Origin of the sequence: Paracoccus versutus (assembly GCF_029909795.1) — a bacterium.
Classification (GTDB): domain Bacteria; phylum Pseudomonadota; class Alphaproteobacteria; order Rhodobacterales; family Rhodobacteraceae; genus Paracoccus; species Paracoccus versutus.
Genome location: NZ_CP038196.1, coordinates 1,793,872 through 1,906,179, shown reverse-complemented (window position 1 = coordinate 1,906,179; position 112,308 = coordinate 1,793,872). Strand labels below are relative to the sequence as shown.

Genomic DNA, 112,308 nt, shown 5'->3' with positions numbered 1-112,308 from the left:
GCCACCTGCGTTTCCAGGCCGCGACGGCCGCATTGCGGGCAGCGGTTGCGCCGCCAGGCCTGCCGCGCGGCGGCGCCCAGGATCGCCAGCCCGGCGGCGCCGAACAGGAAGGGCAGGATGCGGTCCATCAGGCTGCGCCGGGGCATGGCGAGCGGCTGGCCCGCCGCGACGGGGCGGGCGATCAGGTCGATCACCGCCAGCGTGCCCTCGCGGATGCCCTGCGACATCCGGCCGTCGCGGAAGGCGGGCAGCATGGTGTTGCGCATGATGTCCTGGGCCAGGATGTCGGCGTCGTTTTCGTAGCCGCGGCCCAGTTCAATGCGCGCCTCGCGGTCCTGGGCCAGCACCAGCACCATGAAGCCGTCGTTGCGCGCGGCGTCGCCCACGCCCCAATGGTTGAAAAGCCGGGTGGCAAAGGGCTCCAGCCCGTCGGTCCCGCCATGGCGCGTCCGGTCGGGCAGGGTGACGACCGTGCCCTCGATGCCGGTCTGTTTCCTGAGCGCAGCCAGCGCCCTGTCGAGGGCCTGGGCATCCTCGGGCGCGAGCAACCCGGCGAAATCGTTGACATGCAGGCTCTGCCAGTCGGGCAGGCCCTGTGCATGGGCCGGGGCCAGGGCCGCCAGCCAGAGCAGCGCGACCAGCCATGCCGCCATCCGGGCGATTGCGCTGGCCGGGGCGGTCCCGGACGGCCTATCCATCGTCGCTCCTTGCCTCGCCCGCCGCTTTGTCTGCCGCCTTGTCCATCGTCTTGCCCGTCACCCCGGCAGGATCTCGGGGCCGCCGGTGATCCGCGGGTCGGGCTGGCCGATCACCGCGTCGTCGCGCCCGGCGAAATCCACCGCGCGCAGGATCGCCTGGATCGCCGCGATCCGGGCGCGGCGCTTGTCGTCGGCGCGGATCACCGTCCAGGGCGCGATGCCGGAATGGCTGCGCAGCAGCGTATCCCGGATCGCCGCGCTGTAATCGTCCCATTTCGCCAGCCCCTCGACGTCGATGGAGCTGAGCTTCCATTGCTTCAGCGGGTCGCGCTCGCGGTCGAGAAACCGCTTGAGCTGCTCGGCCCGGCCCACCTCCAGCCACAGCTTGACCAGGATCACCCCGTCATCGACCAGCATGGTCTCGAACAGCGGCAATTGGCGAAAGAAGGTCTCGCGCTGCGCATCCGTGCAGAAGCCGAAAACCTTTTCGACCACGCCGCGATTGTACCAGCTGCGGTCGAAGAGCGCGATCTCGCCCCTGGCGGGCAGCCAGTCCACGTAGCGCTGGAAATACCATTCCTCGGCCTCGCGTTCGCTGGGCTTGGGCAGGGCGGCGATATAGGCCGAGCGCGGGTTCAGGTTCTCGCGCACCCGCTCGATGGTGCCGCCCTTGCCGGCGGCGTCGCGGCCCTCGAACAGCACCACCAGGCGCTTGCGCTGGTGGATCACGTCGCGCATCAGCCGCACCAGCTGCAATTGCAGCCCGGCCATGCGGTCGTCGTAATCCTTGCCCTTCATCTCCTCGGGATAGGGATAGGTGGGATCGGGGATGCGCTTGCCCTCGGCCGCCGCCACCGCCTTGCGCAGCCCATCGGGCGCGTCCTTTTCCAGATAGCGGGTGATCGCGCCGACAAAGGGCAGGTCGGGCAGCGATCCCTGCTTGCCGGACCCGGCCTTGTCGCCGTTGCTGGCCATGCTCACGCCTCGCCGATGCGGTTCAGGTCGAAGGGGGTGGTCTGGTAGATCTCGTTGATCCAGTTACCATAGAGCAGATGCGCATGGCTGCGCCAGCGGTTCGTGGGCGTGCGCGAGGGGTCGTCGTCCGGGTAGTAGTTCACCGGCACGTCGATCGGCTTGCCCGAGGCGGCGTCGCGGTCGTATTCGTCCTTCAGCGTCGTGCTGTCATATTCGAAATGGTTGAAGACGTAGAGCGCGCGATGGCCGGGGTCTTGCAGCAGGCAGGGCCCGACCTGGTCCGAGGCGATCAGCGTCTTCAGCGCCGGGATGGCGTCCACCTCGTCCTGGCGCACCTCGGTCCAGCGGCTGACCGGGACCAGCACGTCGTCGGAAAAGCCGCGCAGATAGGGGCTGGAGGGCGCCAGGTTGCGGTGGCGGAAGCAGCCGAAGGCCTTGCGGTCCAGCATGTGCTTTTCCAGGCGGTGGAAATACCAGGCCATCGCCATGCCGCCCCAGCAGACGCCGAAGGTCGAATGCACGTGGCTTTGCGTCCAGTCGAAGACGCGGGTCAACTCGTCCCAATAGGTCACGGCCTCGAAGGGCAGGTGTTCGATGGGCGCGCCGGTGATGATGAGCCCGTCGAACTTCTCGCCCGTCTCCTCGACCTCGCAGAAGCGGCGATAGAAGGATTGCAGGTGGTCGGCGGCCGTGTTGCGGCTTTCGTGGTCCGACATGCGGATCAGCTGGAACTCGATCTGCAAGGGGGTCGCGCCGATCAGCCGGGCGAACTGGTTCTCGGTCTGGATCTTCTTGGGCATCAGGTTCAGCAGGCCGATGCGCAAGGGCCGGATGTCCTGCGTCGCCGCCCGGCCCGGCGACATGACCATGACGCCTTCGTTCGACAGGATGTCATAGGCGGGCAGGTCATTGGGCAGGGTGATGGGCATCATGCGTCCTTTCTGTCGAACTTTCCGGCAATGGCGGCGCCGGCGGGCCGTCGGTCTATGGCATGGCCGATCAGCGCGATCAGGTCTTGCGGGGTCGTCACCTGCGCCACCTCCTCGGCCAAAAGCGTCACGCCGCGCCGGGCCATCGCCTCGTAGCGGGGCTGGCGGTGGGCCAGGGCGCGGGCATAGGTCCAGCGGATGAAGTCGTCGGGGTTCACCTGGTCCTCGCGCAGGCCCTTTTCGACGCGATAGTCGGTCCAGGCCCGGTCCAGGAAATCCGGCTGGTAATACATCGGCTTCGGCGCGCGGTCGAAGCGGCGCACCAGTTCCTCGGTATGCGCGTCCGAGCCCTTGATCCAGACCAGCAGCAGCTCGCGCCCCAGCGCGTCCAGCACCGGGTCGCTTTCGGCAAAGGGGTCCACCACCTCGCAGACCGAGCCGCCGGAATCGCAGACGAAATTGCCCAGGTTGTAGATCTCCTGCGCGCGGCGGATGAAATGGCCGGTATCCAGCAGCGCCGCGATCTCGGCCATGCGGTGCTGGTCCTGGCGGCGCATGTATTCGTCGAATTCCAGCCCGCCGCGGGTGACGCTGCCGGGCTTGCCCAGATAGGTGGACAGCGGCGCCAGGTTCTCGAAGGTGATGTTGCTGGCGATATAGACCGAATCCGACAGCAAGAGCTCGCGCAGGAAGGGCACCTTCATCGCCTCGCGCTTGAAGTTGTCGGCGATCAGCTCGCCCATGTAGCGGGTGCCGATGCGGTAATCGACGGAATAGTGGAACCATTCGCCCGAGCCGCGCAGCATCGAGGCCAGGAAGGTCTTGCCCAGGCCCGACATGCCAAAGAACAGCACGCGCTTTTTCGGGGCGGCCAGCCATTCGGCCTTGGTCTGGTAAAGCATGGGCGATCCTTTTGCGGGGCTTGGCGATAGTTAGTCCCGCGCAGGGCCGAGGGGAAGGGGGACGCGGGCCGCCGGTGGGACTGCCTGTCGAAAAGCCGGCGGGACGGCCTTGCATCGCGCCATCGAGCCCCTATCTGGGACGGGCGGACCGGGCCCCTCTGACGACGCATGTCGTGATGTCGGACCGCATCGAGCCCTGCTCGGTGCCAGCCCGGAACCATTCCCGCCCAAGGCTTCGCACCGGCTTTCGTTCAACGTGGAGCCTGACATGGAACCTTTCTACCTGACCCTGTTTCTCGGCACGCCGATCTGGCTGTGGCTGGTCTTCGTCGGCCTGGTCGGCCTGCTCTTGGCCTTCGATCTCGGTGTACTCAATCGCGGCGACAAGGAGATCGGCGTCGCCGAGAGCCTGAAGCTATCGTCCTTCTACATCACGCTGGGCGTGCTGTTCGGCGGCTTCGTCTGGTATCAGCTGGGCAGCAATGCCGCCGCGGAATACATGACCGCCTTCGTGGTCGAAAAGACGCTGGCGATGGACAACGTCTTCGTCATCGCGCTGATCTTCGCCACGCTGTCGATCCCCCGCCGCTACCAGCATCGCGTGCTGTTCTGGGGCATCCTGGGGGTGATCGTGCTGCGCGGCATCATGATCGGCGTCGGCGCCACGCTGGTCGCGCAATACGGCTGGATCCTCTATGTCTTCGCCGGCTTCCTGATCCTGACCGGCATCAAGATGCTGTTCATCGGCGACAAGGAGCATGACATGGGCGCGAACCCGGTCCTGAGGTTCCTGCGCCGCCGCATGCCGCTGACGCAGGAGCTGCACGGCCATGCCTTCGTGGTGCGCCAGTCCGACCCCAAGACCGGCCGCATCCGCCGCTTTGCCACGCCGCTGCTGCTGGCGCTGGTGATGATCGAGATCGCCGACGTGATCTTCGCCGTCGATTCGGTGCCGGCGGTCTTTGCCATCACCACCGATCCCTATATCGTCTATACCTCGAACATCTTCGCCATCCTGGGCCTGCGCGCGCTGTTTTTCGCGCTGGCGGCGATCATCCACCGCTTCGAATACCTCAAGCAGGCGCTGGCGGTGCTGCTGATCTTCATCGGCTCCAAGGTGTTCATCGCCGACCTGATGGGGCTGGCGAAATTCCCGCCCGCCGTGTCACTGGGCATCACCTTCGCCATCCTCGGCGCCGGCGTCGGCTGGTCGCTGTGGCGCACCCGCAAGGACGTGACGCGCGCCTGAGCGCCAGATTTCCGCCGCCGCGCCCGGCCGCGCGGTTGCCGTCGGGTATTTGAAGAACGGAGAAGGCGGGGCGGCGGGGCGCGAAACCCGGCCGTCTTCCGCGCGATGTGATCCGGGCTGCCACCACGTCGCTCAATCCGCAGTAGCGCGCCGGGTGCAATCGCGCTATGCTTCCGCCCAGACCCGGCAAACGGGCGATGCAAACGAGGCAGTGACGGCGGTAACCCATGACCGAAATGGTCTTTGGCACCACCCCCTTGCGGGCAGGTGACCCGATTCTTCCACGCTGGTGGCGCACGCTGGACCGATGGTCCCTGGCCTGCGTGCTGGGATTGTTCGCGGTGGGGCTGCTTCTGGGCCTGGCGGCCTCGGTGCCGCTGGCCGAAAAGAACGGCCTGCCGCAGTTCTATTACGTCACCCGCCAGGCGGTGTTCGGTGCCATGGCGCTGGCGGCGATGCTGGTGATCTCGACCTTCTCGCCGCGGATGGTGCGGCGGATCGGCGTGCTGGGCTTTCTGGTCGCGCTGGTGGTGCTGATGGCGCTGCCCTTCATCGGCACCGATTTCGGCAAGGGCGCGGTGCGCTGGCTGCGCCTGCCCGGCGGCATGTCGGTGCAGCCGTCCGAGTTCCTCAAGCCCTGCTTCGTCGCCATCTGCGCCTGGTTCATGGCCGCCAGCCAGGAGGTCGGCGGCCCGCCCGGCAAGTCCTTTTCCTTCGGCCTCGCCGTGGTCGTGGTGCTGCTTCTGGCCATGCAGCCCGATTTCGGCCAGGCCTCGCTGGTGCTGTTTTCCTGGTGCGTGATGTATTTCATCGCCGGGGCGCCGCTTTACCTTCTGGGCGGCGTGATGGGGCTGGCCTGCGTCGGCGGCGTCTTCGCCTATGGCGCATCCGAGCATTTCGCCCGCCGCATCAACGGCTTCCTTGCGGCCGAGGTCGATCCGCGCACCCAGCTGGGCTATGCCACCAACGCCATCCAGGAGGGCGGCTTCTTCGGCGTCGGCGTGGGCGAAGGCTCGGTCAAGTGGTCGCTGCCGGACGCGCATACCGATTTCATCATCGCGGTCGCGGCCGAGGAATACGGGCTGATCCTGGTCCTGATCATCATCGCGCTTTATGCCGCCATCGTCATCCGCTCGCTGCTGCGGCTCCAGGGCGAGCGCGATCCCTTCGTCCGCATCGCCGGCACCGGCCTTGCCTGCGCCTTCGGCGTGCAGGCGCTGATCAACATGGGCGTGGCGGTGCGGCTTCTGCCGGCCAAGGGCATGACGCTGCCCTTCGTCAGCTACGGCGGCTCGTCGGTGATCGCCTCGGGCATCGCCATGGGGATGCTGCTGGCGCTGACCCGCTCGCGCCCGCAGGGCCGCATCGGCGACGTGCTGGGCCGGGGCCGGGGATGAGCGACCCGCAGTCCCAAGGCCGGCCGCTGTGCCTGATCGCTGCCGGCGGCACCGGCGGCCACATGTTCCCGGCGCAATCGCTGGCCGAGGTGCTGCTGGCCCAGGGCTGGCGGGTGAAGCTTTCCACCGACGAGCGCGGCGCGCGCTATGCCGGCGCCTTCCCGGCCGAGGTGGTGCGCGAGGTGGTCAGTTCGGCCACCACCGCGCGCGGGGGCGCGCTGGCCAGGCTGGCCGTGCCCTTCCGCATCGGCGCCGGCATCCTGGGGGCGATCCGGGCGATGCGCGGCGACCGTCCCGCCGTGGTGGTTGGCTTTGGCGGCTACCCGACCATCCCCGCCATGTCGGCGGCGCTGGCCCTGCGCATCCCGCGCATGATCCACGAACAGAACGGCATCATGGGCCGGGTGAACGCCGCCTTTGCCCGCCGGGTGGACCGCGTGGCCTGCGGCACCTGGCCGACCCGGCTGCCGCCCGGCGTCCAGGGCATCCATACCGGCAACCCGGTGCGCCAGGCGGTGCTGGACCGCGCCGCCGCCACCTATGCCCCGCCGGGCGAAGGCGAGCTGCACCTGCTGGTCATCGGCGGCAGCCAGGGCGCGCGGGTGCTGTCGAACATCGTGCCCGAGGCCATCGCCGGCCTGCCGGACGACCTGCGCGCCCGCCTGTCGGTCAGCCACCAGGCCCGCGCCGAGGATGCCGAGCGCGTCACCGCCGCCTATGCCGCGGCCGGCGTCAATGCCGAGGTCCGGCCCTTTTTCGACGACGTGCCCCGCCGCCTTGCCGAATCCCAGTTGGTCGTCAGCCGGGCCGGGGCCTCGTCCATTGCCGACATCACCGTGGTCGGCCGTCCGGCGATCCTGATCCCCTATGCCGCGGCGACCGGCGACCACCAGACCGCCAACGCCCGTGCCCTTGCGGAATCCGGCGCGGCGATCCTTTTGCCCGAATCCGTGCTTGACGCCGAGAGCCTCAGGCGCGACATCCGGGACATCCTTTCCGACAGCGCCCGCGCCACCGCCATGGCAGCTGCCGCGCTAACGCTTGCCCGCCCCGACGCGGCGCAGCGCCTTGCAGATCTAGTGACGGAACCGACCCGATGAACGCAGCGACCAAACTTCCGGGCGAGCTTGGCCCCATCCATTTCGTCGGCATCGGCGGCATCGGCATGTCCGGCATCGCCGAGGTGCTGATGACGCTGGGCTACCAGGTGCAGGGCTCGGACGCGAAACGCTCGAAGATCACCGACCGGCTGGAGGCGCTGGGCGCCACCGTATTCGAGGGTCAGCGCGCTGAAAACATTGGCGAAGCGGGCGTGGTCGTCATCTCGACCGCGATCAAGAAGGGCAACCCCGAACTGGAAGAGGCGCGCCGCCGCGGCCTGCCCGTCGTGCGCCGGGCCGAGATGCTGGCCGAGCTGATGCGGCTGAAATCCAACGTCGCCATCGCCGGCACCCATGGCAAGACCACGACCACCACCATGGTCGCGACGCTGCTGGACGCGGGCGGCTTCGATCCGACCGTCATCAACGGCGGCGTGATCCATGCCTATGGCAGCAATGCCCGCGCCGGCGCCGGCGAATGGATGGTGGTCGAGGCCGACGAATCGGACGGCAGCTTCAACCGCCTGCCCGCGACCATCGCCATCGTGACCAATATCGACCCCGAGCACATGGAGCATTGGGGCAGCTTCGACGCGCTGCGCAAGGGTTTCCAGGACTTCGTCTCGAACATCCCCTTCTACGGGCTGGCCGTCTGCTGCACCGACCACCCCGAGGTGCAGTCGCTGGTGGGCCGGCTGACCGACCGCCGCGTCGCGACCTTCGGCTTCAACGCCCAGGCCGACGTGCGCGCCGTGAACCTGCGCTACGAGAACGGCGTGGCGCATTTCGACATTGCCCTGCAGGGTGAGGTCGAGCTGAACGACGGCGAGCCCCCGGTGATCGAGGGCTGCACCCTGCCGATGCCGGGCGACCACAATGTCAGCAATGCGCTGGCCGCGGTGGCCGTCGCCCGCCACCTGGGCATGAAGCGCGCCCAGATCCGCGAGGCGCTGGCGCGCTTCGGCGGGGTCAGCCGCCGCTTTACCCGCGTGGGCGAGGTGGGGGGGGTCACCATCATCGACGACTATGGCCACCACCCGGTCGAGATCGCGGCGGTGCTGAAGGCCGCGCGCCAGGCGACGAAGGGCCGGGTCATCGCCGTGCATCAGCCGCATCGCTATTCGCGGCTTTCCAACCTCTTCGACGATTTCTGCACCTGCTTCAACGAAGCCGATGTCGTCGCCATCGCCGAGGTCTATTCGGCGGGCGAGGAACCGATCCCCGGCGCCTCGCGCGACGACCTGGTCGCCGGGCTGATCGCCCACGGCCACCGCCACGCCCGCGCGGTGATGGACGAGGGCGACCTGGAACGGCTGGTGCGCGAACAGGCGCGGCCGGGCGACATGGTGGTCTGCCTGGGCGCCGGCACCATCTCGACCTGGGCCAACAACCTGCCCGAGCGGCTGACGGAGAAGGCCGCGTGATCGCGCTGGCCAGCCATCCCGCCACCGCGGCGCTTTGCGCCCTGCTTTGGGGCGTGATGGCCTGCCTTCTGCCCTTCGTGCGGCTGCGCTGGCGCCATTCGGCGCTTTGGGCGCTGGTGCTGTGCGGCGTGCCGGTGCTGGGCTGGCTGACCTATCTGTGCGGCCCCGGCTTCGGCGTGCTCTTCCTGGCGCTCGGCCTGTCGCTGCTGGTCTGGCCGCCCTTCGATGCGCGCCGCCGCCGGCGCGCGCTTGCGCAGCGCGGCCTGCGCTAGGGACCGCCGGCGATGATGGTGGCATGGCTGATCGTCGCCGTCACGGTGGCGCTGGCCGCCGCCATCGGCATCCTGCGTGCCGGCGCCCGCTCGTTCCGGGTGCTGGGGGGCGAACTGGCCCTGCTGCTCGGCGCGGCCTGGCTTTGCTATCTGATCGGCGACGGCAAGACCGGCGGCTATCTGGCCGGGATCATCGGCGCGCTGCTGTCGCTCTTGCTGCTGATCGCGGCGGGGGGCCTGGCCGCAGGCGCGCTGCTGCGCTGGGTTCACGACCGCCTGCGGCCGCCGCCGGTCCTTCGCGCGCCGTTCTCGCAGCCCTGGGACATCGTCGGCCTGGGCTGCTTCGCCGCGCTGGCGGTGGTCCTCAGCGCACTGGAATGACAGGAAACGGGATGAAAAAGGGGGACGAGATGACGGAAAGCAGGATGCGGGTCCGGGCAGGGCTGGGCGCGCTGCTGGCGCTTGCCCTGGCCGGGCTTGCCGGCTGCGGCCGCGGCGGCATGAGCGAGCTGGAATGCATGGAGCGGGCGATCTATTTCGAAGCGAACCGTTCCAGCCGCGACGGCATGATCGCCGTCGGCAACGTGGTCATGAACCGCGTCAGGGCGCAGGGCTATCCCAACACGGTTTGCGGCGTGGTCGGGCAAAAGGGCCAGTTCGCGCCGGGCGTCCTGACCCGGCGAATGGATTCGAAATCCCTGCCGGCGGTGCGCGAGGCCGCGATCGCGGTCCTGCGCGGCGAAAGGCAGCCGGGGATTGGCAACGCCATGTTCTTCCACCAGAAGGATCACCGCTTTTCCTATGACAACATGCACTATGTCCTGGTGGCCGGTGGCAATGCCTTCTACGAAAAGCGCAAGAGCCATCTTGTGACCCAGCCCGTGCCTCCGGCCCCGGTGGACGGGCTGCGCTAGATGCGCGGCGCGTCTCGGCAGGCCGCAGCCGGAACCCTGGCGAGATGCGCCGGAAAGCGGCTGCGGCATGCGGGCCGGATTGACGGCGCCCGCAACGCTGATTAACCACCGCGCCATGACCCAGACGCCTCCCGCGCCCCGCGGCGCCCTGACCCCGAACCGGGCCCTTGCCGACCTGACCTGGCTGCGCGTCGGCGGGCCGGCCGACTGGCTGTTCCAGCCCGCGGACGAAGCGGATCTGGCCGAATTCCTGCGCGGCCTCGACCCTTCGCTGCCGGTCTTTGCCATGGGCGTCGGCTCGAACCTGATCGTGCGCGACGGCGGCATCCGCGGCGTGGTGATCCGGCTGGGGCGCGGCTTCAACGGCATTTCCTGCGAGGGCGGCATCGTCACCGCGGGTGCGGCGGCGCTGGACGCCCATGTCGCGCGCCGCGCGGCCGAGGCGGGGCTGGACCTGACCTTCCTGCGCACCATCCCCGGCAGCATCGGCGGCGCGGTGCGGATGAACGCGGGCTGCTATGGCAGCTATGTCGCCGACCACCTGGTCTCGGTCCGCGCCGTGGCCCGCGACGGCAGCCTGCACGAGATCGCGGCCGCCGACCTGCGCCTCGGCTATCGCCATTCCGAGATCCCCGAGGGCTGGGTCGTGACCGAGGCCCGCTTTCGCGCCGAGCCGGGCGATCCCGCGGGACTGGCCGCGCGGATGGAGGAACAGCTGGCGCGCCGCGATGCGAGCCAGCCCACGCGCGAACGCAGCGCCGGTTCGACCTTTCGCAACCCGGCCGGGTTTTCCTCGACCGGGCGGGCGGATGACAGCCACGAGCTGAAGGCCTGGTCGCTGATCGATGCCGCCGGCCTGCGCGGCCACCGCCTGGGCGGGGCGCAGATGTCGGAAAAGCACCCGAACTTCCTGCTGAACGCCGACGGCGCCACCGCCGCCGAGCTGGAGGCCCTGGGCGAACTGGTCCGGCAGAAGGTGCGGGAGACCAGCGGGCACGAGCTGCAATGGGAAGTCATCCGCGTAGGCCAGCCCTAGGAACCGGCCGTAACCCGCCGTCATTGCCGGAAATATCGCGCGAGACGCGAAAAGGGACTTTTGCGATTCCGCCCAAGCGGCTATCCTGACCCGACAAATACCCGGATCAACCGGGGAGCATGAGGCAGAACATTGGCGGGCAGGTCGAGCAGGTCGGCCCCGAAAGTCGTAGTCCTGATGGGCGGACCCTCGGCCGAGCGCGAGGTTTCGCTCTCGTCGGGGCGTGAATGCGCGGTTGCGCTGCGGCAGGCGGGCTATGAAGTCGTCGAATTGGACGCGGGCAGGGATCTGCCCGCGCGTCTGGCCGAACACGCGCCGGACGTGGTCTTCAACGCGCTGCATGGCCGCTGGGGCGAGGACGGCTGCGTGCAGGGCCTGCTGGAATGGCTGGGCTGGCGCTATACCCATTCCGGCGTGCTGGCCTCGGCCCTGGCCATGGACAAGACCCGCGCCAAGGACGTGCTGCGCCTTGCCGGCCTGCCGGTGCTGGACAGCCTGATCGCCGATGCCGCCGAGGTGCGCGCCCGCCACGTCATGGCGCCGCCCTATGTGGTCAAGCCGAACGACGAGGGCTCTTCGGTCGGGGTCTATATCGTGCATGAGGCCGCGAACGGCCCGCCGCAGCTTTCCGACCGGATGCCCGCGCGGGTCATGGTGGAAACCTATGCGCCGGGGCGCGAGCTGACCGTGGCCGTGCTGGGCGACCGCGCGCTTGGCGTGACCGAGATCGTGACCGAGGGCTGGTATGACTACGATGCCAAATACAAGCCCGGCGGCTCGCGCCATGTCATCCCCGCCGAGATCCCGCCGGAAATCGCCGCCGCCTGCCGCGACCAGGCCGTGCGCGCGCACCAGGCCCTGGGCTGCCGCGGGCTGACCCGCACCGATTTCCGCTGGGACGAAAGCCGCGGGCTGGGCGGGCTCATCATCCTCGAGGTGAACACCCAGCCCGGCATGACCCCCACTTCGCTTGCCCCCGAGCAGGCGGCCCATGCCGGCATGGACTTTCCCGCGCTCTGCCGCTGGATCGTCGAGGAGGCGCTATGCAGGGCCTGAACCCCTTCCACCGCGGCCAGGGGCCGGGCGGGCGGCCGGCGCCGGTGCGCCCTGCGCCCGCGCGCCCCGCCCCGGCGGCGCCGCGCACGCCGCGCAAGGATCCGGCGCCCTCGCGCCTGGCCTACCGGCTGAACCGGATGATGCTGCGGCCGCTGGTGCGGCGGCTGGTGCATGTCGGCCTGCCCGCCTTTCTGGCGGCGCTGGTGGCGGGGATCTGGCTGTCGGACGACACCCGCCGGGCCAACCTGACCGGCGGCATCGACGCCATCGTGGACCGCATCCAGCACCGCGACGAATTCATGGTCAGGATGATGACCATCGAGGGCGCCTCGCCCGCGGTGGACAAGGGGCTGCGCGCCATGCTGCCGGTGGACCTGCCGGCCTCGAGCTTCGACATCGACCTGGAAAAGCTGCGCGAGCGGGTGCTGAAGCTCGATGCGGTCGAGGCGGTGGACCTGCGCATCAAGCCGGGCGGGGTGCTGTCGGCCGTGGTCACGGAACGGGTGCCGGCGCTGCTGTGGCGCCATGCCCGCGGCATCGAGCTGCTGGACAAGACCGGGCACCGCGTCGCCTCGGTCACGGGGCGCGAGGTGCGCGGCGACCTGCCGATCATCGCCGGCGAGGGCGCCGACCGCGCCGCGGCCGAGGCGCTGGCGCTGATCGACGCCGCCGGGCCGATCCTGCCGCGGCTGCGCGGGCTGGAGCGCATGGGCGAGCGGCGCTGGGACGTGGTGCTGGACCGCGGCCAGCGCATCAAGCTGCCCGAGGAAAAGGCGCTTCAGGCGCTGGAGCGCGCCATCGCGCTGGACCGCGCGCTGCACATGCTGGACCGCGACCTTTTGGTCGTCGACCTGCGGCAGGAGGCGCGCCCGGTGGTGCGGCTGGGGATGGAGGCGCAGAACGCCATCCGCCGTGCCCGCGGCCAGCCGGAACTGGGCCCCGACGGGTTGCCGCTGCCGCCCGAGGCAACGGCCGGCAAGGCGGCGAAGACCGCGAAGAAAAGCGGCTGACAGCGCAAGGAGGCAGGTGAGATGAAGGATCTGTATCAGGGCCAGCGGGCCATGCGGAACATGCGCCGCCAGGCCATGCAGCGCGGCGTCATCGCGGTTCTGGACATCGGAACCTCGAAGATCGCCTGCCTGGTGCTGCAATTCGACGGCCCGAGCCAGTTCCGCGAGACGGACGGCGTCGGCCCCATGGCCGGCCAGTCGAATTTCCGCGTCATCGGCACCGCCACCACCCGCTCGCGCGGGATGCGCTATGGCGAGATCGAGACCATGGCCGAGACCGAGCGCGCCATCCGCACCGTGATCCAGTCGGCGCAGAAGGTGGCGGGCGTGCGCGTCGACCACGTCATCGCCTGCATCTCGGGCGCGCGCCCGGCCAGCTATGGCCTGGCGGGCGAGATCGTGCTGCCCGCCGGCAAGGTGGGCGAGGGCGACGTGGCCCGCGTGCTGGCCGCCTGCGAGGTGCCCGATTTCGGCCGCGGCCGCGAGGTGCTGCACGCCCAGCCGGTGAACTTTGCCCTCGATGGCCGCTCGGGGCTGTCGGACCCGCGCGACCAGTCGGGCGGCCGGCTGGCCTGCGACATGCATGTGCTGACCATCGACGGCGATGCGGCCAGCAACCTGGTGCATTGCATCCGGCGCTGCGACATGGAACTGGCAGGCGTGGCCTCGGCCTCATACGCCTCGGGGCTTGCGGCGCTGGTCGAGGACGAGCAGGAGCTGGGCGCCGCCTGCATCGACCTGGGCGGCGGCACGACGGGCGTTTCGGTCTTCATCAAGAAGCACATGATCTTTGCCGATGCCGTCCGCTTCGGCGGCGAGCTGATCACCCAGGACATCGCCAAGGGGCTGCGCGTCAGCCATGCCGTGGCCGAGCGGCTCAAGACCCTGCACGGCGGGCTCGAGGCCACCGGCCGCGACGACCGCGAGATGATTGAGCTGGGCGGCGAGACCGGCGACTGGGACACCGACCGCCGCAGCGTCAGCCGCGCCGACCTGATCGGCATCATGCGCCCGCGGGTCGAGGAGATCCTGGAAAAGGTGGGCGAGATCCTGGATGCGGCGGGCTTCGACTATATGCCCTCGCGCCAGATCGTTCTGACCGGCGGCGGCAGCCAGATTCCGGGGCTCGATGCGCTGGCCTCGCGCATGCTGGGGCAGAACGTGCGCATCGGCCGGCCGCTGCGCATCCAGGGCCTGCCGCATAATGCGACCGCGCCGGGCTTTTCCTCGGCCATCGGATTGGCGCTGCTGACGGCGCATCCGCAGGACGAATGGTGGGACTTCGACATGCCCGCCGAACACTATCCGGCGCGCAGTCTGCGCCGGGCCTATCGCTGGTTCCGCAACAACTGGTAGGGGCGCGGAACCCGGATGCGGTGGTGTGGGCCGGCGCCTCCACCACATGCAGCAGAATGGGCAAGATGCCGCCGAAAACCCCAGCATCCACCGCGATATTTGGTGTGCGGGGTGTGTTTTTCGGGTGACGCTCGGCGCGAATCTGGCTAGGCTGGCCGGTATACGGGGATTCGACCGGACTGCGCACATGTCCGGCGCAACAGATGAAGGCAGGCGAGACATGGAACGGCAGATTCACCTGATGCTGAATGATGACCAGGAACTGAAGCCGCGCATTACCGTCTTCGGCGTCGGTGGTGCGGGTGGCAATGCGGTCAACAACATGATCGACAAGCAGCTGGAGGGGGTCGAGTTCGTCGTGGCGAACACCGACGCCCAGGCGCTGCAATCCTCCAAGGCGGAAAGCCGCATCCAGATCGGCCCGAAAGTGACCGAGGGGCTGGGCGCCGGCGCCAAGCCCTCGATCGGCGCCAAGGCCGCCGAAGAGACGATCGAGGACATCGTCGATCATCTGATGGGCGCGCATATGTGCTTCATCACCGCCGGCATGGGCGGCGGCACCGGCACCGGCGCCGCCCCGATCATCGCCCAGGCCGCGCGCGAGATGGGCATCCTGACCGTCGGCGTCGTGACCAAGCCCTTCCAGTTCGAGGGCACCAAGCGCATGCGCCAGGCCGAGGAAGGCGTCGAGGCGCTGCAGAAGGTCGTCGACACGCTGATCATCATCCCCAACCAGAACCTGTTCCGGCTGGCCAACGAAAAGACCACCTTCACCGAAGCCTTCGCCATGGCCGACGACGTGCTTTACCAGGGCGTCAAGGGCGTGACCGACCTGATGGTGCGGCCGGGCCTGATCAACCTGGACTTCGCCGACGTGCGTGCGGTGATGGACGAGATGGGCAAGGCGATGATGGGCACCGGCGAGGCCTCGGGCGAGAACCGCGCCGTGCAGGCGGCCGAAAAGGCCATCGCCAACCCGCTCCTGGACGAAATCAGCCTGAACGGCGCCAAGGGCGTGCTGATCAACATCACCGGGGGCTACGACCTGACGCTCTTCGAGATGGACGAGGCGGCCGAGAAGATCCGCGAGAAGGTCGATGCGGATGCGAACATCATCGTCGGCTCGACGCTGGACCCGTCGATGGAGGGCTCGATCCGCGTCTCGGTCGTCGCGACCGGCATCGACGCTTCGGCGGCCGAGGTTCCGGTGCCGCGCCGCGGCATGAAGGAGCCGCTGACCCAGAACCCCGTCGTGGCGCAGAAGCCGGCCGAGGAAGAGCTGCCGGTTCCGCCGCGCCGCACCGCGCCCCTGGCCGAGCCCGCCCCGGCGGCGCGCGTCCAGCCCTCGGCCCCGGCTGCGCGCTATGACGAGGAAGACATGCCGCGCCCGGCCTACCAGCCCGAGCTGCGCCAGCCCGCCGCGCCCAGCGACGCGCTGAACGGCGATGCGGGCGGCTTCGTCGCGCCGACCCGGCCGCAGGCCCCGGCCGGCACGCCCTCGGACGCGGTGATGCAGCGCTTGGCCGCCGCCGTCCAGAAGGCGCCCGAGCGCCAGGCCGCGGCCCAGAACCGCGCCGCCCAGCAGCAGCCGCAGCCGGCCGAGCAGGGCCGCGCCCAGGGCCGCATGGGCGGGCTGAGCCGGATGCTGGAGCGCATCTCGGGCCATGGCGAGCAGGCCGACAAGCCCGCGCCCTCGACCATCGCCGAGCGCGTGAACGAGCGTGTCGCGGCCCGCAACCGCGGCGGTTTCGACGCCGGTTTCGACGATCTGGCCAGCCCCGACCGGGCCGGCGACAATGTCGAGATCCCCGCTTTCCTGCGCCGCCAGGCGAATTGAGCCGATCACAAAATTCCGGCGACGATTTCGTGAAGGACCGCTTCGGCGGTCCTTTTTCTTTGCTGGATCAAGGTATTGGCGGTTCCGGCCGGGGGCGGTGCGCAAGCCGGGGCCGATTGTTTCACCCCGTTACAAAAGGTTATTTGAGCAATCGGCGGGGGATGCCTAACTGATCCTTGCGCCGCGGATTTCTTGCCGTGGCACGCTCAGTTCACAAGAATCGGCAGGCAAGACCATGCAGACCACCATCGCTCAGAAAGCCCAGTTCCGCGGCGTCGGACTGCATTCGGGTGCGGCCGTGCGGCTGGCGATCCTGCCGGCGCCGGCGGATCATGGCATCGTCTTCGTGCGCACCGACCTGGACCGCGCCCGGATTCCGGCGCGCTGGGACCATGTCACGCCCTCGCAGCTTTGCACCCTGCTGGACAACGGCCGCGGCGCCACCGTCTCGACGGTCGAGCATGTGATGGCTGCGCTGTCGGGCACCGGCATCAACAATGCCGTGGTCGAGGTGAACGGGCCGGAAGTGCCGATTCTCGACGGCTCCGCCGCTCCCTTCGTGCAGGGCATCCTGGAAGCCGGGCTGCGCCAGCAGGCGGCGCCCCTGCGCGCGATCCGCATCCTGCGCGAGGTCGAGGTGCGGCAGGGCGAGGCTTTCGCCCGCCTCTCGCCCGCCGACCACCTGGAGATCCATTTCGACATCGACTTCGTGGACGCGGCGATCGGCCGTCAGGAAAAGCGCCTCGACATGGCCAACGGCAGCTTCGTGCATGAGCTGATGGACAGCCGCACCTTCTGCCGCCAGGCCGACGTGGTGCAGATGCAGAAGAACGGCCTGGCGCTTGGCGGCACCTACCTGAACGCGGTGGTCGTGGACGGCGACCGGGTGCTGTCGCCGGGCGGCCTGCGCCACCGCGACGAGGCCGTGCGCCACAAGATGCTGGACGCGGTGGGCGACCTTGCGCTGGCCGGGGCACCGCTGCTGGCGCGCTATACCGGCCACCGCGCCGGCCACGCCATGACCAACAAGCTGCTGCGCGCGCTTTTCGCCCAGCCCGATGCCTGGGAATGGGTCACGCTGACCCCGGCGATGGAAAGCCGCCAGCCCGGCGCCGGGGTGATCGCCTCGGCTGCGCGCCTCGCTTCCCGCACCCGTCAGCTGGCCGTCGCCTGAAGGTGGCGGCCCTGCGCCGTTTTTGCCGTTTTGGCATTTTGCGCAGCCCGATTTTCTGTGCTAGGACGGCCGGGCCGCGCGGGCCTTCCGCCCATGCGGCGGCGTGAATTTCTGACGGGCGGTATGGAATGACAGGCATCAGATCGGGTTCCTTGGTCGCGGCTGTGCTGTCGTTGGGCCTGCTGGCGGGCTGTTCGGGCGGTGCGGGGAACAAGCCCGAATCATTCGAGAATTTTACCGCCGAACAGATCTATAAGCGCGGCGAATACGAGCTTGAGAACTCGCGCAGGCCCAAGGACGCGGTGCAGTATTTCTCCGAGGTCGAGCGGCTTTACCCCTATTCCGAATGGGCCAAGCGCGCGCTGATCATGCAGGCCTATGCCTATCACCGCGCCCGCGACTACGAAGAGGCGCGGGGCGCCGCGCAGCGCTTCATCGACACCTATCCGGGCGATGCGGACGCGGCCTATGCGAAATACCTGCTGGCGCTCAGCTATTACGACCAGATCGACGAGGTCGGGCGCGACCAGGGCCTGACCTTCCAGGCGCTCCAGGCGCTGCGCGAGGTGATCGAGCAATATCCCGACACCGAATACGCCCGCTCGGCCATCCTGAAATTCGACCTGGCCTTCGACCATCTCGCCGCCAAGGAGATGGAGATCGGCCGCTACTACCTCAAGCGCGGCCATTACACCGCGGCGATCAACCGCTTCCGCGTCGTGGTCGAGGAGTTCCAGACCACCTCCCATACCCCCGAGGCGCTGATGCGCCTGGTCGAGGCCTATCTGGCGCTTGGCCTGAACGACGAGGCGCAGACGGCGGGCGCGATCCTGGGCCACAACTTCCAGTCCTCGCCCTTCTATCAGGATGCCCATGCGCAACTGCGCGGCCGCGGCCTGCAGGCCGAAGCGCGCGGCGACAGCTGGCTGACGCGGGTCTATCGCCAGGTCATCCAGGGCAAGTGGCTGTAAGCGGGCGATGCTGCGGCATCTCGACATCCGCGACATGTTGCTGATCGACCGGCTGGAACTGGAGTTCCGGCCGGGCCTCAACGTGCTGACCGGCGAGACCGGGGCGGGCAAGTCGATCCTGCTCGACTGCCTGGGCTTCGTGCTGGGCTGGCGCGGCCGCGCCGACCTGGTGCGCGCCGGCGCCAGCCAGGGCGAGGTAACGGCGGTCTTCGACCTGCCGCCCGGCCATCCCGCCCGCACCCTGCTGGACGAGGCGGGCTTTCCGGTCTCGGACGAGCTGATCATCCGCCGGGTGAATGCGCTGGACGGGCGCAAGACCGGCTGGATCAACGACCGCCGCGCCTCGGGCGAGGTGCTGCGCACGCTTTCGGAACTGCTGGTCGAGCTGCATGGCCAGCATGACGACCGCGGCCTCTTGAACCCGCGCGGCCACCGGCTGCTGCTGGATGCCTTTGCCGGGGTGGACCTGGGGCCGGTCCGTGCTGCCTGGGCCGCCCGGCGCGAGGCGCGCGCGGCGCTGGAACGGGCCGAGGCGGCGCTGGCCGCGGCGAAGGGCGAAGAGGATTTCCTGCGTCATGCCGTGGCCGAACTCGACAAGCTCGACCCGCAGCCGGGCGAGGAGGCGGAACTGGACACCCGCCGCCGCGCCATGCAGGGTGCCGAACGCATCCGCGAGGACGTGGCGCGGGCCTTGCAGGCGCTGGGGCCGCAAGGGGCCGAGGGCGCGATGCTGGATGCCGCGCGCTGGCTCGACGGTGCCGCCGAGCGGGCCGAGGGCCGGCTGGAGGCGCCCGCCGCCGCGCTGCAGCGGGCGCTGATCGAACTGGGCGAGGCGGCCTCGGGCGTCGAGGCGGCGCTGGAGGCGATGGATTTCGACCCGCGCGACCTCGAGACGACCGAGGAACGGCTGTTCGCGCTGCGCGCGCTTGCGCGCAAGCATGAGGTGCTGGCCGACGACCTGGCGGGGCTGGCCGACACGCTGCGGGAACGGCTGGGCCGGATCGACGCGGGCGAGGGGGATCTGGCGCGCCTGCGCGAGGCCGTGGCGGCGGCCGACGCCGCCTATGGCGCGGCGGCGGCGGGGCTGAGCGACCGGCGCGCCACGGCCGCCAAGCGGCTCGATGCCGCGATGGCGGCCGAACTCGCGCCGCTGAAGATGGAGCGCGCGGTCTTCGAAACCCGGCTTGCCGAGGCCGAGCCGGGCCCCGAGGGCCGCGACGCCGTGGCCTTCACCGTCGCCACCAATCCGGGCGCCCCGGCCGGGCCGCTGGACCGCATCGCCTCGGGCGGCGAGCTGTCGCGCTTCCTGCTGGCGCTCAAGGTCTGCCTGGCGCGCGGCAACGACGCGCTGGTGCTGATCTTCGACGAAATCGACCGCGGCGTCGGCGGCGCCACCGCCGATGCGGTCGGCCGGCGCCTGGCGCGGCTGGCCGAGGGCGCGCAGGTGCTGGTCGTCACCCACAGCCCGCAGGTCGCGGCGCTTGGCGGGCATCACTTCCGGGTTGCGAAATCGGTCGAGGGCGGCATGACCACCTCGAACGTCGCCGCGCTGACCGCCAGCCAGCGCATCGAGGAAATCGCCCGCATGCTCGCCGGCGAAGAGATCACCCCCGCCGCCAAGGCGGCCGCGCGCGCGCTGCTCGAACCCTAGGCCCGGCCCTGGACGCGGCCGAATCGCGCCCCGCCGCCGCGGCGATGCGCGGTGGATCGCGCGGGCCCGCCCGGCGCTGCCATGCCGCGCATGCCGGCCGGTTGTGACATGAAATCGACAACCGGGCCGCGGCGGGCAAATTTTCGGTGCCGCCGGCAAGCCCAGGATGGAAATACCTTTGCAATCTAGTAAGGATTTCGGACCCGGACGCTTTCCGGGCAGATCAGCGGGGCAGGGTGTCGATCGGCGAAAATCCCAGATGCGAGTTCCATGCGCTTTACGCCGCTCATCACGGCTGGCTGCATGGCTGGCTGCGCGGCAAGCTGGGCGACAGCGGCGATGCGGCGGATCTGGCCCATGACACATTCCTGCGGCTGCTGGCCTCGCGGCGCTTGCAGCTCGGCGACCGGCCCCGCGCGCTTCTGACCCATATCGCCAAGGGCCTGCTGGCCGATCACTGGCGGCGCCGGCGCGTCGAAAGGGCCTATCAGCAGGCCATCGCCCATCTGCCCGCCCCTGCGGTTCCGCCCGCCGAAGAGCAGATGCTGGTCATCGAGGCCCTGATGCGGATCGACGCCATGCTGGCGCGGCTGCCGGCCTTTACCCGCGAGGTCTTTTTGCTGGCCCAGCTGGACGGGCTGACCCTGCAGCAGATCGCCCAGCGGGTGCAGGCGCCGGTCATCACCGTCCGGCGGCATGTCCGCAAGGCGCTGCTGGCCTGCATGGAGGCGGCCTGACATGGCGCAGCCTTGCGGGGACGCCTTGCTGGAGGAAGCCGCCGACTGGGCCATGGCCATGCGCTACGGCGCCCCCGGTGAGCTCGACCGCGCCGCCTTCGACCGCTGGCTGGCCCAGGGCCCGCAGCATGCCGCGGCCTGGGCGCGGGCGCAGGCGGTGTTCCAGACCTTCGACCGGCTGCCGCGCGGGCTGGGCCAGGATGTCCTGCGCACCATCGAACCGCAGCCCGACCGGCGCCGGGCGCTTGGCCTGCTGGGCGGCCTGCTGCTCGTCCCGCCGGCCGGGGCCTTGGTCTGGCAGCAGCCCTGGCGGAAATGGCGCGCCGACGTGGCCACGGCGGTGGGCGAGCGCAAGGCGCTGGACCTGCCCGACGCCTCGGAACTGGTGCTGAACACCGACAGCGCGGCGGACATCACCTTTACCGCCGCCGAGCGGCGCATCCACCTGCACAGCGGCGAGATCCTGGTCACGACCCATGCCGATCCCGCGCCGGCCCTGCGTCCGCTGCTGGTCGCCACGGCCTTTGGCGAGATCCGGGCGCTGGGAACCCGTTTCAGCGTGCGGCACCTGGAAAACGACCTGGCGCGGGTCTCGGTCTTTCGCCATGCGGTCGAGATCCGGCCGCTGGATGCCCCGCCCCATGTCCTGCGCCAGGGCGAGCAGGCGGATTTCGGCCGCGGCGGCGTCAGGCGGCCGGAGGCGGTGGATGACAGCGCGGCGATCTGGGAACAGGGCATGCTGCTGGCGCAGGACATGCGGCTGGGCGAGGTGATCGCCGAGATGGCGCGCTATCGCCATGGCGTGCTGCGCTGCGATCCCGCCGTGGCGGGGATACGGGTCTCGGGGGCGATCTCGCTGGCCGATACGGATCGCGGCCTCGACCTGCTGGCGCAGACCCTGCCGGTGCGCATCCAGCGCCGCACGCCCTGGTGGGTGGTGGTCGCGCCGCGCGCCTGAAAGGCCCGGCGCGGGAAATTTTTTGCCGCCAGGGTGATCACTTTTCGGATCTCGTCCGGTGAATGGGGAAAGGGAGCCAGCCAAGCAGGTATCAGCCCGCTGCCCTTCATCCATTCAAGACAGGACGAAGCAGCATGACTTATCTTACCTGCGCGCCGGTGGCGGTTGCCCGCGCCCTCGCGCTTTCGACCGGGCTATCGGCCCCGCGCGGCGCGGTGCGGGCGCTTCTGGTCGGCACCGCCCTGGGTGCCACGATCACCGCCCCGGCCCTTGCGCAGGCGCGCGACTATGCCATCGGCCCCGGCCGGCTCAGCGACGTGCTGGCGCGCTATGCGGCCGCCTCGGGGGTGCAGCTGGTCTATGAACCCTCGGCGCTGGCGGGGCTGCAAAGCGCCGGCATCCGCGGCAGCTACACGGTCGAGCAGGGCTTTTCCGTCCTGCTGTCCGGCAGCGGCTACCAGCTGCAGCAGGCGGGCCCGCGAAGCTATGTCCTGGTCCGGCCCGGCGCCGCGGCGCCAGCGGGGGCGGGCGATGGCGCGGTGGTCCTGGATACCGTCACCCTGCGCGGCGGCAGCGCCACGACCGAGGGCAGCGGCTCCTATGCCACGCCGTCCGCCAGCATCGCCCGCGGTGCCGAGTCGCTGAAGGAGGTGCCGCAATCGGTCACGGTCCTGACCAGCCAGGCGATCGAGGACCAGGGCCTGACCAACCTGAGCGATGCCTTGACCAAGGCGCCGGGCATTGTCGTGACCAGGGAATCCGGCAACCCCATCATCTATTCCCGCGGCTTCAAGGTCGACAACTACCAGATCGACTCGCTGGGCACCTCTTATATCTCGATCTATCGGCCGGATTTCGACCTTGTTACCTATGACCGGGTCGAGATCCTGCGCGGGGCCGAGGGCCTGTTTTCCGGCGCGGGTGAACCGGGCGGCACCGTCAACCTGGCGCGCAAGCGGCCGACCGGTCAGTTCCAATCCTCGGCCAGCGCCTCGGTCGGCAGCTGGAACAACCGCCGCATCGAGGCCGACGTCAGCGGCCCGCTGGGCCTGGGCGGCAAGCTGCGCGGCCGGCTGGTCGGTGCCTGGCAGGATCGCGATTTCTTCTATTCGCCCTCGGACGAGAAGAAGCGGGTGCTTTACGGCATCCTGGAATATGACTTGACGCCTTCGACCGTGGTCAGCGCGGGGATCAGCTATCAACGCAGCGTGGGCGCCAACTGGATGGGCGGCTTGCCGACCTATACCGACGGCACGCAGCTTGGCTTGCCGCGCGACGTCGCATTGACCGTGGACTGGGCCGAACGCGAGCGGACCATCCATGAGGTGTTTGCCACCGTCGAGCATCAATTCAACCCGGACTGGACGCTGAAATTCAGCGCCCAGCGGCAAAAATTCGACCTGAATTACCTGAACCTTTACGTGGGTGGTCCGGTCGACCCGGCGACGGGCGTCTTCGGGCAACCGTCGGCATCGGCCGAGGATGACGGCAACCGCTCCACGGGCGTGGATGTCAGCATCTCGGGCCGGTTCTCGGCATGGGGTCGCGAACACAAGCTGATCGCCGGCGCCGACTGGCGCAAGAGCCACGGCCTTCAGATGCGGCGCAATGTGGTGCCGAACCTGCTGCCCGGCATGCTGACCCTTGATAGTTTCCCCGATCTCGACCTGCCCAGACCCAGCGTCGGCGGGTTGAATCACGGCTGGCCGGCCTGGGGTGCCAAGCAGCAGGGCGTCTATGCCCGGCTCGAGATGGAGGCCACGGACAGGCTGCACGTCATCCTCGGCGGACGCTATGCCTCATACCGCTATTCCTCGACCTATGAGCTTTACGACGCGGACGGCAATATCACCGAGCGCGACGTGATCGGCTATAACGATACGGGCATCTTCACCCCTTATGCGGGGCTGGTCTATGATCTGACGCCGCATTGGACCGCCTATGCCAGCCTGACCGAGGTCTACAAACCGCAGGCGAGCTATTTCTCGGGTCCGACCGATAACGCCAAGCCGCTGGACCCGATCACCGGCCGCAACTACGAGATCGGCGCCAAGGGCGAGTTGCTGGACGGGGCGATGAACCTTTCCGCTGCGCTTTACCGCATCGAGCGCAAGGGCGAGGCGGTGCGGGATCCAAGCTATCCGGGCTTTTCCGAGGACGGCAATTCCTGCTGCTACCTGGCGAAGGGCAAGATCGTCAGCCAGGGCATCGACCTGGAGGTCTCGGGCGAGGTTGCGCCGGGCTGGCAGGTCTTTGCCGGCTACACCTACAACCACAACGAGGACAAGAGCGATGGCGCCGCCTATCACTCGCTGACCCCCCGCCACATGTTTAAGCTGTGGACCGACTACAACCTGCCGGGCGACTGGTCGAAATGGACCTTCGGCGGCGGGGTGACGGTGAAAAGCCGGCACGCGAACAGCGGCACCTATTGGTTGCGCGGCCCCGACGGCAACTGGACCCAGCCCGAGTTCGAGATCAGGCAGGGCGGCTATTCGGTCTGGGATGCGCATGTGCAATACCAGATCGACGAGCAATGGGCGCTGGCGCTGAACGTCAACAACGTCTTCGACAAGACCTATTACGCCACCATCGGCACCCCTGGCGGCGGCAATTGGTATGGCGAGCCCCGGAATGCCACGCTGACCCTGCGCGGCCGGTTCTGAGGCGTGCCGCAAGCCGTCGGCCGGGCTTTCCCCGGCCGATGCGCACCCGGCTTGGCCTGTTGCGCTTGGGCCGGGGCGGTCCTAAACAGCAGGGACGCCATGTGCAGGGCCGCCGGTCCCCCGACCGTCGCCATCGGACCCTCGCAAAGCCAGATCGCCGCGCCGCCTGCGGCGAAGGTTGCAGGCGTTCCTCATCACTTCCGACGCGATCCGGCCAGGTCGGATCTTCCTGTTTTCGGGCACCCAATGGACCCTGTGCATGAACGCGCTTCTACAGTCCGAGACTGACCTGCCGCTGCCCGCGCAAGCACCCGCCCGCCGCGGCCGCCGCGCCCTGCTGGCCGTGCTGGCGCTGGCCGCCCTAGCCGGCGCGGGGCTGTGGCATCTGCGCGGCGGGCCGCCCGCCGTCGCCTATGACACCGCGCCGGTCATGCGCCGCGACCTGGAAAACGCCGTGACCGCCTCGGGCCGGATCGAGCCCCATGCCCATGTCGATGTCGGCGCGCAGGTCTCGGGGCAGTTGCGCCGGCTGCATGTCGCCGCCGGCGACCGGGTCGAGGCCGGGCAGCTCTTGGCCGAGATCGACGCCGAGGTGCAGGCGGCGCAGGTCGAGGGCTTGCAGGCCGAACTGGCCCGCCTGGCCGCCGAGCGCAGCGAATTGCAGGCGCAGCTGGGCTTTGCCGAGCGCCAGGCCGGGCGGCATTCCTCGCTGGCCGGGCGCAGCAGCAGCCGGGTGACGCTGGAAGAGGCCGAGCGTGACCGCGACGTGCTGCGCGCCCGGATCGAGGCGCTGGACGCCACCATCCGCCGCAGCCGCGCCGGGTTGCGGGCCGAGGAGGCGACGCTGGCCCGCTCGCGCATCACCTCGCCCATGGCCGGCACCGTGGTCGCGGCGCTGGCACGCGAGGGGCAGACGCTGAACGCCAATTACGACACGCCGCTGATCCTGCGCATCGCCGACCTGGCCACCATGACGGTGCGCAGCGACGTCTCCGAGGCGGATGTGGTGCATCTGCGCCCCGGCATGCCGGTCTGGTTCACCACGCTCGGCTTTCCCGACCGCAAGCATCGCGCCACCCTGCGCCAGGTGCTGCCCGCGCCGCCGGTCAAGGAGGGCGAGGAGGCCAATTCCGTCGTCACCTATGTGGCGCTGTTCGACATCGCCAATCCGGGCGGCGCGCTGCTTTCGGGCATGACCGCGCAGGTCTTCTTCGTCACCGAAAGCGCGGCGGATGTGCTGGCCATCCCGGTCTCGGCGCTGGACGAGGACGGGGCCGTGCGCGTTCTCAGTGCGGCCGGCACGCCGGAAACCCGCCACCCCCGGACCGGGATGCGCACCCGCTCCCATGTCGAGATCACCTCGGGGCTGGAGGAAGGCGAGCTGGTGATCACCGGAGAACGCCCCACCGAGGGCGAGCCTTTGCTGAGGATCGCACCGTGACCGCCCCGGCGGATGACCCCCCGCTGATCCGCATCCGCGGGTTGCACCGGGTCTTCGGCGAGGGTGCGGCGCGCGCCCATGTGCTGCGCGGCATCGACCTCGACATCCGCGCGGGCGAGTTCGTGGCCATCGTCGGCACCTCGGGGTCCGGCAAGTCGACGCTGATGAACATCCTCGGCCTCCTGGACCGGCCGACGGCGGGCAGCTATCACCTGGCCGGGCAGGACGTGGCGCGGCTGTCGCGCGACGCGCAGGCGGGGCTGCGCAATCGCCTCTTCGGCTTCGTCTTCCAGCAATACAACCTGATCCCGACGCTGACGGCGCTGGAGAATGTCGCGCTGCCCGCCAGCCATGCCGGGGCCGCGCGCGAGGCGCGGCGGGCGCGGGCGGCGGCGCTGCTGGAAAGCCTCGGGCTGGGGCACCGGATGGGCGCGCGTCCCGCGCAGATGTCGGGCGGCCAGCAGCAGCGCGTGTCCATCGCGCGGGCGCTGATGAACGGCGGCGCGGTGATCCTGGCGGACGAGCCGACCGGCGCGCTCGACGCCGAAAGCGGCCGGCAGGTCATGCGGCTGCTCTCGGATCTTGCCGCCAAGGGCCATACGGTGATCCTGATCACCCATGACGCCGACATCGCCGCCCGCGCCGATCGGGTGATCCGCGTGGCCGAGGGGCGGATCGCCGGCGACAGCGGCTTTGCCCCGCCGGCCGAGCCCGCCCCGGCGTTGCCGCCGCCGGTCCACCGCCGCCCGGCGCTTCTCTCTACCCTGCGCGAGGCCGCCCGCGCGGCCTTTGCCGCCATCGCCGCCAGCCCGGTGCGCACCGCGCTGACGCTGTCGGGTATCGTCATCGGCGTGGCCTCGGTCGTCGCCATGCTGGCCATCGGTCGCGGCGCGCAGGAGGAATTCATCCGCCGCGCCTCGGCCATCGGCACCAACTGGGTCGTGGTCAGCTCGGACCAGGACACGCGCATGCCGCGCCGGCCGCTGACGCTTCAGGATGCGATGGCGCTGAAGGGCCTGCCCAATGTCGCGGGCGTGATGCCGGGGCGGTGGGAACAGGCGAGGGTCGCCGCGGGCGGGCTGTCCATCGACAGTGACATCCTGGGCACGGACCGCGATTTCCGCGGCGTGCATGGCTGGGACGTGGTGCGCGGCAGCTTCTTTTCCGAAACGGACGAGCGCGGCGGCAGCCCGGTGCTGCTTCTGGGCGCGACCGTGGCGCGGACGCTGTTTCCCGACACCCGCGATCCGACGGGCGAGTTCGTCATGGTCAACATGTCGCCCTTTCTGGTCGGCGGCGTGCTGGAGGCCAAGGGGCTGAGCCAGAACGGCAGCGACCGCGACAAGGTGGTGGCCATGCCGCTTGCCAGCCTGGAAAGCCGGGTCTACGGGCCGGGCGAGCTGTCGGTGATCGTGGTCGCATTGCAGGACATGGCGCGGCTTGAGGAAACCAACGCGCTGCTGCGCCGGGTGATGACCCAGCGCCACGGGGCCGAGGATTTCTGGCTGGCCGATGCGGCCGGGGCCTTTGCCGCGGCCGAGGCCGAGCGCGCCTCGCAGAACCTGCTGCTGGGCGCCATCGCGGCGATCTCGATCTTCGTCGGCGGCATCGGGGTGATGAACATCATGTTCATCACCGTGCGCGAACGCACGCGCGAGATCGGCATCCGCGCCGCCACCGGCGCCTCGATGCGCGACATCCTGGTGCAGTTCCTGACCGAGGCCACGGTGCTGTCGGCGCTTGGCGGCCTGGCCGGGCTGGCGCTGGCGGGCGGGATCGGCGCGGTCGCCGCCTCGGGCTTCGGCATGCCGGTGGTGTTTTCCGTCACCGTGGCGCTTGGCGCGCTGGCCGGCGCCACCGCCATGGGCGCCGCCTTCGGCCTCGTTCCCGCCATCCGCGCCGCCAGGCTAAGCCCCGTCGAGGCGCTGGCAAGCCAATGAGCTTCCCGCCAGCCGTCCTGCCGGACCGCCAGCCTTTCCCCGAACCGCCGCCCTTGCGGCCCCGAACAGGAGAATGACGATGAAACCGAAGACCCGGACCGCATGGCGCATGGCGCTGCCTGCGCTGATGGCGCTGGCGCTGGCCATGCCCGCCGCCGCGCAGGACGCGCCCGCCGAGCCCGAAGCCATGAGCATGGCCCAGTTCGCCCCCGCCGTGATCCGCACCGATTCCATCCCCGGCGCCTACGAGGCCGTGCATTGGGCCGAGGCCGGGCTGGTCTTCGTCGCCTCGGTGCCCAGCTTCGACAAGGGCACGCCGGGCTTCATCCATGTGCTGGACGCCAATGACCTGCACCCGATCCGGCAGATCCAGCTGCCGCGCCGGCCCTTCGCGCTGGCGCTGGACCGCAGCGCGGGGCGGCTTTACGCCGGCAATACGCTGGACGGCTCGCTGACCGTGATCGACGCGAAGGGCGGGCAGATCCTCGACACCATCCAGCTCGGCCAGCCCGAGGGCGAGGGCTTCGAGCATACCCGCATGATCGCGCTGGACGAGGAAAAGGGCCTCGCCTTCGTCACCAGCCCCGGCCAGAAGGGCGTGACCTGGATCGTGGACACCAAGGCGGGGGAACTCTTGCACCGGATCGAGGGCGGGCTCTGGACCGCCGGCGCCGCCTATGACGCGGCTGCCGGGCGCTTCTACGCCAGCGGCGGCGGCATCGAGGAGATCGCGGTGATCGACGCGGCCGGCGCGCGGGTCGGCGCGATCTCGACCGGCGACACCACCGAGGAAGGGGCCGAGGCCTCGCAGCATTTCCTCGTGAACCTGGCGATCGACGCCGAGGGCCAGCGCCTGTTTGCGGCCGATGCCAACCAGGGCGCGCTTTACGTCTTCGACATCGCCGGGGCCAAGGTGGCCAAGCAGGTTCCGGTCGGCTCCGGCATGCTGGACGTGGCCTATAACCCGGCGCGGTCCGAGATCTACGCCACCTGGCGCGGGGTCGAGCGCGAGAACAAGGCCGGCACCGGCGGCCTGGCAGTGATCGACGCGCAGGACTATGCGGTCAAGCAGCGCATCCCGCTGCCCAGCCATCCCAACAGCCTGGAGGTCAGCGAGGACGGCCGGACCCTGTTCGTGACGGTGAAGGCCCCGCATGACAAGGACCACCCGGACTATCGCGAGGGCGCGCTGGATTCGCTGCTGCGCATCGACCTGGAAAGGCTGGGCGAAGGGGGCGAATAAGCCTCGGCCCGCTGGCCGCTTCGCCAGGGCTTGGGATGGTTCCGACCACCGGTCCTCCCGGCGAAGCGGCCGGCCCGGATTTATCGTGGCGGGGCGGGCCTGATCCCGCCCCGGCTCGGCCGATCCAATGGGCCCGGATGGACCGGCGATCCGATCCGGCGCCGCCCTGGCCGAGGTTTTCGATCCCGGCGGGGGCGATGCTTCATGCGTCCTTGGCGGGGTTCCGACGACTGACTGCATTTCGCAGCCACGCGCAGGGCAAGCCCCGCCTCCGAGGGGATTGATCGCCAGGGGACGGCCGCCGGGGCGAACCTTCCGCCGTCTTCACCTTTTGCGCGTCGGGGCGGTGGTCCTGCGATCACCGGCCCGTTGCGGGCGGCAGGAGAAATCCCGGCCGCAAAGGCCACCGCGCTCCGGCTTCGATGCCTCCACCGCTCCTGTCGCCATGCAGCCGGCCGGCGGCGGCCTTAGACCTCTTCGATCCGCAGCTCGACCGGCTCGCCGGCGATGACGCCGGTGCGGGGCAGGGCCTCGATGGCATGGTCGATGGCCTCGGGCGTGGTCTTGTGGGTGACGATCAGCACCGGCGCCACCCCTTCGGTGCGGGAATGGCCGTATTGCCGCATGCGGTCGATCGAGATGCCCGCATCGCCCAGGACCGTCGCCACCTTGGCCAGCGCCCCCGGCTTGTCGGTCAGTTGCAGGCGGATGTAATAGGCGGCCGGCACCGCCGTGCGCGCCGGCTGCGGGCGGGCCAGCGTCGCCGCCGGCTGGCCGAAGCTTGGCATCCGCACGCCGCGCGCGATCTCGACCACGTCGGACATCACCGCGCTGGCGGTCGGGCCCTCGCCGGCCCCGGCGCCGCGCAGCACGATCTGGCCGACTGCATCGCCCTCGATCACCACCATGTTGGTGCCGCCCTGCAACTGCCCCAGCGGGCTGTCGGCGGGCACCAGGCAGGGCGACATGCGCTGTTCCAGCCCGCGCCCGGTCATCTGCGCCACGCCCAGAAGCTTGATGCGATAGCCCATGTCGGCGGCGCGGCGGATGTCGTCGATGCTGACCCGCTCGATGCCCTCGATCTCGACCGCGTCGAAGCTGGGCCGGGTGCCGAAGGCGATGGCCGACAGGATCGCCAGCTTGTGGCTGGCGTCGATGCCGCCGACGTCCAGCGTCGGATCGGCCTCCAGATAGCCCAGCTGCCGCGCCTCCTCGAAGACCTCCTCATAGGGCAGGCCGGCGCTTTCCATCCGGGTCAGGATATAGTTGCAGGTGCCGTTCATGACGCCCATGACGCGGCGGATCTCGTTGCCGGAAAGCGATTCGGTCATCGCCTTGATCACCGGGATGCCGCCCGCCACCGCGGCCTCGAAACGGATCACCCGGCCATTGGCCTCGGCCAGTTCCGCCAGCTCCTGGCCGTGGATCGCCAGCAGCGCCTTGTTGGCCGTCACCACGTCCTTGCCGGCGCGCAGCGCCGCTGTCACCGCCTCGCGGGCGATGCCCTCGTCGCCGCCGATCAGCTCGACGAAGACATCCACGTCCTCGCGCAGCGCGAGCGCACGGGCGTCCTCTTCCCAGCCATAGCCGGACAGGTCCAGGTCGCGGTTCTTGCGCCGGTCGCGGGCGCAGACGGCGGTGACGGTGATCGGCCGGCCGGCGCGCAGGGCCAGCAGGGCGGCGTGTTTCTGGATGATCTTGACGGTGCCGGTGCCGACCGTCCCGAGGCCAGCGATGCCGAGACGAAGCGGAGAGGCGTTTTGCCCCTGGTTCTGGGCGGACATATGAAACTCTTATCTATGGACGATGCGGTGTTAGCGGATGGCGCGGCACGTTGCAACGCGCATGGCTGCCGGCCGCGGCTCAGGCCTCGTCGTCGCCCGCCCAATAGCCCCGCACGCCGGTCGCCCGCATCACCCGCAGCACGCGGGTGCCGATCTCGACCGTGTCGGCGCGGATGACCTCCAGGTCGGCGATGCCCAGGGGCTGGCGCTGCACCTCGCCCTTGGTGTTGACGAAGGCGGGGTGCCAGCACGCCTTGTCCTCGGTTGGCCGCCACGAGGCATGGCACAGCAGGTTGCGCTGCAGGCGGATCTCGGCCAGCCGGTCGGTGATGCGGTTGCGGTCGCGCAGGCCGGGATAGCGGCGCATGGCGGCGTCGAGCTGCTCGATCAGCGTGCCCATGGAATCGTCGGCGATCGAGACCATGCGGGTCAGCCAGCTTTGCAGCTCTTCCTCGGTCAGGTCGTCGGCCAGCCGCGCGCGGTCCAGCGCATAGATGGTGCGCTTGATGATCTCCTCGAGCCAGCCGAAATTCGCCACGCATTGCCCCAGGGCTGCGGCGAAATCCGGCGGCAGGGTGTAATGCGTCTCGGGCGGCGCGCCTATCCTGGCCATGATGCACCGATAGGGGCGAGGGGAAGCAGGCCATGACCCAGGCCTACAGGCCGCGGCCCGCCGAATGCCGCCCGCCGGGGATCAAGCGGTGTGCGAGCGCGCAGCGGGACCGCATCGGGCGGCAAGCAGGCCGCGGCCCCTCGGGGCGCCTGCCTCCTGCGTCTCAAGAAAACGTCTCTCCGGCCGAATTTTCCGTTGCCTGCGATGCCGGTGATCTGCCTGCCCCTGCCGTCGTCCATCCTGTCCCCGCGCTGCCGGGCACGAGTTTTCCATAGCGCCCGGCCGCAGGCAAGCCGGGTCAGAGGATCTTTTGCAGCAGCACCAGGTCCAGCCAGCGGCCGAACTTGCGCCCCGCCTGCGGCACCAGCCCGACCTGGCGATAGCCGATGGCGCGGTGAAAGGCGAGGCCGGCGCCGTTCTCGGCCGAGACGGCGGCGATCATGCCATGCGCGCCCCCGGCGCGGGCGTGATCCTCCAGCGCCGCCATCAGCGCCCGGCCGACCCCGCGCCCGCGCGCGGCGGGGGACAGGATCACGGTATGCTCCATGCAATGGGCATAGCCGTTGCCGGCGCGAAACTGGTCATAGCTCGCCAGCCCCAGGACCGCGCCCGCCTCTTCGGCGACCAGGAACGCCCGCCCGGCGGCCCGGCGGCCGGCGATCATCCGCGCCAGCCCCTCTGCCGTCCTCTCCTCGCTGGAAAAGGTGATCGTGGTCTCGCGGATCAGCGGGTTCCAGAACGCCAGGATCGCCGGAATGTCCCCCTCGGCAACAGGACGCAGCATCATTGCCGGGCCTCCCTCCCCGCGCCGCCCATCGGGCAAGGGCCGCGCGCTTCTTCGTTCCCCAAATACCCATGCGGCCGCGACGCCGGGCGCCCCGGCCGCAGGCTTGTCATGCCGCCCGCGCCGCGCGGATCAGGCCCAGGATGTCGCGCGCCGCCGCGGGGATGTTGGTCCCCGGCCCGAAGATCGCCTTCACGCCGGCTTTCTTCAGGAAATCGTAGTCCTGCTGCGGGATCACGCCGCCGCAGATCACGATGATGTCGCCCGCGCCCTGCTCCTTCAGCGCCGCGATCAGCTTGGGCGCCAGGGTCTTGTGGCCCGCCGCCTGCGAGGAAATCCCCACCACATGCACGTCGTTGTCGATGGCGTCCTGCGCCGCTTCCTCGGGGGTCTGGAACAGCGGCCCCACGTCGACGTCGAAGCCGATGTCGGCGAAGGCGGTGGCGATCACCTTGGCGCCGCGGTCGTGGCCGTCCTGGCCCATCTTGACCACCAGCATGCGCGGGCGGCGACCTTCCTCCTCGGCGAAGGCCTCGACGTCGCGCTGGATCTGCGCGAAACCGTCGTCGCCCTCATAGGCGGCGCCATAGACGCCGGCCAGGGTCTTGACCTCGGCGCGGTGGCGGCCGAATTCCTTTTCCATCGCCATGCTGATCTCTCCCACAGAAGCGCGCGCTCGCGCGGCTTCGACCGCGGCTTCCAGCAGGTTGCCGCCTTCCTTCGCCCGGCGCGACAGTTCGGCCAGCGCCGCCTGGCATTTCGCCTCGTCCCGCGTCTCGCGCATCTTGTGCAGCCGCGCGATCTGGGCGTCGCGCACCTTCATGTTGTCGATGTCGAGGATGTCGATCGGATCCTCCTTGGCCAGGCGATACTTGTTCACGCCGACGATCACCTCCTCGCCGCGGTCGATCTGGGCCTGGCGGCGGGCCGCCGTCTCCTCGATGCGCAGCTTGGGCATCCCCGAGGCGACGGCCTTGGTCATGCCGCCCATGGCCTCGACCTCCTCGATCAGCGCCCAGGCCTTCTCGGCCAGCTGCGCGGTCAGGCTCTCGACGTAATAGCTGCCCGCCAGCGGATCGACGACATGGGTGATGCCGGTTTCCTCCTGCAGGATCAGCTGGGTGTTGCGGGCGATGCGGGCGCTGAACTCGGTCGGCAGCGCGATGGCCTCGTCCAGCGCGTTGGTGTGCAGCGACTGCGTGCCCCCCAGCGCCGCTGCCATCGCCTCATAGGCGGTGCGGACCACGTTGTTGTAGGGATCCTGCTCTTGCAGGCTGACGCCCGAGGTCTGGCAATGCGTGCGCAGCATCAGGCTGCCCGGCTTCTTGGGGTCGAATTCCTTCATGATCCGCGTCCACAGCAGGCGGGCGGCGCGCAGCTTGGCCGCCTCCATGAAGAAGTTCATGCCGATGGCGAAGAAGAAGGACAGCCGCCCGGCGAACTGGTCCACGTCCATGCCGGCCTTCAGCGCGGCGCGCACGTATTCGCGCCCGTCGGCCAGCGTATAGGCCAGCTCCTGCACCAGGTTCGCCCCCGCCTCCTGCATGTGATAGCCCGAGATCGAGATCGAGTTGAACTTGGGCATCTCGTTCGAGGTGTATTCGATGATGTCCGCGATGATCCGCATCGAGGGCTCGGGCGGATAGATATAGGTGTTGCGGACCATGAACTCCTTGAGGATGTCGTTCTGGATCGTGCCCGACAGCACGGCGCGGGAATGGCCCTGTTCCTCGCCGGTGACGATGAAATTCGCCAGGATTGGGATCACCGCGCCGTTCATGGTCATCGAGACCGACACCTTGTCCAGCGGGATGCCGTCGAACAGGATCTTCATGTCCTCGACGCTGTCGATGGCGACGCCGGCCTTGCCCACGTCGCCCTCGACGCGGGGGTGGTCGCTGTCATAGCCGCGGTGCGTCGCCAGGTCGAAGGCGACCGAGACGCCCTGCTGCCCGGCGGCCAGCGCCTTGCGATAGAAGGCGTTCGATTCCTCGGCCGTCGAGAAGCCGGCATATTGCCGGATGGTCCAGGGCCGGCCGGCATACATGGTGGCGCGCGGGCCGCGGGTGAAGGGCTCGATGCCGGGCAGGCTGCCCAGGTGATCCAGGCTCTTCACGTCCGCCTCGGTGTAAAGCGGCTTGACCTCGATCCCCTCCAGCGTGTGCCAGGTCAGGCTGTCGGGATCGGCGCCTTTCAGCTCCTTGCTGGCGAGCCGGCGCCATTCATCGAGGGCGGCTTTCGTGCTTTCGGTCATCTTGCATCCTTTCCCATGGCCCCTCGGCTCTTATATGAATGAGGAGAAGAGGGGGCGATGAAACTGAAACGGTTGATTTTGCTGGTCGTGGTGCCGCTGGTGGCGGCGATGGGTCCAAGGCCCGAAGGCGAGGCCGACGGCCATCGCCCATATGTCCGCGGCGAAGTGCCCGCCGCGCGCAGCGAGACGGGGACGCCCGCGCGTCCCGAAACGCCTGCGGGCGAATTGACGGTGCTGCCCGCCGCCGAGGCCGATCCGGCCGAGTTCAGGTGGCAGGCCCGGCCGGTGGTGATCTTTGCCGATACCGCCGCCGATCCGGCCTTCATCGAGCAGCTGGCCGCCTTGCAGCGCGACCCGGCGCCGCTGATCGCCCGCGACGTGGTGGTCGTCACCGATACCGAGCCGGCGGCGGCAAGCATCTGGCGCCGGCAATTGCGCCCCGAGGGGTTTTCGCTGGTGCTGATGGACAAGGACGGCCAGGTCAAGCAGCGCAAGCCCGTGCCCTGGTCGGTGCGCGAGATCACGCGGGCCATCGACAAGTTCCCGCTGCGCCTGCAGGAAATCGGCCGCGCCGGCCTGCCGTAACGCGGCATGGCGAAAATCGCAGCGATTCCGTTGCGGGACGGCCGCCCAGGCATTATCTTGGGGGCAGGGCCGCACGGATGCCCGGTGACAAGGAGAAGCTCGATGGCCAAAACGCCCTTGCTGCGCGCGACGGAAGAACCCGCCCCGGCGACGGTGTCCGGCCAGCCCAAGCCGGGCCCGGTCGCGGCCTCGCTGGCCGAGCGGCTGGCCCGTGCCCGCACCGCCAATGAGATGGCCATCATCGTCGGTCTGAAACCCATCAAAGGCCGCTCCGGTCCGAAGATCGCCTACTGAGGCGGTCGCGCAGTTCCGCCAATTCGCCGGGCAGGGCGGCGGCGATGCGCCCGGCGCTCGTCCGTTCCTCCTGTTGCAGCAATTCCTGAACCGCCCGCTCGCCGCCGAAGATGCTGGCCATGAGCAGCCGCATCGCCTCGTGCCCGGTCTCGCGCGCCGCTTCGGTCAGTCCCAGGTAATCCCCGAACATCTCGACCGCGCGGGCCGCGTCCTTCCTGGCTTGGCTGCGGATCGCCTCGGCAAAGGCGGCCATGACGGAAAGCTGCCGGTAATAGGTCACGACCGGGTCGATGACCGAGGCCGGAAGGACATGCACCTCGTCGAGGATGGCGGCAAAGATCCGGTCGTTGGCCTGGGTCGGGATCACCGGCACCCGGCCGCTGTCGCGCAGGCTGTCCAGCAGCCGCTGCGCCTCGTCCTCGTCCAGCCGCTGCGCTTCCAGCGCCACGACATGGGCGCGGATCTCGGCCAGCAGCGCGCGCTGCACGTCGCCGACCCGCTCGGCGCGCAGCTTGGCGTCGCGCCGGCGGTTCTGGAAGGCGACGACCCACCAGCCCGCGGCGATGAACAGCCCGGCGATCAACGCCTGCTGCGCATGGGGGCTGAGATAGTCGTCCAGAAGCGGCATGGTTCCCGATCCTCGTGCCGGGCGCTGGCGGGCGCCCGGCGGTTTTCCGTCACTCGAACTCGATGATCACGTCATCGACCTTGAGGCTTTCGCCCGGCTTGGCGTTCACGGATTTCACCACGGCCTTCTTTTCGGCGCGCAGGATGTTTTCCATCTTCATCGCCTCGACCGTGGCCAGCGCCTGGCCTTCCTGCACCTCGTCCCCGGCCTCGACATTGATCCTGACCACTAGGCCCGGCATCGGGCAAAGCAGGAATTTCGAGGTGTCGGGCGGCAGCTTCTCGGGCATCAGCCGCGCCAGCTCGGCGGCGCGCGGACGGCGGACATAGGTCTTGAGGTCGGCGCCGCGCACCCGCAGCCGGAAGCCCGAGGGCAGGCGATCCACCTTCATCACCAGGGGGGCACCGTCGACCGACAGCCGCGCCAGCGACTGGCCGGGCAGCCAGTCGCTTTCGACCCGCAGCTTGCGCCCGTCGATCTCGACCGTCGAGCCCTGGCGGTCGGCGGTGATGCGCACCGGGATCTCCTTGCCGGCGACGAAGACGACCCAATGCTCGCCCACATGGCGTTCATGGTTGTCGAGCCGCCCCGAGATGCGGGTGCGGCGGATCTCCGCCACGCGATGCATGGCCGCGGCCGAGGCGGCGACGCGGGTGATCTCGGCCTCGGGCAGGGTCGCGCCCAGGAAGCCGTCGGGATATTCCTCGGCGATGAAGGCCGTGGAAATGTCGCCCGAGACGAATTTCGGGTGGTCCATCACCGCCGACAGGAAGGGCAGGTTGTGGCCGATGCCCTCGACCTCGAACTCGTCCAGCGCCAGGCGCATCTGCTCGATGGCCTCGGCCCGGCTGGGCGCCCAGGTGCAGAGCTTGGCGATCATCGGGTCGTAATACATGCTGATCTCGCCGCCCTCGTAGACGCCGGTATCGTTGCGCACCCCGGTCGCGGCCGCCGGCGGGTGGTCGCCGGGATGGGCGGGCACCCAGGTGTCGGCGGCCTGCATCGGGCCGGCCGCGGTCTCGGCCGGCGGGCGATAGCGGGTCAGCCGCCCGATCGAGGGCAGGAAGTTGCGATAGGGATCCTCGGCGTAAAGCCGGCTTTCGATGGCCCAGCCGTTGATCTTCAGGTCCGCCTGCGCAAAGGGCAGCGGCTCGCCCGCGGCGATGCGGATCATCTGCTCGACCAGGTCGATGCCGGTGATCAGTTCCGTCACCGGATGCTCGACCTGCAGGCGGGTGTTCATTTCCAGGAAGTAGAAGTTCTTCTGCGCATCGACGATGAACTCGACCGTGCCGGCCGAGGTGTAGCCCACCGCCTTGGCCAGCGCGCAGGCCTGCTCGCCCATGGCCTTGCGCGTCGCCTCGTCCAGGAAGGGCGAGGGCGCCTCCTCGATCACCTTCTGGTTGCGGCGCTGGATCGAGCATTCGCGCTCGTGCAGATAGACGCAATTGCCGTGCTTGTCGGCCAGCACCTGGATCTCGATATGCCGGGGCTGGGTGACGAATTTCTCGATGAAGATGCGGTCGTCGCCAAAGCTGTTCGCCGCCTCGTTCTTCGAGGATTCGAAGCCCTCGCGCGCCTCCTGGTCGTTCCAGGCGATGCGCATGCCCTTGCCGCCGCCGCCGGCGCTGGCCTTGATCATCACCGGATAGCCGATCTGGCCCGAGATCTTCACCGCCTCGTCGGCATCGGCGATCAGGCCCATGTAGCCCGGAACCGTGCTGACCCCGGCCTCCTGCGCCAGTTTCTTCGAGGTGATCTTGTCGCCCATCGCCTCGATGGCGGGTGAGGGCGGGCCGATGAAGGTGACGCCTTCCTTCTCCAGCGCCTCGGCGAATTTCATGTTCTCGGACAGGAAGCCATAGCCGGGATGCACCGCCTCGGCGCCGGTCCGGCGGATCGCCTCCATGATCTTGTCGATCACGATATAGGACTGGTTCGCGGGCGGCGGGCCGATGTGGATCGCCTCGTCGGCCATCTTGACATGCAGCGCATTGCGGTCGGCGTCGGAATAGACGGCGACGGTCTGGATGCCCATCTTCTTGGCGGTCTTGATGACCCGGCAGGCGATCTCGCCCCGGTTGGCGATCAGGATTTTCTTGAACATGCTTCTTTCCCTTGGGGCAGATCCCGAACGTGAAAAAGCCGCCCCGGCAGGCTGCCGGGACGGCTGGAAAAAGGCTGGGCCGGCGCGCGCGGGCGCGCCGTCAGCGTGGCGAAGGCGTTATTGGCAAAGCCGCACGTCGTCGCAAAGCGCACCGGCGACGGCGCCGATCGCCGCGCCCTTGGCGACATCATGGCCGCCCACATGGGCAGCGGTTGCGCCGACACCGGCACCGATGATGCCGCGGTCCATGTCGGTCGGATTGATGCCTTGGGTGCAGCCGGCCAGGCCGAACAGGCCCAGCCCAAGCACGAGGACGAGTTTCTTGGACATCTCGTTTGCTCCGGGATGCGGGCGGTGGCGCGAGCCGTCGGTGCAGCGCCTGCCGCCCTGTTGAAATCAGTAGCGGCGCTGGCAGACGCCGGCGTCGTCGCAAAGCGCACCGCCCGCGGCGCCGATGAGCGCGCCGGTGGCCACGTCACCGTCGATGATCTTTGCCACGGCCGCACCGGCCAGCGCGCCGCCGGCCGCGCGCTGCGCGTCGGGCGAAAGGGTCGAGCCGCCGCCATAGCCCTGTTCGCAGGCGGCAAGGCCGGCGACCAGCAGGACCGCGCCGGAAAGACGAAGGATGACGGATTTTTGCATAGCGTTTTGCCTGTATTATGGACCCGCTTCCGGGCCGTTGGTGATAGAGGTGCGCACAATATTGCACGCGCCAACCCCGGAAGAAACTGACAACGGTGTGAAAAGACAAGACTACGCGGCAATCCGCCCATCCTTCGGCCGGCCATCAGTCTTCGTCCTCGTCGTCCCAGTCGTCCTCGTCCCAGCCGGCATCGTCCCAGTCGAACTCGGGGGCGTCCTGGGCGAAAAGCTCGGGAAAGCTTGCCTCGGCGCGCTTCATGTCGACGCGCAGCAGCTGGTCGTAATCGGTGGGATCAAGCTTGCCGACCGCGATCACCTCGCGGCCGATCAGCCAGGACAGCCGCCCGGCATCCAGGTTGCCGCGGGCAAAGGGTTCCTCGCCGAAATGCTGGATCAAGGCCGCCAGGAAGGCGGTATCGGCGCGGCGGTCGGCCGGCTTGCGGTCGCGATAGCGCTCGCGCCGGACCAGGGGTGTCGCGCCTTTCTTGTTGGCGCGGCGGATGATGAACTGGAAATCGGTGCCGGGAAGGCGGCCCGGAAAGCCGCGATGCTTCAGCATGTCTTGCCCCCTTGCAGGATTGCGTTGTCGCGCGGGGGCCGGGCGGAACGCAGATGGCGCGGGCCGCCAGGCAGCCCGCGCGCGGCCAATGGCTTAGTTGGCGCCGTATTTGCCCTGGAAAACAGGCTCGGGCTGGACCGGAATCGGGGCGACTTCCGGCTCTTTCTTGGCGCAGGCTGCGGCGAGGCCGACCAGGACGAGGGCGAGTGCAAGCTTTTTCGACATGTCGTCGTGCTCCTGTGATGCGGGACCGACAAGTCCCGACTGCTCGGTTGAGATTCGGCCGCCTCATGCGACCGCGGCGGCATGATAGCCAGCGCCGCGAAGCGCCGACAGGCGCGTTGAGGCCGCAGTCGTGCGGGTGCCTGGCGCTGTGGCAGGCTTGCATCAGGGTGGCAAAGGGCAGGCATCACCGCAGACATCACCACGGCTCCCATTCGCAGGCGTTGCGGTCGGGCGGCAGGCCGAACGCCTCGAAGACCTGCACCGCCTCGGGGTCGAAGGCGCCAAAGGGGATCTCGCGGTCGGCCAGGCTGATGACGATCTGGCTGGGCCGCGGCGCGGGGGCGGCGATGCGGGGCAGGGCCCAGTTCTCGCACAGCCAGACGATGTCCTCATGCACCGGATCCTGGGCCAGCACATCGGGCGCGGCGGGCAGGACCGGGGCGCCGACCAGGGCGTCGGCGGCCTCTTCGTCGGCCGGGTCGGGAAGGTCCGCCTGGGCCAGATCCTCCAGCGTGGCCGGGTCGATCAGCCCGTCATCGGCCTCGTCCTCCCAGGCCTCGTCGCTTTCGGTGTCGATCTCGATCGGCGCGCGCGCCTCGTCCGGCGCAAAGTCCGAGGCGGGACCGACGGTCGCGGGCACGCGCTGCGCCAGGTCGGGCATGACGAAGCGAAAGCGATAGGTCAGGCCCATGCCGCCGGAATTGTCGTGGCGGGTCTCCAGCCAGCGCACCACCGCGCCCGAGGGCAGGGTGATATCCGCCCCCGGCTCTTGCGCGAGGGCGGCGCCGGCCAACCCGGCCAGAACGGCCGAGGGCACCAGCGCAAGGCCGATCACCGCAACTCCCGACATGTTTCCTCCCTCGGTCTCCCGCCGTTACAGCGGGATGTTGTCGTGCTTCTTCCAGGGGTTCGACAGCTTCTTGCCGCGCAGGCTGGCAAAGGCGCGCGCGACGCGGCGGCGGGTCGAATGCGGCTGGATCACCTCGTCGATGAAGCCTTTCTCGGCGGCGACGAAGGGATTGGCAAAGCGGTCTTCGTAATCCTTGGTGCGGTTGGCGATCTTGTCGGTATCGCCCAGCTCGCTGCGATACAGGATCTCGACCGCGCCCTTGGCGCCCATCACCGCGATTTCCGCCGTGGGCCAGGCATAGTTGAAATCGCCGCGCAGGTGCTTGGAGGCCATGACGTCATAGGCCCCGCCATAGGCCTTGCGGGTGATGACGGTCACTTTCGGCACCGTCGCCTCGCCATAGGCAAAGAGCAGCTTGGCGCCATGCTTGATGACGCCGCCATATTCCTGCCCGGTGCCCGGCAGGAAGCCCGGCACGTCCACGAAGGTCAGGATCGGGATCTCGAAGGCGTCGCAGAAGCGCACGAAGCGCGCCGCCTTGCGGCTGGAATCGATGTCGAGGCAGCCGGCCAGCACCATCGGCTGGTTGGCGACGACGCCGACGGTCTGGCCCTCGATGCGGATGAAGCCGGTGATGATATTGGCGGCGAAATCCTTTTGGATCTCGTAGAAATCGCCCTCGTCCGCGACCTTCAGGATCAGCTCCTTCATGTCGTAGGGCTGGTTCGGGTTGTCGGGGATCAGCGTGTCGAGGCTGGATTCGACGCGGGCCGGGTCGTCGAAGAACGGCCGGCTCGGCGCCTTTTCGCGGTTGTTGAGCGGCAGGAAGTCGACCAGACGGCGGATTTCCGACATGGCCTCGACGTCGTTTTCGAAGGCGCCGTCGGCGACCGAGCTTTTCTTGGTATGGGTCGAGGCGCCGCCCAACTGTTCGGCCGTCACCACCTCGTTCGTCACCGTCTTGACCACGTCCGGGCCGGTCACGAACATGTAGCTGGTGTCCTTGACCATGAAGATGAAGTCGGTCATCGCCGGCGAATAGACCGCGCCGCCGGCGCAGGGGCCCATGATGACGCTGATCTGCGGCACCACGCCCGAGGCCATGATGTTGCGCTGGAACACGTCGGCATAGCCGGCAAGGCTGGCCACGCCCTCCTGGATCCGCGCGCCGCCGGAATCGTTCAGCCCAATCACCGGCGCGCCGTTCTGCACCGCCATGTCCATGATCTTGCAGATCTTCTGCGCATGGGTTTCCGACAGCGAGCCGCCGAAGACGGTGAAGTCCTGCGAGAACACATAGACCATGCGGCCGTTGATCGTGCCCCAGCCGGTGACGACGCCGTCGCCATAGGGACGATCCTCCTCCATGCCGAAATCGGTCGAGCGGTGGCGGACGAACATGTCGAATTCCTCGAACGACCCCTCGTCCAGCAACAGCTCGAGCCGCTCGCGCGCGGTCAGCTTGCCGCGGGCGTGCTGGGCGTCGATGCGCCGCTGCCCGCCGCCCAGCCGCGCATCGCGGCGGCGCGATTCCAGTTCGCCCAGGATGTCCTTCATGAGCCGTCTCCCTTTCCGGTTTGGCGCAAACTACCGGCTTGGCGCGGGTGCGGGAAGCGGAAAGGCGAATATTTGCAAAATATGCTAGATAATTTCTCTGCAAACAGCAAAATTGCTAAAACCCTTGACGCGGGCAAGGGCAAGAGCCATGCCGCTGCCATGGGACTCGTCATTGATCTTGCGGCCGTCGTGGCCAATTGGAAAGCGCTCGCGGCCAAGGCCCAGGGCGCGCGGGCGGCGGCGGTGGTCAAGGCCGACGCCTATGGTCTGGGCGCGGATCGCGTGGCCCCGGCGCTTTACGCGGCGGGGGCGCGGGATTTCTTCGTGGCGCTGGCCGGCGAGGGGCGGGCGATCCGGCCGCTTTTGCCCGAGGATGCGCGCATCTTCGTGCTGTCGGGCCATATGGAGGGCGCGGACCTGGCCGGGCTGATCCCGCTGCTGAACAGTCCCGAGCAGTTCTTCCGCGACCGGGCGCTGCGGCCGCGCGGGCCTTTCGGCATCCAGCTGGACAGCGGCATGAACCGGCTGGGGATCGAGCCCGGCGAATGGGCCGCCATCCGCACCGAGGCCCTGGCGGCCGGCCCGGCGCTGATCATGTCGCACCTGGCCTGCGCCGACGAGCCGGACCATGCGGCCAATGCCCAGCAACTCGCCGCCTTCCGCGCCATGACCGAGGGCGTGGCCGTGCCGCGCTCGCTGGCCGCGACGGGGGGCATCCTGCTGGGGCCGGACTATCATTTCGACCTGGTGCGGCCGGGCATCGGGCTTTACGGCGGCGAGCCGTTCGGCGATGCGCAGCCCGTGGTCACGCTGGCCTTGCCGGTGATCCAGACGCGCGAGGTGCGCCCCGGCGAATCCGTGGGCTACGGCTATGCCTGGACGGCCGCGCGGCCGTCGCGGGTGGCGACGGTGGCGGCGGGCTATGCCGACGGGCTGGCGCGGGCCCTGGCGCGGGACGGCAAGCTGACGCTCTGGTCGGGCGAGCGCGCCTGCCCGGTGATCGGCCGCATCTCGATGGACCTGATCACCGTCGACGTGACCGACCTGCCCGACGTGCCCCCGGCGCTGGAGATCCTGAACGCGCGGCAGGGCGTGGACGCCCTGGCGGCGCTGTCGGGCACCATCGGATACGAGATCCTGACCTCGCTGGGCCGGCGCTACGAGCGTCGTTGGCTGTGAACCCGGCCCGGCCGACCGGCAGGGCGGTGATCGGTCTGACCCGGCTGACCGGGCGGGTGACGATCTTTGCCCTGCGCGGCCTGGCCGGCATCGGGCAGCATCCGGCGGAACTGGCGCGGCAGGTCATGCAGATCGGCTGGCTGTCGCTGCCGGTGGTCGGGCTGACGGCGCTGTTCACCGGCGCGGCGCTGGCCTTGCAGATCCATTCCGGGGGCGAGCGCTTCCAGGCCGGCGACGTGGTGCCGGCCATCGTCGCCATCGGCATGGCGCGCGAGCTTGGCCCGGTCCTGGGCGGGCTGATGGTCGCGGCCCGCGTCGCCAGCGCCATCGCCGCCGAACTGGGCACCATGCGCGTGACCGAACAGATCGATGCGCTGGTGACGCTGTCCACCGATCCCATGGGCTGGCTGGTCTCGCCCCGGCTGTGGGCGGCGCTGCTGTGCGTGCCGGTGCTGGTCGGCGTGGGCGACGTGATCGGCATCATGGGCGGCTGGCTGATCGGGGTGAATGCGCTGGGGTTCAACTCGGCGATCTACCTGTCCAATTCCTGGGCCTATCTGGAAAGCTGGGACGTGGTCTCGGGCCTGCTGAAGGGCGCCGTGTTCGGGCTGATCGTGGCGCTGTCGGGCTGCTGGTTCGGCATGACGGCGGCGGGCGGTGCCGCGGGCGTCGGACGGGCTACGACCAATGCCGTGGTCGCCGCCTCGGTCGGCATCCTGGCTGCGAATTTCGCGCTGACGGGGCTGTTCTTCTGATGCTGGCGGTGCGGGGGATTTGCAAAGCCTATGGCGCCAAGCGGGTGCTGGACGGGGTCGAGCTGGATCTGGCCCAGGGCGAAAGCCTGGTGGTGATCGGCGGCTCGGGCACCGGGAAATCGGTGCTTTTGCGCTGCATCCTGGGGCTGGAGACGCCCGATGCCGGCACGGTCTTGTGGCAGGGCCAGCCGCTGGCCGGCCGGCGCGCCGCCTTCATGGAGGGCTTCGGCATGCTGTTCCAGAACGCGGCGCTGTTCGACAGCCTGCCGGTCTGGCGCAATGTCGCCTTTCGCCTGCTGCGGACCATGCCCAAGGCGCGCGCCCGCGCCATTGCCATCGAAAAGCTGGCCCGCGTCGGCCTGGGCCCCGAGGTGGCGGATCTTTACCCGGCGGAACTCTCGGGCGGGATGCGCAAGCGCGCCGGGCTGGCCCGCGCCATCGCCGCCGACCCGAAGGTGATCTTCTTCGACGAGCCGACGACCGGGCTGGACCCGATCCGGGCCGCGGCGATCAATGCGCTGATCCGCGGCATCGTCGACGAGACCGGCGCCACCGCCATCACAATCACCCATGACATGAGCTCGGTGCGCGCCATCGCCGACCGGGTGGCGCTGTTGGATCGCGGACGGGTCCGCTGGCAGGGAGGGGTGGCGGAAATGGACGCGGCCGAGGACGATTACCTGCGTGATTTCGTCGCAGGGCGCGCCCGGCCCATGGCGCGCGGGCCGCAGGCGTGATGTCCGTTTTTTCGCCGAATCGACGGCAAATCCGAAACTGCGGGCCCGCCCCCCTTGTGCGAATCCCGCTCAGTTGCAACCATGAGTTACTGAGAACCCCACCTCGGAGACGAATTTGGGTCTGACCCCTACGCATCCCGCGACCGCGACCCCCGGCGAAACCCTGCTGGAATTTCACGACAACCGGCTGCTGATCGACCTCTGCGGCCCGCATGACCGCTATCTCGCGCGGATCGAGGAGGCGCTGAAGGTGCATATCCTGCGACGCGGCAACCTTCTGTCCGTCGTGGGTCCGGTCGAGGCCCAGGCCGAGGCGGCGCAGGTGCTGCGCGCGCTTTACGCCCGGCTGGAGCAGGGCCGCCCGGTCGAGATGGCCGAGGTCGAGGCGGCGCTGCGCATGGGGGCCGAGACGGTGGTCGACGGCCCCAGCCCGGCCGAGCAGCTGGAGATGTTCCAGACCGGCCCGATCGAGCTGCGCACCCGCAAGAAGACCGTCGAGCCGCGCACCGATGCGCAAAAGGACTATGTCCGCGCGCTGTTCGCCAACGAGCTGGCCTTCGGCATCGGCCCGGCCGGCACCGGCAAGACCTATCTGGCGGTGGCCGTGGGCGTGACCATGCTGATCGGCGGCCATGTGGATCGCATCATCCTGTCGCGCCCCGCCGTCGAGGCGGGCGAGCGGCTGGGCTTCCTGCCCGGCGACATGAAGGAAAAGGTCGATCCCTACATGCAGCCGCTCTATGACGCGCTGAACGACTTCCTGCCGGCCAAGCAGGTGCAGAAGCTGATGGAGGAAAAGCGCATCGAGATCGCGCCCCTGGCCTTCATGCGCGGCCGCACGCTGTCGAACAGCTTCGTGGTGCTGGACGAGGCGCAGAACGCCACCACCATGCAGATGAAGATGTTCCTGACCCGGCTGGGCGAGGGCTCGCGCATGGTCGTCACCGGCGACCGCACCCAGATCGACCTGCCGCGCGGCGTGCATTCCGGCCTGGTCGAGGCCGAAAAGATCCTCAAGGACATCAAGGGCATCAGCTTCAGCTATTTCACCGCCAAGGACGTGGTGCGCCATACGCTGGTCGCCCGCATCATCGAGGCCTATGACGCCGAGGCCGAGGCGGCGCTGGCCCGCGGCGAGATCTTCGACGAGCGCGGCCAGCGCATACCGCGGCGCGAGCCGCGGCTGGCCTCGGGGGGGCAGGGCGATGCCTGACAGCGCCGATGCGCCCGACGAGGCGCTGGAGATCGTCGACATCGTGCTGGAGGACGACCGCTGGGAGGACGCCGGCCTGCCCGCCATGGCCGAGCGCGCGGCGCGCGCGGTCGGCGAATGGCTGGATCTGGGCGCGTTCCAGATCGTCGTCATGGGCTGCGACGATGCCCGCATCGCCGCGCTGAACGCCGAGTTCCGCGGCAAGCCCAAGCCGACCAACGTGCTGAGCTGGCCCGCGGTCGAGTTCGATGCGCGCCTGCCCGGCGCCCATCCCGAACCGCCCGAAGTCGAGGAACTGGGCGACATCGCCATCGCCTACGACACCTGCCTGCGCGAGGCCGAGGCGCAGGGCAAGCCCTTCGCCGATCACGCCATGCATCTGCTGGTCCATGCCATGCTGCATCTTGCAGGCTATGACCATATCGACGACGAGGATGCCGAAACCATGGAGGATGCCGAACGCTCGATCCTGGGCAAGCTGGGCATCCCCGACCCTTACCTGGAACATGAGACATGACCAACGACCGAAGTCCCGACACGCCCGTTTCCGCCGAACCCGCCTCATGGGCGGATGGCACAGGCGGGGACGGGCGTGACCTGCCGCAATCGCGCGGCTTTCTGGGGCGCATCCTGGGCGCATTCGGCGGCGGCGAGGCCGAGCCGGCCGGCGCCGAGGCCCGCGACAGGGGCCCTGCCGCCCCGCCGGCGGGCGTTCCGGGGATGGTCAACCTGCGGCGGATGCGCGTCGACGACGTGGCCGTGCCCAAGGCCGAGATCGTCGCCGCGCCGGTCACGGCCACCCTGCCCGAACTGGTCGAGATGTTCCGCGAACACGGCTTTTCCCGCATCCCGGTGTTTCGCGGCACGCTGGACAGTCCGCTGGGGCTGATCCACCTGAAGGATCTGGCGCTGAAATACGGCTTCGGCGCCAAGGCTCCGGTCAAGTTCGCGCTGCGCCCGATGCTGCGGCCGCTGCTTTACGTGCCGCCCTCGATGCCGATCGGCGTTCTGCTGCAGCAGATGCAGCAGAAGCGGATCCACATGGCGCTGGTGATCGACGAATATGGCGGGGTGGACGGGCTCGTCACCATCGAGGACCTGATCGAACAGGTCATCGGCGAGATCGAGGACGAGCATGACGAGATCGAAGGCGGCCTGGTGATCCAGGAACAGCCCGGCCAATGGCTGATCCAGGCCCGCGCCGCGCTGGAGGATGTCGAGGCCCAGACCGGCCTGCGCCTGGCCACCGACGAGGAAGAGGAAGAGATCGACACGCTGGGCGGGCTGATCTTCATGCTGACCGGCCGCGTGCCGGTGCGCGGCGAGGTGATCCCGCATGAAAGCGGCGCCGAGTTCGAGATCATCGACGCCGATCCGCGCCGGGTCAAGCGGGTGCGGCTGCGGTTGCCGCAACCCGAGCCGCCACCCCCGGCCGAAGGCTGAGCCGGCTCAGAGCCCGGCGAAGGCCGGCGCATGGACGATGCGGCTGCCTGCGGGCAGCCGCGGCCCCAGCGCCATCAGATGCGGCCCGGCATAGGGCGATTCCAGGTCGGCCGGGACAAAGCCGAAGCGGCGGTAATAGGCCGGATCGCCCAGCACCACGATGGTATGGTCGTCGAATGCCGCCAGGGCGGCGCGGACCAGCGCCGTGCCGATGCCGCGCGACTGCACGGCGGGATGCACCGCCAGCGGCGCCAGCGCCAGGGCCGGCCCCTCGGCCGCCAGCGGCGACAGGGCGATATGGCCGATCACCGTGCCCTCGGCCTCGGCCACCAGCGACAGCGCAAGGTCGCCGGCCCCGCGTAGGGCCTCGACCAGCCGCGCCTCGGCCGGGCCGTCGAAGGCGCGCGCCAGCAGGTCGGCCACCGCGGCGCGGTCATGCGCCAGTTCGGCCCGGATGCGCGGCAGGGGATCGCTGCGGGTGAAATCGCGCCCGATGCCATGGCTCTCGCGGCCCCAGCGGCTATGTTCCAGCCGGGCACGATGCGCTTCGAAAGCCTCGTCGTCGGCGTAAAGCTCGTTTAGTTCCCAGACCAGCGGATCCTCGGACTGCCACAGGTCGAAGCGCAGGTTGCCGGGTTCGGCCCGGCTCAGCGCGACATGCTCGGTCAGCAGGTCCATGGCCAGCATCATCTGGGCCGCATCCTTGCAGATCAGCCGGCCGGTCAGCGAGACCAGCGGTTTTTCCAGGGGGATCTCCTCGCCGCCCAGGATGGGCGGGGGGGCGTGGTTGTGGTTCTGTCCGCAGGCGCAACTCATGGCAAGATCCTCGTCGTGAACGGGCCGCAACAATGGACGACGGCGGCTTCCCGCGGCCGGAACCGTTAGCAGCGATAACCTTATCGGGCGGCATTGCGCCGTCCTTGTCAATTTGCAAAGCCGCGCCTTGCCCCGAATGCAGCCCCTGAAACGAAAAGGGCGGCGCAGCGGCCGCCCCTCGGGGTCATTCCCACTCGATCGTGCCCGGCGGCTTCGAGGTGATGTCATAGGTGCAGCGGTTGATGCCCTTGACCTCGTTGATGATCCGCGTCGCGGTCTCGCCCAGGAACTGGTGGCTGAAGGGATAGTAATCCGCCGTCATGCCATCGACCGAGGTCACCGCGCGCAAGGCGCAGGCATAGTCGTAGGTGCGCCCGTCGCCCATGACGCCGACGGTGCGGACGGGAAGGATGGCGACGAAGGCCTGCCAGATCTCGTCGTAAAGCCCGTGCTTGCGGATCTGGTCGATGAAGACAGCATCCGCCTTGCGCAGGATCTCCAGCTTGTCGCGGGTGATCTCGCCCGGACAGCGGATGGCAAGGCCGGGACCGGGAAAGGGATGGCGGCCGATGAATTTCTCGGGCAGGCCGAGTTCGCGGCCAAGCGCGCGGACCTCGTCCTTGAAGAGTTCGCGCAGCGGCTCGACCAGCTTCAGCCCCATCTTCTCGGGCAAGCCGCCGACATTGTGGTGGCTCTTGATCGTGACCGAGGGCCCGCCCGAGAAGCTGACCGATTCGATCACGTCGGGGTAAAGCGTGCCCTGGGCCAGGAATTCCGCGCCTTCGATCCCGCTCGCGTATTTCTGGAACACGTCGATGAACAGCTTGCCGATGGTCTTGCGCTTGACCTCGGGGTCGCTGACGCCTTCCAGCGCCGACAGGAACAGCTCGCTCTCGTCGGCATGGATCAGCGGGATGTTGTAGTTGTCGCGGAACATGGTCACGACTTCCTCGGCCTCGTTCAGCCGCAAAAGCCCGTGATCGACGAAGACGCAGGTCAGCTGGTCGCCAATCGCCTCGTGGATCAGCACCGCGGCGACCGAACTGTCGACGCCGCCCGAAAGCCCGCAGATCACCCGCTTGTCCCCGACCTGCTCGCGGATCTTGCGGATCGCCTCCTGGCGATAGGAGGCCATGGTCCAGTCGCCGGTGAAGCCGGCCATGCGGACGAAGTTCTCCAGCATGATCCGGCCGTTCGGAGTGTGATGCACCTCGGGGTGGAACTGCACGGCGAAGAAGCGGCGCGCCTCGTCCGCGATCATGGCGAAGGGGGCATTGGGCGAGGTGCCGATGACCTCGAAGCCGGGCGCGAGCTGCGTCACCCGGTCGCCATGGCTCATCCAGACCTCCTCGCGGCCGGTCTCGAACAGGCCCGAGAAGATGCCGTCGCCCTTGTGATCCTCGGCCGGCGCGATGAAGGCGCGGCCGTATTCGGCGTGATGGCCCGATTCGACGCGGCCGCCCAGCTGCTCCATCATCACCTGCTGGCCATAGCAGATGCCGAAGACCGGCACCCCCAGATCGAAAAGCCCCTGCGGCGCGCGCGGCGAATCCGCCTGCGTGACCGAGGCTGGCCCGCCCGACAGGATCACGGCCTGCGGGGCAAAGGCTTTCAGGAAGGCGTCGTCCACCGCGTTGAACGGGTGGATTTCGCAATAGACGTTCAGCTCGCGCAGGCGGCGCGCAATCAGCTGCGTGACCTGGGAGCCGAAATCGATGATGAGAAGGCGCTGATGCTGGGTCATGGCAAGGCTTTAGGCCGCGGCATGGCGCTTCGCAAGGGGGCTGACGCATCGCCGGCTGCACCGCCGCATGGGTATTTGAACAACAGAGAAGGCCAGCCGTCGCGCCTCTGCCGGCAGCGCGGCTCGATCGGGGTCCGTCGCCTTCTCTGTTGTTCAAATACCCATGCAACGCCGCGGCAAGGGCCGTCAGCGCCAGAGAATCCCCAGGGCTTCGGCCGGGTCCGGTTCGGACCAGATCTCTGCCCCCAGCGCGATGAAATCGGCGACGGGGGCCAGCTGGCCGATCAGCGCGGGGGTCAGGGCGCCCTCGGCGACCACAGGGATCTCGATCATCTCGGACCACCATTGGAACAGGTCCAGCGGCGCGGTCTCGCCATGGCCGAGCGCGGTGGCGCCGCAGGGGCCGAAGCTGACGTAATCCGCCCCCGCCTCGGCCGCGTTCATGCCGTCGTGGCGCGAGGCGCCGCAGAAGGTGCCGACGATGGCGTCCTGGCCCAGTTCCTTGCGGGCATGGCGCACGCCGCGCGCGCCATTGGTCAGATGCACGCCGTCCAGCCCGTGGCGCTGCGCCAGCTGGACATGGTCCTCGATCACCACCGCCACGTCGCGGGCATGGGCGATCTCGCGCGCCAGATCGGCGATGCGGCCCAGCTCCTCCTCGGTGCCGGCGCCGGGGATGCGCAGGCAGGCGACGGGAAAGCGGTCCATGACCTCGGCCAGCATCGGGCCCAGCGTCGAGGCGGCCGCGCCGACCGGGGCGATCAGGTAGAGTTGCGGCGAATTGGGCTGGTCTGTCATGGCGCTGTCATCCCCTGGAGTTCCGCCAGCAGATAGCGCAGCGCCGCGCGCCTTGCCAGTGGGTCTGCGGAAGGATATGGCCGCGGCCATGGAACCGGCGATCATCCTTGTCCGCCCGCAGATGGGCGAAAACATCGGCGCGGCCGCGCGCGCCATGCTGAATTTCGGCCTGAGCGACATGCGCCTGGTGGCGCCGCGCGATGGCTGGCCGAACCCGCGCGCCGTGGCCATGGCCTCGGGCGCGGCCGGCCGGGTGCTGGACCGGGCGCGGGTTTTCGCGACCCTGGCCGAGGCGATGGCCGATGTCGATTACGCCTATGCCACCACCGCCCGCGGGCGCGAGTTGACCAAGCCGGTGCTGACCCCGGCCACGGCCATGGCGGATGCCCGCGGCCGGGTCGCGCAGGGCGGCCGGGTCGCGGTGATCTTCGGCCCCGAGCGCGCGGGGCTGGAGAACGAGGACGTGGCGCGCGCCAATGCCATCATCACCGTGCCGGTCAATCCCGACTTCCCCTCGCTGAACCTGGCGCAGGCGGTGCTGCTGGCCGGGTATGAATGGGCGCAGGACAGCCTGCCGCCCGAGCCCGCCCCGCATGGCCGCCGCCCCGACGGCGAAGCCCAGGCGACGCGGCTGGAGATCGAGCGGCTGGCCGATCACTGGGAAGAGCGGCTGGACGAGGCCGGCTTCTTTTTCCCGCCCGAGAAGGCGCCGGCGATGAAGCTGACATTGCGCAACCTCTGGTCGCGGCTGCCCCTGACCCGCGCCGACACGCGCATCTTCCACGGCATGCTGCGGCAGTTGATCCGCCGCGGCTGATTGATTTCCGGGCGCGGGCGGGCCAAGGTCGCGCCCGATCGAGAAGGAAGCTGACATGGCAAGACGTCCCGTCTTTCAGGAAGTCACCGAGACGACCCCCCGCAGCACGCCGCCCGCCGGCGGCATGATCGACGCCGGACCCAAGGGCGCGCGCGGCGCGATCCGCATCTGGCTGATCGTGCTGTTCGTCATGGTCGCGGCGATGATCGCGCTGGGCGGCGCGACGCGGCTGACCGGCTCGGGCCTGTCGATCACCGAATGGAAGCCGGTGACCGGGGCGATCCCGCCGATGGATGCCGCGACCTGGCAGGCCGAGTTCGACAAGTACCGGCAGATCCCGCAGTTCCAGCTGGTCAATTCCGACATGGACCTGGCGAGTTTCAAGCGGATCTATTGGTGGGAATGGTCGCACCGGCTGCTGGGGCGGCTGGTGGGACTGGTCTGGGCGGCGGGCTTCGTCTTTTTCCTGGCGACCAGGCGCATCCCCGCGGGCTGGGTGCCGCGGCTGCTGGGCCTGGGCGTGCTGGGCGGCGCGCAGGGCGCCATCGGCTGGTGGATGGTCCATTCGGGCCTGTCGGGCGAGATGGTGCGCGTGGCCTCCTATAGGCTGGCCACGCATCTGGGGCTGGCCTTCGCCATCCTGGGCATGATCGCCTGGCAGGTGCTGGCGCTGTCGCGGTCCGAGGCGGCGCTGCTGCGCGCGCGGCGGGCGGGCGAGGGCAAGCTTTTCTCGATGACCACCGGGCTGATGCACCTGGCCTTCGTCCAGATCCTGCTGGGCGCGCTGGTGGCGGGGATCGACGCCGGGCGCATGTATACCGGCTGGCCCACCATGGGCGGCGAATGGATCCCGGCCGAGATCTGGGACGCGGCTCTGGGCTGGCGCAACTTCTTCGAGAACCCGGCGCTGGTGCAGTTCATCCACCGCATGGTGGCCTATCTGCTGGCAATCTTTGCCGTGGTGGTGTTCCTGCGCGCCCGCCGCTCGCCGCATCCGGTGACGCGCGGCGCCTATGCCGCGATGATCGCGGCGGTCGCGGTGCAGGTGGCGCTGGGCATCATGAACGTGCTGCATGCCTCGCCGCTGGCTTTGGCACTGGCGCATCAGATCGGAGCCGTGGCACTGTTTACGCTGATCCTGCGCGCGCGCCACCATGCGCGCTATCCAATCGAAACTTCGGTCCGGGGGACTGTCCGATGAGCGCTTTCGACGATCTTCTCGCCTTCCAGCGCCAGACCGAGGCGCTGTCCTCGGTCGCCGAGCGGCTGGCCTGGGACCAGGAAACCGTGATGCCGCGGGGCGCCGTCGAGCAGCGCGCCGAGGAGATGGCGGCGATGGAAGCGGTGCTGCACGAGCGGCGCACCGATCCGCGCATCGGCGAATGGCTGGACCAGGCCGAGCCCGAGGACGACGAGGATGCCCGCGTCATCGAGCTGATCGCGCGCGACCATCGCCGCGCCTCGCGCATCCCGTCGCGGCTGGCGACGGAGCTGGCGCGGCAGACCTCGCTGGCGCAGGGCATCTGGGCCGATGCCCGTGCCAAGGACGCGCCCGAGGATTTCCTGCCGGCGCTGAACGACATCCTGATGCTGAAGCGCGAGGAGGCCTCGGCCCTGGCGGATGGCGGCGATCTTTACGATGCGCTGCTGGACGATTACGAGCCGGGCACCACCCAGGCCGAGATCGCGCAGCTGTTCGACGCCATGCGGCCGCGGCTGGTGGCGCTGCGCGAGGACGTGCTGGGCGCCGCCTTCCAGCCCGAGCCGCTGGCCGGGCATTTCCCGCAGGAGACCCAGCTGCGCCTGGCGCGCACCTGCGCCACCGCCTTCGGCTATGACTGGACGCGCGGGCGGATGGACATCGCCGTCCACCCGTTCAGCTCGGGGCGCTGGCAGGACAGCCGCATCACCACGCGGGTGGTCGAGGCCGATCCCTTCAACTGCCTCTATTCGACCATCCACGAGGTCGGGCATTCCAGCTATGAGCTGGGCATCGACAGCGACTATGCCTTTACGCCGCTCGGCCGCGGCGTCTCGATGGGGGCGCATGAAAGCCAGAGCCGGATCTACGAGAACCAGCTGGGCCGCAGCCGCGCCTTTACCGGCTGGCTTTACCAGCGCATGTCGGACGCCTTCGGCGGGCTTTCGGTGCCCGATGCCGATGCCTTCTATGCCACCGTGAACCGCGTCACCCCCGGCTTCATCCGCACCGAGGCCGACGAGGTGCAATACAACCTGCACATCATGCTGCGCTTTGACCTGGAGCGCGACCTGATCGCCGGGCGGCTGGATGTCGAGGATCTGGTCGAGGCCTGGAACGCCCGCTTCCTGCGGGATTTCGGCGTGGCGGTGGACCGGCCGGCCAATGGCGTCTTGCAGGACGTGCATTGGGCGGTGGGGCTGTTCGGCTATTTCCCGACCTATGCGCTGGGGAACGTCTATGCCGGCTGCCTGCATGCCGCGCTGCGTGCTGCGGTGCCGGACCTGGACGAGGCGCTGGCGCGCGGCGAGGCCGACCCGGCCGTCGAATGGCTGCGCGAGAACGTCCAGCGCCATGGCGGGCTTTACCCGGTGCGCGCGCTGATCGGGCAGGCGACCGGGGCCGATGTCGGCGAAGGGCCGCTGCTCGACTACCTGGAGGAGAAATTCTCGGCCATCTACCGGCTTTGAGGCCGGATTCGGGTATTTGGGCAACGAAGAAGCCGGGCGCCGGGCATGGGGCGGCCGGTCTTTCCAAGCCGGGCGTTTTCCTGTATCAGGCGTCGATCCCAAGGACAGCACGGCATGAGTGACCCAGCCAGCAAGCCCGCCCCGGCGGTGAAGAAGCTTTTCATCAAGACCTATGGCTGCCAGATGAACGTCTATGACAGCCAGCGCATGGCCGAAGCCATGGGCGCCGAAGGGTATGTCCTGACCGAGAACCAGGCGGACGCCGACATGGTGCTGCTGAACACCTGCCATATCCGGGAAAAGGCGGCCGAGAAGCTGTATTCCGACCTGGGCCGGCTGAAGCCGCTGAAGGCGGAGAAGCCCGACCTGAAGATCGGCGTCGCCGGCTGCGTCGCCCAGGCCGAGGGCGGCGAGATCCAGCGCCGCATGCCCATCGTCGACCTGGTGGTGGGGCCGCAGGCCTATCACCGGCTGCCGGCCATGGTGCGGGCGGGCGGCGGGGTCGATACCGAGTTCCCGGCCGAGGACAAGTTCGAGCATCTGCCGAAGCCCGCCGCCACCCGGCGCGCGCCCGCCGCCTTCCTGACCGTGCAGGAGGGCTGCGACAAGTTCTGCGCCTTTTGCGTGGTGCCCTATACCCGCGGGGCCGAGGTGTCGCGCCCGGTCTCGCGCATCCTTTCGGAGGCGCGCGACCTGGTCGGGCGCGGCGTGCGCGAGATCACGCTTCTGGGCCAGAACGTCAACGGCTGGCATGGCGAGGGGCCGGAGGGGGCCGAATGGGGCTTTGGCCGGCTGATCCGGGCGATCGCGGAGATCGACGGGCTCGACCGCATCCGCTATACCACCAGCCACCCGAACGACATGGCCGACGACCTGATCGCGGCGCATCGCGACGAGCCGAAGCTGATGCCCTATCTGCACCTGCCGGTGCAGTCGGGTTCGGATCGCATCCTGAAGGCGATGAACCGCCGCCACACCGTCGATCAATATCTGCGGCTGATCGAGCGTATCCGCGAGGCGCGGCCCGACATCATGCTGACCAGCGATTTCATCGTCGGCTTCCCCGGCGAGACCGACCGGGACCACCAGGACACGCTGGATCTGGTGCGGGCGGTGAATTTCGGCACCGCTTTCAGCTTCAAGTATTCTCCGCGTCCCGGCACCCCGGCCTATGAGCGGCCCGAGGTCGAGGGCGCCGTGGCCGATGCGCGCCTGCAGGAATTGCAGGCGCTGCTGTCGAGCCAGCAGAAGGCGGCGCAGGAAGGCATGGTCGGGCGCGAGCTGGGCGTGCTGTTCGAAAAGCCCGGCCGCAATCCCGGCCAGATGGTCGGCAAGTCGGACTATCTGCACGCGGTCTTTGTCGAGGCGCCGGCGGCGAAGGTCGGCGACCTGGTGCGGGTGCGCATCACCCATAGCGCGCCGAACTCGCTGGCCGGGGTGCTGGCGGCCTGAAGGCCGGGCGGCCGGTGAGGTGCGGAAGCCGCCGGGTCAGACCGTGTCGAGGTAAAGCTCGACGGTTTCGTCGTCGGAAAGCTCGGCCATGTAGTGCAGTTCCTGCCGCTTGGTCATGACGAAATTCTCGATCAGATGCGCGGGGAAGATGCGCCGGATCTCGGGCGAGGTTTCGAAGGCGTCGATGGCCGCGCCCCAGCTGCCGGGAAGCTGCTCCAGCCCCTGCTCATAGGCATTGCCCTGGATCGGCGGCGGCGGCTCGGCCCTGTCCTCGATGCCGTTCAGCGCCGCGCCCAGCACCGCCGCGACGGTCAGGTAGGGGTTCACGTCGCCGCCCGCCACCCGATGCTCGATCCGCCGCGCCTTGGGGCCGGAGGAGGGGATGCGGATGGCCGAGGTGCGGTTTTCATAGGCCCAGCCGATGCCGGTCGGCGCATGGGCGTTCGGCACCAGCCGGTCGTAGCTGTTCTCGTGCGGGGCAAACAGCAGCGTCGAGCCGGGCATGGCGGCAAGGCAGCCGGCGACGGCATGGCGCAGCACGTCCGAGCCCTCGTCGCCGCCATTGTCGAAGACGTTGCGGCCCTGTGCGTCCAGCACCGAGAAATGCATGTGCATGCCCGAGCCGTTCCATGCCTCGTAGGGCTTGGCCATGAAGGAGCCGGCAAAGCCGTAGCGCCGGGCCAGCCCCTTGACCAGCAGCTTGAAGAGCCAGGCGTCGTCGGCGGCCTTCAGCGGGTCGGGCTGGTGCATCAGGTTGATTTCGAACTGGCCCGGCGCGGCTTCCGAGATCGCGGTATCCGCGGGGATGTCCATCGCCTCGCAGGCGTCGTAGAGCGCGGTAAAGAAACGGTCGAAGGCGTCGAGCGCGCGCAGGGACAGCGTTTCCGCCCCGGTGCGGCGCTTGCCCGAGCGCGGGCTGGGCGGCACCCGCAGCTGGCCGCCCGAATCGTCGATCAGGAAGAACTCCAGCTCGGTCGCGACCATCGGGGTCAGGCCGGCGGCCTTGTAGCGTTCGACCACGCGGGCCAGCGCCTGGCGGGGATCGCCCTCATAGGGGCGGCCGTCCAGATGGAACATCCAGATCGGCAGCAGGCCGGTCGGCGCCTCGAGCCAGGGCATGGGCATGAAGCCGCGCTCGGTCGGCAGCAGTAGCCCGTCGGGGTCGCCGGCCTGGAAGACCAGCGGGCTGTCCTCGATATCCTCGCCCCAGATGTCCATGTTCAGGACCGAGAAGGGGAATTTGGTGCCCTCGGTCAGGATCTTGTCGGCAAAGCGTGCCGGGACGCGCTTGCCGCGCGCCACGCCGTTGAGGTCGGCGGCGGCGATGCGGATGGTCTTGACGTCGGGATGCTCGCGCAGCCAGTCCATGGGTCACCTGATGAGATTGGGCCTGTAACGGATCTTCTTCGCCGCGCCGGGAAGGTGGCGGTTCAGCCGCCGGTTCACCAGGCCGAACAGCGCGATCAGTCCCAGGGTCAGCAGCACGAAATAGCCCGCCACGATCGGATAGGCGATGAAGGGGTTGAAGGTCTTGTCGGCGAAATAATTGGCGTAATAAAGCGCGTCGCCCCGTTGCTGGAAGGCCGGGAAGCCGGAAAAGAACACCAGCGTCGTGGCGTGGAACAGGAAGATCGCCTCGTTGGTATAGGCGGGCCAGGCGAGCCGCATCGCCGTGGGCCAGACCACGCGGCGCCAGCGGGTCCAGCCGGCCATGCCATAGGCGTCGGCGGCCTCAAGCTCGCCCTTGGGCAGGTTGCGCAGCGCGCCGTAGAAGATCTCGGCCGAATAGGCGGCGGTGTTCAGCATCAGCACCAGCAGCGCCCCGGCCCAGGCGCGGGTCATCCAGCTGGTCTGCACGGTGATGCCCAGCACGTCGATGCCGGCGCGCGGCAGCTGCACCAGCAGCTCATAGGCCAGGAAGAACTGGATGAAGAGCGGGCTGCCGCGGAACAGGAAGATGAACCACTCGGCCGGCTTCCTGGCCCAGGGGTTGCGGCTGGCCTTGGCCACGGCCAGCGCATTGGCCAGGAAAAAGCCGAAAAGCAGCGCCAGCGCAGCGAAATAGACGTTCCAGATCAGGCCCGAGCCGATCAGCGTGACCTGCTCGCACAGCGTAAATCCGCTGCGCGGCAGCAGCCTTTCGCCCAGGCCAAGCGACCGCAGCCCATAGTCCTGGATGGTTTGCAGGCATTGGTTCATGTCGCGGCCTTTCGCATCGCCTCGCCGGCGGCGGTGGCCTGGCCCCGCGACAGCCTGGCCCGGATGCGGTCGAAGATCCGCTCCGATCCCCAGGTCATCAGCAGGTAGAAGACCAGGATGGCCAGGAAATAGTAAAGCCGCCAGTCGGGATGCGGATAGGCATAGGCGCGGGTCTTGGCGCCGCCCAGTTCGCGCGCCCAATAGACGATGTCCTCGACCCCCAGCACGAACAGCAGCGGCGTGGCCTTGATCAGGATCATCCACAGGTTCGCCAGGCCCGGCAGGGCATAGGTCCACATCTGCGGCACCAGGATGCGCCGGTTCACCTGGCGCGGGGTCATGCCGTAGGCCTCGGCGGTTTCCAGCTGCGCGCGCGGCACCGCGTTCATCGCGCCATGCAGCACATTGGCCGCGAAGGCGCCGAAGACCACGGCAAAGGCGATCACCGCCAGGAAAATGCCATAGGCCTGATGCACCCATTCCGGGCTGGTCGAAAGCGGCAGCTTGGCCGCGGCGCAGACGATGAACTCATTGCCCTGCCGCACCGGCACCGAGGGGTCGCAATAGACGCGCGAGCGCAGCCATTCGAAGCCCTGGTCCAGCGCGATGGGCACGAAGAGAAAGAAGATGATGTCGGGCACGCCGCGCACCATCGAGGTATAGATGCGGCCGAACCAGCGCACACCGGCGATGCGCGAGCGCGAGGCCATGGCGCCGCCGAAGCCGAAAAGCAGCGCCACCGGCGCGGTGATCGCCAGCAGCAACAGCACCGTGCCGAAGCTGGCATAGAACAGCATGTGGTTGCCGGTCGTCAGATAGCATGACAACCAGGCAAGCCCTTGCAGGGCAGAGGGGTCGGTGCAATGGGAAAGCATCATGCCGCCGGTTTGGCCGCCGCGGCAGGGACCGCGGCGGCATCAGTGATGTCATTCGTAGGTCTGCGCATCCTCGCCGAAATGCGTCTTGATCAGCGCGTTCAGGCTGCCGTCCTGCTTCATCGCGGCGATCGCCCCGTTCAGCTTTTCGCGCAGCTCGTTGTCGGACTGGCGCACGCCGATGCCGATGCCCTCGTCCAGCCGGACCTGCTCGCCCACGAAGATCAGGTCGTCGCTGTCCTCGACGAAGGGGCGCATGACCTCATGGTCGCCGAAGGCCGCATCGGCCTCGCCATTGCGGACGGCGGCGAAGACCTGGTCGATGTTGGGGTATTCCAGCATCGTGGCCTGGGTGTCGGCGATATGGGACGCCTGGACCGTGCCGGTCTGCACCGCGACGATGCCGGTTTCCAGGTTCGCCCCCTCGTCCAGCGCTACATAGGAGGAGGGCGCCGGCGGCAGGTAATCCTCGGTGAAGGCGATGACCTGCTTGCGTTCCTCGTTGATGCTCATCGCCGCCATGATGGCGTCATAGTTCGAGGATACCAGGTTGGGGATGATCGAATCCCAGTCGTTCTTGACCCAGGTGCATTGCAGTTCGGCCCGCTTGCACAGCTCGTTGCCCAGATCGACCTCGAAACCGGCGACCTGGCCCTGGTCGTTGATGAGGTTGTAGGGAGGATAGGCGCCCTCGGTGGCGATGCGCACCGTCTGGGCCATGCCCATGCCCGCGGTCAGCGCGAAGGCTGCGGCGGCAAGCGTCAGTTTCTTCATGTCCTTGCTCTCCTGTCGGTTCTTTCATTCGGCCATGGTGGCGCTCAGGAACTGGCGCAGCCGCTCGGACCGCGGCGCGCCGAAAAGCTGCGCCGGCGGTCCCTCTTCCTCGATCCGGCCCTGATGCAGGAAGACGACGTGATCGCTGACATCGGCCGCCAGCCGCATGTCATGGGTGACAAGCAGCATGGTGCGATGCTCGGCCGCCAGATCCTTGATGACCCGCACCACCTCCTGCTGCAATTCGGGGTCGAGCGCGCTGGTCGGTTCGTCCAGAAGTAGCGCCCTGGGCTCCATGCACAGCGCGCGGGCGATGGCGGCGCGCTGCTGCTGGCCGCCCGACAGCTGCGCCGGCCAGGCGTCGGCCTTGTCGCCGATGCCGACCTTGGCCAGCAATTCGCGCGCCCGTGCCTCGACCTGCCGCGCATCGCGCTTCAGCACATGCACCGGCGCCTCCATGACGTTTTGCAGGATGGTCATGTGCGACCACAGGTTGAACTGCTGGAACACCATGGACAGGTTGGTGCGCAGCCGCGTCACCTGCGCCCGGTCGGCGGGCACGCGGGCCAACCCGGTGCCGCGCCATTTCACCGCCTCGCCCTCGAACAGGATCTCGCCCTGCTGGCTGTCCTCGAGCAGGTTGCAGCAGCGCAGCAGCGTGGACTTGCCCGAGCCGGACGAGCCGATCAGGCTGATGACATGGCCGCGCGGCGCCGCCAGGCTGACGCCGCGGATGACCTGAAGCGGGCCATAGGCCTTGTGCAGATCCCTGATTTCTATCACCGGCACCCGCGCAGGATCGGCGGCGGGATCGGCGGCCGTGACGGGGGCGGCCATGGTCGGTTCTGTCTGGCTCATGGGAATATGAGGCGATATTTGCCGCGCGATTGCAACGCTTTCGTCGCGGGCCTTGCCGGCAGGGCAGGGGCGTGGATCGCCCCGGCAAGGGGCTGAGACGGCGGGTTGGGGCGGGGTTGCGCGTTCACTTGCCCGACAGCCCCAGATCGTCCAGCGCCCTTTGCCGCGCCAAGGCCGAATCGCGGTCGTTCACGCCCAGAAGGCCGGCCACCAGCCGCACCAGCGATTCCTCGTGGGCGCTGCGGGCGCCGTCGGCATAGGCGATCTCCCACAGGGCGGCGACGATCTCCTGGCGGTCATGCAGGTCGACGCGCTCCTTGATGGTGCGGGTGAAGCGGACGGTATCGGGCGCCTCGGCCTCGATCATCTCGGCCGCGGCGCGCCGTTCGGCCGCCTCGGCGGCGCCAAGGCCGCGGCGCCGGGCCAGCACCTGGTCGATGCGCTGCTGCTCGGCCGCGCCGTAATGGTCGTCGGCGCGCGCCAGCCGCACCAGCAGCGAGGCGATGGCGACCTCGGCATCCTGGCCGCTCAGGTGGGCGGAATCGGGGCGGTCGGCGAAAAGCCGGCTCAGAAGATTGCGAAACATGACCGGATATTAGGGTATTTTGGCGGCGCAACAATATCCCGCGCGAAATTTGTCAGGCAGATTCCCAGCCCTCGACGATGGCCAGGTCGGCGATCGAGCAGGGCTGCCGCAAGGCGAGCGCCGCCTGGTATTCCGGGCTGCGATAGCAGGCGCGGGCGGTTTCCAGGTCGGGAAACTCGATCACCACCGTGCGCGGGCGCATCTGGCCCTCGACCACCTCGAGCGCGCCGCCGCGCACCAGGAAACGCGCGCCATAGCGGTCAAAGGCGGCGGCATTGGCCTGGCGATAGGCTTCGTATGCGGCGGGGTCGTCGACCGTGACATGGCCGATCCAATAGGCTTTGGGCATGGCGGGCTCCTTGCGGCTGATCCGTGCCGATCATGCCGCGCGGGGCCGCCGCCGCAAGCCCGATCCCGCCCTAGTAACGTTGCGGCACGTAAAGCTCGGGCGGCAGCACCTCGCGCTCGTAATCGGGGTTGAAGACCCGGTCGGGCAGGGTGATCTCCTCGTGCGGGACCGGGCCGTAGGGCACCATGGTCAAAAGATGCGCCATGCAGTTCAGCCGCGCCCGCTTCTTGTCGTTGCCGGGCACGATATACCAGGGCGCCTCGGGGATATTGGTGCGCTCGAACATGTCCTCCTTGGCCTTGGTGTAATCCTCCCAGCGGATGCGGGATTGCAGGTCCATCGGCGACAGCTTCCACTGTTTCAGCGGGTCGTGGATGCGCATCAGGAAGCGCATCTGCTGTTCCTCGTCGGTGATCGAGAACCAGTATTTCACCAGACGGATGCCGGAACGCACCAGCATCCGCTCGAATTCCGGGACGTCGTCGAAGAATTGCTGCACCTCGTCCTCGGAGGCGAAGCCCATGACCCGCTCGACCCCGGCGCGGTTGTACCAGCTGCGGTCGAACAGCACGATCTCGCCCCCGGCCGGCAGGTGCGGGACGTAGCGCTGGAAATACCATTGCGTCTTTTCACGGTCCGAAGGGGCGGGCAGGGCCACCACGCGGGCGACGCGCGGGTTCAGGCGCTGGGTGATGCGCTTGATGGCGCCGCCCTTGCCGGCGCTGTCGCGGCCTTCGAAGATCACCACCACCTTTTCCTTGTGATGGGCCACCCAGTCCTGCAGCTTGATGAGCTCCGCCTGAAGCCGCAGCAGCTCGCGGAAATAGTCGGCGCGCGGCATCTGGTCGGGATGGGTGTCGCGATAGATGCGGGCGATTTCCTGGGACAGGATCGCATCCTCCATCTCGATCTCGAAATCCTCGTCGAGCGTGTCCTGAAGTTCGGCTTCAAGCCAGTCCTTGGGTGTCTGGTCCTGCATGGGGATCTCCTGCTGCGCTTGCCTGCGATCTAGCCTTGCAATGTGACAATCCTGTGTCGCCCCTCAGAACAGCCCGGCGCAGTCGCGGGTGACGCCAAAGGCGAAGCCGCCGCCGCTGGCATCGGCCACCGTGCCGCACCAGCGCCCGTCGCTGGAAAACAGGCTCTTGCTGCCCTTGGGGCGATAGGCGACGCGCTTGCCGCCCAGGTCGAACAGGTTCAGCGTGCCCGCGCCGTTCGGGGCGTAATAGCCGACGACCGAGCCGTCCGCGGTGAAGATCACCCGCTTCTCATTGGCCGGGTTGCGCGGCGAATTGGCATAGCGCGAGGCGCTGTTGGCCGGGCTTGCCGCCGAATTGGCGGCCGCATGCGGCGAGTTCGCCTGCCGCGAGGGCTGGTTCTGCGGCGCGCCCGGCCCAAGGTCGAAGGGCAGGCGCGTCTGGTCCAGCACGAACAGCGGCGCATCCGCCAGCGCGGGCAAGGCGCAAAGCATCAGGACCGGAATCGGGGCAAGGCGCATGTCGGGACCGTCCATTGGATCCCGACACTATGGCGCGGCGCGGCGGTTCAGACCAGCCGCTCGTTCTCCATCGCGGCGCGGACGAAGCCGGCGAACAGCGGCGCGGGCTGGAACGGCTTGGATTTCAGCTCGGGGTGCGACTGCACGCCGATGAACCAGGGATGGTCGCGGTATTCCACCACCTCCGGCAGCCGCCCGTCCGGCGACATGCCCGAGAAGCTGAGCCCCGCCGCCTCCAGCTGGTCGCGGTATTTGGCGTCTACCTCGTAGCGGTGGCGGTGGCGGTCCTCGATCTCCAGCGCGCCGTCATAGACTTCCGAGATCTTCGAGCCCGGCGCCAACACGGCGGTATAGGCGCCCAGCCGCATGGTGCCGCCCTTGTCGTCGCTCAGCTTGCGCTGCACGGTGTAATTGCCCTGCACCCATTCCTTGAGGTGATAGACGACGGGGGTGAAGCGGGTCTTGCCGGCCTCGTGGTCGAACTCCTCGGAACCCGCGTCGGGCATGTCGGCCAGGTTCCGCGCCGCCTCGATCACCGCCATCTGCATGCCCAGGCAGATGCCCAAGTAGGGCACCTTCTTCTCGCGCGCATATTTCGCCGCGGCGATCATGCCCTCGGTGCCGCGCTCGCCGAAGCCGCCGGGCACGATGATGCCGTTATAGCCGTCCAAGAGATGCGCGCCCTCGCCCTCCAGCTTTTCGCTGTCCACCCAATCGGCCTTGACGCGGACGCGATTGGCCATGCCGCCATGGGTCAGCGCCTCGGCGATGGATTTATAGGCATCCTCGAGCTGGGTGTATTTGCCGACGATGGCGATGCGGACCTGGCCCTCGGCATTGGTCAGCCGGTCCATCACGTCCTCCCACCGGGTCAGGTCGGGGCGCGGCGCCGGGCTGATCTGGAAGGCGTCCAGCACCGCCTGGTCCAGGCCCGCGCGGTGATAGGCCAGCGGCGCCTCGTAGATCGACTTCAGGTCATAGGCCGGGATCACCGCATCGGGGCGGACATTGCAGAACAGCGCGATCTTGGCGCGTTCCTTTTCCGGGATCGGCTGCTCGCTGCGGCAGACCAGCACGTCGGGGGCGATGCCGATCGAGCGCAGCTCCTTGACGGAATGCTGGGTCGGTTTGGTCTTCAGCTCGCCGCTTGCCGCCAGCCAGGGCAGCAGCGTCAGATGCACGAAGATGCATTGCCCGCGCGCGCGTTCCTGGGCGAATTGCCGGATCGCCTCGAAGAAGGGCAGGCCCTCGATGTCGCCTACGGTGCCGCCGATCTCGCAGAGCATGAAATCGACCTCGTCCTCGCCCACGGCCAGGAAGTCCTTGATCTCGTTGGTGACGTGGGGGATGACCTGGATGGTCTTGCCCAGATAGGCGCCGCGGCGTTCCTTTTCCAGCACGTTGGAATAGATCCGCCCCGACGAGACCGAGTCGGTCTTGCGCGCCGAGACGCCGGTGAAGCGTTCGTAATGGCCCAGGTCCAGGTCGGTCTCGGCGCCGTCGTCGGTGACGAAGACCTCGCCATGCTCGAAGGGGCTCATCGTGCCGGGATCGACGTTCAGATAGGGGTCGAGCTTGCGCAGCCGGACGGTAAAGCCGCGCGCCTGCAACAGCGCCCCCAGCGCCGCCGATGCCAGCCCCTTGCCGAGCGAGGAAACCACGCCGCCGGTGATGAAGATGTAACGCGCCATCGAGGGGCCCCCGTGAGTAATCCAATAAAAGATCGCGGCCCGAATCTGGGCGGCATCACGGGACTCGACTCATATCCGATTTGCCCCGTGGCCGCAACGGACCGCAAGTTGTTGTAAGGGGCGCCGGTCGCGCCCCCAAGTTGTGGTGTCAGTTGTTGGCCGGTGCCGGGCTTTCCTGCGCCGGTGCAGCGGCCGGCGGTGTCACCGGCGCGGTCGCGGGGGCATTGCCCTCGGTCGGCGCGGCGGGCGTCGGGGCCGGGGTTTCGGTCGGGGTCTCGGCGGCGGGTGCAGGTGCGGTCGCAGGCGGTGCGACCGGCTGGCCGGCGCCCGGAACCACGGGCTGGCCCGCGCCGGGCGGCGGGACGTAGTCGCCGATGCCGGGCAGGCCGGTCGCCGGGGCCTGTTGGGTGCCGCCCAGGTTCAGCTGGTCCACGATCGAGCCGCTGGAGGCGTTCTGCGCGGCGATCAGCGTCAGCGTCATCGAGGTGATGATGAAGCCGATGGCAAAGATCCAGGTCAGGCGCGACAGCGCATTGGCTGCCTGGCGGCCGGTCATGACGCCGCCTCCGCCACCGCCCATGCCAAGGCCGCCGCCTTCGGACCGCTGCAGCAGCACCACCCCGATCAGCAGCACGGCGAGGATCAGATGCACGGTAAGAACGACGTTTTCCACCACGGGGCCTTTCATTCAGCGACGCGCCTATCTAGTCACCAAGGCGCGGATTGGCAAGCGGGGGCTGGCATGGGCGCGTTGATGATCCAGGGAACCGGGTCGAATGTCGGGAAATCGCTGCTGGTGGCGGGGCTGTGCCGGGCTGCCAGGCTGCGCGGGATCAGCGTGGCGCCCTTCAAGCCGCAGAACATGTCGAACAATGCCGCCGTGACCCCGGACGGGGGCGAGATCGGCCGGGCGCAGGCGCTGCAGGCGCGGGCGGCGGGGCTGGCGCCCTCGGTCCACATGAACCCGGTGCTGCTGAAGCCCGAAACCGACCGCGCCGCGCAGGTGGTGGTGCAGGGCCGCGCCGTGGCGCGGGCCGCGGCGGCGGATTACGGCGCGCTCAAGGCGCAGCTGATGGGCGCGGTGCTGGACAGTTTTGCCCGGTTGCGCGCCGCGCATGACCTGGTGCTGGTCGAGGGCGCGGGCAGCCCGGCCGAGGTCAACCTGCGCGCCCGCGACATCGCCAACATGGGATTCGCCCGCGCCGCCGATGTTCCGGTAGTGCTGGCCGGCGACATCGACCGCGGCGGGGTGATCGCGCAGATCGTCGGCACCCAGGCGGTGATCGACCCGGTGGATGCGGCGATGATCCGCGGCTTCGTCATCAACCGCTTTCGCGGCGATCCCTCGCTTTTCGATGCCGGCCGGGTCTTTATCGCGCAGCGCACCGGCTGGCCGGACCTGGGCCTCGTGCCGTGGTTCGCCGATGCCGCGCTTTTGCCGGCCGAGGATGCGGTGGACCTGCGCCGCACCCGCGGCACGGGCGGGCTGCACATCGCCTGCCCGATGCTGTCGCGGATCGCGAATTTCGACGATCTCGACCCCTTGGCGGCCGAGCCGGGGGTGCGGCTGACCATGGTGCCGCCCGGACAGGCGCTGCCGGGCGATGCCGACCTGGTGGTCCTGCCGGGCACGAAATCGACGCGAGGCGACCTGGCCTTTCTGCGCCAGCAGGGCTGGGACGTCGACCTGGCCGCGCATCTGCGGCGCGGCGGGCGGTGCCTGGGCATCTGCGGCGGCTACCAGATGCTGGGCCGCTGGGTCCACGACCCCGAGGGGCATGACGGCGACCCCGGCAGCACCCCCGGCCTGGGCCTGCTGGACGTCGAGACCCGCATGGCGCCCGACAAGCGCCTGACGCGGGCCCAAGGCACCGCGCTCGGCCAGCCGGTCGAGGGCTACGAGATCCACATGGGCCGGACCGAGGGGCCGGACTGCGCCCGCCCCTTCGCCCATATCCCCGGCCCGGACGGCGCCACCAGCCCCGACGGGCGCGTCGCCGGCACCTATCTGCACGGGCTGTTCTCGGGCGACGCTTTCCGCGCCGCCTGGCTTGGGCAGTTCGGCGCAGCTTCGGCGCTGGATTACGGCGCGGGGGTCGAGACGGTGCTGGACCGGCTGGCCGCGCATCTCGAGGCGCATCTGGACATCGACCAGATTTTCGCGCTGGCGCGCTAGGGACCGGATTTTCGCACTGGCGCGCGAGGGGCCGGCCCTTTGCGCCGGCGCGGCTAGAGGGTTTCCGCCAGGATGCGCTCGGCTTCGGCCAGGCAGGGGGTCAGGCGGGCGCGGTCCTCGCCGGGGAAGAAGCGGGCGCGCACCGCGGTGGGCATGGGCGCCGGCTCGGCGATGACGACGCGCGGGCCCAGGGATGCGTTCTCGGCCTGCCAGCTTTGGGCCAGGGCGATCTGCCCGGCCTTGGTCGCGCCATAGCTGCCGAAGAACTTCTGCCCGGCGCGCTTGTCGTCGAAGAACAGCGCCGTGCCCTGGCGGGCGCGCAACAGCGGCTCGATCAGGTTGAGCAGCCCGCGCGTGGCGACGATGTTCAGGTCGACCGATTTCTGGAAATCCTTGGCGTCGATATGCCCGGCCGGCGACAGCGGCGCGGCATGGATCGCCGTATGCGCCCAGAGGTCGAGCCCGCCCCAGCGCTCCATCGCCGCCCGGACCATCTGCACCATGGCCTGCGGCTCGCCCACGTCCATCGGCGCCAGCGTGGCCGAGCCGCCGGCCTTGCGGATGCGGTCGTCCAGTTCCTCGAGCGCGCCGGTGGTGCGGGCGACGGCCAGGATATGCCAGCCGCGCGCGGCAAGGGTTTCGGCCAAAGCGGCGCCAAGGCCGCGCGAGGCGCCGGTGATCAGCGCGATTTTGTCATGCTCGGTCATAGTGCCGATTTCGCACCGGCCGCGGCGGCGCGCAAGCCCCTTGCAGCGGGGCTGCCGGCAACTGCGTCACATTGACCTTGCCGCCGCCCGCAGCGCTGATCGGGGGCTTTCAGTCGGGCTGCTGCAGCTTGGCCAGCGCGGACTGGCACATGCCCAGGCCCAGCCAGCGGCAGCCGTTGCAGATCCGCTCCAGATCCCTGGGCTGCAGCCGCGCCGCGGCGCGGGCCTGGGCCTCGGCCCAGGTCATGCGCTGGCCTGGGCGGATGTCCAGCGCCGCGGCATGGCGCCGATCCAGCCGGCTGATCCGGTCGTCCGCGGCGCAGCCCATGCCGCGCCGCGACGGGCAAGGGGCGCAGATCGAATCGGCCATGACGGTAAAGACCACCGGCACCTGCGGATCGGCGCGCAGCCGGCCCAGGACGACGGCGTTCATGTTCCGGGTGAACTCGGGCGAATAGCCGCGCCCCTGCCAGCCGATCGAGCAAAGCACGTGATGGGGGCGCAGCAGAACGGCCCCGGAACTGGTCCGGGGCCGATCCTGGTCCTGGACGGTCGCGCTCAGCGGGCGTCCAGCGGCTTGTAATCGCGCCGCGGCGAGCCGACGTAAAGCTGGCGCGGGCGGCCGATCTTGTTCTGCGGGTCGGCGATCATCTCCTTCCACTGCGAGATCCAGCCGACGGTCCGCGACAGCGCGAAGATCGGGGTGAACATCGAGGTCGGGAAGCCCATCGCTTCCAGGATGATGCCCGAGTAGAAATCGACGTTCGGATAAAGCTTCTTCGAGACGAAATACTCGTCCTCCAGCGCGATCTTCTCAAGCTCCTTGGCAACTTGCAGCGTCGGGTTGTTGTGGACGCCCAGCAGGTCCAGCACCTCGTCGGCCGATTCCTTCATCACCTTGGCGCGCGGGTCGAAGTTCTTGTAGACGCGGTGGCCAAAGCCCATCAGCCGGAACGGGTCGTTCTTGTCCTTGGCGCGGGCGATGAATTCGGGGATGCGCTCGACCGAGCCGATCTCGCGCAGCATTTCCAGGCAGGCCTGGTTGGCGCCGCCATGCGCCGGGCCCCAGAGGCAGGCGATGCCGGCCGCGATGCAGGCAAAGGGGTTCGCCCCCGAGGAGCCGGCCAGGCGCACGGTCGAGGTCGAGGCGTTCTGCTCGTGATCGGCATGCAGCGTGAAGATGCGGTCCATGGCGCGGGCCAGGGCCGGATCGACGTTATAGGGCTCGGCCGGGACCGAGAAGCACATGTGCAGGAAGTTGCTGGCATAATCCAGCTCGTTCCGGGGATAGACGAAGGGCTGGCCCAGAGAATACTTGTAGGCCATGGCGGCGATGGTCGGCACCTTGGCGATCAGCCGGATCGAGGCGATCTCGCGCTGCACCGGGTCGTTGATGTCGATCGAATCGTGATAGAAGGCCGACATCGCCCCCACGACGCCCACCATGGTCGCCATCGGGTGGCTGTCGCGGCGGAAGCCGCGGAAGAAATAGTGCATCTGCTCGTGCACCATGGTGTGGCGGGTGATCCGGGTCTCGAAATCGACCAGTTGGTCGGGGGTCGGCAATTCGCCGTAAAGCAGCAGGTAGCAGACTTCCAGGTAATGCGACTGCGCGGCCAATTGCTCGATCGGATAGCCGCGATACCACAGCTCGCCCTTGTCCCCGTCGATATAGGTGATCGTCGAATCGCAGGACGCGGTCGAGGTAAAGCCGGGGTCATAGGTGAAAACGCCCGCCTCGCCATAGAGCTTGCGGATGTCGACCACATCCGGCCCCGCGGTCGGGGACAGGACCGCGAGGTCGTAGTCCTTGCCCGCCAGATGCAGTCTTGCGGCTTTTTCTTCTGCCATTCCCAGTTCCTTTCACCTGTCTCCGGCCCGCAGGCCGGGTGATGGGGGCGGGTCTCAGCCCGCTTGATCCTGCAGCCGGGCCACCGTTTCGTCGCGGCCAAGCGCCAACATCATGTCGAACACGCTGGGGGTGGAACTGCGCCCGGCCAGTGCCGCGCGAAGCGGCGCCGCGACCTTGCCCAGCCCCAGCCCGTGCGACTCGCCAATCCGCTTGGCTGCCGCTTCGAGTTCGTTGCGGTCCCAGCTAGCATTCTGCACCGCGGCAGTCAATTCAGTCAGTATACCACGGGATACAGTATCCAGCGCCGCCGCCGCCTTTTCCTCGACCGCGACCGGCCGGTCGATCAGCGCGAAATGCGCCTGGTCGAGCAGCGCGGGCAGGGTCCTGGCCTTGGCCTTCAGCGCCTCCAGCGCGGGAAGCAGCCGGGCGATCTGGCGTTCGGACAGCGGCGGTGCGCCGGTCGCGGCGCGGAAACGCGCGATTTCCTCCAGCAATTCGGCATCTCCCATCCGGGCGATATGCCAGCCGCTGACATGTTCCAGCTTCTTGAAGTCCAGCCGGGCCGGGGCCTTGCCGATGCCGTCCAGGTCGAACCAGGCCCTGGCCTGGGCGTCGTCGAACAGCTCGTCGTCGCCATGGCTCCAGCCCAGCCGCGCCAGGTAGTTGCGCATCGCTGCCGCCGGATAGCCCATGGCGGCATATTCGTGCAGGCCCACGGCGCCATGGCGCTTGGACAGCTTCTTGCCGTCCGGCCCGTGGATCAGCGGGATATGGGCAAAGACCGGGATGTCCCAGCCCATCGCCTGATAGATCTGGATCTGCCGCGCGGCATTGGTCAGGTGGTCGTCGCCCCGGATCACATGGGTCACGCCCATGTCGTGGTCGTCCACCACCACCGCCAGCATATAGGTGGGCGTCCCGTCCGAGCGCAGCAGCACCATGTCGTCCAGCTGCGCATTGCCGAAGGTCACGTCGCCCTGCACCGCATCGCGCACCACGGTTTCGCCGTCGCGCGGCGCCTTCAGCCGGATCGCATGGGGGCCGTCGGGCAGGCTGGCCGGATCGGCGTCGCGCCAGGGCGACAGGAACAGGGTCGAGCGCCCCTCGGCCTTGGCCTTTTCGCGAAAGGCCTCGATCTCCTCGGCGGTCGAGAAGCATTTGTAGGCGGTGCCGTTTTCCAGCATGGCGCGGGCGACCTCGGCATGGCGGGCGACGCCGGCGAACTGGCTGACCGGCTCGCCATCCCAGTCCAGGCCCAGCCAGCGCAGGCCCTGCAGGATCGCCTCGGTCGCCTCGGGGGTCGAGCGGGCGCGATCGGTATCCTCGATCCGCAGCAGGAACTTTCCGCCCCGCCCGCGGGCATAGAGCCAGTTGAACAGGGCCGTCCGCGCGCCCCCGATATGCAGGTAGCCGGTGGGCGAGGGCGCGAAGCGGGTCACGACGGGGCGGGAATCAGTCATCAGCGGTCCGGTCAGTTTCAGAAAACGGGGCCATCGGCCATGCCCGTTAATCCTTTCGAAAGGTCGGCATGCCAATCTTGGCGCCACAGATAAGCAAGTGCCACGGCAAGGACAAGTTTTGGTGACGGAATCGGTGAATGCTTTGCAAACGCGGCTGCCGGCCCTGGCGCCGCGCGGCGGGCGGCAGGCGGCGGCCGGGCTGCGGCCGTCGGTCGGCATTCGCGCGGGGCTGCTGCCCTGGATGCCCTTCTGGCTTGCGCTGGGCATCGGCGGCTGGTTCCTGCTGCCGCGGGAACCGGGGCCGGGCTTCCATGCCGGGCTGGTCCTGGCCGGGGTCGCCTGCCTGCTGCTGCCGACCGGGGCGATGCGGCTGGCCGGGTCCGGCAGGCTGGGCTGGGCCTGGGCGGACCGGCTGCGGCTGGCCGCCTTCGCAGCCTTGCTGGTGGTGCTGGGGGCGGGGCTCGCCGGGGTCCGGGCGCATCTGGTCGCCGCCCCGGTGCTGGATTTCCGCTATTACGGCCCGGTCGAGGGGCGGGTCGTGGGCATCGACCGCTCGTCGCGCGACCGGATGCGGCTGCTGCTCGACCAGGTCGGGCTGCACGAGGTCGCGCCCGGCCGCACGCCGGCGCGGGTGCGGATCTCGCTGATGGAGCCGCAGGAACTGCCGGTGCCCGGCCAGCGCGTGATGCTGACCGCGCATCTGGGTCCGCCCGCCGGCCCGTCCGAGCCGGGCGGCTTCGACTTCCGCCGCCTGGCCTGGTTCGAACGCCTGGGCGCGGTGGGCTATGCCCGCGCGCCGGTGATGACGGTCGAGCCGCCGGCCGATGGCGGAATGCTGGCGCTGCACCGTATCCGCATGTCGCTGTCCCAGGCCATGCAGGAGCGGATCGGCGGCCAGGCGGGGGCGGTCTCGGCCGCGCTGATGACCGGCGACCGTTCCGGCATCGCCGAGCAGACCAACCAGATCATGCGCGATTCGAATCTTTACCACATCGTGTCGATCTCGGGGCTGCACATGAGCATGCTGGCCGGCTTCGTCTATGCCGCGTTGCGGCTGGGCGGCGTGGCGGCGCAGGGGCTGGGCGGGGTGCGGGCGGTGCCGGTCCACAAGCTGGCGGCGGCGGGGGCGCTTGGCGCCTCGGCGCTGTATCTGTGGCTTTCGGGCGGCGGCGTCGCGACCGAGCGCGCCTTCATCATGGTGGCGGTGATGCTGCTTGCGATCATCGCCGACCGGCGCGCGGTGTCGCTGCGCACCGTCGCCGTCGCCGCCGGCATCGTGCTGGTGCTGAACCCCGAAGCGCTGACCGAGGCCGGCTTCCAGATGAGCTTTGCCGCCACGGTCGCGCTGATCCTGATGCAGGAGCCATGGGCAAGGCTGTCACCGCGGCTGCCCTGGTGGGCCCGGCCGGTCCTGATGCTGTTTCTGTCCTCCTTCGTGGCCGGCATGGTGACGGCCCCCATCGCCGCGGCGCATTTCGGGCGGATGACGCAATACGGCCTGCTGGCCAACATGCTGGTCGTGCCCGTCGTCGGCGCGCTGGTGATGCCGGGCGGGGTCTTCGCCGCGCTGCTGGCTCCGCTGGGCTTGGCGCAACCGGCCCTGTGGCTGATGGGGCTGGGAACCGGCTGGATGCTGGCGGTCGCGCAATGGATCTCGGACCTGGGCGGGGCGGTCACGCTGTTTCCCGTCGCGCCGCGCGCCGTCCTGCCGCTGATGGCCGTGGGCGCCATGCTGCTTTTGCCCGGTGCGCAGCCCGCGGGCGCGCGCGGTCCCCTGCCGCTTTTGCGCCGGGGCACGGGCATCGCCCTGTTGGCGGCGGCGGGGGTGCTGTGGCTGGGTGCGACACGCCCTGACATCCTGGTTTCGGCCCAGGGCGACGCGGTGGCGGTGCTGACCCCCGCGGGCAGGGTGCCTTCGAAGCCCGGCGGCGGCAGCTTCGCGGTAGAGAGCTGGCTCAAGGCCGATGGCGACGCCGCCGATCAGGCCGGTGCCGCGGCGCGCCCGCTGTGGCAGGGCCCGCCCGCGAATCGCTGGGCGGAACTCGACCGAGGCGGGATCCGGCTTCGCATCCGCCACCTGACCGGCAGGGCCACGCGCGAGGATGCCCGCGGCCAATGCCGCGAAGGCGGCATCCTGGTCGCGAACGCCGCCCTTTCCCCCAGCCCCGCCGCCCTGGGCGAATGCCTGGTTCTCGATCCGCCCTATCTGCGGAAACACGGCGCGGTGGCGATATTCCTGGAGCCTTCCGGCCCCAGATACGTTTCCGTCGACCGGCCGGGCATCCGCCGACTCTGGCACTGACGCAATCCGCATGGGGTCGAAGCAAATGCATGGTCTGGTCAATCGCTGTATCGAGGCGTTCCTGCGCAACACCTATGGCAGCGCGACCTGGCAGCAGGTCGCCGCCGAAGCCGATGTCCACCCCGACGGGTTCCTGACCTGGGAAAGCAGCCCGGACAGCATCACCCATGCCATCGTCCTCGCCTCGGCCCGGCGGCTCGACAAATCGGTGGGCGAGCTGCTCGAGGATGTCGGGGCATGGCTGAGCCGGCAGGAGCAGATCCGCCGGCTGTTGCGGTTCGGCGGCGCGAATTTCCAGGAATTCGTCGAATCGCTGCGTGAATTGCCGGGCCGCATCCACCTGGTGATCCCCGACCTGGAGTTTCCCGGATTCACGGTCCTGTCCGACGCGCCGGGACGCTACCGGATCATCGCCGAGCCGCACCAGCCGGGCCTGATGCGCGTCCTGGCCGGCATGCTGCGGGTGATGGCGGACGACTATGGCTCGCTTGCCGTCATTTCGGTCGTCCGGGACCGCATCGACATAGATGTCGTCCTGCCTGATTACTCCAGCAAGCGGGGCTTCGAGCTTTCCCCCAAGCGAGCGCAGATTTGAAAGACGCCGTGATAGACATTCGCACCCTGTCGGAGCTGATGCCGATGCATCTCATGGTGGATCGCGCCGGCGTGATGGTGTCGCGCGGCAAGACGCTTGCCAAGGTATTGGGCAGCGCGTCCCGCCTGGAGGACGCCTTCATTCCCGCCAACAACCTGGGCCACCGCATCCGTTTCGAGGAGCTGTTTCCCCAGCTTGGCTGCGGCAGGCGGGTCTTTTTGCAGCTGCGCGACCATGGCGGCGTTTCCCTGCGCGGGCATGGCGTGCATCTGTCGCCGGACATGGCCATGCTCAACCTGGGCTTCGGCATATATCTTTCCTCGGCAGTGCAGAAATTCGAATTGAACGATTCCGATTTTCCGCCGTCCGACCTGGCCATGGAATTCCTGTTCCTGCACGAGGCGAACCGCGCGGCGCTGCTGGAACTGTCGCGCGTCAACACCAGCCTGGAGGGCGCCCGCGAAAGCGCGCAGATCCTGTCGATCACCGATCCGCTGACCGGGCTGCTGAACAGGCGTGGCTTCGACGTCGTGTTTTCCAAGGCATTCGAGGCGCGCAACCGCAATCCCTTTGCGCTGGTCCACCTGGATCTCGACCATTTCAAGGAGGTCAACGACCGATTCGGCCATGCCGCCGGCGACCGCGTCCTGGTCACGGTGGCATCGGTCCTGGCCTCGGGGGTGCGTTCCGGCGACCGGGTCTGCCGCATCGGCGGGGACGAGTTCCTGATCCTGATCTTCTCCGACAGGCCGGAGGAGGATGCGATGAACGTCTGCACCCGGATGATCCACCAGATCATGGCCGCGAAAACCTATCCGTGCCGGATCACGGCCAGCATGGGCGTCGCGGTGTCCGGCAACAGGCGCATCACCCACCAGCACCAGCTGTTCGAGATGGCGGATGCGGCGCTTTACCAGGCGAAGTTGGCCGGCAAGGGCAGGGTGGTACTGTGGACCGATCCCGGCGGCTGATCCGCGCCTGGATGATCGGGGCGGATGATCGCGCTCCGGCCATGCCGCATGCCGCGCCTCAGCTGCGATCCGGTCCTGCTGTTCCGCGCCGCGGCGGCGCGTCGCAAGATGGCCGGGCATGGACGGTGGGCGCGGGGCGCGGGATCGGCACAGGCGTCGCTCAACCATGAGGTTTTCTGCGCGCGCATTGCTGGTTACTGTGCGCCCAAACGAGTCGGGGGTTGCGGGTATGCAGGTGGTCTTTCATTGCGGGGTTCACGGAACGGACCTCTATCGCATGGTCAAGACGCTGTTGCAGAACCGCGACTGGCTGCTGCGCAACGGGATCGAGCCCGTCACCCCGAACCGGCATGGCGAGATCTTCAACGAGGCGCTGAGCGCGCTGCGCGGTGGCCCCGCCACCAAGGCGATGGAGCAGGTGATGCTGGATGCGATCCTGGATTCGGACGATCCGCGCCGTATCATTTGCAGCACGCCCAGCTTTCTTGGCCGGGCGACGCGGGCCATCTCGCCCGAGGGGCTTTACGTCACCGCCGGCGAGAAGATGGCGGCGCTGGCCAACCTGTTTCCCAGCGCCGAGGTCGAGTTCTTCATCGCGCTGAAGAACCCGGCCACGCTGGTCCCGTTCGTCCTGTCGCAGGAGGGCAGCGGCAGCTATGCCGAGCTGATGGACGGCGTCGATCCCGAGGCGCTGCGCTGGGGGCCGGCGCTGCGGCGCATCCAGGCCGCGCTGCCGGGCCGGCGCCTGGTGGTCTGGTGCCACGAGGACACCTCGCTGATCTGGCCCGAGGTGGTGCGCCGCATCGCGACCATGCCCGCCGACGTGCCGCTCAAGGCCGGATTGCAGATCCTGGGCGACATCCTGCACCCGGACGGCATCCGCATGATCCGCGACGCGCTGGCGCAGGAAGAACGGCTGACCGTCGCAAGCCGCCGCCGCATCTTTGCCGCCGCCCTGGAGGCATATGGCCAGCCCGAGCAGATCGAGGTCGAGCTGAACCTGCCCGGCTGGACCCAGCAGATGGTCGATCGCATCACCGCCGCCTATGACGCCGACATGGCCGAGATCGCCGCCCTGCCCGGAATCGAATTCCTTACCCCCTGACCGGGCGGTTTCCCGGCTTGCGGAATGCGGCGGGCCGGTGCGAAAGCGCAAGATCGGCTGCAATTGCCGGCCGGGGAACCGGCACCGCGGCATGGCTGATTCTGCGGCAGCGGCGGGTTTTCATGAATGTCCCGGCGCGGGCTTCCAACGACACCGCGTCGACGAGTGGCCCGGATTCCCCCCGCCCTGGCACCGAGCCGCGCGATTTTCATGCAAAGGTGGAAATTTATTCAATCATGCAATCATGACGTGTCGCGAAAATGGCGCGATATGGCGAATCCTGCGGCAAAAATCGTGGTGATGGCGTGGCCATTTCATCGGCGGACGGAAGATTTTCCATGACGAACAACGGGTTTCACGGCCAGGGTTAATCATGTTGACCTTACGTAACCGTTCGGTTTGCGCGTGATGCATTGATCCTTTGCGGTTCTTGGCAATAATGTTTCAAAGCTATCCGTTATGGTGCAAATTTATTCTTAAATATTTTCGAAAGAGCTTGGTATAATATGGAAATGCTGAATGACATCGAAGTCATCCTGGGGGCCCGTTCGGCGCAAGAGGTCTGGCAGCATTACGTTGCGCGCCTGACCGAACTGGGTTTTCCCAACATTTCCTATCATGCGGTGCGGATCCTGGAGGCCTCGTGCGACCGGATGCTGGAGGACCGCGTCCTGCTGTCCAGTTACCCGCCGCGCCTGATGCAGGAGCTTGCCGCGCTGGACCTGCTTGAAAGCCTGCCGATGCACCGCTGGCTGACCCATAACAGGGGCAGCGAAAGCTGGGACTGGATGCGGCGGCTCCGCCTGGCCGGGCGGCTGACGCCGCAGGAAGAGCGCGCGGCCGATGCTTTCGCCCGCTACGGCCATGTCGCGGGCTATGCGGTCGGCATGGGCGACGATGTGGAGCGGGTGCGCGCTGGCGTGATCCTCGGCGGCGCGATCGGCATGCGGCAGGACCGGCTGGACGCGCTTTGGGCGCAGCACGGCCGGCTTGTCGAGGCGCTGAGCCGGCTGGCGCATCTGCGCATCTCGACCCTGCCCCATGCCGAGCAGGAATGCGTGCTGACCCTGCGCCAGCGCGAGGTGCTGGAATGCATCTCGGTCGGCCGCACCACCCAGGAAATCGCCGAGATCCTGGACGTCACGCCGGCCACGGTGGAAAAGCATCTGCGGCTGGCGCGCAAGGCGCTGGGGGCCAAGACCACGGCGCAGGCGATCCTGCTGGCCGCCAGCCGCAGGCAGATCTTCAACTCCACCGCCGAGCCGCATGGCCCCGGACAGGGCGGGCATCCCTCGCCCGCCCGAGACGGCGCGCCGGGGCTGTCGGCGCGCGACCAGATCTGCGCCGGCTGACGCATTGCGGCCGAGGCTGTGTGGAAACTCAGTCGAGCATGGTCGGGCACGGAACAATGTTCGCCTGCTGGCCTTGCAGAGAGACTTTGTTCTAAAGCGGGCCGCCGTGAATGTATTTCTAAGGAAACTGTTCTTCGTAAATTTTCAGAATTGGAGTTTTCACACAGCCTCGGCCCGATGCCGTCGCGGAATGCGAAACGCCGGCCCAAAAGGGGGCCGGCGTCCGTAATCCGGGTCTGGCGAGAATCAGGCGCCGGCGCGGGTCTTGGCGACCTCGGCGGCGAAATCCTCTTCCTTCTTCTCGATGCCTTCGCCGACCACGACGCGGGCATAGCCGGTCACTTCGACGCCGGCCTCTTGCGCGGCCTGGGCCACGGTCACGTCGGGGTTGATGACGAATTTCTGGCCCAGCAGGGTCACTTCCTCGAAGAACTTCTTCATCCGGCCTTCGATCATCTTCTCGATCACCGCCTCGGGCTTGCCCGATTCGCGGGCCTGCTCGGTCAGCACCGACTTCTCGCGCTCGACCAGCGAGGGGTCCAGGTCGGCTTCCGACAGCGAGGCCGGGTTGGTCGCCGCGATATGCATGGCGATCTGCTTGCCGATCTCCTGCGCCTTGGCGGCATCGCCCTTCAGCGCGACCAGCACGCCGATCTTGCCCATGCCCTCGGCAGCGGCGTTATGCACGTAAGAGACGATGGTGTCGCCTTCCAGCGCGTGCATCCGGCGCAGGGTCATGTTCTCGCCGATGCGGGCGATGGCGTCGGTCAGCACGTCCTCGACCGGGCGGCCGTTCAGATGCGTGGCCTTCAGCACCTCGACATCGGTGGCAGCGTCCAGCGCGACATTGGTGATCTCGCGCACGAGCTGCTGGAAATCGGCGTTCTTGGCGACGAAATCGGTTTCCGAGTTCAGTTCGACGGCGACCCCGCGGCCGGCGCGGACGGCGACGCCCACCAGGCCCTCGGCGGCGACGCGGCCCGATTTCTTGGCGGCCTTGGCCAGACCCTTGGTGCGCAGCCAGTCGACGGCGGCTTCCATGTCGCCATTGGTTTCGGTCAGCGCCTTCTTGGCGTCCATCATGCCCGCGCCGGTGGTTTCGCGCAGGTCTTTCACCATAGCAGCGGTGATAGCCATCGAGAGTCTCCTTGCTTTTCAATGCGTCAGGCGGGGTTTATCCCCGCCTGATGAATGTTCCGTAAACCTGTCGCGGCCCGCTTGGGACCGGCGCCGATCAGGCTTCGGCGGCTTCCTCAGCGGTCTCGCCGGCCAGCTCTTCCTCGACGCTGGCTTCCAGCGCGCCCAGGTCCACGCCGGCAGCGCCCATCTGCGCGGTCATGCCGTCCAGCGCGGCGCGGCTGATCAGGTCGCAGTAAAGCGCGATGGCGCGGGCGGCGTCGTCGTTGCCGGGGATGACATAGTCCACGCCCTTGGGCGAGCAGTTGGTGTCGACCACGGCGACCACCGGGATGCCCAGCTTCTTCGCCTCGGCGATGGCCAGGTCTTCCTTGTTCACGTCGATGACGAACAGCAGGTCGGGCAGGCCGCCCATCTCGCGGATGCCGCCCAGCGAGGCTTGCAGCTTGGCCTGCTCGCGCTCCATCTGCAGCCGTTCCTTCTTGGTCAGGCCCTCGGCGCCCGAACCCAGCGTCTCGTCAAGCGCCTTCAGGCGCTGGATCGACTGCGAGACGGTCTTCCAGTTGGTCAGCGTGCCGCCCAGCCAGCGGTGGTTCATGTAGAACTGTGCCGAACGCTCGGCCGCGTCGGCGACGGCTTTCTGCGCCTGGCGCTTGGTGCCGACGAACAGCACGCGGCCGCCCTTGGCGACGGTGTCGCGCACCACCTGCAGCGCCGCGTCCAGCATCGGCACGGTCTGGGTCAGGTCGACGATGTGGATGCCGTTGCGTTCACCATAGATGAACTCGGCCATGCGGGGGTTCCAGCGCTGGGTCTGGTGGCCGTAATGAACGCCAGCTTCAAGCAGCTGACGCATGGAGAATTCGGGAAGCGCCATGTCCATGTCCTTTCCGGTTTGCGCCTTGGCGGGGCTTTCAGGGGCTTGCCCCAACCGGTGGACCGTCGAAGGATGTCTCCCTCCGGGGCCCGACCCCGCCTGTGAAGTGCGCGCGAAATAGTCCTTTTCCGCCCGGAATGCAAGCCCCGGCGACAGGAAATGGGCCGGTTTCGCGGCAATTCGGGACAGATGGCCTTCCGCCCCGGCCGCGTCAACCGAAATTCAATCTTTCTGCGCGATCCTGCGCGAAACCGGCTGAATCGGAGGGGGCGGATGATCGCTGCGGAAGGAAAAGGACGGCCTGGCCCGGTCGCCTGGGGGCGGCGATGGCGCTGACGGTGCTGGTCCAGCATCCCCGCGGCGAATTGCGCGAAGCCGCCGTCGCTGCGTTGGAGGCGGCGGGGATGGCGGTGCAGCGATCCTGCGACGGCGCCGAGGGGCTGGCGCTGCTCAGGACCGCTTCCGTCGACGTGATCCTGACGGGGATCAACATGCGGCGGATCTGCGGTTTCGGCTTCATCGAGGCGGTGCGGCGCCAGGCCCGCCTGCGCGATATCCCGATCCTGGTCATGGCCGTTTCGGCCACGCCGCAGCTGAAGGCCCGCGCCCGCAATGCCGGGGCGGCGGGTTGGCTGCCCTATCCGCTCGACCCGGTGCGGCTGGTCGAGACGGTGCGCATGGTCGCCACCCCCGATGGCCGTCCCCCGTGACCGTGGCAAGGGCGCGCGGGCAAGCGGGGCAGCATCGGCCCTCGCCATGCGGCAGCGCGAACTGCCCCGCCCTCGGCTACGATGGTGGTGATTCCCCAAGGGCGAATGGCAAGTCAGCGACGCCTCGGGGCCATCCTTCCCAAGACCTGTCCCGCGGTAGAATGGATGCTGTCCCGGCCAGGCGAGGGTCGCCTTGCGTTCAGTAGCTGCCTATCGCAGGCTGTGCCCTGTGCCCTGTGCCCTGTGCCCTGTGCCCTGTGCCCTGTGCCCTGTGCCCTGTGCCCTGTGCCCTGTGCCCTGTGCCCTGCGGCATCGCGCGCCTGCGTCCCAGGCATTGGCCTCCCTCCGCGCCGCCTGGCCTTCGTCGAATCGGCGGGCAGGCACCGGGCGACAGACGGTCGGCTGCATCTGCACTCCTGGCTGTGCTGCGGCCTATCATCTTCCCGGCGCGGCGGACTCACTTGCCCGAAAGGCGCTGGTCGTTTAAACAGTCCGGGCGTCGCCCTCTTAGCTCAGCTGGCCAGAGCAACCGCCTTGTAAGCGGTAGGTCGTCCGTTCGAATCGGACAGGGGGCACGCGCAGCCGACGGCGACGAAAACCAAGCCAAGCCAAGCCGCGCCGGACGGGAAAATTCCCTGGCCGCTTTCCTCGCCCCGTTCACCCGACGCGACCAAGCCAAGCCATGCCGGGCCGCGGCAGCCGGCCTGCCGGGGATCCCGCGGAAACCCGGCCAGAAACGCAACGGCCGGATGCGCATCCCGCGCCCCGGCTTGCGATGGCCCGGCTTGCGATGCGCGATCACGCGGCCCAGGCAATGGCCTCCGGCCGGAATCCCGGCCGACCCGGCAAGTTCCATTCTTCCTTGTCCAAATATCCTCGGGGGGTCCGGGGGGCAGACAGACCCCCGGCCTTGGCGCAGATCACTCCATGAAGAAGGCAAACCGGATCACGAACAGCGCGGCGACGATCCAGGTCGCGGCATGCACCTCGCGCGCGCGGCCGGTCGCCAGCTTGATCGCGGCATAGCTCACGAAACCGAAGGCCAGGCCATTGGCGATGGAATAGGTGAAGGGCATCATCAGCGCCGTCAGCACGGCGGGCGCGCTTTCGGTGACGTCGCTCCACTGGATCTCCTCGAACTCGCGCACCATCAGGCAGGCGACGTAAAGCAGCGCCGGTCCGGTGGCATAGGCCGGGACCGAGCCTGCCAGCGGCGCAAAGAACACCGCCAGCAGGAACAGACCCGCCACGACCAGCGCGGTCAGCCCGGTGCGCCCGCCCGCCTGCACGCCCGAGGCGCTTTCGACATAGGCGGTGGTCGAGCTGGTGCCCAGCATCGAGCCGGCCAGGATCGCCGTCGAATCCGCCATCAGCGCCCGGCCCAGGTTCTTGTTGGTATGGGTCGGCCCCTCGGTCAGCAGGCCGGCGCGCTTGGCCACGCCGATCAGCGTGCCGGTGGCGTCGAAGACCTCGACCAGCACCATGACCAGGATCACGTGGAAGATGCCGACGGTCAGCGCCCCGGCGATGTCGAGTTGCATGAAGGTCGGCATGATCGAGGGCGGCATCGAGATCACCCCGGCAAAGGGGCTGGCGCCGATGGCGATCGAGACGACGGTGATGACCAGGATGCCGATCAGGATCGAGCCGCGCACCTTCAGCGCATCCAGCGCCGCGATGATGAAGAAGCCGGCGATGGCCAGCAGCGTGCCGGTCTGGGTCAGGTCGCCCAGGCCGACCAGCGTCGCCGGGTTGTCCACCACGATGCCCGAGTTCTTCAGCGCGATCAGCCCCAGGAACATGCCGATGCCGGCCGCGATGGCGCTGCGCATGGATGTGGGGATGCCCGCGATCAGCCAGCGCCGGATGCCCGTCACCGACAGGAACAGGAACACCAGGCCCGAGATGAACACCGCTCCCAGCGCCTGTTGCCAGGTGAACCCCAGCGCGCCGACCACGGTGAAGGCGAAAAAGGCGTTCAGCCCCATGCCGGGCGCCATGCCGATGGGCCAGTTGGCCCAAAGCGCCATGATCGCCGATCCCAGCGCCGCGGCCAGGCAGGTCGCGACGAAGACCGCGTTGCGATCCATGCCGGTCGAGGACAGGATCTCGGGGTTCACGAAGATGATGTAGGCCATCGTCAGGAAGGTGGTTATCCCCGCGATCACCTCGGTTCTGGCGCTGGTGCCATGGGCCGTCAGGCCGAAGCGCTTGTCGAGCACGGTTCCTTCCCCTGGACTGATGCTGGCGCCGCTGGCCGTCAGGCCGGATTGCTTGTCTGGCATGATTCCTCCCATTGGCGGTTTGCCCGCCATGCTGGCCAGATTATGCCCAGGCATCTTCAACGAGAATGCAGGGTCTGGCGACAGAGTTTCAACGGGACGTTAATAAACAGCCATTTTCAAGAAAAACTTGGCTCTGTTTATAGAAATTCTCGGGTTGCCTGCGGGGCCGGCAGGGTGATGAGTGCTAGTCAGCCAGAAATCAGGAAAGGAAGCAAGCGATGCGATACAGCCGCGACATGATCGGTTATGGCGAGCATACGCCCGATCCCAAATGGCCCGGCGATGCCCGGATCGCGGTGCAGATCGTCATCAACTACGAGGAAGGCGGCGAAAACAGCATCGAGCATGGCGACGCCGCCTCGGAAGCCTTCCTGTCCGAGATCATCGGCTGCCAGCCCTGGCCCGGCCAGCGCCACTGGAACATGGAATCGATCTATGACTATGGCGCGCGGGCGGGGTTCTGGCGGCTCCACCGGCTGCTCAGCGACGTGCCCGTGACCGTCTACGGCGTCGCGACCGCGCTGGAGCGCGCGCCCGAACAGGTCGCCGCCATGCAGGCCGCCGGCTGGGAGATCGCCACCCACGGCCTGAAATGGATCGACTACCGCGACATCCCGCGCGAGGTCGAGGCCGAGCATATCGCCCGCGCGGTCGAGCTGCACACCCGCGTCACCGGCGAGCGGCCGCGCGGCTTCTACCAGGGCCGCACCTCGATGAACACGGTGGCTCTGGGCTGCGAGGAGGGCGGATTCGAATACCTGGCCGACACCATCGCCGACGACCTGCCCTATTGGCATGTCCACGACGGCAAGCCGCAGCTGATGGTGCCCTATACGATGGACGCCAACGACATGCGCTTTTCCTCGGGCCAGGGCTTCGGCACCGGGGTCGAGTTCTTCGACTACCTGCGCGACAGCTTCGACGTGCTTTATGCCGAGGGAGAGGCCGGCGCGCCCAAGATGATGTCTATCGGCCTGCACTGCCGCCTCGCGGGCCGGCCGGGCCGGGCCATGGCGATCAAGCGCTTCCTCGACCATGCCCGCAGCCACGAGGGGGTCTGGTTCGCCACCCGGCTCGACATCGCGCGGCACTGGGCGCGGACGCATCCCTGGCAGCCCAGGCAGCGCCCCTCGCAGATGGACCGCGAGGCGTTCGTCGAGAAATTCGGCGGCATCTACGAGCATTCACCCTGGATCGCCGAGCGCGTCTGGGAGGGTGAGATGGGCGCGATCCACGACACCGCCGCCGGGCTTGCCGCGCGCATGGCGCAGGTCTTCCGCGCGGCCAGCGACGACGAGCGGCTGGGCGTGCTGCTGGCGCACCCGGACCTGGCCGGCAAGCTGGCCGCGGCCAAGCGCCTGACCGCCGACAGCACCGCCGAACAGGCCAGCGCCGGGCTCGACAGCCTGACCGATGCCGAGCGCGCCGAGTTCGACCGCCTGAACACGGCCTATGTGGAAAAGCACGGCTTCCCCTTCATCATCGCCGTGCGTGACCACGACAAGCCGGGGATCATGGCCGCCATGCGCCGGCGCCTCGACAACGACAGCGCGACCGAGCGCGCCGAGGCCGAGCGCCAGGTCAGCCGCATCGGCGCACTGCGCCTGCAGCAGATGCTGGGCGATGCCTGAGCCCCGGCCCCGCCCGCCGTTGGTCGCGGGCGGGGTTTGCCAGCCACGATCCGGGCCAGAGAGACCCCGGCGCAACGGAGACCTGACATGACCGCCAAGACCCCGACCTATGCCGGGCCTTTCGCCGGCCTGCCGCCGCAGACCGACCTGTCCACCGACACGGCCACCTTCACCGAGGCCTATGCCGTCATCCCCGCCAGCACGATGCGCGACATCGTCACCAGCTTCCTGCCGGGCTGGACGGGGATGCGGATGTGGATGATCGCCCGGCCGCTCTCGGGCTTTGCCGAGACCTTCAGCCAGTATATCGTCGAGCTGGCGCCGCAGGGCGGCTCGGACCGGCCCGAGGACGACGCGGGCGTGCAGGCCGCGATCTTCGTCACCGAGGGCGCGGTCACGCTGACCATCGACGGTAAGGCGCATGAACTGGTGCCCGGCGGCTTTGCCTATATCCCCGCCGGCATGGCCTGGTCGGTGCGCAATGGTGCCGAGACCTCGCGCTTCCACTGGTGGCGCAAGCGCTGGCAGGCGGTCGAGGGGCTGGAAAAGCCCGAGGTGATCGTCGCCAACGAGCGCGACATCGCCCCGATCCCGATGCCCGAGACCAATGACAGCTGGGCCACCACCCGCTTCATGGACCCGGCGGACATGCGCCACGACATGCATATCACCATCGTGACCTTCAAGCCGGGCGGCTCGATCCCCTTTGCCGAGACGCATGTGATGGAGCATGGGCTGTTCGTCATCGAGGGCAAGGCGGTCTATCGGCTGAACCGCGACTGGGTCGAGGTGGGCCCCGGCGATTTCATGTGGCTGCGCGCCTTTTGCCCGCAATGCTGCTATGCCGGCGGGCCGGGGAATTTCCGCTATCTGCTCTACAAGGACGTGAACCGGCACGCGCCGATCTGGAAGTAGGAGGGGGGCTCTGCCCCCAGCCGCTGCGCGGCTTCCCCCGGGGTATTTGGAAAACGGAGAAAGCCGGTCAGCGGGCGCGGCGGAAGGTCAGGTTGATGCGGGCGGCGCCGGTCAGCGGATGCTCGCCCGGCTTGAGCGTCAGGATGCCGTGCCAGTTCAGCCGCGCCGGACCGCCCCAGACCACCACGTCGCCGTGGGTCAGCGCGTGTTTCGCGACCGGGTCGCCGCGCCGGGGACCGCCGAACTGGAAGGTCGTGGGCAGGCCCAGCGAGACCGAGACGATGGGCGCGGCCATGTCGGCCTCGTCGCGGTCCTGGTGCAGGCCCATCTTGACCCCCGGCACGTAGCGGTTGACCAGGCAGGCATCGGGCCGGAAATCGGGGAAGCCCGCGCGCGCCGCGGCCTCTTGTGCCAACTGCCGGAAGCGCTGCGGCATCTCGGGCCAGGGCCGGCCGGTCAGCGGGTCCAGCGGCTCGTAGCGATAGCCGCGCCGGTCGCTGACCCAGCCGAGCGCGCCGCAATTCGTCATCTCGACGCCGATCATGCGCCCGCCGGGCGTCTGCATCTGCCGGAAGGGCGAGAGGCCGGCGATGCGCGCGACCTCTTCGACCATGGCTGGGCCGGGCGCGAAACCGCGCAGGATCATGGCGCCGGGGCCGAGGGGTTCGTCGCGGCGGGTTCCGAACAGGTCTGGTTCCATGCAGCCCTCCCACGGGATTGTCATGTGCTGCGGCTTGACCTGTGGCCATGGCGATGGCTTTCAGGTCGGGCCACAGGAAAGGATTCTTGCCATGCGCCGCCCCCTTGCCGCAATCGCCCTGACGCTGCTTTGCGTCCTGCCCCTGGCGCCGGTCGCGGCGCAGGACCGCAGCCCGGCCGAGGTCGCGGCGATCAAGCGGGCGGTGTTCGACGGTCCCGGCCTGCCGGTGATGGGCAATGCCGGGGGCGATGCGGTGCTGGTCGAGTTCTCGGACTACAATTGCGGCTTTTGCCGCAAGAGCGCGCCGGAGGTGGCGGCGCTGCTGCAATCGGATCCCGGCGTGAGGCTGGTGGTGCATGAGATCCCGATCTTCGGCGAGGGCTCGCGCTTTGCCGCCGAGGCGGCGCTGGCCGCCCAGCCGCAGGGCAAGTATCCCGAGTTCCACCGCGCGCTGATGGCGATGCGCGGCAAGGCCGAGAAGGCGTCGTTGCTGCGCGTCGCCCGCGAGGTCGGGCTGGACGTGGCGCGGCTGCAGCGCGACATGCAGGCGCCCGAGATCACCCGGCGGATCGAGGAATCGCTGGCGCTGGCCGACGAGATCGGGCTGGTCGGCACGCCCAGCTTCGTCGCCGGCGAGCGGGCGATCTTCGGCTATCTGGCCAAGGACGACCTGGCCGAGCTGGTGGCCGAGGCGCGCGCCGCGAAATAGCGCGCGCCTTTCGCGCTCAGGTGCGGATGTCGACGCCCAGGTGCTTGGCGACGGTGAAGATGTCCTTGTCGCCGCGGCCCGACAGGTTCACCACCATGATGTGGTCGCGCGGCAAGTCCGGCGCGATCTTGACGACATGGGCCAGCGCGTGGCTGGGTTCCAGCGCCGGGATGATGCCTTCGAGCCGGCAGAGGGTCTGGAAGGCCGCCAGCGCCTCGTCATCGGTCACGCTGACATATTCGGCCCGGCCCTGTTCCTTGAGCCAGGCATGTTCCGGGCCGATGCCGGGATAGTCGAGCCCGGCGCTGATCGAATGCCCTTCCAGGATCTGGCCCTCGTCGTCCTGCAGCAGATAGGTGCGGTTGCCGTGCAGCACGCCGGGGCGGCCGCCGGTCAGGCTGGCGCAATGCTGCATGCGCTCGTCCACGCCCTTGCCGCCGGCCTCGACGCCGATGATGCGGACCGAAGGATCGTCGAGGAAGGGGTGGAACAGCCCCATGGCGTTCGAGCCGCCGCCGATGGCCGCGACCACGCTGTCGGGCAGCCGCCCCTCGCCCTCCTGCTCGGCCAGTTGGCGGCGGGTCTCGCGGCCGATGATGCATTGGAAGTCGCGCACCATCGCGGGATAGGGATGCGGGCCGGCCACCGTGCCGATGCAGTAGAAGGTGTCGCGGACGTTCGTCACCCAGTCGCGCAGCGCGTCGTTCATCGCGTCCTTGAGCGTGCCGCGGCCCGAGGTGACGGGCACCACCTCGGCGCCCAGCAGCCGCATGCGGAAGACGTTCGGCGCCTGGCGCTCGACGTCATGCGCCCCCATGTAGACGATGCATTTCAGCCCGAAGCGGGCGCAGACCGTGGCCGTCGCCACGCCATGCTGGCCGGCGCCGGTCTCGGCGATGATGCGGGTCTTGCCCATGCGGCGCGCCAGCAGGATCTGGCCCAGCACGTTGTTGATCTTGTGGCTGCCGGTATGGTTCAGCTCTTCGCGCTTGAGGTAGATCTTCGCGCCGCCCAGCTCCTCGGTCAGGCGTGGGGCGAAATAGAGCGGGCTGGGGCGGCCCACGTAATGTTTCCAGAGATCGTCCATCTCGGCCCAGAAGGCGGGGTCGTCCTTGGCGCGGTCGTATTCCGCCTGGAGGTCGAGGATCAGCGGCATCAGCGTCTCGCTGACGAAGCGGCCGCCGAAGATGCCGAAGCGGCCCTGTTCGTCCGGGCCGGTCATGAAGCTGTTGATGAGGTCTTCGGCCATGGCTTTCCTCGCGCGCGGTCGGGTGGGTATTTGGGCAACAGAGAAGCCCCGTCAGAGGGATTTCTTATATCCGATATGGGAAGGGGTAAAGCCGAGCCTGTCGTAGAAGCGATGCGCCTCTGTGCGGCTGCGGTTGGTGGTGAATTGCAGGAGCGTGCAGCCGGCCGCGCGGGCGCGGGATTCGGCGTCGCGGATCAGCGCCGCGCCGATGCCCCGGCCGCGCAGGTCGGGGCGGACGCGCACGCCCTCGATCTGGGCGCGGCGGGCGGCGCGGAGCGACAGGCCGGAGATGACGGTGATCTGGTAGCAGGCGATCACCTCGCCGCCCAGCAGGCCGACGACCAGGTGGTTTGCGGCCTCGGCCTGCATGGCGTCCCAGGCGGCGAGATAGGGGGCGAGGTCGCCTGCCTCCCGCGCCTGGCCCAGCATGTCGTCGCGCAGGAGGGCCAGGACGGCGGCGACCTCGTCGCGCCGGGCCTCGCGGAAGGCGACGGCGGTCACAGGATCGGGGCCGTGGCGCGGGCGATGAAGCTGCGGATGCGCTGCGGATCCTTGATGCCCGGCGCGCTTTCGACCCCGGAGGAGACGTCGATGCCGGGGGCGCGGGTCAGGCGGATCGCCTCGGCCACGTTTTCGGGCGTCAGGCCGCCGGCCAGCAGCCAGGGCTTGAGGATCTGCCGCCCGGCCAGCAGCCGCCAGTCGAAGGCCAGGCCGTTGCCGCCGGGCAGGGGCGCGTCCTTGGGCGGTTTTGCGTCGATCAGCAGCATATCGGCCACCAGGCCGTAGTCCCAGAGCTGATCGAGATCCTGCGGATCGGCAATGCCCACCGCCTTCATCACCGGCAGGCCGCTGCGTGCCTTGACCTCGGCCACGCGGGCGGGCGTCTCGGCGCCGTGCAGCTGGATCAGGTCCAGGGGCACGCGGGCGAGGACCGCCTCCAGCGCCGCGTCGTCGGGATCGACGAAGAGCCCGACCTTGGCCACGCCCAGCGGCACCTGCGCGGCAAGCTCGGCCGCCGTCTCGGGCGTCACATGGCGGGGGGATTTCGGGAAGAAGACGAAGCCGACATAGCGCGCGCCGGCCTCGACGGCCGCGGCAAGGCCGGCGGCCTCGGTCAGGCCGCAGATCTTGACGGAGACGGCCATGGGATCAGCGCGGTGCCGGCAGGGTCGAGCCGGAGCCCGCCGGGACGGCCGGCTTGCGCCCCGATTCGTCCAGGATCGCCAGCACGTCGTCGCGCGGCGCGGCATGGGTGCGGCGCAGGTCGCCGACCTCGCGCTGCAGCTGCGCCAGGTCATGCGCGCGGCGGCTGGATTCGGCGCGCAGATGCGATTCGCGCAGCCATTCCCAGACCAGGCCGACCAGCACGCCGAAGACCATGGCCAGGAACAGCGCCACGAAGGCCGGCATGGTCAGCGACCAGCGCCCGCCGGCGAATTGCGCCAGCGCCTCGGGCACCAGGCTGACGGTGACGAGCTGGCGATTCGCCGCCGCCAGCAGCATCAGCACGATGGCCAGAATGACAAGGAAGAAGACCCGGATCGTGCGCATCGCCTGAACCCCGCAAAGATTGACGCCGGCAATCTGGCCTATTCGTCGAGGCCGTTCAACCGTTCGCGCAACAGCTTGCCGGTCTTGAAGAAGGGCACATGCTTTTCGTCCACGCTGACGGTCTCGCCGGTGCGGGGGTTGCGGCCCTGGCGCGCGTCGCGCTTTTTCACCGAGAAGGCGCCGAAGCCGCGCAGTTCCACCCGGTCGCCGCGCGCCATGGCGTCGATGATCTCTTCGAAAACGGTGTTCACGATCCGCTCGACATCGCGCTGGAACAGATGCGGGTTTTCCTCGGAGATTTTCTGGATCAGTTCGGATCGGATCATTGCGGTTCCTGAATCTGGTGTTCCAACAATTCCTGTCGCGCGATCATAGGGCTGGCGGCGCGGCATTCAACGACAGAACGCATGGCCGGCGGTTTGGTTGCCGCGCTTTTCAAGCCTTTATGGTTCAATCGGCGGAACTGCGCAACGAAAAGCGCCCCCGGCCGGAACCGGGGGCGCGAAGTTCAGCCGATCGCTGGCTCAGCCGCGGCCCTTGAGCGCGGCGCCCAGGATGTCGCCCAGCGAGGCGCCCGAATCCGAGCTGCCATACTGTTCCACGGCTTCCTTTTCCTCGGCGATCTCGCGCGCCTTGATCGACAGGCCCAGGCGGCGGGTCTTGGTGTCGATGTTGGTCACGCGGACGTCGACATGGTCGCCGACCTGGAAGCGCTCGGGGCGCTGGTCCTGGCGGTCGCGGGCCAGGTCGGAACGGCGGATGAAGCTCTTCATGCCGTTGTATTCGACCTCGATGCCGCCATCCTCGATCGCCGTCACGGTGACGGTGATGACCGAGCCGCGCTTGACGCCCTCGACGGCCTCGGCCATCGCGTCGTTTTCAAGCGCCTTGATCGACAGCGAGATGCGCTCCTTGTCGATGTCGACTTCCTGGACGACGGCTTTCACCACATCGCCCTTGCGGAAGTCCTGGATGGCTTCCTCGCCGCGGGTATCCCAGCTGATGTCCGACAGGTGGACCATGCCGTCGATGTCGCCTTCCAGGCCGACGAACAGACCGAATTCGGTGATGTTCTTGACTTCGCCCTCGATGACGGTGCCGACGGGATGGGTCTCGGCAAAGACTTCCCACGGGTTGCGCATGGTCTGTTTCAGACCCAGCGACACGCGGCGCTTGGCCTCGTCGATCTCCAGCACCATGACGTCGACTTCCTGCGAGGTCGAGACGATCTTGCCGGGGTGGACGTTCTTCTTGGTCCAGCTCATTTCCGAGACGTGGACCAGGCCCTCGACGCCGGCTTCCAGCTCCACGAAGGCGCCGTAGTCGGTGATGTTGGTCACGCGGCCGGTATGGACCGAGCCGATCGGGAACTTGTCGGCCACGGTATCCCACGGGTCGGCCTGAAGCTGCTTCATGCCCAGGCTGATGCGGTGGGTGTCCTTGTTGATCTTGACGACCTGGACCTTGACGGTCTCGCCGATCGACAGGATCTCGGACGGGTGGTTGACGCGGCGCCAGGCCATGTCGGTGACGTGCAGCAGGCCGTCAACACCGCCCAGATCGACGAAGGCGCCGTATTCGGTGATGTTCTTGACCACGCCCTCGACGGTCTGGCCTTCCGACAGGTTGGCGATGACCTCGGCGCGCTGCTCGGCGCGGCTCTCTTCCAGGATGGCGCGGCGCGACACGACGATATTGCCGCGGCGGCGATCCATCTTGAGGATCTGGAAGGGCTGCTTCAGGCCCATCAGCGGGCCGGCGTCGCGCACGGGGCGCACATCGACCTGCGAACCGGGCAGGAAGGCCACGGCGCCGCCCAGGTCGACGGTGAAGCCGCCCTTGACGCGGCCGAAGATGGCGCCTTCGACGCGCTCTTCCGCGGCATAGGCTTTCTCCAGGCGGTCCCAGGCCTCTTCGCGGCGGGCTTTCTCGCGCGAGATCGAGGCTTCGCCGCGGGCGTTCTCGACGCGGTCGAGATAGACCTCGACCTCATCGCCGACCGCGATGGCGGGGGCTTCGCCGGGGTTGGCGAATTCTTTCAGATCGACGCGGCCTTCCATCTTGTAGCCGACGTCGATGATGGCCTGGCCCGCCTCGATGGCGATGACCTTGCCCTTGACGACCGAGCCCTCTTCGGGCGTGTCGATGGCGAGGCTTTCGTTCAGGAGGGCCTCGAATTCCTCCATGGTCGCTTTAGCGCACATATAGATCCAGTTTCCTTTTCGATCATTGCTGGCCATGCGGTTGGCTCCGCCGGTCTCTTTGTAGATGCCGGGATAAGCGCAAAGGGTCGCGGCATGCGCCCGACCCTGTTGAAGCGGCCTGTTCTGGCCCCATCGCTTACCTTGACGGGCGGGATATAGCGCTCATCGGCCGTCCTGGCAAGCGCCGAGGCCCGGCAGATGCGCGCAAATCTCGCGCCCCAGCAGCGCCAGCAGGTCCGCGGCGGGCATCGGCCGGGCGCGCGGCGCCTGGGTTCCCGCCCATTGCGCCGCGTAGTCCGAACCCCCCGCCGCCGCATGAAGCCGCTTGGCCGCGTCGTAGGTGATGGGGTAATCCGGCAGCGGCGGGGCCTCGGGTGCCTCGCCAAGCGCGGTCAGCCGGTTGGCAAGCCCGCGCGCCGGACGGCCCGAAATGGCGCGGGTCATCACCGCATCGCCCGGCTGCGCCGCGGCCAGCCGGCTGCGATAGGCCTCATTGGCCGCCGATTCCGGGCAGGCGACGAAGGCGGTGCCCATCTGCACCGCCGCCGCCCCGGCGGCAAGGTGGCGCGCCGCATCGGCGCCGTCCATGATGCCCCCGGCCGCGATCACCGGCAGGCCCAGGTCCAGCAGCTCGGCCAGCAGCGCCGCGGTCGGCAGGCATTCGTCGGGGCCGTCGGGGTCGAAGATGCCGCGATGGCCGCCGGCCTCGTGGCCCTGGGCCACGATCAGGTCCAGCCCCGCGTCGCGGATCGCCCGCGCCTCGGCCCGCGAGGTCGCGGTCGCGGCCAGGGCCGCGCCCATGTCGCGCAGCGCGGCGATGTGTCCGGCGGGCGGCAGGCCGAAGTGAAAGCTGACCAGCGCCGGCCGCGCCGCCAGCACCGCGCGCAGCATGTCGTCATCGGCGACGAAGCTGCGATAGACCTCTGTGATGCGGGCCGGAGGCTCGACCCCGGCGCGGCGGAACTCGGGCGCCAGATAGTCGAGCCAGACCTTTTCGCGCGCGGCATCGGCCTGGGCGGGACGGTGGCAGAACAGGTTGACGCCATAGCGGTCCGAGCCCAGCCGCGCCCGCGTCTCGGCCATCATCGCGGCGGCCTGCGCGGCATTGGCGGCGCCCAGCCCCAGCGAGCCGAGCCCCCCGGCCAGGCTGACCTCGGCGGCAAGATGCGGCGTGGCGGTGCCGGCCATCGGCGCCTGGATCACCGGCACGCGCAGGTCGGTCAGCTGGAAACGCGGGCTCATGCGCCGGCCTCCCTGGCGCAGGCGATGGCCCGGGCCACGGCCTCGTCGATGGTCATTTCGCTGGTATCCAGCAGCAGCGCGTCATCGGCCGGCCGCATCGGCGCCACGGCGCGGGCGGCGTCGCGGGCGTCGCGCTCGCGCAGCTCGGCCAGGATCCGGGCCTCGTCGGCGCCCAGTTCCAGCGCACGGCGGCGGGCGCGGATCTCGTCGCTGGCGGTGACGTAGAGCTTCAGCTCGGCCTCGGGGCAGATCACCGTGCCGATGTCGCGCCCGTCCAGCACCGCGCCGGGCTGGCTGCGGGCGAAGCGGCGCTGGAACTCGACCAGCGCGGCGCGCACCTCGGGGATCGCGGCGACGCGGCTGGCGGCCTGCCCGGCCTCGGCGCTGCGCAGGTCGGGGCGGGCCAGATCCTCGGGGGCCAGCCCGCGGGCCGCGGCGATCGGATCGCCGCCCTTGGCGCCGACGGCGCGATAAAGCAGGCCGGTGTCGAGATGGGCAAAGCCGAAATGCCGGGCAAGCGCCCGCGCGATGGTGCCCTTGCCCGATGCAGCGGGTCCGTCGATGGCGATGGTGAAGGGCATGGGGCCTCGGGCTTTGGGGGGAGGGGCGCCCCCGGCATCGCCCGCATCGGGCCATGTGCCGGCCGGCCCGTCTTGGATCCGGGCTGCGACCTTGCAAGGGCCGCCAGGGCATCCGCCGGACGACCGCCCGTCCGCGTCTGGATCGTGCCGCCGGCTGCAGGCGTTGCACCCGGCGCCGTCCTGCGTTGCCTGCTGTCCGCGGCTTTGTCAATATCCGGGCCCGGCAAGGGCGTTGCCGGTCCAGCCCCCGCGCCGCGGCTCGCGCGGATCCCGGCCATGGCGACGGCTGGGCTGGGCGGGACATTTCCTCTGCCAGGCCCCGCAGCATTCGGCGGCAGGCGTCAAGCTCTGCGACCGGGATGAACGCGTCCGCGCGGTGCGCGCGGGCGATGCTGCCGGGCCCGCAGATGATCGCAGGGATGCCGGCCGCGTGGAACAGCCCCGCCTCGGTCCCGTAGCTGACCGAGCCCAGCGGCTCCTGCCCGGTCAGCCGCGCCAGCAGGCGGGACGGGTCGTCGCCTTGGGGCGGCGGCAGGGCGGGATAGCTGGAAAGCTCGGCAGAGCGGCACCGGCTTGAACGCGCCCTGGCCGGGTCGCTGCCGATGGCGGTGATCGCGCCGGAGGGGACGATGACGGGCTTTGCGCGGCTGGTGACGGATTACACCGTCTTCTCCTATCTGCGCGACGTCTTCGTGCTGCCCGACCACCGCGGCCGCGGGCGGGCCGGCTGGCTGGCGCGGGCGATCCGCACCCACCCCGGGCTTGCCGGGGTCCAGACCTGGATGCTGGCCACGCGCGACGCCCATGCGGTCCATGAAAGGGCCGGATTCCGCCCGGTGCCGCATCCCGAATGCTACATGTCGGTGCCGAAACCATAACCCATGGCCATGCATGCCATGCCAGATCGAATTGACCCGGCCTGCCTTTGCCGTGGCAGGCTGCCGCGAAACGGCAAAAGGAAGTGGGCAATGGGCTATCGCATCGGGGTGGATGTCGGCGGCGGCGCGGGCGGCGGGCATCGTCCTGGCCTTCCTGCATGCCTGCCGCAACCCGGAAAACGAGCGCGCCGTCGCCGCATGCTTGCCGAGACGGCGCCCGAGAGGCCCGTTGCCCCCTCATCGGGCACCTGGCCGGTCCGCGGGTATGAGCGCACGATAACGGCGGTGATCTCGGACTATGTGCAGCCGCGCGTGGCGCATTGCCATGACCGCTTCGAGGCGGCGCTGGCCGGCAAGAGCGTTGCCGTTCCCGCCCATATCACCAAGTCGAACGGCGGCGTCAGGGGCATCGGCCAGGCGCGGGTCGAGCCCGTGCAGATGATCCTGTCGGGCACCGCCTCGGGGGTGATCGGCGCGGGCTGGCTGGGGAATGCGGCCTTCCGCGCGTCCCCAGCCTCGACATCGCAGACACCTCGGCGGATGTGGCGGTGATCTGGGACGGCCAGCCGCAATATGGCACGGGCGAGCTGATCGGCGACTTCCAGATCCATATCCCCTCGGTCGCGGTCAACTCGGTCGCCTCGGTGGATGCGCTTGGCGTGTGGCGGGCTGGAAAGCGCCGGCTCGACCCCCGGCCCGGCCTGCTATGGGCGCGGCGGGACGCGGCCCACCATCACCGACGCGATGGCGGCGCAGAACCTGATCGGCCATGGCGACCTGGGCTATGGCGCGGTGACGGCGGATCACGCGGCCGCCCGCGCGGCGATCCAGCCGCTGGCCGAGCGGCTGGGTGTCCCGGTCGAGGAGGTCGCCGGCCATATCGTCGATATTTCCGCGTTGTCCATGTATGCCGAGGTCTCGCGCTTCGGCATCGACCCGCCCGCGCTCTACCTGTTCGCCCTTGGCGGCGCGGGGGGAATGCTGGCCTGCTATCTCGCGCGCGAGCTGGACATGAAGGCCGAGATCATCCGCCGCTTCGGTCCAAGACCTTCCTGGACGGGGTCGGGCAGATCCTGGACCAGGCGCGAGGCGCAGGTCCGCCGCATCCTGGCGACTATCCCCGATGGCGACTATTTCTTTGCCGATTGAGCCGACGAGGACGCGCCCGACGGCCTGCCGGCCCGCATCGCCCTGACCCTGCGCATCCGCGGGGATGGGGTCGAGCTGGACTATACCGGCTCGGACCCGCAGCTGGGCTCGTTGCTGAACATGCCGACCGGCGGGCGGGAACGGCATCCGCTGGTCATGGCCGGGCTGACCCATGTGCTTTACACGCTGGACAATTCGCTGTGGCTGAACGCCGGCACGCTGCGATCTCCGCGGGCAGCGGCGCGGCGGGCTTCGGGCTGGAAGCGACACGGAAATTCGTCGGGAACGGCGTCCGCGTGGTCGTAGCCGACATCCAGGACGAGGCCGGCCGCGCCATCAAGGCTGAACTGCGCGGCAAGGTCCGCTTCATCCGCTGCGGCATGCGCCGCGAGGCCGGCATGCAGGCCGCCGTCGATCTGGCGGTGCCGGAGCTCGGCGGGCCCGACGTGATGTATCACAACCCCGGCACCATCGGCAGCGCCAAGGGCGTGGACGAGACCTCCGTCGAGGCATGGAACGCGGCGATGGAGATGCTGCAAACCGCGATCATGCTGGCGATCAAGGTGGCCGCCCCGGCGCTGAAGGCGCGCAAGGGCGCGATCATCCTGACCTCGGCGGCTGTGGGGGTGCGCCTATACCATCGCCAAGGCCTCGGTCTGCCAGATCGGCCGCCATGCGGCGCGGATGGCCGGGAGGCCAGGGCACGCGGGTCAACGTGATCGTGCCGGGTGCCGTCAAGTCGGCGCTGCGGGAAAAGCACCAGCTGGGGCAGGGCGTGCTGCAGGCCGGCAATTTGCCAGGATGCAGCCGCTGCCGATGACCGGCCATCCGCGCTGCATCGCCGACGCGGCTCTGGTCCTGGCCTCCGGCCTGTCGGACTTCGTCCGCGGCGTGGTGCGGCCGGTCGATGGCGGGCTGATGCTGCACCGCAATTCCCGTTTCTCGGCCGAGGGCTGAATGCGGCCGGCCCGCCGCCGCCGCTGGGGTCAGATGGCGGTCAGATGGCGGTATAGCCGCCATCGACCACCAGTTCCGCGCCGGTCATATAGGCGGAATCGTCGCTGGCCAGGAACAGGACGACCTTGGCCACGTCCTCGGGCGCGCCGGGGCGGCCAAGGGGAATCCTGGCCAGGACCGCCTCGACCACGGCGGGATCGTCGAAAAGATACTCGGATTGCGGCGTGCGGATCAGGCCGGGATGGACCGAGTTCACCCGGATGCCGCGCGCCGCGAAATCCACCGCGGCACATTTCGACAGCAGCCGGTTGGCGCCCTTCGAGGCGCCATAGCCGGGATGCAGGTTCGGAAAGCAGACCAGCCCGGCGATGGATGAGAAATTGACGATTGAACTGCCCGGCTTCATATGCGGCGTTACCGCCTTGATGCCCAGGAACTGGCTGTCCATGTTCAGCGCCATCATCCGGTTCAGCCCCTCCAGCGTGGCCTCTTCCCAGCTGATCGGCTCGCCCGGCAGGCCGGCATTGTTCACCAGGACGTCGATGCCGCCCCACAGCGCCAGCGCCCTTTCGACCGCCGCCTGCCATTGATCGGGCCGGGTCACGTCCAGCACCTGGCCCTGCGCCTCGCCGCCCCGGTCGCGGATGCCGGCGGCCACCGTTTCGGCGGCATCGCCGCGAATGTCGGTGACAAGGACATTCGCCCCCTCGTCGGCCAGAAGCCGGGCCGAGGCCGCGCCCATGCCGCTGCCGGCGCCGGTGATCAGGACCGTCTTGCCCTTTACCCTGTCCATTCCCCTCATCCTTTCCGTGTCGGCTGCTGTTGCGCCAGCAAAGCGCCGCAAGGGCGGCCGCTCAACACGGCATGCCAATGGATAGGGAAAGCCTATGGATGGCATAGGCGGTTTCCGTGCTACAGGACGGCCCTTTGCGCGCCATAGGCCGGGCACCGCTAGCCCGGCCGCGCCCAGGCCCTAGACTGCCCTTCGAGGGAGAAGGGGAGGCCGGATGAGCAGCTATGACTACATTGTGATTGGCTCTGGTTCGTCTGGGAGCGTGGTTGCGAGCCGTCTGTCGGAGGATGGTCGCAACCAGGTTCTGCTGCTGGAGGCTGGGGGCCATGCCGACCGCTTCTGGGTGCATGCGCCGGCCGGGATGGGGCGGCTGTTCCTGGAAAAGGCGATCAACTGGGCCTATTTCACCGAGCCCGGGGCCGAGATCAACGGCCGCAGCATCTACTGGCCGCGCGGCAAGACCGAAGGCGGCACCGGCGCCGTCAACGGCATGGTCTACATGCGCGGCCACCCGCTGGACTTCGATCGCTGGGCCGCGCTGGGCGCCGAGGGCTGGGGCTGGGACGAGGTGCTGCCCTATTTCATCAAGTCCGAATCGAACAGCCGCGGCGCCAGCGCGTTCCACGGCGGCGACGGCCCGCTGCGGGTCAGCGACCCGCGCCAGAAGCACCCCACGATCGAGGACTACCTGCGTGCCGCCGAGAATGCCGGCGTCCCGCGCGTCGGCGACCTGAACGCCCCGCCCCATGAGGGTGCGGATTTCCACCAGCACACCATCCGCGACGGCCGGCGCGAGACCAGCTACACCGCCTTCGTCAAGCCGGTCCTGCACCGGCGCAACCTGACCGTGATGCGCAAGACCCGCGTGCTGCGCATCCTGGTCGAGCGGGGCGAGGCGACCGGCGTCGAGATCCTGCAGGGCGACCGGCGCCATGTGATCCGCGCCCGGCGCGAGATCGTGGTCTCGGCCGGGTCGCTGAATTCGCCGCATCTGCTGATGCTGTCGGGGATCGGCGAGGGGCGGATGCTGGCGGCGCAGGGCATCGCGGTCGCGCGCGACCTGCCGGGCGTGGGCCGGAACCTGCAGGACCACTGGTTCGGCCCGATGATCTGGGAGGTGACGCGGGGCAGTTCCTACAACGACGCCCTGCGCGGGCTGGGGAAATACGTCGAGGGGGTCAAATACCTGCTGGCGCGGCGCGGGCTGCTGGCCCTGTCGGTCTCGGCCTCGGCGGTGTTCGCGCGCAGCTCGGACGCGCTGGCGCAGCCGGACCTGCAGATGGTGCTGCGGCCGGTGTCCTACACCTTCCATCCCAAGGGGGCGGTGATGGTGGACGGCTTTCCCGGCGTCAGCGCCGGGGTGGTGCTGCTCAACCCCGGCTCGCGCGGGCATGTGTCGCTGAGATCGCCCGACCCTCTGGCGGCGCCGGCCTTCCAGCCGAACTACCTTTCCGACCCCGACGACGGGCGGCGCACGGTCCTGGGCTTGCGGCGGATGCGCGAGATCATGTCCCGCGACCCGGTGGCGGCCCGCGTGGTGGCCGAGCGGCTGCCGGGGCCGGCGGTGCAGGAGGACGGGGCGCTGCTCGAGCACATCAGGGCCCACGGCAATTGCGGCTGGCACCAGGTCGGCACCTGCCGGATGGGGCGCGACGCGCTGTCGGTGGTGGATCCGCGGCTGCGGGTGCATGGCATCGGGCGGCTGCGTGTGGCGGACGGGTCGGTCATGCCCACGATCACCTCGGGCAATACCAACGCGCCCTGCATCATGATCGGGGAAAAGGCGGCGGACATGATCCGGCAGGACGCCCTGCCGCGCCGCGACGCAAGCTGAACATCGGGAGGGAGCAAGATGACGGCAGATTTCACCCATCCGGGACGGGAAACCGCGCGGGACTGGGCGGCCGCGGGGCCGAAACGCAACCTGATCGACGGCCAATGGGTCGAGGCGCAATCCGGCAGGACGCTGGAAAGCCTGAACCCGACCACCGGCAAGCTGCTGGCCAGGATCTCCGAGGCGGATGCGGGCGACGTGGATGTCGCCGTGCGCGCCGCCCGCCGCGCCTTCGAGGCGCCGACCTGGTCGGGCATCTCGCCGCATCTGCGCACGCGGATGCTGCTGAAGATGGCCGAGGCCATCGACCGGCACGCCGCCGAGCTTGCGGCGCTGGAGACGCTGGACAACGGCATGCCGACCTGGTTCAGCAATGCGGTGATCGCCATGGTGGGCGACACCTTCCGCTATTACGCCGGCTGGTGTTCCAAGATCTTCGGCACCACCACGCCCACCGATGCCTCGATGTTCATCTTCACCCTGCGCGACCCGGTCGGGGTCTGCGGCCAGATCATCCCCTGGAACGTGCCCAGCCTGATGGCGGCGCTGAAGATCGCCACCGCGCTGGCCTGCGGCAATACCGTGGTGCTGAAGCCGTCCGAGCTGGCCTCGCTCAGCACCCTGCGCATGGCCGAGCTGATCCAGGACACCGACCTGCCGCCGGGGGTGCTGAACGTGGTGACGGGCTATGGCTCGACCGTGGGCGCGGCGATCTCGGGGCACCCGGAGGTGGACAAGGTCGCCTTCACCGGCTCGACCGTGGTCGGCAAGCAGATCCTGCAAGCCTCGATCGAGACGATGAAGCGGGTGACGCTGGAGCTGGGCGGCAAGTCGCCGAACATCATCTTCGCCGATGCCGACCTGGACAAGGCGGTGGTCGCGGCGGTCAACGGCTTTACCCGCAATTCGGGGCAGGTCTGTTCGGCCGGGACGCGGGTCTTCGTGCAGGAAGGCATCCATGACGAGGTGGCCGGGCGCATCGTCGAGATCGCCTCGGGCCAGAAGGTCGGCGACCCCTTCGACCCGGAAACCAAGCTTGGCCCGGTGATCTCGGCCAGGCAGCTCGACCGGGTGATGTCCTATGTCGATGCCGGCAACGCCGAAGGGGCCGAGCTGCGCACCGGCGGCGACCGCGTCGAAGGCCCCGGCTTCTTCGTCAGGCCCACGGTTTTCGCCGGCGTCACCAACGGCATGAAGATCGCGCGCGAGGAGATCTTCGGCCCCGTCGTCTCGCTGATCCCCTTCAAGGACGAGGACGACGCGATCTTCAAGGCCAACGACACCAGCTATGGCCTGGCGGCGGCGGTCTGGAGCCGCGACATCTCGCGCGCGCACAAGGTCGCGCGGGCGATGAAGGCCGGGCGCATCTGGGTCAACACCTTCGGCGAGACCGACCCGGTGATGCCCTTCGGCGGCTTCAAGCAATCCGGCCTCGGCCGCGAATTCGGCGCGGAATCGGTGCTGGCCTATACGGAAAGCAAGTCGGTCCAGGTCCGCTTCTGACCGCCGGCAAGGAAACGATCCCGCCGCATCCTTTGCGGCGGGATCGTCCGTTTGCGGCGCGACCCCTGCAGCGCACCGGGCGGCAGGGCGGCAAGGACAGGGCAAAGGGCCGGCAACGGGATGATCCGTCGCCGGCCCAGGAACCGGGCCGGTGTCCTGCCGCGGATCGCGCCTATTCGGCCGCCTTGCCGCGATAGGCGTCCAGGATGGCCTGCCCGTCCTTGCCGGCCGAGGACATGTCGCCCAGCCAGGCGTCGATCACGCCGGGGAAGGGGGCTTCCCAGCGGGCGTTTTCCTCGGGCGACAGGGTGACGACGGTATGGCCCTTGCCGGCCACGATGTCCTCGCGGATGGAAAGCGTGTTTTCCTGCTGCCAGGTGCAGAGGTTCTCGCGCGCCTTGGCCGCGGCTTCGGTGAAATGCTGCTGCACCTCGGGGGGCAGCTTGTCCCAGGTCTCGTTCCGCATGGCATAGATGATGGCGGTGCCGCCGAAACGCGGGCCCTGGACGGAATATTTCAGCAGGTCCGGCAGATCGTAGTCGGGAAGCCCGATATAGTTGTAGAGCGCGCCGTCGATCGTCCCGCGGCTGAGCGAATCGTAGACTTCCGATACGGTGATCTGCACCGGCACCGCCCCCAGGGCCGAGATGGTCCTGACCCCGGAATTGCCGACGGCGCGGATCTTCTTGCCCTTGATCGCCTCGAGGTTCTGCGGATCGGTCTTGCCCATGAACAGGTTGTAGCCCGGCTGGACATTGGCAAACAGCAGCCGCACGCCCTGGGGGTCGTATTCGGCCTGGCCCAGCACCCCGTCCGGCGCGGCGATGGCCGACATGCTGGCGCTGGCCTCGCAGGAATCGGCGTAAAGGCCGGGCAGCTCGGCCACCGACGAAAGCGGCAGCTTCTGCGCGTTATAGGCGGGAATGACGATGGCGATGTCCGCCAGCCCGGATTGCAGCGCGGCCAGCGTATCCTTGCCCAGCTGGCCCGAGGGATAGACGGTGAAGCTGACCTGGCCGTCCGTGGCCTTCTCGACCGCGTCGACCATCTTCTTGCCGCCCTCGGCCCAGAGGTAAAGCTCGTTCGAGAACAGATGCGCGACCTTCAGCTCGATCTTGTCCTGGGCCAGCGCGGGCGTCGCCGCGGCCGCCGCCAGCAGCGCGCCGGACAGCAGACGGCGCAGGACGGGCGGTCTGCCTTGGCTCTTGTGCCTGTCGGCCCGCCGCGCTGATGATGCCTTTGTCATGAGGTTTCCTCCCTGTCGCCGTTGTCGGATCGGCGACTTCATGGCTGGGGAATGTCCTCCCCTGATCCCCTCCGGGCAACGCTTTTCGCCCCGGCCATAGGGCGAGCCTGCATGGGCCATAGAGAGGGGCGCGCGTTTTTGCGGTGGCCCGAAAGCCGGGGAAGCACGACCATGGGCGGGCAAGGCGGCGCCCGGTCGCGCCGCCGGTTCGCTGGACGGAGGAGACCCGAGATGAAGCAGGATGCGCCGAACGCGGCTGGCCTGACGCTGCGGCTGGCCACGCATGTCGCGGCCCTGGCCAATGCCATGCCGAGTGCCGAGGATACCGAGGCGATGCGCCGGCTGTTCCTGGACGGGTTCATCGTCTCGCTGTGGGGGATCACCCGGCCGGCGGTGCGGCAGGTCTCGGAATGGTCGCGGCGTTTTGCCGGGACCGGGCCCAGCATGGTGCTGGGCGCCGACTGGACCGCCGATCCCTCGGTCGCGGCGCTGGTGCATGGCACGGCCGGCCACGCCTATGAGCTGGACGACACCCATGACGTCACCACCAGCCATCCCGGCTGCGTCATCATTCCCGCGGCGCTGGCGGTGGGGGCGGAGACCGGCGCCTCGCAGGCCGACCTGTTCCGCGCCGCCATCGCCGGCTACGAGGCGATGGCGCTGATCGGCGGCTGCGCCGGCGGGCTCGAGACGGTGCATCGCGGCTTTCACCCGACCTCGGTCTTCGGCTCGTTCGGGGCGGCGACCGCGGCGGTCGCCCTGCGGGCCTATGCGCGCGGGCAGGAGGTCACGCCTGACATGCTGCTGCAGGCATGGGGCCATGCGCTGTCGCAGGCCTGCGGCTCGATGCAGTTCTCGGCCGAGCCGACGGGGGGCGAGGTCAAGCGCGTCCATGCCGGGCTGGGCGCGCGCAACGGCGTGCTGGCCGCGGATTTCGCCGAACTTTCGGCCGTGACCGCGCCCCTGCAGGCGGCCGAGGGCGCCTATGGCGTGGCCGGCCTGTTCGGCGGCCCGCTGCAAGCGGTCGAGCCGGGCGAGAAGCAGATCCATGTCATCAGCCTCAAGCCCTATTCCTGCTGCCGGCTGTTCCATTCGACCATCGACGCCCTGCGCGAGGTGACGGATGATTTCACCGTCCCCACCGAGAGCATCGCCGAGATCCTGATCCAGGGCCCGCGCCTGGTCGCCGAACAGCACATGACGCGGGCCGAATCGACCATGACCGCGCAATACAGCTGCCCCTATATCGTCGCGGCGACCCTGGCCTACGGCCCGACCCGCTACGACGCCTATGGCGAGGAATTCCTGGACGATCCGCGCATCCTGTCGCTGGTCGCCAAGGTCCGCTTCCAGGTCGATGCCGAGATCGAGCGGGAATATTACCCGCGCCAGTTCGCCTCGCGCGTGACGATGCGCCTTGCCGATGGCGGCACGCGCTCGGCCCTGGTGGTGGACAGCGTGGGAACGGCCCGCAAGCCGCTGAGCGTCGCGCAGATCATCGCCAAGGGCGACGGGCTGGCGCATCTGGGCCGCTTCCCCAGCGGCGGCGCGCTGGCCGCCGCGCTCTGGGACGACGCAAGCGACGCCCGCAGGCTTGCGCAGGTTCTGAACGGCACGCCCGCTGCCTGAGCCGCGGCTGCCACATCCAGGAGGAGGAAGGAATGACGGCCGAGGACAAGCTGCAACGCCTGCTCGACATCGAGGACATCAAGACCCTGATGGCGAAATACTGCCACGGCATCGACAGGAAGGACGAACCGACCTTCATGAGCATCTGGGCCGAGGACGGCGACTATCTGCTGCCCCGCGGCGAGGGGCATGGCATCGAGGGCATCCGGCAACTGGTGCAGAAGGTCTGGCGCGAGGTGCCGCAATGCCACCACCACATCACCAACCCGGTGATCGAGGTGGACGGCGACAAGGCCGCGGCCAAGACCGACGTGACCTATTTCCGGCTGACCGCGGACGGCATCCACCAGCTTCTGTCGGGGGGCTACGCCTTCAGCTTTGCCCGCACCGGCGCGGGTTGGAAGGTCCGGTCGCTGAAGTTCGAAAGCTTCGTCTCGGCCAGCCCGGTCTTCAAGGAAAACATCCGGGGCTGATCCCCGCGGCAAGGGATGGAAGCGATCATGAGAATGCAGGGAAAACGCGCCGTGGTGACGGCGGGCGCCTCGGGCATGGGCCGGGCCGGCGCCCGGCTTTTCGCGCAGAACGGCGCCAGCGTCGCGGTGGTGGACGTGAACGCCGAGGCCACGGCCGAGGTCGTGGCCGGGATCGAGGCAGAGGGCGGCAAGGCGACAGGCATCGTCGCCGACCTGTCCCGCCCCGAGGAATGCAGCCGCATCATCGCCGAGGCGGCCGAAGCCCTGGGCGGCATAGACACGCTGTGGTCCCATGCCGGGACGCCCGGCCCGACCGAGGTCGAGGGCATCGACCTGGAGCAATACGACTTTTCCGTGGCGCTGAACCTGACCTCGGCCCTGGTCTGCGCAGGCGAGGTCGCGCCGCATATGCGCGCCGCGGGCGGGGGTGCGATCCTCTTCACCTCGTCGGTCGGCGGGCTGGTCGGCTCGATGATGAGCCCGGTCTATTCGGCGGTGAAGTTCGGCATCGTCGGCTTTACCCAGTCGCTGGCGCAGCGCTTTGCCGCCGACCGCATCCGGGTGAACGCGGTCTGCCCCGGCCCGGTCGAGACGCCGATGCTGCCCTTCTTCATGAACCGCAACGTGGACGAGGCCGGCAAGGAGGCCAACCTGGCCCGCATCATGGCCGCCGTCCCGCTGGGTCGCCTGGCCCAGCCCGAAGAGATCGCCCATGCCGCGCTGTGGCTTCTGTCGGACGATGCCTCTTATGTGACGGGCGTGGCGCTGCCGGTCGATGGCGGCTACGTCGCCCGCTGAGCGCCCTGCGCGGCCGCTTCAGGCGCGGCCGCGCAATTCCTCGATCAGCGCCGCCAGCGCCGGGGGCTGCTGGCGGCGGCTGGGATAATAGAGGTGATAGCCCTCGAAGGTCTTTCGGCAATCGGCCAGCACCTCGACCAGCCGCCCGTCGCGCAGATGCGCGTCCACATAGCCCAGGGGCAGGTAGGCATAGCCGAACCCCGCCAGGCAGGCCGCGCGCACCAGCGCGATCGAGGTAAAGACCTGCCGCCCGGAAATGGTGACATGCATGTCCTTGCCATCCACGGTGAAATGCCACGGGAAGATCTCGCCATGCGTCGGCAGCCGCAGGTTGATGCAATCCTGCCCCGCCAGATCCTGCGGCCGGGCGGGCGCCTTGCCCGCGGCCACCCGTTCGGGCGTCGCCACCACCGCCATGGGCACGTCCGGCCCGATGCGCAGCGCGATCATGTCCTGCGACACCAGCCGGCCGCGGCGGACGCCGGCGTCCTGGCGCTGGCCGATGATGTCGCCGCGCCCGTAATCCGTGGTCAGCTCCAGCGCGATGTCGGGATATTTGCGCAGGAAGGGCTGCAACAGCGGCCATAGCACGCTGTCGATGGCATATTCGTCGGCCGAGATGCGGATCGTGCCGGCGGGCTTGTCCCGCAGGCTGCCAAGCTGGGCGAAACCCTGCTCGATCTCGGCCAGGGCGGGGTGGACGCTTTTCAGCAGCCGCTCGCCCGCCTCGGTCAGCGAGACGTTGCGGGTGGTGCGGTTGAACAGGCGCACGCCGGTGCGTTCCTCGAGATTGCGGATCGTCTGGCTCAGCGCCGATTGCGACACCCCCAGCCGCGCGGCGGCGCGGGTGAAGTTGCCCTCTTCGGCGGCGGCGACGAAGGCGTTCAGGTCGCGAAGATCCTCGGTGTTCATTCATAAGACCCGCTAATGGCCGTATTCCGATTGCCCCATCTAATCGCAAGAAGCCGGCTTGGCTATATTCCGGTCATCGCGGCGGCCCAGCCGGTCCGCCCCATCTTCAAGACCTATCCTTGATCCCACCCCGCCCGAAAGCGGCAAAGAGGAGAACCGAACCATGAAATCCGTGAGCTTCAGGAACAAGACCTGGGACGTGGCCGCCGACCTGCATCTTCCCGAAGGGTTCGACGAGGGCGGGAAATACCCGGCCATTATCGTCGCCCATCCGATCAGCTCGTGCAAGGAACAGACCGCGGCGATCTATGCCGCGAAACTGGCCGAGCTGGGCTATGTCTGCCTGGCCTTCGACGCCTCGACCCAGGGCGCAAGCGGTGGGCCTGGGCGATACCTGGAAGACCCGGCCACCCGCGTCGAGGATTTCCGCTGCGCGGTCGACTACCTGGTGGCGCAGGATTTCGTCGATGCCGACCGCATCGGCGTCCTGGGCATCTGCGGCGGCGGCGGCTATGCGGTCAATGCCGCGATGACCGAACGCCGCTTCAAGGCCGTCGCCACCGTCGTCGGCGCCAATTACGGCCGGATCTCGCGCGAGGGCGATCTCAGCCCCGACGCGGCCATCAAGGCGCTGGAGGGCATCTGCGCGCAGCGCACCGCCGAGGCGCGCGGGGCCGAGCCGGCGATCACCAGCTATATCCCGCGCTCGCAGGAGGAGCTGGAAGCCACGGGCATCAAGGATGTCGATGTGGTCGAGGCGGTGGACTACTACACCACCCAGCGCGGCCGGCAGCCCGGCTCGCCGAACAGGCTCAACGTGGTCAGCACGCAGGCCGGCTTCGGCTTCGATGCGTTCCATCTGGCGGACCAGCTGCTGACCCAGCCCTTGCAGATCATCGTCGGCGGCGGCCAGGCCGGTGCCTTCGGTTCCTATCGCGACGGGTTCGAGCTGTTCGACAAGGCGCGCTCGGCCAGGAAGAACATCCTGGTCGTGCCCGGCGCCACTCATTACGACCTCTATGACCAGCCCGAGCCGGTCGGGAAGGCCATGGCGCAGCTCAAGACCTTCTTCGCCGAGAACCTCTAGCAGGGGCCGCTTCGGCAAGACCGAAATGCGGCTTCGAAATCCACGAGTTGGATGGCGGGCGCGGCGGGCCTAATTTCCGCCCCAAGGCGGCGCGTCCGGCAGAACGGAAAAGAGCCACGGCAAGGCTGGTTCGGAAGCGGCGGCGACGGGATCGTCCGCCGCTTTCGCTTGCGCCCCGTCCGGCGCCCATCACGAGGAGGAAGGCATGAGCAAGGCAAAAGGCCCGCTGGCGGGCATCAGGATCATCGAGCTGGGCGGGGTCGGCCCGGTGCCCTTCGCCGCGCTGCTGCTGGCCGACATGGGGGCCGAGGTCATCCGCATCGACCGCGCCGAGGCCGGCGACGGCGGCCTGCCGGGCGATCCGCGGCTGCATCTGCTCAACCGCGGCCGCCGCAGCCTGGCCCTGGACCTGAAGAACCCCAAGGCGGTCGAGACCGTGCTGCGGCTGGTGCGCGGTGCCGATGCGCTGATCGAGGGGTTCCGGCCCGGTGTCGCCGAGCGGCTGGGGCTGGGCCCCGAGGAATGCCAGGCCGCCAATCCGCGCCTGGTCTATGGCCGCATGACCGGCTGGGGGCAGGACGGCCCGCTGGCGCGCGAGCCGGGCCACGACATCAACTATATCGCCCTGACCGGCGTGCTGCATTCGGTGGGGCAGGCCGGCGGCCCGCCGGTCATCCCGCTGAACCTGGCCGGCGATTTCGGCGGCGGCTCGCTTTACCTGGTGATGGGCGTGCTTGGCGCGCTGCTCGAGGCCAGGGGCTCGGGGCGGGGGCAGGTGGTCGATGCGGCGATGGTGGACGGCTCGGCCTCGCTGATGACGCTGATCTACGGCGCGCTCGCCATGGGCTACTGGACGGATGAGCGCGGGGCGAACCGGCTGGATTCCGGCGCGCCCTTCTACAACGTCTATGAGACGGCGGACGGCAAGCATATCGGTATCGGCGCCAACGAGACGCGGTTTTATCGCAACGCGGTCAAGCTGCTGGGCCTTGAGGATGCCGGCCTGCCCGACCAGCACGACAAGGAAGGCTGGCCGCTGATCCGCGAGAAATTCGCCGAGGCCTTCCGCAGCCGCACCCGCGACGAATGGGTGGCGCTGGCCGAGGGGCGCGAGGTCTGCATTGCCCCGGTCCTGTCGCTGCACGAGGCGCCGGCGCATCCGCATCTGCGTGCCCGCCACACCTTCGTCGAGGTGGACGGGGTGATCCAGCCCGCCCCGGCGCCGCGCTTCAGCCGCACCCCCGGCGCCATCCAGTGCCCGCCTGCGCGTCCGGGCGAACACAGCGACGCGATCCTGGCGGACTGGGGCTTTTCGGGCCCGGAAATCGTGGCGCTGCGCGACAGCGGCGCCGTCGCCTGAGGCGCGGGCCGCGATCGATCCGGCCGGTCACTTCCGGCCGGGTTTCTCGTTGGCGATGAAGCGGGCGCGCAGGCCGTAGCGTTCGACCATCTCCTCGATGATCTTCAGCACGGTCTTTTCCACCGTCAGGCTGACCATCGACACCGCCCGGCTGCGCTTGCGCGTCAGGTAGACGGTGCGGTTGAAGCCGGGATCCTTGATGCGGATCAGCACCAGCTTGCCTTCCTCGACCAGCTTGGCGACCGGGGCATGGGGCAGGATGCTGAAGGCGCTGGCGCGGCTGACCATCTCGATGATCTGCGACAGCGAGTCGATCTCGACGATGACGTTGAGGTTCAGCCCATGGGCGCGGGCAAAGCGCTCGATGGCGTGGCGGGCGCTGTGGGGCAGGCCGGGCATGACCAGCGGCAGCTCGCCCAGCTGCGAGGCGGGGATGGAATAGCCGCCGTCCTCGTCCGGCTCGACCGGGACATTGTCCTCGGCCGCCACGACGAAGATCTCTTCCTCCAGGATCGCATCGGTCTGAAAGCCGGTGCTGGGCGGCATGGTGTAGACGAAGCCCATGTCCAGCTGCTCCTGCTCGATCCAGTCGAGGATATGGCCCGACAGCCCCTCGGTCAGGTGCAGCCGGATGCCGGGCGCCTCGAGCCGCATGGTCTCGGCCAGCGGGATGCTGACCAGCAGGCTCAGCGAAGGCGGCAGCCCGATCGAGACCGTGCCCTGCAATTCGTCGCTCATCTCGCGCAGGCTGTCGGTCAGGGCGCGCGCCACGTCGACCAGCTTGTGCCCCTCGCGCGCCAGGAAGCGGCCGGCCTCGGTCAGGGTGACGCCGCGCGGGCCGCGGATGGCGAGCTTGGTGTTCAGCCGCGCCTCCAGCCGCGCGACATGTTCCGACAGCGACGGCTGCGCCAACCCCAGCGCATTGGCCGCCTTGGAGATGGAGCCGTGCTTGGCCAGCATCAGGAAATAATAGACATGCTTGATGTCGATGTCCGGCGCCTGCGCGCGGGTGGCTCTGCTCACGAATACTCCCCCTTGGACGGCGGATCGGGGCCATAGGCTTTCCCTTGAACATTCGGCAAGTCGGCCCGCCTGATCGTCGATCCTGCTCCCTGCCCGCCATTTTCGCGGCATGGCCGCATTATTGTCAAAGGGTTTTCCGCGACCGGCCTGGGACGGGGGCGGCCATAGGAAAAAGCGATGCCATGTCTAGGGCCTGCCGTTTTCGATAAGGCTTCTCGCTCGGACGGATAGGGGGTTATCAACAAGGCGCATCCGGCCGCGGCGGCCGGAGACGGCACGAGGCGCGGCGATCTTGCCGCCGGATCGGAGGGGGAATCCTATGCGCGGCATGGTCTTTCAAGGTGACAACAAGGTCGAGTTGCTGAATTTCGACGACCCGACGCCCGGCCCCGGCGAGGTGGTGGTCCAGATGAAGGCCTCGGGCATGTGCGGCAGCGACCTGCATTTCTATCGCCACGGCATGGCCGAGGTCATCAAGATGCTGGGCTTCAAGGATCTGGCGTCGCGCGGCATCGACCCCGATGCCCCGATCATCGGCGGGCACGAGCCCTGCGGCGTGATCGCCGAGGTCGGCGCGGGGGTGGATGCCAAGACCTTCAAGCCCGGCGACCGGGTGATGGTGTTCCATTACGAGGGCTGCACGCATTGCGACCATTGCCGCAGCGGCTGGACCCAGCTTTGCGACCAGGGGGCGGCGCCGCATGGCGTCATCAAGCACGGCGGCCATGCCGATTACATCAAGGTGCCGGCCAGTTCGCTGGTGCATCTGCCGTCCGACCTATCCTTCAAGGGCGGCGCGGCGGTGACATGCGGCACCGGCACCGCCTATGGCGCGCTGCTGCGGCTGGACATCAGCGCGCGCGACACGCTGGCGGTCTTTGGCCTGGGCCCGGTCGGGCTGTCGGCGGTGCAGCTTGCCGCCGCCATGGGGGTCGAGGTGATCGGCGTCGACATCAACGCCCAGCGGGTGGCCAATGCGCGGAACTTCGGCGCGGCGCATGTGATCGACGCCAGCAAGCTGGATCCGGTCGAGGAAATCCGCAAGCTGACCCGCGGCAAGGGCGTCTCCTGTGCCATGGATTGCGCCGGGGGCGAGGTGCCCAAGCAGCAGGCCGTGCGCTCGACCAGGGTCTGGGGCAAGATCGCGCTGGTCGCGGTGGGCGGCAACCTGAACGTGGACGGGATGAAGGACCTGATCGGCAAGCAGCGCACGGTGATCGGCTCCTACACCTTCTCCGAGGTAGGCATGAAGGATTGCGCCTGGTTCATCGCCGACCACGGCGTCGAGGTGGACAGGCTTTTCACCGACGAATGGAAGCTGGACCAGGCCGCCCAGGCCTATGAGGATTTCAACAAGCAGGCCGGCGGCAAGGGCGTCTTCCTGTTCTGAAGCAAAGGGGGGAAACGGCCATGACGGCGCGGCGCATCGAACTGAAGCATCCCGGCAGGTTCTATATCGGCGGCGAATGGGTCGAACCGGCCGGGACCGGCACGTTCGACGTGCTGGATTGCGCGACGGAAGAGGTCGCGGCCACCGTCGCCCGTGCCGAATCCGCGGATATGCGCCGTGCCGTGCAGGCGGCGCGCGCGGCCTTCGACCAAGGTCCCTGGCCGCGCATGACCCCGGCCGAGCGCGCGCCCTTCCTGGAAAGGCTGGCCGAGCGGCTGGAGGCGATGAACGACGATTTCGCCCGGATCTGGAGCATCGAGTCCGGCGTCGTCTACAGGGTCGCGCAGCCGCGCATCGGCCTGTTCATCAGCGGCGCGTTCCGCCAATACGCCGCCATGGCCGCGACCTATCCCTTCGAGGTCGAGCAGCGCGCGCAGACCGGCCACAGGGGCCTGCGCGTGCAAGAGCCGGTGGGCGTCACCGCCGTCATCATCCCCTGGAACGGACCGGCGGGCCTTCTGGCCTACAAGGTCGCGCCGGCGCTGCTGGCCGGCTGCACGGTCATCGTCAAATCGGCGCCCGAGGCGCCCTGCTCGGCCTATCTTTTCGCCGAGATCTGCGACGAGATCGGGCTGCCGCCGGGCGTGGTGAACATCCTGACCGCCGACCGCGCCGAATCCGAGGAACTGGTGCGCGACCCCGGCGTGGACAAGATCACCTTCACCGGCTCGACGGCGGCCGGCCGGCGCATCGCCTCGGCCGCGGGCGAACGCATCGCGCGGGTCACGCTGGAACTGGGCGGCAAGTCGCCCGCCGTGGTGCTGGACGATTACGACATCGAGACGGCGGCGAATACGCTGGGTGGGTTCTTCTTCGGCTACCTGACCGGGCAGGTCTGCCACAGCCTGACGCGGATCATCGTGCCGCGCGCGAAACATGACGCGATGGTCGAGGCGCTGTCGGCGGTGGCGCAAGGGATCGTGCTGGGCGATCCCTTCGACGCGGCGACCACCTCGGGGCCGCTTGCGCTTGCGCGCCAGCGCGACACGGTGGAGCGCTATGTGGCGCAGGGCCTGGCCGAGGGCGCGCGGCTTGCCACCGGCGGCCGGCGGCCGTCGCATCTGAACCGGGGGTTCTTCTTCGAGCCGACGGTCTTCGGCAATGTCTCGAACGACATGACCATCGCGCGCGAAGAGATCTTCGGCCCGGTTCTGGGCGTGATCGCGGTCGAGGACGAGGCCGAGGCGATCCGCACCGCCAATGACACCATCTTCGGCCTGAACGGCGCGGTCTTCACCAACGACCGCGACCGGGCGCTGCGGGTGGCGCGGCAGATCCGCTCGGGCACGGTGGGCCACAACGGGCCGCGCACGGATTTCTCGATCGGCTTCGGCGGCTTCCGGCAGTCGGGCATCGGCCGCGAGGGCGGGCCCGAGGGGCTGGCCGCCTTCCTGGAAAGCAAGACCATCGTGCTGGACGAGCCCGCCTAGGCCGGGCCGGCGCGCTACAGCTCCAGCCGGCGCAGGAACTCCGGCACCGGGATGGCGCGGCGGGCGTTCAGGTCCACCGTGACCATGCTGTGCTCGACGAAGGCGAGCTTCTGGCCGGCATGGGTTTCGACCGAATGGGTGACGGTGAAGAATTTCGCCCCCACCTGCGACACGCGCGAGCGGATGCGGACGGGCGTGCCGGCGGCCGCATCGGAGATCTGCGTCACGCGGGTCTCGACCGCCATGCGGCTGATGCCGGTCTCGCGCCGCAATTCGTCGGTAAAGCCCAGCTGGCCGACATGGAAATGCGAGGCCAGCGCGACGCGGCGCACCAGCTCCTCGAACAGCAGCCGGCCGCGATGGTCCAGTTCCCAGGGGCGGATCGGCCCGGTCTCGGCCAGGGTGGCGCCGCGCTCGCTGTCCCAGCGGGCGTCGTCGCGACCGGCCAGGCCGCGGGGCAGGGCCAGGCGCGCGGCGCTGGCCGGGACGTCCGGCAAGAGGCCCCGCACGGCGATGCCGCCGATGTCCAGCGCCGTCGCCGCCAGCTGGCCCAGGCTGGACAGCCGGTGCAGGATCGCGCCGGCATGGGCGCCGTCCGCCAGCCGGGCCGAGCGGACCTCGACCCCGGCGCCGACGAAAAGCTCGCGGTGAAAGCGGATATAGCGGGTCAGCGGCGGGGCCTCGCCCAGGTCGGTGACGCCGGGCAGGGTCGGGATCGTCTCCAGCGCCAGCTGGAAGCTGCGGCCATAGAAACGCGCGTTCCAATGGTCGTTGAAGTCGCATTCCCAGCTTTCGACGCGGCTGTGCAGCGTCGGGATGCCGAACTCGCTCATCCCCATGGTCCTTTCTCATGCGCCTCGCGGGCCAGCGCCTCGCGGTGATCGGGATGGGCGATGGCGATCATGCGGTCAACCCGCTGGCGCAAGGACAGGCCGCGCAGGTCGGCCACGCCGTGTTCGGTGACGATCACGCAGGATTCCGCCCGCGGCACCGAGGCCGGGCCTGAAAGCCGGGCGACGATGCGGCTGTGCGCGCCCGCCGTCGAGGGCAGGGCGATGATCGGCACGCCGCCCGGACTGGCGCCGGCGGCGCGCAGGAAGTCGATGATGCCGCCCACCGCGCCGACATAGCGCCCGCCCGCGACCTCGCTGTTGACCTGGCCGGTCAGGTCCACCTCGACCGCCGAGTTCAGCGCCACGAAGC

Annotated in this window: 107 protein-coding genes, 1 tRNA gene and 2 pseudogenes (2 of these 110 cut by a window edge); 58 read left to right on the top strand and 52 right to left on the bottom strand. The window is 68.9% G+C overall.

Going from position 1 to position 112,308, the window contains the following annotated elements:
- The 4 genes in view from E3U25_RS09385 to E3U25_RS09370 are tightly spaced (at most 57 nt apart) and all read right to left on the bottom strand, a layout consistent with a single transcriptional unit that may run on beyond the window.
- Window positions 1–698: the 5' portion of a TPM domain-containing protein gene (locus E3U25_RS09385; protein WP_116220559.1), read on the bottom strand. The gene continues 244 nt to the left of window position 1, outside the view; only the first 698 of its 942 coding nucleotides appear in the window; its start codon is at window positions 696–698; its stop codon lies off the left edge, out of view.
- Window positions 699–755: 57 nt separating this feature from the next.
- Window positions 756–1,673 (bottom strand): polyphosphate kinase 2, encoded by a 918-nt coding sequence (ppk2, locus tag E3U25_RS09380; RefSeq protein WP_114537560.1) that lies wholly within the window; start codon window positions 1,671–1,673, stop codon window positions 756–758.
- A gap of 2 nt (window positions 1,674–1,675) precedes the next feature.
- On the bottom strand, window positions 1,676–2,602 hold the full coding sequence (locus E3U25_RS09375; RefSeq protein WP_036755021.1) for a homoserine O-succinyltransferase: 927 nt from the start codon (window positions 2,600–2,602) through the stop codon (window positions 1,676–1,678).
- Window positions 2,602–3,504 (bottom strand): hypothetical protein, encoded by a 903-nt coding sequence (locus E3U25_RS09370; RefSeq protein ID WP_036754947.1) that lies wholly within the window; start codon window positions 3,502–3,504, stop codon window positions 2,602–2,604. The genes E3U25_RS09375 and E3U25_RS09370 overlap by 1 nt, the downstream gene beginning before the upstream one ends.
- 268 nt (window positions 3,505–3,772) lie before the next feature.
- On the opposite strand from E3U25_RS09370, the gene E3U25_RS09365 reads away from it, so the two are divergent.
- The 22 genes from E3U25_RS09365 to E3U25_RS09265 all read left to right on the top strand — a co-directional run bounded on the left by E3U25_RS09365 (window position 3,773) and on the right by E3U25_RS09265 (window position 28,936).
- Window positions 3,773–4,753 carry a TerC family protein gene (locus tag E3U25_RS09365; protein WP_116220560.1) on the top strand — a complete coding sequence of 327 codons (981 nt, stop codon included), beginning with the start codon at window positions 3,773–3,775 and terminating at the stop codon, window positions 4,751–4,753.
- Window positions 4,754–4,980: 227 nt separating this feature from the next.
- Entirely contained in the window at window positions 4,981–6,150 is a 1,170-nt protein-coding gene (locus E3U25_RS09360; RefSeq protein WP_072463492.1) for a peptidoglycan glycosyltransferase FtsW, read from the top strand.
- Window positions 6,147–7,250 (top strand): UDP-N-acetylglucosamine--N-acetylmuramyl-(pentapeptide) pyrophosphoryl-undecaprenol N-acetylglucosamine transferase, encoded by a 1,104-nt coding sequence (locus tag E3U25_RS09355; RefSeq protein ID WP_116220561.1) that lies wholly within the window; start codon window positions 6,147–6,149, stop codon window positions 7,248–7,250. The genes E3U25_RS09360 and E3U25_RS09355 overlap by 4 nt, the downstream gene beginning before the upstream one ends.
- Window positions 7,247–8,674 carry a UDP-N-acetylmuramate--L-alanine ligase gene (gene murC, locus E3U25_RS09350; RefSeq protein WP_116220562.1) on the top strand — a complete coding sequence of 476 codons (1,428 nt, stop codon included), beginning with the start codon at window positions 7,247–7,249 and terminating at the stop codon, window positions 8,672–8,674. The genes E3U25_RS09355 and murC overlap by 4 nt, the downstream gene beginning before the upstream one ends.
- The gene (locus tag E3U25_RS09345) at window positions 8,671–8,946 is read left to right on the top strand and encodes a DUF2484 family protein (RefSeq protein ID WP_036754962.1); all 276 of its coding nucleotides are present in this window, start codon (window positions 8,671–8,673) and stop codon (window positions 8,944–8,946) included. Before murC ends, E3U25_RS09345 begins: the two co-directional genes overlap by 4 nt.
- A 12-nt stretch (window positions 8,947–8,958) precedes the next feature.
- Complete coding sequence (locus E3U25_RS09340; protein ID WP_072463489.1) at window positions 8,959–9,327, top strand: hypothetical protein; 369 nt, start codon at window positions 8,959–8,961, stop codon at window positions 9,325–9,327.
- 44 nt (window positions 9,328–9,371) lie between these two features.
- On the top strand, window positions 9,372–9,860 hold the full coding sequence (locus E3U25_RS09335) for a cell wall hydrolase (protein WP_370362656.1): 489 nt from the start codon (window positions 9,372–9,374) through the stop codon (window positions 9,858–9,860).
- 115 nt (window positions 9,861–9,975) lie between these two features.
- Window positions 9,976–10,896: a UDP-N-acetylmuramate dehydrogenase gene (gene murB / locus E3U25_RS09330; RefSeq protein WP_036754968.1), complete on the top strand. Its 921-nt coding sequence runs from the start codon at window positions 9,976–9,978 to the stop codon at window positions 10,894–10,896.
- Window positions 10,897–11,028: 132 nt separating this feature from the next.
- A complete protein-coding gene (locus E3U25_RS09325; RefSeq protein ID WP_036754971.1) occupies window positions 11,029–11,952 on the top strand; it encodes a D-alanine--D-alanine ligase in 924 nt (307 codons plus the stop codon).
- Window positions 11,940–12,962 (top strand): cell division protein FtsQ/DivIB, encoded by a 1,023-nt coding sequence (locus E3U25_RS09320; protein WP_116220563.1) that lies wholly within the window; start codon window positions 11,940–11,942, stop codon window positions 12,960–12,962. Before E3U25_RS09325 ends, E3U25_RS09320 begins: the two co-directional genes overlap by 13 nt.
- Window positions 12,963–12,983: 21 nt before the next feature.
- Window positions 12,984–14,318 (top strand): cell division protein FtsA, encoded by a 1,335-nt coding sequence (gene ftsA, locus E3U25_RS09315; RefSeq protein WP_036754976.1) that lies wholly within the window; start codon window positions 12,984–12,986, stop codon window positions 14,316–14,318.
- 220 nt (window positions 14,319–14,538) lie between these two features.
- Window positions 14,539–16,155, top strand: a complete 1,617-nt coding sequence (gene ftsZ, locus E3U25_RS09310; RefSeq protein ID WP_036754979.1) for a cell division protein FtsZ — start codon at window positions 14,539–14,541, stop codon at window positions 16,153–16,155.
- Window positions 16,115–16,324 carry a hemopexin repeat-containing protein gene (locus E3U25_RS25045; protein ID WP_114537555.1) on the top strand — a complete coding sequence of 70 codons (210 nt, stop codon included), beginning with the start codon at window positions 16,115–16,117 and terminating at the stop codon, window positions 16,322–16,324. Before ftsZ ends, E3U25_RS25045 begins: the two co-directional genes overlap by 41 nt.
- Window positions 16,325–16,390: 66 nt before the next feature.
- Window positions 16,391–17,329: a UDP-3-O-acyl-N-acetylglucosamine deacetylase gene (gene lpxC, locus E3U25_RS09305; RefSeq protein ID WP_116220564.1), complete on the top strand. Its 939-nt coding sequence runs from the start codon at window positions 16,391–16,393 to the stop codon at window positions 17,327–17,329.
- Between the two features lie 128 nt (window positions 17,330–17,457).
- On the top strand, window positions 17,458–18,300 hold the full coding sequence (locus E3U25_RS09300; RefSeq protein WP_036754985.1) for an outer membrane protein assembly factor BamD: 843 nt from the start codon (window positions 17,458–17,460) through the stop codon (window positions 18,298–18,300).
- A gap of 7 nt (window positions 18,301–18,307) precedes the next feature.
- Window positions 18,308–19,951, top strand: coding sequence for a DNA repair protein RecN (gene recN, locus E3U25_RS09295; RefSeq protein ID WP_036754988.1), 1,644 nt, complete (start codon window positions 18,308–18,310; stop codon window positions 19,949–19,951).
- 236 nt (window positions 19,952–20,187) lie between these two features.
- Complete coding sequence (locus E3U25_RS09290; RefSeq protein WP_116220565.1) at window positions 20,188–20,688, top strand: sigma-70 family RNA polymerase sigma factor; 501 nt, start codon at window positions 20,188–20,190, stop codon at window positions 20,686–20,688.
- 1 nt (window position 20,689) lies between these two features.
- Window positions 20,690–21,646, top strand: a complete 957-nt coding sequence (locus E3U25_RS09285; protein ID WP_116220566.1) for a FecR domain-containing protein — start codon at window positions 20,690–20,692, stop codon at window positions 21,644–21,646.
- Window positions 21,647–21,780: 134 nt separating this feature from the next.
- Entirely contained in the window at window positions 21,781–24,312 is a 2,532-nt protein-coding gene (locus E3U25_RS09280; RefSeq protein ID WP_116220567.1) for a TonB-dependent siderophore receptor, read from the top strand.
- A gap of 259 nt (window positions 24,313–24,571) precedes the next feature.
- Window positions 24,572–25,753 carry an efflux RND transporter periplasmic adaptor subunit gene (locus E3U25_RS09275; protein ID WP_244294848.1) on the top strand — a complete coding sequence of 394 codons (1,182 nt, stop codon included), beginning with the start codon at window positions 24,572–24,574 and terminating at the stop codon, window positions 25,751–25,753.
- Window positions 25,750–27,693 (top strand): ABC transporter permease, encoded by a 1,944-nt coding sequence (locus tag E3U25_RS09270; RefSeq protein ID WP_116220569.1) that lies wholly within the window; start codon window positions 25,750–25,752, stop codon window positions 27,691–27,693. Before E3U25_RS09275 ends, E3U25_RS09270 begins: the two co-directional genes overlap by 4 nt.
- Window positions 27,694–27,772: 79 nt before the next feature.
- On the top strand, window positions 27,773–28,936 hold the full coding sequence (locus tag E3U25_RS09265; RefSeq protein ID WP_116221652.1) for a YncE family protein: 1,164 nt from the start codon (window positions 27,773–27,775) through the stop codon (window positions 28,934–28,936).
- A 467-nt stretch (window positions 28,937–29,403) separates the two neighbouring features.
- On the opposite strand, the gene E3U25_RS09260 is transcribed toward E3U25_RS09265, so the two are convergent.
- The 4 genes from E3U25_RS09260 to scpA form a co-directional block, all read right to left on the bottom strand.
- Window positions 29,404–30,720, bottom strand: coding sequence for a homoserine dehydrogenase (locus E3U25_RS09260; protein WP_036756311.1), 1,317 nt, complete (start codon window positions 30,718–30,720; stop codon window positions 29,404–29,406).
- Between the two features lie 79 nt (window positions 30,721–30,799).
- Window positions 30,800–31,333 (bottom strand): hypothetical protein, encoded by a 534-nt coding sequence (locus E3U25_RS09255; RefSeq protein ID WP_116220570.1) that lies wholly within the window; start codon window positions 31,331–31,333, stop codon window positions 30,800–30,802.
- Between the two features lie 298 nt (window positions 31,334–31,631).
- Window positions 31,632–32,117 (bottom strand): GNAT family N-acetyltransferase, encoded by a 486-nt coding sequence (locus E3U25_RS09250; RefSeq protein ID WP_166435478.1) that lies wholly within the window; start codon window positions 32,115–32,117, stop codon window positions 31,632–31,634.
- A gap of 109 nt (window positions 32,118–32,226) precedes the next feature.
- Window positions 32,227–34,371, bottom strand: a complete 2,145-nt coding sequence (scpA, locus tag E3U25_RS09245; RefSeq protein WP_072462995.1) for a methylmalonyl-CoA mutase — start codon at window positions 34,369–34,371, stop codon at window positions 32,227–32,229.
- A 57-nt stretch (window positions 34,372–34,428) separates the two neighbouring features.
- On the opposite strand from scpA, the gene E3U25_RS09240 reads away from it, so the two are divergent.
- Window positions 34,429–34,956 carry a DUF4174 domain-containing protein gene (locus tag E3U25_RS09240; RefSeq protein WP_036756322.1) on the top strand — a complete coding sequence of 176 codons (528 nt, stop codon included), beginning with the start codon at window positions 34,429–34,431 and terminating at the stop codon, window positions 34,954–34,956.
- A gap of 102 nt (window positions 34,957–35,058) precedes the next feature.
- Window positions 35,059–35,250 (top strand): hypothetical protein, encoded by a 192-nt coding sequence (locus E3U25_RS09235; RefSeq protein WP_036756324.1) that lies wholly within the window; start codon window positions 35,059–35,061, stop codon window positions 35,248–35,250.
- Here the strand turns inward: E3U25_RS09235 and E3U25_RS09230 are convergent.
- The 8 genes from E3U25_RS09230 to E3U25_RS09195 all read right to left on the bottom strand — a co-directional run bounded on the left by E3U25_RS09230 (window position 35,216) and on the right by E3U25_RS09195 (window position 41,818).
- Window positions 35,216–35,878: a hypothetical protein gene (locus E3U25_RS09230; protein ID WP_036756327.1), complete on the bottom strand. Its 663-nt coding sequence runs from the start codon at window positions 35,876–35,878 to the stop codon at window positions 35,216–35,218. The two genes, E3U25_RS09235 and E3U25_RS09230, sit on opposite strands and share 35 nt — an antisense overlap.
- Before the next feature lie 49 nt (window positions 35,879–35,927).
- Window positions 35,928–37,985 carry an acetyl-CoA carboxylase biotin carboxylase subunit gene (locus tag E3U25_RS09225; protein WP_116220571.1) on the bottom strand — a complete coding sequence of 686 codons (2,058 nt, stop codon included), beginning with the start codon at window positions 37,983–37,985 and terminating at the stop codon, window positions 35,928–35,930.
- 117 nt (window positions 37,986–38,102) lie between these two features.
- Window positions 38,103–38,315, bottom strand: coding sequence for a hypothetical protein (locus E3U25_RS09220; protein WP_036756331.1), 213 nt, complete (start codon window positions 38,313–38,315; stop codon window positions 38,103–38,105).
- Between the two features lie 66 nt (window positions 38,316–38,381).
- Complete coding sequence (locus E3U25_RS09215; protein ID WP_011749921.1) at window positions 38,382–38,627, bottom strand: hypothetical protein; 246 nt, start codon at window positions 38,625–38,627, stop codon at window positions 38,382–38,384.
- A gap of 145 nt (window positions 38,628–38,772) precedes the next feature.
- Complete coding sequence (locus tag E3U25_RS09210) at window positions 38,773–39,186, bottom strand: hypothetical protein (protein ID WP_114538029.1); 414 nt, start codon at window positions 39,184–39,186, stop codon at window positions 38,773–38,775.
- Window positions 39,187–39,279: 93 nt separating this feature from the next.
- Window positions 39,280–39,411, bottom strand: coding sequence for a hypothetical protein (locus E3U25_RS09205; RefSeq protein ID WP_255469682.1), 132 nt, complete (start codon window positions 39,409–39,411; stop codon window positions 39,280–39,282).
- Window positions 39,412–39,607: 196 nt separating this feature from the next.
- Window positions 39,608–40,261 (bottom strand): DUF6497 family protein, encoded by a 654-nt coding sequence (locus tag E3U25_RS09200; RefSeq protein WP_116220572.1) that lies wholly within the window; start codon window positions 40,259–40,261, stop codon window positions 39,608–39,610.
- Between the two features lie 24 nt (window positions 40,262–40,285).
- A complete protein-coding gene (locus E3U25_RS09195) occupies window positions 40,286–41,818 on the bottom strand; it encodes an acyl-CoA carboxylase subunit beta (protein ID WP_072462991.1) in 1,533 nt (510 codons plus the stop codon).
- Between the two features lie 159 nt (window positions 41,819–41,977).
- On the opposite strand from E3U25_RS09195, the gene alr reads away from it, so the two are divergent.
- The 6 genes from alr (at window position 41,978) to E3U25_RS09165 (ending at window position 47,145) form a co-directional block, all read left to right on the top strand.
- Window positions 41,978–42,997 (top strand): alanine racemase, encoded by a 1,020-nt coding sequence (alr, locus tag E3U25_RS09190; protein ID WP_072462990.1) that lies wholly within the window; start codon window positions 41,978–41,980, stop codon window positions 42,995–42,997.
- Window positions 42,994–43,752 (top strand): MlaE family ABC transporter permease, encoded by a 759-nt coding sequence (locus E3U25_RS09185; RefSeq protein WP_116221653.1) that lies wholly within the window; start codon window positions 42,994–42,996, stop codon window positions 43,750–43,752. Before alr ends, E3U25_RS09185 begins: the two co-directional genes overlap by 4 nt.
- Window positions 43,752–44,489 (top strand): ABC transporter ATP-binding protein, encoded by a 738-nt coding sequence (locus E3U25_RS09180; protein WP_116220573.1) that lies wholly within the window; start codon window positions 43,752–43,754, stop codon window positions 44,487–44,489. Before E3U25_RS09185 ends, E3U25_RS09180 begins: the two co-directional genes overlap by 1 nt.
- A gap of 115 nt (window positions 44,490–44,604) precedes the next feature.
- Window positions 44,605–45,702 (top strand): PhoH family protein, encoded by a 1,098-nt coding sequence (locus tag E3U25_RS09175; RefSeq protein ID WP_036756350.1) that lies wholly within the window; start codon window positions 44,605–44,607, stop codon window positions 45,700–45,702.
- Window positions 45,695–46,219, top strand: coding sequence for an rRNA maturation RNase YbeY (gene ybeY / locus E3U25_RS09170; RefSeq protein ID WP_072462988.1), 525 nt, complete (start codon window positions 45,695–45,697; stop codon window positions 46,217–46,219). Before E3U25_RS09175 ends, ybeY begins: the two co-directional genes overlap by 8 nt.
- Entirely contained in the window at window positions 46,216–47,145 is a 930-nt protein-coding gene (locus E3U25_RS09165; protein WP_036756353.1) for a CBS domain-containing protein, read from the top strand. The genes ybeY and E3U25_RS09165 overlap by 4 nt, the downstream gene beginning before the upstream one ends.
- Before the next feature lie 6 nt (window positions 47,146–47,151).
- On the opposite strand, the gene E3U25_RS09160 is transcribed toward E3U25_RS09165, so the two are convergent.
- The 3 genes from E3U25_RS09160 to E3U25_RS09150 form a co-directional block, all read right to left on the bottom strand.
- A complete protein-coding gene (locus tag E3U25_RS09160; protein WP_116220574.1) occupies window positions 47,152–47,961 on the bottom strand; it encodes a GNAT family N-acetyltransferase in 810 nt (269 codons plus the stop codon).
- Window positions 47,962–48,145: 184 nt separating this feature from the next.
- The gene (gene guaA / locus E3U25_RS09155; RefSeq protein WP_116220575.1) at window positions 48,146–49,705 is read right to left on the bottom strand and encodes a glutamine-hydrolyzing GMP synthase; all 1,560 of its coding nucleotides are present in this window, start codon (window positions 49,703–49,705) and stop codon (window positions 48,146–48,148) included.
- Between the two features lie 186 nt (window positions 49,706–49,891).
- The gene (locus E3U25_RS09150; protein ID WP_036756358.1) at window positions 49,892–50,503 is read right to left on the bottom strand and encodes a thiamine phosphate synthase; all 612 of its coding nucleotides are present in this window, start codon (window positions 50,501–50,503) and stop codon (window positions 49,892–49,894) included.
- A 76-nt stretch (window positions 50,504–50,579) separates the two neighbouring features.
- Here E3U25_RS09150 and E3U25_RS09145 point away from each other — a divergent pair, with 76 nt between their 5' ends.
- From E3U25_RS09145 to miaB, 4 genes are all read left to right on the top strand, one after another.
- Complete coding sequence (locus E3U25_RS09145; protein ID WP_116220576.1) at window positions 50,580–51,320, top strand: RNA methyltransferase; 741 nt, start codon at window positions 50,580–50,582, stop codon at window positions 51,318–51,320.
- A gap of 55 nt (window positions 51,321–51,375) precedes the next feature.
- Window positions 51,376–52,521 (top strand): heme A synthase, encoded by a 1,146-nt coding sequence (gene ctaA / locus E3U25_RS09140; RefSeq protein WP_072462983.1) that lies wholly within the window; start codon window positions 51,376–51,378, stop codon window positions 52,519–52,521.
- On the top strand, window positions 52,518–53,990 hold the full coding sequence (locus E3U25_RS09135; RefSeq protein WP_116220577.1) for a carboxypeptidase M32: 1,473 nt from the start codon (window positions 52,518–52,520) through the stop codon (window positions 53,988–53,990). Before ctaA ends, E3U25_RS09135 begins: the two co-directional genes overlap by 4 nt.
- Before the next feature lie 114 nt (window positions 53,991–54,104).
- Complete coding sequence (gene miaB / locus E3U25_RS09130; protein WP_052095953.1) at window positions 54,105–55,442, top strand: tRNA (N6-isopentenyl adenosine(37)-C2)-methylthiotransferase MiaB; 1,338 nt, start codon at window positions 54,105–54,107, stop codon at window positions 55,440–55,442.
- 36 nt (window positions 55,443–55,478) lie between these two features.
- On the opposite strand, the gene E3U25_RS09125 is transcribed toward miaB, so the two are convergent.
- From E3U25_RS09125 to secG, 11 genes are all read right to left on the bottom strand, one after another.
- Entirely contained in the window at window positions 55,479–56,810 is a 1,332-nt protein-coding gene (locus E3U25_RS09125; protein WP_116220578.1) for a glutamine synthetase family protein, read from the bottom strand.
- Between the two features lie 3 nt (window positions 56,811–56,813).
- On the bottom strand, window positions 56,814–57,641 hold the full coding sequence (locus tag E3U25_RS09120) for an ABC transporter permease (protein WP_036756374.1): 828 nt from the start codon (window positions 57,639–57,641) through the stop codon (window positions 56,814–56,816).
- Window positions 57,638–58,516 carry an ABC transporter permease gene (locus tag E3U25_RS09115; RefSeq protein WP_036756452.1) on the bottom strand — a complete coding sequence of 293 codons (879 nt, stop codon included), beginning with the start codon at window positions 58,514–58,516 and terminating at the stop codon, window positions 57,638–57,640. Before E3U25_RS09115 ends, E3U25_RS09120 begins: the two co-directional genes overlap by 4 nt.
- Window positions 58,517–58,567: 51 nt before the next feature.
- Entirely contained in the window at window positions 58,568–59,290 is a 723-nt protein-coding gene (locus tag E3U25_RS09110) for a transporter substrate-binding domain-containing protein (RefSeq protein WP_036756377.1), read from the bottom strand.
- A 24-nt stretch (window positions 59,291–59,314) separates the two neighbouring features.
- Window positions 59,315–60,127 (bottom strand): ABC transporter ATP-binding protein, encoded by an 813-nt coding sequence (locus tag E3U25_RS09105; protein WP_052095955.1) that lies wholly within the window; start codon window positions 60,125–60,127, stop codon window positions 59,315–59,317.
- Between the two features lie 145 nt (window positions 60,128–60,272).
- The gene (locus tag E3U25_RS09100; RefSeq protein ID WP_036756383.1) at window positions 60,273–60,734 is read right to left on the bottom strand and encodes a tellurite resistance TerB family protein; all 462 of its coding nucleotides are present in this window, start codon (window positions 60,732–60,734) and stop codon (window positions 60,273–60,275) included.
- Window positions 60,735–60,786: 52 nt separating this feature from the next.
- Window positions 60,787–61,083 (bottom strand): DUF1330 domain-containing protein, encoded by a 297-nt coding sequence (locus tag E3U25_RS09095; RefSeq protein ID WP_036756385.1) that lies wholly within the window; start codon window positions 61,081–61,083, stop codon window positions 60,787–60,789.
- Window positions 61,084–61,153: 70 nt separating this feature from the next.
- Window positions 61,154–62,062: a polyphosphate kinase 2 gene (ppk2, locus tag E3U25_RS09090; RefSeq protein ID WP_116220579.1), complete on the bottom strand. Its 909-nt coding sequence runs from the start codon at window positions 62,060–62,062 to the stop codon at window positions 61,154–61,156.
- A gap of 63 nt (window positions 62,063–62,125) precedes the next feature.
- Window positions 62,126–62,581: a hypothetical protein gene (locus E3U25_RS09085; RefSeq protein WP_114538061.1), complete on the bottom strand. Its 456-nt coding sequence runs from the start codon at window positions 62,579–62,581 to the stop codon at window positions 62,126–62,128.
- Window positions 62,582–62,628: 47 nt separating this feature from the next.
- The gene (locus E3U25_RS09080) at window positions 62,629–64,272 is read right to left on the bottom strand and encodes a CTP synthase (RefSeq protein ID WP_114538040.1); all 1,644 of its coding nucleotides are present in this window, start codon (window positions 64,270–64,272) and stop codon (window positions 62,629–62,631) included.
- A 148-nt stretch (window positions 64,273–64,420) separates the two neighbouring features.
- Window positions 64,421–64,960, bottom strand: a complete 540-nt coding sequence (secG, locus tag E3U25_RS09075) for a preprotein translocase subunit SecG (protein WP_116220580.1) — start codon at window positions 64,958–64,960, stop codon at window positions 64,421–64,423.
- Window positions 64,961–65,014: 54 nt separating this feature from the next.
- Between secG and E3U25_RS09070 the strand changes: the two genes are divergently transcribed.
- Window positions 65,015–66,448 (top strand): cobyric acid synthase, encoded by a 1,434-nt coding sequence (locus E3U25_RS09070; protein WP_116220581.1) that lies wholly within the window; start codon window positions 65,015–65,017, stop codon window positions 66,446–66,448.
- A 53-nt stretch (window positions 66,449–66,501) separates the two neighbouring features.
- Here E3U25_RS09070 and E3U25_RS09065 read toward each other — a convergent pair whose 3' ends face one another.
- From E3U25_RS09065 to gltX, 4 genes are all read right to left on the bottom strand, one after another.
- The gene (locus E3U25_RS09065; protein WP_036756397.1) at window positions 66,502–67,155 is read right to left on the bottom strand and encodes an SDR family NAD(P)-dependent oxidoreductase; all 654 of its coding nucleotides are present in this window, start codon (window positions 67,153–67,155) and stop codon (window positions 66,502–66,504) included.
- Window positions 67,156–67,264: 109 nt separating this feature from the next.
- A complete protein-coding gene (locus E3U25_RS09060; RefSeq protein ID WP_036756400.1) occupies window positions 67,265–67,645 on the bottom strand; it encodes a DUF1284 domain-containing protein in 381 nt (126 codons plus the stop codon).
- A 68-nt stretch (window positions 67,646–67,713) separates the two neighbouring features.
- Window positions 67,714–69,006 (bottom strand): citrate synthase, encoded by a 1,293-nt coding sequence (gene gltA, locus E3U25_RS09055; protein WP_036756401.1) that lies wholly within the window; start codon window positions 69,004–69,006, stop codon window positions 67,714–67,716.
- Window positions 69,007–69,060: 54 nt separating this feature from the next.
- A complete protein-coding gene (gltX, locus tag E3U25_RS09050) occupies window positions 69,061–70,467 on the bottom strand; it encodes a glutamate--tRNA ligase (protein WP_116220582.1) in 1,407 nt (468 codons plus the stop codon).
- 121 nt (window positions 70,468–70,588) lie between these two features.
- Here gltX and E3U25_RS09045 point away from each other — a divergent pair, with 121 nt between their 5' ends.
- From E3U25_RS09045 to E3U25_RS09025, 5 genes are all read left to right on the top strand, one after another.
- On the top strand, window positions 70,589–72,769 hold the full coding sequence (locus E3U25_RS09045; RefSeq protein ID WP_244294851.1) for a ComEC/Rec2 family competence protein: 2,181 nt from the start codon (window positions 70,589–70,591) through the stop codon (window positions 72,767–72,769).
- 25 nt (window positions 72,770–72,794) lie between these two features.
- The gene (locus E3U25_RS09040) at window positions 72,795–73,364 is read left to right on the top strand and encodes a heme NO-binding domain-containing protein (protein WP_036756456.1); all 570 of its coding nucleotides are present in this window, start codon (window positions 72,795–72,797) and stop codon (window positions 73,362–73,364) included.
- Window positions 73,365–73,372: 8 nt separating this feature from the next.
- Complete coding sequence (locus E3U25_RS09035; RefSeq protein WP_036756457.1) at window positions 73,373–74,335, top strand: GGDEF domain-containing protein; 963 nt, start codon at window positions 73,373–73,375, stop codon at window positions 74,333–74,335.
- Window positions 74,336–74,612: 277 nt separating this feature from the next.
- Entirely contained in the window at window positions 74,613–75,440 is an 828-nt protein-coding gene (locus tag E3U25_RS09030) for a hypothetical protein (protein WP_243700233.1), read from the top strand.
- Window positions 75,441–75,952: 512 nt separating this feature from the next.
- Complete coding sequence (locus tag E3U25_RS09025) at window positions 75,953–76,792, top strand: helix-turn-helix transcriptional regulator (RefSeq protein WP_244294855.1); 840 nt, start codon at window positions 75,953–75,955, stop codon at window positions 76,790–76,792.
- Between the two features lie 246 nt (window positions 76,793–77,038).
- On the opposite strand, the gene tsf is transcribed toward E3U25_RS09025, so the two are convergent.
- Both tsf and rpsB read right to left on the bottom strand, forming a co-directional pair.
- Window positions 77,039–77,929, bottom strand: a complete 891-nt coding sequence (gene tsf / locus E3U25_RS09020; protein WP_036756409.1) for a translation elongation factor Ts — start codon at window positions 77,927–77,929, stop codon at window positions 77,039–77,041.
- A 97-nt stretch (window positions 77,930–78,026) separates the two neighbouring features.
- Window positions 78,027–78,812 (bottom strand): 30S ribosomal protein S2, encoded by a 786-nt coding sequence (rpsB, locus tag E3U25_RS09015; protein WP_116220584.1) that lies wholly within the window; start codon window positions 78,810–78,812, stop codon window positions 78,027–78,029.
- 320 nt (window positions 78,813–79,132) lie between these two features.
- Between rpsB and E3U25_RS09010 the strand changes: the two genes are divergently transcribed.
- Together E3U25_RS09010 and E3U25_RS09005 are read left to right on the top strand one after the other, a co-directional pair.
- Entirely contained in the window at window positions 79,133–79,516 is a 384-nt protein-coding gene (locus E3U25_RS09010; RefSeq protein WP_114538047.1) for a response regulator, read from the top strand.
- A gap of 501 nt (window positions 79,517–80,017) precedes the next feature.
- A tRNA-Thr gene (locus E3U25_RS09005) sits at window positions 80,018–80,091 on the top strand.
- Window positions 80,092–80,436: 345 nt separating this feature from the next.
- On the opposite strand, the gene E3U25_RS09000 is transcribed toward E3U25_RS09005, so the two are convergent.
- Window positions 80,437–81,738 carry an NCS2 family permease gene (locus E3U25_RS09000; RefSeq protein ID WP_116221655.1) on the bottom strand — a complete coding sequence of 434 codons (1,302 nt, stop codon included), beginning with the start codon at window positions 81,736–81,738 and terminating at the stop codon, window positions 80,437–80,439.
- Between the two features lie 281 nt (window positions 81,739–82,019).
- Here E3U25_RS09000 and puuE point away from each other — a divergent pair, with 281 nt between their 5' ends.
- Both puuE and E3U25_RS08990 read left to right on the top strand, forming a co-directional pair.
- Window positions 82,020–83,432 (top strand): allantoinase PuuE, encoded by a 1,413-nt coding sequence (puuE, locus tag E3U25_RS08995; protein WP_116220585.1) that lies wholly within the window; start codon window positions 82,020–82,022, stop codon window positions 83,430–83,432.
- A gap of 87 nt (window positions 83,433–83,519) precedes the next feature.
- Window positions 83,520–84,347 (top strand): bifunctional allantoicase/(S)-ureidoglycine aminohydrolase, encoded by an 828-nt coding sequence (locus E3U25_RS08990; protein ID WP_036756418.1) that lies wholly within the window; start codon window positions 83,520–83,522, stop codon window positions 84,345–84,347.
- Window positions 84,348–84,414: 67 nt separating this feature from the next.
- Here E3U25_RS08990 and alkB read toward each other — a convergent pair whose 3' ends face one another.
- Window positions 84,415–85,047 (bottom strand): DNA oxidative demethylase AlkB, encoded by a 633-nt coding sequence (alkB, locus tag E3U25_RS08985; RefSeq protein ID WP_181180831.1) that lies wholly within the window; start codon window positions 85,045–85,047, stop codon window positions 84,415–84,417.
- Between the two features lie 91 nt (window positions 85,048–85,138).
- On the opposite strand from alkB, the gene E3U25_RS08980 reads away from it, so the two are divergent.
- Window positions 85,139–85,756, top strand: a complete 618-nt coding sequence (locus E3U25_RS08980) for a DsbA family protein (protein ID WP_116220587.1) — start codon at window positions 85,139–85,141, stop codon at window positions 85,754–85,756.
- 16 nt (window positions 85,757–85,772) lie between these two features.
- Here the strand turns inward: E3U25_RS08980 and trpB are convergent, their stop codons facing one another.
- From trpB to E3U25_RS08940, 8 genes are all read right to left on the bottom strand, one after another.
- A complete protein-coding gene (gene trpB, locus E3U25_RS08975; protein ID WP_116220588.1) occupies window positions 85,773–87,005 on the bottom strand; it encodes a tryptophan synthase subunit beta in 1,233 nt (410 codons plus the stop codon).
- 51 nt (window positions 87,006–87,056) lie between these two features.
- Window positions 87,057–87,506, bottom strand: coding sequence for a GNAT family N-acetyltransferase (locus E3U25_RS08970; protein WP_036756428.1), 450 nt, complete (start codon window positions 87,504–87,506; stop codon window positions 87,057–87,059).
- A complete protein-coding gene (locus tag E3U25_RS08965; protein ID WP_116220589.1) occupies window positions 87,503–88,150 on the bottom strand; it encodes a phosphoribosylanthranilate isomerase in 648 nt (215 codons plus the stop codon). Before E3U25_RS08965 ends, E3U25_RS08970 begins: the two co-directional genes overlap by 4 nt.
- Before the next feature lie 4 nt (window positions 88,151–88,154).
- Window positions 88,155–88,556, bottom strand: a complete 402-nt coding sequence (locus E3U25_RS08960; RefSeq protein WP_116220590.1) for a LapA family protein — start codon at window positions 88,554–88,556, stop codon at window positions 88,155–88,157.
- A gap of 38 nt (window positions 88,557–88,594) precedes the next feature.
- Complete coding sequence (gene ihfB, locus E3U25_RS08955; RefSeq protein WP_011750022.1) at window positions 88,595–88,882, bottom strand: integration host factor subunit beta; 288 nt, start codon at window positions 88,880–88,882, stop codon at window positions 88,595–88,597.
- 198 nt (window positions 88,883–89,080) lie between these two features.
- Window positions 89,081–90,760: a 30S ribosomal protein S1 gene (rpsA, locus tag E3U25_RS08950; protein ID WP_036756438.1), complete on the bottom strand. Its 1,680-nt coding sequence runs from the start codon at window positions 90,758–90,760 to the stop codon at window positions 89,081–89,083.
- Window positions 90,761–90,922: 162 nt separating this feature from the next.
- Window positions 90,923–92,002 carry an NAD(P)H-dependent flavin oxidoreductase gene (locus tag E3U25_RS08945; protein ID WP_116220591.1) on the bottom strand — a complete coding sequence of 360 codons (1,080 nt, stop codon included), beginning with the start codon at window positions 92,000–92,002 and terminating at the stop codon, window positions 90,923–90,925.
- Entirely contained in the window at window positions 91,999–92,583 is a 585-nt protein-coding gene (locus tag E3U25_RS08940; RefSeq protein WP_114538056.1) for a (d)CMP kinase, read from the bottom strand. Before E3U25_RS08940 ends, E3U25_RS08945 begins: the two co-directional genes overlap by 4 nt.
- A gap of 629 nt (window positions 92,584–93,212) precedes the next feature.
- Here E3U25_RS08940 and E3U25_RS08930 point away from each other — a divergent pair.
- From E3U25_RS08930 to E3U25_RS08915, 4 genes and pseudogenes are all read left to right on the top strand, one after another.
- Entirely contained in the window at window positions 93,213–93,461 is a 249-nt protein-coding gene (locus E3U25_RS08930; protein ID WP_425355720.1) for a GNAT family N-acetyltransferase, read from the top strand.
- A 90-nt stretch (window positions 93,462–93,551) separates the two neighbouring features.
- Window positions 93,552–94,013, top strand: coding sequence for a hydantoinase/oxoprolinase family protein (locus E3U25_RS25040; protein WP_166435376.1), 462 nt, complete (start codon window positions 93,552–93,554; stop codon window positions 94,011–94,013).
- A 96-nt stretch (window positions 94,014–94,109) separates the two neighbouring features.
- Window positions 94,110–94,847 (top strand): annotated as a pseudogene (locus tag E3U25_RS25035) (hydantoinase/oxoprolinase family protein); the annotation flags it as partial.
- Window positions 94,811–95,567, top strand: a pseudogene (locus E3U25_RS08915) (SDR family oxidoreductase). The pseudogenes E3U25_RS25035 and E3U25_RS08915, both read left to right, overlap by 37 nt.
- A 40-nt stretch (window positions 95,568–95,607) precedes the next feature.
- Here the strand turns inward: E3U25_RS08915 and E3U25_RS08910 are convergent.
- Complete coding sequence (locus E3U25_RS08910; protein WP_116220596.1) at window positions 95,608–96,360, bottom strand: SDR family NAD(P)-dependent oxidoreductase; 753 nt, start codon at window positions 96,358–96,360, stop codon at window positions 95,608–95,610.
- Window positions 96,361–96,574: 214 nt separating this feature from the next.
- Between E3U25_RS08910 and E3U25_RS08905 the strand changes: the two genes are divergently transcribed.
- Entirely contained in the window at window positions 96,575–98,194 is a 1,620-nt protein-coding gene (locus E3U25_RS08905; protein ID WP_116220597.1) for a GMC family oxidoreductase, read from the top strand.
- An 18-nt stretch (window positions 98,195–98,212) separates the two neighbouring features.
- Window positions 98,213–99,697, top strand: coding sequence for an aldehyde dehydrogenase family protein (locus E3U25_RS08900; protein WP_116220598.1), 1,485 nt, complete (start codon window positions 98,213–98,215; stop codon window positions 99,695–99,697).
- Window positions 99,698–99,869: 172 nt separating this feature from the next.
- Here E3U25_RS08900 and E3U25_RS08895 read toward each other — a convergent pair whose 3' ends face one another.
- On the bottom strand, window positions 99,870–100,943 hold the full coding sequence (locus E3U25_RS08895; RefSeq protein WP_166435377.1) for a TRAP transporter substrate-binding protein: 1,074 nt from the start codon (window positions 100,941–100,943) through the stop codon (window positions 99,870–99,872).
- A gap of 231 nt (window positions 100,944–101,174) precedes the next feature.
- Between E3U25_RS08895 and E3U25_RS08890 the strand changes: the two genes are divergently transcribed.
- The 3 genes from E3U25_RS08890 to E3U25_RS08880 are packed head-to-tail and all read left to right on the top strand — an operon-like array spanning window position 101,175 to window position 103,843.
- Window positions 101,175–102,572, top strand: coding sequence for an MmgE/PrpD family protein (locus E3U25_RS08890; RefSeq protein WP_116220599.1), 1,398 nt, complete (start codon window positions 101,175–101,177; stop codon window positions 102,570–102,572).
- 32 nt (window positions 102,573–102,604) lie between these two features.
- Window positions 102,605–103,045 (top strand): nuclear transport factor 2 family protein, encoded by a 441-nt coding sequence (locus E3U25_RS08885; protein ID WP_116220600.1) that lies wholly within the window; start codon window positions 102,605–102,607, stop codon window positions 103,043–103,045.
- Window positions 103,046–103,072: 27 nt separating this feature from the next.
- Window positions 103,073–103,843, top strand: a complete 771-nt coding sequence (locus E3U25_RS08880; protein ID WP_116221657.1) for an SDR family NAD(P)-dependent oxidoreductase — start codon at window positions 103,073–103,075, stop codon at window positions 103,841–103,843.
- Between the two features lie 18 nt (window positions 103,844–103,861).
- On the opposite strand, the gene E3U25_RS08875 is transcribed toward E3U25_RS08880, so the two are convergent.
- Window positions 103,862–104,755: a LysR family transcriptional regulator gene (locus E3U25_RS08875; protein ID WP_114536029.1), complete on the bottom strand. Its 894-nt coding sequence runs from the start codon at window positions 104,753–104,755 to the stop codon at window positions 103,862–103,864.
- Window positions 104,756–104,918: 163 nt separating this feature from the next.
- Here E3U25_RS08875 and E3U25_RS08870 point away from each other — a divergent pair, with 163 nt between their 5' ends.
- Window positions 104,919–105,842, top strand: coding sequence for an alpha/beta hydrolase (locus tag E3U25_RS08870; protein ID WP_116220601.1), 924 nt, complete (start codon window positions 104,919–104,921; stop codon window positions 105,840–105,842).
- Window positions 105,843–106,047: 205 nt separating this feature from the next.
- Complete coding sequence (locus E3U25_RS08865) at window positions 106,048–107,202, top strand: CaiB/BaiF CoA transferase family protein (protein ID WP_116220602.1); 1,155 nt, start codon at window positions 106,048–106,050, stop codon at window positions 107,200–107,202.
- 27 nt (window positions 107,203–107,229) lie between these two features.
- On the opposite strand, the gene E3U25_RS08860 is transcribed toward E3U25_RS08865, so the two are convergent.
- A complete protein-coding gene (locus tag E3U25_RS08860) occupies window positions 107,230–108,225 on the bottom strand; it encodes a LysR family transcriptional regulator (RefSeq protein ID WP_036760585.1) in 996 nt (331 codons plus the stop codon).
- 319 nt (window positions 108,226–108,544) lie between these two features.
- On the opposite strand from E3U25_RS08860, the gene E3U25_RS08855 reads away from it, so the two are divergent.
- Both E3U25_RS08855 and E3U25_RS08850 read left to right on the top strand, forming a co-directional pair.
- Window positions 108,545–109,615, top strand: coding sequence for a zinc-dependent alcohol dehydrogenase family protein (locus E3U25_RS08855; protein ID WP_116220603.1), 1,071 nt, complete (start codon window positions 108,545–108,547; stop codon window positions 109,613–109,615).
- A 20-nt stretch (window positions 109,616–109,635) separates the two neighbouring features.
- The gene (locus E3U25_RS08850; RefSeq protein WP_116220604.1) at window positions 109,636–111,105 is read left to right on the top strand and encodes an aldehyde dehydrogenase; all 1,470 of its coding nucleotides are present in this window, start codon (window positions 109,636–109,638) and stop codon (window positions 111,103–111,105) included.
- A gap of 14 nt (window positions 111,106–111,119) precedes the next feature.
- On the opposite strand, the gene E3U25_RS08845 is transcribed toward E3U25_RS08850, so the two are convergent.
- Window positions 111,120–111,938 (bottom strand): thioesterase family protein, encoded by an 819-nt coding sequence (locus E3U25_RS08845; RefSeq protein ID WP_072464292.1) that lies wholly within the window; start codon window positions 111,936–111,938, stop codon window positions 111,120–111,122.
- Window positions 111,935–112,308 carry the 3' portion of an acetyl-CoA hydrolase/transferase family protein gene (locus E3U25_RS08840; protein WP_114536034.1) on the bottom strand. It continues 871 nt past the right edge of the window, so only the last 374 of its 1,245 coding nucleotides appear in the window; its start codon lies beyond the right edge, outside the window; its stop codon occupies window positions 111,935–111,937. The genes E3U25_RS08845 and E3U25_RS08840 overlap by 4 nt, the downstream gene beginning before the upstream one ends.

Coding starts and splice junctions, on each gene's coding strand:
- E3U25_RS09210 (WP_114538029.1), bottom strand. CDS start 39,186: ATGCTGAAGCATCGCGGCTTTCCGGGCCGCCTTCCCGGCACCGATTTC.
- alkB (WP_181180831.1), bottom strand. CDS start 85,047: ATGGAACCAGACCTGTTCGGAACCCGCCGCGACGAACCCCTCGGCCCC.
- murC (WP_116220562.1), top strand. CDS start 7,247: ATGAACGCAGCGACCAAACTTCCGGGCGAGCTTGGCCCCATCCATTTC.
- E3U25_RS09150 (WP_036756358.1), bottom strand. CDS start 50,503: ATGACAGACCAGCCCAATTCGCCGCAACTCTACCTGATCGCCCCGGTC.
- ybeY (WP_072462988.1), top strand. CDS start 45,695: ATGCCTGACAGCGCCGATGCGCCCGACGAGGCGCTGGAGATCGTCGAC.
- E3U25_RS09100 (WP_036756383.1), bottom strand. CDS start 60,734: ATGTTTCGCAATCTTCTGAGCCGGCTTTTCGCCGACCGCCCCGATTCC.
- murB (WP_036754968.1), top strand. CDS start 9,976: ATGACCCAGACGCCTCCCGCGCCCCGCGGCGCCCTGACCCCGAACCGG.
- E3U25_RS09360 (WP_072463492.1), top strand. CDS start 4,981: ATGACCGAAATGGTCTTTGGCACCACCCCCTTGCGGGCAGGTGACCCG.
- E3U25_RS09120 (WP_036756374.1), bottom strand. CDS start 57,641: ATGAACCAATGCCTGCAAACCATCCAGGACTATGGGCTGCGGTCGCTT.
- E3U25_RS09265 (WP_116221652.1), top strand. CDS start 27,773: ATGAAACCGAAGACCCGGACCGCATGGCGCATGGCGCTGCCTGCGCTG.
- E3U25_RS08855 (WP_116220603.1), top strand. CDS start 108,545: ATGCGCGGCATGGTCTTTCAAGGTGACAACAAGGTCGAGTTGCTGAAT.
- E3U25_RS09085 (WP_114538061.1), bottom strand. CDS start 62,581: ATGCGCCTTGCCCCGATTCCGGTCCTGATGCTTTGCGCCTTGCCCGCG.
- E3U25_RS09335 (WP_370362656.1), top strand. CDS start 9,372: ATGCGGGTCCGGGCAGGGCTGGGCGCGCTGCTGGCGCTTGCCCTGGCC.
- E3U25_RS09250 (WP_166435478.1), bottom strand. CDS start 32,117: ATGCTGCGTCCTGTTGCCGAGGGGGACATTCCGGCGATCCTGGCGTTC.
- E3U25_RS09220 (WP_036756331.1), bottom strand. CDS start 38,315: ATGTCCAAGAAACTCGTCCTCGTGCTTGGGCTGGGCCTGTTCGGCCTG.
- E3U25_RS09105 (WP_052095955.1), bottom strand. CDS start 60,127: ATGGCCGCCCCCGTCACGGCCGCCGATCCCGCCGCCGATCCTGCGCGG.
- E3U25_RS09215 (WP_011749921.1), bottom strand. CDS start 38,627: ATGCAAAAATCCGTCATCCTTCGTCTTTCCGGCGCGGTCCTGCTGGTC.
- lpxC (WP_116220564.1), top strand. CDS start 16,391: ATGCAGACCACCATCGCTCAGAAAGCCCAGTTCCGCGGCGTCGGACTG.
- ctaA (WP_072462983.1), top strand. CDS start 51,376: ATGGCAAGACGTCCCGTCTTTCAGGAAGTCACCGAGACGACCCCCCGC.
- E3U25_RS09115 (WP_036756452.1), bottom strand. CDS start 58,516: ATGCTTTCCCATTGCACCGACCCCTCTGCCCTGCAAGGGCTTGCCTGG.
- rpsA (WP_036756438.1), bottom strand. CDS start 90,760: ATGTGCGCTAAAGCGACCATGGAGGAATTCGAGGCCCTCCTGAACGAA.
- E3U25_RS09165 (WP_036756353.1), top strand. CDS start 46,216: ATGACCAACGACCGAAGTCCCGACACGCCCGTTTCCGCCGAACCCGCC.
- E3U25_RS09025 (WP_244294855.1), top strand. CDS start 75,953: ATGCTGAATGACATCGAAGTCATCCTGGGGGCCCGTTCGGCGCAAGAG.
- E3U25_RS09010 (WP_114538047.1), top strand. CDS start 79,133: ATGGCGCTGACGGTGCTGGTCCAGCATCCCCGCGGCGAATTGCGCGAA.
- E3U25_RS08905 (WP_116220597.1), top strand. CDS start 96,575: ATGAGCAGCTATGACTACATTGTGATTGGCTCTGGTTCGTCTGGGAGC.
- E3U25_RS09320 (WP_116220563.1), top strand. CDS start 11,940: ATGCAGGGCCTGAACCCCTTCCACCGCGGCCAGGGGCCGGGCGGGCGG.
- E3U25_RS08880 (WP_116221657.1), top strand. CDS start 103,073: ATGAGAATGCAGGGAAAACGCGCCGTGGTGACGGCGGGCGCCTCGGGC.
- E3U25_RS09255 (WP_116220570.1), bottom strand. CDS start 31,333: ATGGCCAGGATAGGCGCGCCGCCCGAGACGCATTACACCCTGCCGCCG.
- E3U25_RS09280 (WP_116220567.1), top strand. CDS start 21,781: ATGACTTATCTTACCTGCGCGCCGGTGGCGGTTGCCCGCGCCCTCGCG.
- puuE (WP_116220585.1), top strand. CDS start 82,020: ATGCGATACAGCCGCGACATGATCGGTTATGGCGAGCATACGCCCGAT.
- E3U25_RS09160 (WP_116220574.1), bottom strand. CDS start 47,961: ATGAGTTGCGCCTGCGGACAGAACCACAACCACGCCCCCCCGCCCATC.
- E3U25_RS08910 (WP_116220596.1), bottom strand. CDS start 96,360: ATGGACAGGGTAAAGGGCAAGACGGTCCTGATCACCGGCGCCGGCAGC.
- E3U25_RS09285 (WP_116220566.1), top strand. CDS start 20,690: ATGGCGCAGCCTTGCGGGGACGCCTTGCTGGAGGAAGCCGCCGACTGG.
- gltA (WP_036756401.1), bottom strand. CDS start 69,006: ATGGCAGAAGAAAAAGCCGCAAGACTGCATCTGGCGGGCAAGGACTAC.
- ppk2 (WP_114537560.1), bottom strand. CDS start 1,673: ATGGCCAGCAACGGCGACAAGGCCGGGTCCGGCAAGCAGGGATCGCTG.
- alr (WP_072462990.1), top strand. CDS start 41,978: ATGGGACTCGTCATTGATCTTGCGGCCGTCGTGGCCAATTGGAAAGCG.
- E3U25_RS08895 (WP_166435377.1), bottom strand. CDS start 100,943: ATGACAAAGGCATCATCAGCGCGGCGGGCCGACAGGCACAAGAGCCAA.
- E3U25_RS09110 (WP_036756377.1), bottom strand. CDS start 59,290: ATGAAGAAACTGACGCTTGCCGCCGCAGCCTTCGCGCTGACCGCGGGC.
- E3U25_RS08990 (WP_036756418.1), top strand. CDS start 83,520: ATGACCGCCAAGACCCCGACCTATGCCGGGCCTTTCGCCGGCCTGCCG.
- rpsB (WP_116220584.1), bottom strand. CDS start 78,812: ATGGACATGGCGCTTCCCGAATTCTCCATGCGTCAGCTGCTTGAAGCT.
- E3U25_RS09080 (WP_114538040.1), bottom strand. CDS start 64,272: ATGGCGCGTTACATCTTCATCACCGGCGGCGTGGTTTCCTCGCTCGGC.
- E3U25_RS09260 (WP_036756311.1), bottom strand. CDS start 30,720: ATGTCCGCCCAGAACCAGGGGCAAAACGCCTCTCCGCTTCGTCTCGGC.
- E3U25_RS09240 (WP_036756322.1), top strand. CDS start 34,429: ATGAAACTGAAACGGTTGATTTTGCTGGTCGTGGTGCCGCTGGTGGCG.
- E3U25_RS25045 (WP_114537555.1), top strand. CDS start 16,115: ATGTCGAGATCCCCGCTTTCCTGCGCCGCCAGGCGAATTGAGCCGATC.
- E3U25_RS08980 (WP_116220587.1), top strand. CDS start 85,139: ATGCGCCGCCCCCTTGCCGCAATCGCCCTGACGCTGCTTTGCGTCCTG.
- ihfB (WP_011750022.1), bottom strand. CDS start 88,882: ATGATCCGATCCGAACTGATCCAGAAAATCTCCGAGGAAAACCCGCAT.
- recN (WP_036754988.1), top strand. CDS start 18,308: ATGCTGCGGCATCTCGACATCCGCGACATGTTGCTGATCGACCGGCTG.
- E3U25_RS09125 (WP_116220578.1), bottom strand. CDS start 56,810: ATGGACTGGCTGCGCGAGCATCCCGACGTCAAGACCATCCGCATCGCC.
- E3U25_RS09135 (WP_116220577.1), top strand. CDS start 52,518: ATGAGCGCTTTCGACGATCTTCTCGCCTTCCAGCGCCAGACCGAGGCG.
- E3U25_RS08900 (WP_116220598.1), top strand. CDS start 98,213: ATGACGGCAGATTTCACCCATCCGGGACGGGAAACCGCGCGGGACTGG.
- trpB (WP_116220588.1), bottom strand. CDS start 87,005: ATGGCCGAAGACCTCATCAACAGCTTCATGACCGGCCCGGACGAACAG.
- E3U25_RS09070 (WP_116220581.1), top strand. CDS start 65,015: ATGGGCGCGTTGATGATCCAGGGAACCGGGTCGAATGTCGGGAAATCG.
- E3U25_RS09095 (WP_036756385.1), bottom strand. CDS start 61,083: ATGCCCAAAGCCTATTGGATCGGCCATGTCACGGTCGACGACCCCGCC.
- E3U25_RS08865 (WP_116220602.1), top strand. CDS start 106,048: ATGAGCAAGGCAAAAGGCCCGCTGGCGGGCATCAGGATCATCGAGCTG.
- E3U25_RS09300 (WP_036754985.1), top strand. CDS start 17,458: ATGACAGGCATCAGATCGGGTTCCTTGGTCGCGGCTGTGCTGTCGTTG.
- gltX (WP_116220582.1), bottom strand. CDS start 70,467: ATGACTGATTCCCGCCCCGTCGTGACCCGCTTCGCGCCCTCGCCCACC.
- tsf (WP_036756409.1), bottom strand. CDS start 77,929: ATGGCTATCACCGCTGCTATGGTGAAAGACCTGCGCGAAACCACCGGC.
- E3U25_RS08845 (WP_072464292.1), bottom strand. CDS start 111,938: ATGAGCGAGTTCGGCATCCCGACGCTGCACAGCCGCGTCGAAAGCTGG.
- E3U25_RS09340 (WP_072463489.1), top strand. CDS start 8,959: ATGATGGTGGCATGGCTGATCGTCGCCGTCACGGTGGCGCTGGCCGCC.
- E3U25_RS09230 (WP_036756327.1), bottom strand. CDS start 35,878: ATGCCGCTTCTGGACGACTATCTCAGCCCCCATGCGCAGCAGGCGTTG.
- E3U25_RS08870 (WP_116220601.1), top strand. CDS start 104,919: ATGAAATCCGTGAGCTTCAGGAACAAGACCTGGGACGTGGCCGCCGAC.
- ftsZ (WP_036754979.1), top strand. CDS start 14,539: ATGGAACGGCAGATTCACCTGATGCTGAATGATGACCAGGAACTGAAG.
- E3U25_RS08965 (WP_116220589.1), bottom strand. CDS start 88,150: ATGGCCGTCTCCGTCAAGATCTGCGGCCTGACCGAGGCCGCCGGCCTT.
- scpA (WP_072462995.1), bottom strand. CDS start 34,371: ATGACCGAAAGCACGAAAGCCGCCCTCGATGAATGGCGCCGGCTCGCC.
- E3U25_RS08960 (WP_116220590.1), bottom strand. CDS start 88,556: ATGCGCACGATCCGGGTCTTCTTCCTTGTCATTCTGGCCATCGTGCTG.
- miaB (WP_052095953.1), top strand. CDS start 54,105: ATGAGTGACCCAGCCAGCAAGCCCGCCCCGGCGGTGAAGAAGCTTTTC.
- E3U25_RS09355 (WP_116220561.1), top strand. CDS start 6,147: ATGAGCGACCCGCAGTCCCAAGGCCGGCCGCTGTGCCTGATCGCTGCC.
- E3U25_RS09375 (WP_036755021.1), bottom strand. CDS start 2,602: ATGCCCATCACCCTGCCCAATGACCTGCCCGCCTATGACATCCTGTCG.
- E3U25_RS09225 (WP_116220571.1), bottom strand. CDS start 37,985: ATGTTCAAGAAAATCCTGATCGCCAACCGGGGCGAGATCGCCTGCCGG.
- guaA (WP_116220575.1), bottom strand. CDS start 49,705: ATGACCCAGCATCAGCGCCTTCTCATCATCGATTTCGGCTCCCAGGTC.
- E3U25_RS09145 (WP_116220576.1), top strand. CDS start 50,580: ATGGCCGCGGCCATGGAACCGGCGATCATCCTTGTCCGCCCGCAGATG.
- E3U25_RS08885 (WP_116220600.1), top strand. CDS start 102,605: ATGACGGCCGAGGACAAGCTGCAACGCCTGCTCGACATCGAGGACATC.
- E3U25_RS25040 (WP_166435376.1), top strand. CDS start 93,552: ATGGGCTATCGCATCGGGGTGGATGTCGGCGGCGGCGCGGGCGGCGGG.
- E3U25_RS09180 (WP_116220573.1), top strand. CDS start 43,752: ATGCTGGCGGTGCGGGGGATTTGCAAAGCCTATGGCGCCAAGCGGGTG.
- E3U25_RS09235 (WP_036756324.1), top strand. CDS start 35,059: ATGGCCAAAACGCCCTTGCTGCGCGCGACGGAAGAACCCGCCCCGGCG.
- E3U25_RS09365 (WP_116220560.1), top strand. CDS start 3,773: ATGGAACCTTTCTACCTGACCCTGTTTCTCGGCACGCCGATCTGGCTG.
- E3U25_RS09065 (WP_036756397.1), bottom strand. CDS start 67,155: ATGACCGAGCATGACAAAATCGCGCTGATCACCGGCGCCTCGCGCGGC.
- E3U25_RS08875 (WP_114536029.1), bottom strand. CDS start 104,755: ATGAACACCGAGGATCTTCGCGACCTGAACGCCTTCGTCGCCGCCGCC.
- E3U25_RS08945 (WP_116220591.1), bottom strand. CDS start 92,002: ATGAGCCCGCGTTTCCAGCTGACCGACCTGCGCGTGCCGGTGATCCAG.
- E3U25_RS08850 (WP_116220604.1), top strand. CDS start 109,636: ATGACGGCGCGGCGCATCGAACTGAAGCATCCCGGCAGGTTCTATATC.
- ftsA (WP_036754976.1), top strand. CDS start 12,984: ATGAAGGATCTGTATCAGGGCCAGCGGGCCATGCGGAACATGCGCCGC.
- E3U25_RS08940 (WP_114538056.1), bottom strand. CDS start 92,583: ATGCCCTTCACCATCGCCATCGACGGACCCGCTGCATCGGGCAAGGGC.
- E3U25_RS09200 (WP_116220572.1), bottom strand. CDS start 40,261: ATGTCGGGAGTTGCGGTGATCGGCCTTGCGCTGGTGCCCTCGGCCGTT.
- ppk2 (WP_116220579.1), bottom strand. CDS start 62,062: ATGCAGGACCAGACACCCAAGGACTGGCTTGAAGCCGAACTTCAGGAC.
- E3U25_RS08890 (WP_116220599.1), top strand. CDS start 101,175: ATGAAGCAGGATGCGCCGAACGCGGCTGGCCTGACGCTGCGGCTGGCC.
- secG (WP_116220580.1), bottom strand. CDS start 64,960: ATGAAAGGCCCCGTGGTGGAAAACGTCGTTCTTACCGTGCATCTGATC.
- E3U25_RS09040 (WP_036756456.1), top strand. CDS start 72,795: ATGCATGGTCTGGTCAATCGCTGTATCGAGGCGTTCCTGCGCAACACC.
- E3U25_RS09370 (WP_036754947.1), bottom strand. CDS start 3,504: ATGCTTTACCAGACCAAGGCCGAATGGCTGGCCGCCCCGAAAAAGCGC.
- E3U25_RS09195 (WP_072462991.1), bottom strand. CDS start 41,818: ATGAAGGACATCCTGGGCGAACTGGAATCGCGCCGCCGCGATGCGCGG.
- E3U25_RS09205 (WP_255469682.1), bottom strand. CDS start 39,411: ATGTCGAAAAAGCTTGCACTCGCCCTCGTCCTGGTCGGCCTCGCCGCA.
- E3U25_RS08930 (WP_425355720.1), top strand. CDS start 93,213: ATGACGGGCTTTGCGCGGCTGGTGACGGATTACACCGTCTTCTCCTAT.
- E3U25_RS09275 (WP_244294848.1), top strand. CDS start 24,572: ATGAACGCGCTTCTACAGTCCGAGACTGACCTGCCGCTGCCCGCGCAA.
- E3U25_RS09030 (WP_243700233.1), top strand. CDS start 74,613: ATGGTCAAGACGCTGTTGCAGAACCGCGACTGGCTGCTGCGCAACGGG.